Origin of the sequence: Streptomyces sp. NPDC002328, assembly GCF_042890065.1 — a bacterium.
GTDB lineage: Bacteria > Actinomycetota > Actinomycetes > Streptomycetales > Streptomycetaceae > Streptomyces.
In genome coordinates this window covers 1-113113 of the sequence record NZ_JBIARQ010000006.1, presented here as the reverse complement: position 1 = coordinate 113113, position 113113 = coordinate 1, and the positions used below count along the sequence as shown (strand labels likewise).

At 71.5% G+C, this 113113-nt stretch carries 107 protein-coding genes, 1 tRNA gene and 2 pseudogenes (1 of these 110 cut by a window edge); 73 read left to right on the top strand and 37 right to left on the bottom strand.

The features are described from left to right. Positions 1–172, bottom strand: a pseudogene (locus ACFYX4_RS17860) (aminotransferase class I/II-fold pyridoxal phosphate-dependent enzyme); its annotated part reaches 284 nt to the left of the window's first position; the annotation flags it as partial. 174 nt (positions 173–346) lie between these two features. On the opposite strand from ACFYX4_RS17860, the gene ACFYX4_RS17855 reads away from it, so the two are divergent. The 3 genes from ACFYX4_RS17855 to ACFYX4_RS17845 all read left to right on the top strand — a co-directional run bounded on the left by ACFYX4_RS17855 (position 347) and on the right by ACFYX4_RS17845 (position 4027). After that, entirely contained in the window at positions 347–901 is a 555-nt protein-coding gene (locus ACFYX4_RS17855) for a Uma2 family endonuclease (protein WP_128379781.1), read from the top strand. A 176-nt stretch (positions 902–1077) separates the two neighbouring features. Continuing rightward, positions 1078–3162, top strand: a complete 2085-nt coding sequence (locus tag ACFYX4_RS17850) for a hypothetical protein (protein WP_389333349.1) — start codon at positions 1078–1080, stop codon at positions 3160–3162. A 193-nt stretch (positions 3163–3355) separates the two neighbouring features. After that, positions 3356–4027, top strand: a complete 672-nt coding sequence (locus ACFYX4_RS17845) for a UPF0158 family protein (RefSeq protein ID WP_389333346.1) — start codon at positions 3356–3358, stop codon at positions 4025–4027. Here ACFYX4_RS17845 and ACFYX4_RS17840 read toward each other — a convergent pair. Continuing rightward, on the bottom strand, positions 4008–5204 hold the full coding sequence (locus tag ACFYX4_RS17840) for a pyridoxal phosphate-dependent aminotransferase (protein ID WP_389333343.1): 1197 nt from the start codon (positions 5202–5204) through the stop codon (positions 4008–4010). The two genes, ACFYX4_RS17845 and ACFYX4_RS17840, sit on opposite strands and share 20 nt — an antisense overlap. A gap of 140 nt (positions 5205–5344) precedes the next feature. Here ACFYX4_RS17840 and ACFYX4_RS17835 point away from each other — a divergent pair, with 140 nt between their 5' ends. The 19 genes from ACFYX4_RS17835 (at position 5345) to ACFYX4_RS17745 (ending at position 27110) form a co-directional block, all read left to right on the top strand. Beyond that, positions 5345–5605 (top strand): hypothetical protein, encoded by a 261-nt coding sequence (locus ACFYX4_RS17835; protein ID WP_389333340.1) that lies wholly within the window; start codon positions 5345–5347, stop codon positions 5603–5605. 460 nt (positions 5606–6065) lie between these two features. After that, positions 6066–6641, top strand: coding sequence for a DUF2617 family protein (locus ACFYX4_RS17830; RefSeq protein WP_389333337.1), 576 nt, complete (start codon positions 6066–6068; stop codon positions 6639–6641). A gap of 65 nt (positions 6642–6706) precedes the next feature. Continuing rightward, positions 6707–8236, top strand: coding sequence for a polyamine aminopropyltransferase (locus ACFYX4_RS17825; protein WP_389333334.1), 1530 nt, complete (start codon positions 6707–6709; stop codon positions 8234–8236). 142 nt (positions 8237–8378) lie between these two features. After that, the gene (locus tag ACFYX4_RS17820) at positions 8379–9191 is read left to right on the top strand and encodes an SRPBCC domain-containing protein (RefSeq protein ID WP_389333331.1); all 813 of its coding nucleotides are present in this window, start codon (positions 8379–8381) and stop codon (positions 9189–9191) included. Between the two features lie 259 nt (positions 9192–9450). Then, positions 9451–10245: an aldose 1-epimerase gene (locus tag ACFYX4_RS17815; RefSeq protein WP_389333328.1), complete on the top strand. Its 795-nt coding sequence runs from the start codon at positions 9451–9453 to the stop codon at positions 10243–10245. A gap of 23 nt (positions 10246–10268) precedes the next feature. Then, positions 10269–10817, top strand: a complete 549-nt coding sequence (gene pyrE, locus ACFYX4_RS17810) for an orotate phosphoribosyltransferase (RefSeq protein ID WP_389333325.1) — start codon at positions 10269–10271, stop codon at positions 10815–10817. Positions 10818–10950: 133 nt separating this feature from the next. Next, positions 10951–11982 (top strand): class II fructose-bisphosphate aldolase, encoded by a 1032-nt coding sequence (gene fbaA / locus ACFYX4_RS17805; protein WP_389333322.1) that lies wholly within the window; start codon positions 10951–10953, stop codon positions 11980–11982. 228 nt (positions 11983–12210) lie between these two features. Next, on the top strand, positions 12211–14199 hold the full coding sequence (locus ACFYX4_RS17800; protein ID WP_389333319.1) for a YncE family protein: 1989 nt from the start codon (positions 12211–12213) through the stop codon (positions 14197–14199). 201 nt (positions 14200–14400) lie between these two features. Next, the gene (locus ACFYX4_RS17795; RefSeq protein ID WP_389333316.1) at positions 14401–14814 is read left to right on the top strand and encodes a DUF3151 domain-containing protein; all 414 of its coding nucleotides are present in this window, start codon (positions 14401–14403) and stop codon (positions 14812–14814) included. 168 nt (positions 14815–14982) lie between these two features. Next, positions 14983–15822: a tryptophan 2,3-dioxygenase family protein gene (locus tag ACFYX4_RS17790; protein WP_389333313.1), complete on the top strand. Its 840-nt coding sequence runs from the start codon at positions 14983–14985 to the stop codon at positions 15820–15822. 7 nt (positions 15823–15829) lie between these two features. Then, on the top strand, positions 15830–17023 hold the full coding sequence (gene kynU / locus ACFYX4_RS17785; RefSeq protein WP_389334187.1) for a kynureninase: 1194 nt from the start codon (positions 15830–15832) through the stop codon (positions 17021–17023). A gap of 790 nt (positions 17024–17813) precedes the next feature. After that, entirely contained in the window at positions 17814–18707 is an 894-nt protein-coding gene (locus ACFYX4_RS17780; RefSeq protein WP_389333310.1) for an alpha/beta hydrolase, read from the top strand. A gap of 343 nt (positions 18708–19050) precedes the next feature. Continuing rightward, positions 19051–20019, top strand: a complete 969-nt coding sequence (locus ACFYX4_RS17775; RefSeq protein WP_389334184.1) for an alpha/beta hydrolase — start codon at positions 19051–19053, stop codon at positions 20017–20019. Further along, positions 20012–21328 (top strand): acyltransferase, encoded by a 1317-nt coding sequence (locus ACFYX4_RS17770; protein ID WP_389333307.1) that lies wholly within the window; start codon positions 20012–20014, stop codon positions 21326–21328. Before ACFYX4_RS17775 ends, ACFYX4_RS17770 begins: the two co-directional genes overlap by 8 nt. A gap of 10 nt (positions 21329–21338) precedes the next feature. Then, positions 21339–22934, top strand: a complete 1596-nt coding sequence (locus ACFYX4_RS17765) for a sensor histidine kinase (RefSeq protein WP_389333304.1) — start codon at positions 21339–21341, stop codon at positions 22932–22934. Next, the gene (locus ACFYX4_RS17760) at positions 22931–23605 is read left to right on the top strand and encodes a response regulator (protein ID WP_389333301.1); all 675 of its coding nucleotides are present in this window, start codon (positions 22931–22933) and stop codon (positions 23603–23605) included. Before ACFYX4_RS17765 ends, ACFYX4_RS17760 begins: the two co-directional genes overlap by 4 nt. A 194-nt stretch (positions 23606–23799) precedes the next feature. Continuing rightward, positions 23800–25152, top strand: coding sequence for a sensor histidine kinase (locus ACFYX4_RS17755; protein WP_389333298.1), 1353 nt, complete (start codon positions 23800–23802; stop codon positions 25150–25152). Beyond that, positions 25149–25814, top strand: coding sequence for a response regulator (locus ACFYX4_RS17750; protein WP_389333295.1), 666 nt, complete (start codon positions 25149–25151; stop codon positions 25812–25814). Before ACFYX4_RS17755 ends, ACFYX4_RS17750 begins: the two co-directional genes overlap by 4 nt. A gap of 75 nt (positions 25815–25889) precedes the next feature. Then, entirely contained in the window at positions 25890–27110 is a 1221-nt protein-coding gene (locus ACFYX4_RS17745) for a cytochrome P450 (protein WP_389333293.1), read from the top strand. Positions 27111–27139: 29 nt separating this feature from the next. Here the strand turns inward: ACFYX4_RS17745 and ACFYX4_RS17740 are convergent, their stop codons facing one another. Together ACFYX4_RS17740 and ACFYX4_RS17735 are read right to left on the bottom strand one after the other, a co-directional pair. Continuing rightward, positions 27140–28723 carry an ABC transporter permease gene (locus tag ACFYX4_RS17740; RefSeq protein ID WP_389333290.1) on the bottom strand — a complete coding sequence of 528 codons (1584 nt, stop codon included), beginning with the start codon at positions 28721–28723 and terminating at the stop codon, positions 27140–27142. Next, on the bottom strand, positions 28720–29625 hold the full coding sequence (locus ACFYX4_RS17735; protein WP_389333287.1) for an ATP-binding cassette domain-containing protein: 906 nt from the start codon (positions 29623–29625) through the stop codon (positions 28720–28722). Before ACFYX4_RS17735 ends, ACFYX4_RS17740 begins: the two co-directional genes overlap by 4 nt. Positions 29626–29698: 73 nt before the next feature. Between ACFYX4_RS17735 and ACFYX4_RS17730 the strand changes: the two genes are divergently transcribed. Continuing rightward, positions 29699–30205, top strand: a complete 507-nt coding sequence (locus ACFYX4_RS17730; protein ID WP_389333284.1) for a GbsR/MarR family transcriptional regulator — start codon at positions 29699–29701, stop codon at positions 30203–30205. Between the two features lie 188 nt (positions 30206–30393). On the opposite strand, the gene ACFYX4_RS17725 is transcribed toward ACFYX4_RS17730, so the two are convergent. Next, entirely contained in the window at positions 30394–31344 is a 951-nt protein-coding gene (locus tag ACFYX4_RS17725) for a diacylglycerol kinase (RefSeq protein ID WP_389333281.1), read from the bottom strand. A gap of 242 nt (positions 31345–31586) precedes the next feature. Here ACFYX4_RS17725 and ACFYX4_RS17720 point away from each other — a divergent pair, with 242 nt between their 5' ends. Next, entirely contained in the window at positions 31587–32870 is a 1284-nt protein-coding gene (locus ACFYX4_RS17720; RefSeq protein WP_389333278.1) for an adenylosuccinate synthase, read from the top strand. A 128-nt stretch (positions 32871–32998) separates the two neighbouring features. On the opposite strand, the gene ACFYX4_RS17715 is transcribed toward ACFYX4_RS17720, so the two are convergent. Together ACFYX4_RS17715 and ACFYX4_RS17710 are read right to left on the bottom strand one after the other, a co-directional pair. Further along, on the bottom strand, positions 32999–33616 hold the full coding sequence (locus ACFYX4_RS17715; RefSeq protein ID WP_389333275.1) for an SRPBCC family protein: 618 nt from the start codon (positions 33614–33616) through the stop codon (positions 32999–33001). Positions 33617–33671: 55 nt separating this feature from the next. Beyond that, a complete protein-coding gene (locus ACFYX4_RS17710; RefSeq protein ID WP_389333272.1) occupies positions 33672–34703 on the bottom strand; it encodes a medium chain dehydrogenase/reductase family protein in 1032 nt (343 codons plus the stop codon). Positions 34704–34810: 107 nt separating this feature from the next. Between ACFYX4_RS17710 and ACFYX4_RS17705 the strand changes: the two genes are divergently transcribed. Next, a complete protein-coding gene (locus ACFYX4_RS17705; protein WP_389333269.1) occupies positions 34811–35572 on the top strand; it encodes a TetR/AcrR family transcriptional regulator in 762 nt (253 codons plus the stop codon). 40 nt (positions 35573–35612) lie between these two features. Continuing rightward, positions 35613–35789: a DUF3303 family protein gene (locus ACFYX4_RS17700; protein ID WP_389333266.1), complete on the top strand. Its 177-nt coding sequence runs from the start codon at positions 35613–35615 to the stop codon at positions 35787–35789. Between the two features lie 6 nt (positions 35790–35795). On the opposite strand, the gene ACFYX4_RS17695 is transcribed toward ACFYX4_RS17700, so the two are convergent. The 4 genes from ACFYX4_RS17695 to ACFYX4_RS17680 form a co-directional block, all read right to left on the bottom strand. Continuing rightward, the gene (locus ACFYX4_RS17695; RefSeq protein WP_389333263.1) at positions 35796–36446 is read right to left on the bottom strand and encodes a hypothetical protein; all 651 of its coding nucleotides are present in this window, start codon (positions 36444–36446) and stop codon (positions 35796–35798) included. A 70-nt stretch (positions 36447–36516) separates the two neighbouring features. Beyond that, positions 36517–39057 (bottom strand): glycosyltransferase, encoded by a 2541-nt coding sequence (locus ACFYX4_RS17690; protein ID WP_389333260.1) that lies wholly within the window; start codon positions 39055–39057, stop codon positions 36517–36519. After that, positions 39054–39755 (bottom strand): GntR family transcriptional regulator, encoded by a 702-nt coding sequence (locus tag ACFYX4_RS17685; protein ID WP_389333257.1) that lies wholly within the window; start codon positions 39753–39755, stop codon positions 39054–39056. The genes ACFYX4_RS17690 and ACFYX4_RS17685 overlap by 4 nt, the downstream gene beginning before the upstream one ends. 120 nt (positions 39756–39875) lie before the next feature. Continuing rightward, positions 39876–41237 (bottom strand): aspartate aminotransferase family protein, encoded by a 1362-nt coding sequence (locus ACFYX4_RS17680; protein WP_389333254.1) that lies wholly within the window; start codon positions 41235–41237, stop codon positions 39876–39878. 198 nt (positions 41238–41435) lie between these two features. On the opposite strand from ACFYX4_RS17680, the gene ACFYX4_RS17675 reads away from it, so the two are divergent. From ACFYX4_RS17675 to ACFYX4_RS17660, 4 genes are all read left to right on the top strand, one after another. Beyond that, complete coding sequence (locus ACFYX4_RS17675) at positions 41436–42050, top strand: DJ-1/PfpI family protein (protein WP_389333251.1); 615 nt, start codon at positions 41436–41438, stop codon at positions 42048–42050. Further along, positions 42047–42505 carry a MarR family winged helix-turn-helix transcriptional regulator gene (locus ACFYX4_RS17670; RefSeq protein ID WP_389333248.1) on the top strand — a complete coding sequence of 153 codons (459 nt, stop codon included), beginning with the start codon at positions 42047–42049 and terminating at the stop codon, positions 42503–42505. Before ACFYX4_RS17675 ends, ACFYX4_RS17670 begins: the two co-directional genes overlap by 4 nt. 78 nt (positions 42506–42583) lie before the next feature. After that, positions 42584–44632 (top strand): protein kinase, encoded by a 2049-nt coding sequence (locus ACFYX4_RS17665; RefSeq protein WP_389333245.1) that lies wholly within the window; start codon positions 42584–42586, stop codon positions 44630–44632. Between the two features lie 111 nt (positions 44633–44743). After that, positions 44744–46315 carry a substrate-binding domain-containing protein gene (locus tag ACFYX4_RS17660; RefSeq protein WP_389333242.1) on the top strand — a complete coding sequence of 524 codons (1572 nt, stop codon included), beginning with the start codon at positions 44744–44746 and terminating at the stop codon, positions 46313–46315. 28 nt (positions 46316–46343) lie between these two features. Here ACFYX4_RS17660 and ACFYX4_RS17655 read toward each other — a convergent pair whose 3' ends face one another. Next, positions 46344–47072 (bottom strand): SLATT domain-containing protein, encoded by a 729-nt coding sequence (locus ACFYX4_RS17655; RefSeq protein WP_389334181.1) that lies wholly within the window; start codon positions 47070–47072, stop codon positions 46344–46346. 276 nt (positions 47073–47348) lie between these two features. On the opposite strand from ACFYX4_RS17655, the gene ACFYX4_RS17650 reads away from it, so the two are divergent. The 4 genes from ACFYX4_RS17650 to ACFYX4_RS17635 all read left to right on the top strand — a co-directional run bounded on the left by ACFYX4_RS17650 (position 47349) and on the right by ACFYX4_RS17635 (position 49666). Next, a complete protein-coding gene (locus ACFYX4_RS17650) occupies positions 47349–47693 on the top strand; it encodes a YbaB/EbfC family nucleoid-associated protein (RefSeq protein ID WP_389333239.1) in 345 nt (114 codons plus the stop codon). Between the two features lie 89 nt (positions 47694–47782). Further along, positions 47783–48382 carry a recombination mediator RecR gene (gene recR / locus ACFYX4_RS17645; RefSeq protein WP_389333236.1) on the top strand — a complete coding sequence of 200 codons (600 nt, stop codon included), beginning with the start codon at positions 47783–47785 and terminating at the stop codon, positions 48380–48382. Continuing rightward, positions 48375–49034 carry a DUF5063 domain-containing protein gene (locus ACFYX4_RS17640; protein ID WP_389333233.1) on the top strand — a complete coding sequence of 220 codons (660 nt, stop codon included), beginning with the start codon at positions 48375–48377 and terminating at the stop codon, positions 49032–49034. The genes recR and ACFYX4_RS17640 overlap by 8 nt, the downstream gene beginning before the upstream one ends. Before the next feature lie 125 nt (positions 49035–49159). Beyond that, on the top strand, positions 49160–49666 hold the full coding sequence (locus ACFYX4_RS17635) for an SgcJ/EcaC family oxidoreductase (RefSeq protein WP_389333230.1): 507 nt from the start codon (positions 49160–49162) through the stop codon (positions 49664–49666). Here the strand turns inward: ACFYX4_RS17635 and ACFYX4_RS17630 are convergent, their stop codons facing one another. Both ACFYX4_RS17630 and ACFYX4_RS17625 read right to left on the bottom strand, forming a co-directional pair. Beyond that, positions 49667–51037, bottom strand: a complete 1371-nt coding sequence (locus ACFYX4_RS17630; RefSeq protein ID WP_389333227.1) for a sensor histidine kinase — start codon at positions 51035–51037, stop codon at positions 49667–49669. After that, positions 51034–51729, bottom strand: a complete 696-nt coding sequence (locus ACFYX4_RS17625) for a response regulator transcription factor (RefSeq protein WP_389333224.1) — start codon at positions 51727–51729, stop codon at positions 51034–51036. The genes ACFYX4_RS17630 and ACFYX4_RS17625 overlap by 4 nt, the downstream gene beginning before the upstream one ends. 208 nt (positions 51730–51937) lie before the next feature. On the opposite strand from ACFYX4_RS17625, the gene ACFYX4_RS17620 reads away from it, so the two are divergent. The 4 genes from ACFYX4_RS17620 to ACFYX4_RS17605 all read left to right on the top strand — a co-directional run bounded on the left by ACFYX4_RS17620 (position 51938) and on the right by ACFYX4_RS17605 (position 56642). Further along, positions 51938–53215 carry an aspartate kinase gene (locus ACFYX4_RS17620; protein WP_389333221.1) on the top strand — a complete coding sequence of 426 codons (1278 nt, stop codon included), beginning with the start codon at positions 51938–51940 and terminating at the stop codon, positions 53213–53215. Beyond that, positions 53215–54282 (top strand): aspartate-semialdehyde dehydrogenase, encoded by a 1068-nt coding sequence (locus ACFYX4_RS17615; protein ID WP_389333218.1) that lies wholly within the window; start codon positions 53215–53217, stop codon positions 54280–54282. The genes ACFYX4_RS17620 and ACFYX4_RS17615 overlap by 1 nt, the downstream gene beginning before the upstream one ends. Positions 54283–54741: 459 nt before the next feature. Continuing rightward, a complete protein-coding gene (locus ACFYX4_RS17610) occupies positions 54742–55434 on the top strand; it encodes a SigE family RNA polymerase sigma factor (protein WP_389333215.1) in 693 nt (230 codons plus the stop codon). Between the two features lie 167 nt (positions 55435–55601). Further along, on the top strand, positions 55602–56642 hold the full coding sequence (locus ACFYX4_RS17605) for a hypothetical protein (RefSeq protein WP_389333212.1): 1041 nt from the start codon (positions 55602–55604) through the stop codon (positions 56640–56642). On the opposite strand, the gene ACFYX4_RS17600 is transcribed toward ACFYX4_RS17605, so the two are convergent. Further along, positions 56612–57424 (bottom strand): SURF1 family protein, encoded by an 813-nt coding sequence (locus ACFYX4_RS17600; RefSeq protein ID WP_389333209.1) that lies wholly within the window; start codon positions 57422–57424, stop codon positions 56612–56614. The two genes, ACFYX4_RS17605 and ACFYX4_RS17600, sit on opposite strands and share 31 nt — an antisense overlap. A gap of 166 nt (positions 57425–57590) precedes the next feature. Here ACFYX4_RS17600 and ACFYX4_RS17595 point away from each other — a divergent pair, with 166 nt between their 5' ends. Then, complete coding sequence (locus ACFYX4_RS17595; protein WP_389333206.1) at positions 57591–59408, top strand: prolyl oligopeptidase family serine peptidase; 1818 nt, start codon at positions 57591–57593, stop codon at positions 59406–59408. Positions 59409–59547: 139 nt separating this feature from the next. Here the strand turns inward: ACFYX4_RS17595 and ACFYX4_RS17590 are convergent, their stop codons facing one another. Further along, complete coding sequence (locus ACFYX4_RS17590) at positions 59548–61461, bottom strand: NAD-binding protein (RefSeq protein ID WP_389334178.1); 1914 nt, start codon at positions 61459–61461, stop codon at positions 59548–59550. Positions 61462–61646: 185 nt separating this feature from the next. On the opposite strand from ACFYX4_RS17590, the gene ACFYX4_RS17585 reads away from it, so the two are divergent. The 6 genes from ACFYX4_RS17585 (at position 61647) to ACFYX4_RS17560 (ending at position 68496) form a co-directional block, all read left to right on the top strand. Then, positions 61647–62705, top strand: coding sequence for a permease (locus tag ACFYX4_RS17585; protein WP_389333203.1), 1059 nt, complete (start codon positions 61647–61649; stop codon positions 62703–62705). Next, positions 62702–63436: a TIGR03943 family putative permease subunit gene (locus ACFYX4_RS17580; RefSeq protein WP_389333200.1), complete on the top strand. Its 735-nt coding sequence runs from the start codon at positions 62702–62704 to the stop codon at positions 63434–63436. The genes ACFYX4_RS17585 and ACFYX4_RS17580 overlap by 4 nt, the downstream gene beginning before the upstream one ends. A gap of 175 nt (positions 63437–63611) precedes the next feature. Then, positions 63612–64265 (top strand): Crp/Fnr family transcriptional regulator, encoded by a 654-nt coding sequence (locus ACFYX4_RS17575; protein ID WP_389333197.1) that lies wholly within the window; start codon positions 63612–63614, stop codon positions 64263–64265. Between the two features lie 120 nt (positions 64266–64385). Next, the gene (locus tag ACFYX4_RS17570) at positions 64386–65309 is read left to right on the top strand and encodes a hypothetical protein (protein WP_389333194.1); all 924 of its coding nucleotides are present in this window, start codon (positions 64386–64388) and stop codon (positions 65307–65309) included. A gap of 140 nt (positions 65310–65449) precedes the next feature. Then, positions 65450–67483, top strand: a complete 2034-nt coding sequence (locus ACFYX4_RS17565; protein WP_389333191.1) for a hypothetical protein — start codon at positions 65450–65452, stop codon at positions 67481–67483. Further along, positions 67480–68496, top strand: coding sequence for a hypothetical protein (locus tag ACFYX4_RS17560; RefSeq protein ID WP_389333188.1), 1017 nt, complete (start codon positions 67480–67482; stop codon positions 68494–68496). Before ACFYX4_RS17565 ends, ACFYX4_RS17560 begins: the two co-directional genes overlap by 4 nt. 90 nt (positions 68497–68586) lie before the next feature. Here the strand turns inward: ACFYX4_RS17560 and ACFYX4_RS17555 are convergent, their stop codons facing one another. From ACFYX4_RS17555 to ACFYX4_RS17535, 5 genes are all read right to left on the bottom strand, one after another. Next, the gene (locus ACFYX4_RS17555; protein WP_389334175.1) at positions 68587–69762 is read right to left on the bottom strand and encodes a sugar ABC transporter permease; all 1176 of its coding nucleotides are present in this window, start codon (positions 69760–69762) and stop codon (positions 68587–68589) included. Between the two features lie 749 nt (positions 69763–70511). Further along, the gene (locus ACFYX4_RS17550; protein ID WP_389333185.1) at positions 70512–71291 is read right to left on the bottom strand and encodes an ATP-binding cassette domain-containing protein; all 780 of its coding nucleotides are present in this window, start codon (positions 71289–71291) and stop codon (positions 70512–70514) included. A gap of 131 nt (positions 71292–71422) precedes the next feature. Next, positions 71423–72547 carry a sugar ABC transporter substrate-binding protein gene (locus ACFYX4_RS17545; protein WP_389333182.1) on the bottom strand — a complete coding sequence of 375 codons (1125 nt, stop codon included), beginning with the start codon at positions 72545–72547 and terminating at the stop codon, positions 71423–71425. Between the two features lie 97 nt (positions 72548–72644). Beyond that, positions 72645–73538 carry a phosphorothioated DNA-binding restriction endonuclease gene (locus ACFYX4_RS17540; RefSeq protein ID WP_389333179.1) on the bottom strand — a complete coding sequence of 298 codons (894 nt, stop codon included), beginning with the start codon at positions 73536–73538 and terminating at the stop codon, positions 72645–72647. Between the two features lie 178 nt (positions 73539–73716). Then, positions 73717–73962, bottom strand: coding sequence for a hypothetical protein (locus tag ACFYX4_RS17535; protein ID WP_389333176.1), 246 nt, complete (start codon positions 73960–73962; stop codon positions 73717–73719). A 169-nt stretch (positions 73963–74131) separates the two neighbouring features. Between ACFYX4_RS17535 and ACFYX4_RS17530 the strand changes: the two genes are divergently transcribed. Then, positions 74132–74557 (top strand): hypothetical protein, encoded by a 426-nt coding sequence (locus ACFYX4_RS17530; protein ID WP_389333173.1) that lies wholly within the window; start codon positions 74132–74134, stop codon positions 74555–74557. Positions 74558–74934: 377 nt separating this feature from the next. On the opposite strand, the gene ACFYX4_RS17525 is transcribed toward ACFYX4_RS17530, so the two are convergent. The 3 genes from ACFYX4_RS17525 to ACFYX4_RS17515 all read right to left on the bottom strand — a co-directional run bounded on the left by ACFYX4_RS17525 (position 74935) and on the right by ACFYX4_RS17515 (position 76898). Beyond that, the gene (locus ACFYX4_RS17525; RefSeq protein WP_389333170.1) at positions 74935–75330 is read right to left on the bottom strand and encodes a hypothetical protein; all 396 of its coding nucleotides are present in this window, start codon (positions 75328–75330) and stop codon (positions 74935–74937) included. 200 nt (positions 75331–75530) lie between these two features. Further along, entirely contained in the window at positions 75531–76046 is a 516-nt protein-coding gene (locus tag ACFYX4_RS17520) for a hypothetical protein (RefSeq protein WP_389333167.1), read from the bottom strand. A gap of 363 nt (positions 76047–76409) precedes the next feature. Next, positions 76410–76898: a DUF6650 family protein gene (locus ACFYX4_RS17515; protein ID WP_389333164.1), complete on the bottom strand. Its 489-nt coding sequence runs from the start codon at positions 76896–76898 to the stop codon at positions 76410–76412. Positions 76899–77192: 294 nt separating this feature from the next. On the opposite strand from ACFYX4_RS17515, the gene ACFYX4_RS17510 reads away from it, so the two are divergent. Then, entirely contained in the window at positions 77193–77837 is a 645-nt protein-coding gene (locus tag ACFYX4_RS17510) for a DUF6000 family protein (protein ID WP_389333161.1), read from the top strand. A 534-nt stretch (positions 77838–78371) separates the two neighbouring features. On the opposite strand, the gene ACFYX4_RS17505 is transcribed toward ACFYX4_RS17510, so the two are convergent. Further along, entirely contained in the window at positions 78372–78836 is a 465-nt protein-coding gene (locus ACFYX4_RS17505) for a hypothetical protein (protein ID WP_389333158.1), read from the bottom strand. Positions 78837–79101: 265 nt separating this feature from the next. On the opposite strand from ACFYX4_RS17505, the gene ACFYX4_RS17500 reads away from it, so the two are divergent. The 17 genes and pseudogenes from ACFYX4_RS17500 to xerC all read left to right on the top strand — a co-directional run bounded on the left by ACFYX4_RS17500 (position 79102) and on the right by xerC (position 92636). Then, a complete protein-coding gene (locus tag ACFYX4_RS17500; protein ID WP_389333155.1) occupies positions 79102–79800 on the top strand; it encodes a hypothetical protein in 699 nt (232 codons plus the stop codon). A gap of 413 nt (positions 79801–80213) precedes the next feature. Then, positions 80214–82679 (top strand): hypothetical protein, encoded by a 2466-nt coding sequence (locus ACFYX4_RS17495; RefSeq protein ID WP_389333152.1) that lies wholly within the window; start codon positions 80214–80216, stop codon positions 82677–82679. Between the two features lie 431 nt (positions 82680–83110). Then, positions 83111–83257: pseudogene (locus tag ACFYX4_RS17490) on the top strand (helix-turn-helix domain-containing protein); the annotation flags it as partial. A 213-nt stretch (positions 83258–83470) separates the two neighbouring features. Then, positions 83471–83962 carry a DUF5753 domain-containing protein gene (locus ACFYX4_RS17485; protein ID WP_389334172.1) on the top strand — a complete coding sequence of 164 codons (492 nt, stop codon included), beginning with the start codon at positions 83471–83473 and terminating at the stop codon, positions 83960–83962. Positions 83963–84060: 98 nt separating this feature from the next. Next, positions 84061–84462 carry an ATP-binding protein gene (locus ACFYX4_RS17480; RefSeq protein WP_389333149.1) on the top strand — a complete coding sequence of 134 codons (402 nt, stop codon included), beginning with the start codon at positions 84061–84063 and terminating at the stop codon, positions 84460–84462. 160 nt (positions 84463–84622) lie between these two features. After that, complete coding sequence (locus ACFYX4_RS17475; protein WP_389333146.1) at positions 84623–85474, top strand: sigma-70 family RNA polymerase sigma factor; 852 nt, start codon at positions 84623–84625, stop codon at positions 85472–85474. Then, positions 85471–86292, top strand: a complete 822-nt coding sequence (locus ACFYX4_RS17470; protein ID WP_389333143.1) for an integrase — start codon at positions 85471–85473, stop codon at positions 86290–86292. Before ACFYX4_RS17475 ends, ACFYX4_RS17470 begins: the two co-directional genes overlap by 4 nt. A 177-nt stretch (positions 86293–86469) precedes the next feature. Next, positions 86470–86817 (top strand): hypothetical protein, encoded by a 348-nt coding sequence (locus ACFYX4_RS17465; protein WP_389333140.1) that lies wholly within the window; start codon positions 86470–86472, stop codon positions 86815–86817. Positions 86818–86822: 5 nt separating this feature from the next. Beyond that, positions 86823–88199 (top strand): FtsK/SpoIIIE domain-containing protein, encoded by a 1377-nt coding sequence (locus ACFYX4_RS17460; RefSeq protein WP_389333137.1) that lies wholly within the window; start codon positions 86823–86825, stop codon positions 88197–88199. Between the two features lie 82 nt (positions 88200–88281). Then, entirely contained in the window at positions 88282–88494 is a 213-nt protein-coding gene (locus ACFYX4_RS17455) for a hypothetical protein (RefSeq protein ID WP_389333134.1), read from the top strand. Between the two features lie 22 nt (positions 88495–88516). Then, on the top strand, positions 88517–89197 hold the full coding sequence (locus ACFYX4_RS17450) for a DUF2637 domain-containing protein (protein ID WP_389333131.1): 681 nt from the start codon (positions 88517–88519) through the stop codon (positions 89195–89197). A gap of 15 nt (positions 89198–89212) precedes the next feature. Further along, on the top strand, positions 89213–89392 hold the full coding sequence (locus ACFYX4_RS17445; RefSeq protein WP_055633477.1) for a mobile element transfer protein: 180 nt from the start codon (positions 89213–89215) through the stop codon (positions 89390–89392). A 16-nt stretch (positions 89393–89408) separates the two neighbouring features. After that, positions 89409–89564 carry a hypothetical protein gene (locus tag ACFYX4_RS17440; protein ID WP_352346402.1) on the top strand — a complete coding sequence of 52 codons (156 nt, stop codon included), beginning with the start codon at positions 89409–89411 and terminating at the stop codon, positions 89562–89564. A gap of 24 nt (positions 89565–89588) precedes the next feature. Further along, complete coding sequence (locus tag ACFYX4_RS17435) at positions 89589–89894, top strand: SpdD protein (protein ID WP_389333127.1); 306 nt, start codon at positions 89589–89591, stop codon at positions 89892–89894. After that, on the top strand, positions 89891–91282 hold the full coding sequence (gene repSA, locus ACFYX4_RS17430; protein ID WP_389333124.1) for a replication initiator protein RepSA: 1392 nt from the start codon (positions 89891–89893) through the stop codon (positions 91280–91282). The genes ACFYX4_RS17435 and repSA overlap by 4 nt, the downstream gene beginning before the upstream one ends. Further along, positions 91279–91467: a helix-turn-helix domain-containing protein gene (locus tag ACFYX4_RS17425; RefSeq protein ID WP_389333121.1), complete on the top strand. Its 189-nt coding sequence runs from the start codon at positions 91279–91281 to the stop codon at positions 91465–91467. Before repSA ends, ACFYX4_RS17425 begins: the two co-directional genes overlap by 4 nt. Next, positions 91467–92636, top strand: a complete 1170-nt coding sequence (gene xerC, locus ACFYX4_RS17420) for a tyrosine recombinase XerC (protein ID WP_389333118.1) — start codon at positions 91467–91469, stop codon at positions 92634–92636. Before ACFYX4_RS17425 ends, xerC begins: the two co-directional genes overlap by 1 nt. 95 nt (positions 92637–92731) lie before the next feature. Here xerC and ACFYX4_RS17415 read toward each other — a convergent pair. The 3 genes from ACFYX4_RS17415 to ACFYX4_RS17405 form a co-directional block, all read right to left on the bottom strand. Next, positions 92732–92805, bottom strand: a tRNA-Pro gene (locus ACFYX4_RS17415). A 33-nt stretch (positions 92806–92838) separates the two neighbouring features. Continuing rightward, entirely contained in the window at positions 92839–93633 is a 795-nt protein-coding gene (locus ACFYX4_RS17410) for a Pr6Pr family membrane protein (protein WP_389333115.1), read from the bottom strand. A gap of 312 nt (positions 93634–93945) precedes the next feature. Beyond that, positions 93946–94872, bottom strand: coding sequence for a metallophosphoesterase (locus ACFYX4_RS17405; RefSeq protein WP_389333112.1), 927 nt, complete (start codon positions 94870–94872; stop codon positions 93946–93948). A gap of 141 nt (positions 94873–95013) precedes the next feature. Between ACFYX4_RS17405 and ACFYX4_RS17400 the strand changes: the two genes are divergently transcribed. After that, entirely contained in the window at positions 95014–95478 is a 465-nt protein-coding gene (locus ACFYX4_RS17400; RefSeq protein WP_389333109.1) for a GatB/YqeY domain-containing protein, read from the top strand. A gap of 153 nt (positions 95479–95631) precedes the next feature. On the opposite strand, the gene ACFYX4_RS17395 is transcribed toward ACFYX4_RS17400, so the two are convergent. Next, positions 95632–97968 (bottom strand): transglycosylase domain-containing protein, encoded by a 2337-nt coding sequence (locus ACFYX4_RS17395; RefSeq protein WP_389333106.1) that lies wholly within the window; start codon positions 97966–97968, stop codon positions 95632–95634. 408 nt (positions 97969–98376) lie between these two features. On the opposite strand from ACFYX4_RS17395, the gene wblA reads away from it, so the two are divergent. Further along, positions 98377–98715: a transcriptional regulator WblA gene (gene wblA, locus ACFYX4_RS17390; RefSeq protein WP_190046553.1), complete on the top strand. Its 339-nt coding sequence runs from the start codon at positions 98377–98379 to the stop codon at positions 98713–98715. Between the two features lie 79 nt (positions 98716–98794). Here wblA and ACFYX4_RS17385 read toward each other — a convergent pair whose 3' ends face one another. Together ACFYX4_RS17385 and ACFYX4_RS17380 are read right to left on the bottom strand one after the other, a co-directional pair. After that, positions 98795–100258, bottom strand: coding sequence for an ArsA family ATPase (locus ACFYX4_RS17385; RefSeq protein ID WP_389333103.1), 1464 nt, complete (start codon positions 100256–100258; stop codon positions 98795–98797). Beyond that, entirely contained in the window at positions 100255–101232 is a 978-nt protein-coding gene (locus tag ACFYX4_RS17380) for an ArsA family ATPase (protein ID WP_389333100.1), read from the bottom strand. Before ACFYX4_RS17380 ends, ACFYX4_RS17385 begins: the two co-directional genes overlap by 4 nt. Before the next feature lie 173 nt (positions 101233–101405). On the opposite strand from ACFYX4_RS17380, the gene ACFYX4_RS17375 reads away from it, so the two are divergent. The 4 genes from ACFYX4_RS17375 (at position 101406) to ACFYX4_RS17360 (ending at position 103848) form a co-directional block, all read left to right on the top strand. Then, complete coding sequence (locus ACFYX4_RS17375) at positions 101406–101564, top strand: DUF4177 domain-containing protein (protein ID WP_020129281.1); 159 nt, start codon at positions 101406–101408, stop codon at positions 101562–101564. Beyond that, a complete protein-coding gene (locus tag ACFYX4_RS17370; protein ID WP_389333097.1) occupies positions 101561–102025 on the top strand; it encodes a RidA family protein in 465 nt (154 codons plus the stop codon). Before ACFYX4_RS17375 ends, ACFYX4_RS17370 begins: the two co-directional genes overlap by 4 nt. A gap of 126 nt (positions 102026–102151) precedes the next feature. Then, a complete protein-coding gene (locus tag ACFYX4_RS17365; protein ID WP_389333094.1) occupies positions 102152–103021 on the top strand; it encodes an NUDIX hydrolase in 870 nt (289 codons plus the stop codon). Further along, a complete protein-coding gene (locus tag ACFYX4_RS17360) occupies positions 103018–103848 on the top strand; it encodes an MBL fold metallo-hydrolase (RefSeq protein WP_389333091.1) in 831 nt (276 codons plus the stop codon). The genes ACFYX4_RS17365 and ACFYX4_RS17360 overlap by 4 nt, the downstream gene beginning before the upstream one ends. Here the strand turns inward: ACFYX4_RS17360 and ACFYX4_RS17355 are convergent. Both ACFYX4_RS17355 and ACFYX4_RS17350 read right to left on the bottom strand, forming a co-directional pair. After that, on the bottom strand, positions 103845–104669 hold the full coding sequence (locus ACFYX4_RS17355; protein WP_389333088.1) for a nucleotidyltransferase domain-containing protein: 825 nt from the start codon (positions 104667–104669) through the stop codon (positions 103845–103847). The genes ACFYX4_RS17360 and ACFYX4_RS17355 overlap by 4 nt on opposite strands. 160 nt (positions 104670–104829) lie before the next feature. Further along, positions 104830–105504 carry a Crp/Fnr family transcriptional regulator gene (locus ACFYX4_RS17350; protein ID WP_020129286.1) on the bottom strand — a complete coding sequence of 225 codons (675 nt, stop codon included), beginning with the start codon at positions 105502–105504 and terminating at the stop codon, positions 104830–104832. A 251-nt stretch (positions 105505–105755) separates the two neighbouring features. On the opposite strand from ACFYX4_RS17350, the gene nth reads away from it, so the two are divergent. The 3 genes from nth (at position 105756) to ACFYX4_RS17335 (ending at position 108870) form a co-directional block, all read left to right on the top strand. Continuing rightward, positions 105756–106700 (top strand): endonuclease III, encoded by a 945-nt coding sequence (gene nth / locus ACFYX4_RS17345; RefSeq protein ID WP_389333085.1) that lies wholly within the window; start codon positions 105756–105758, stop codon positions 106698–106700. 181 nt (positions 106701–106881) lie between these two features. Beyond that, a complete protein-coding gene (locus ACFYX4_RS17340; protein WP_389333082.1) occupies positions 106882–107577 on the top strand; it encodes an NUDIX hydrolase in 696 nt (231 codons plus the stop codon). A 93-nt stretch (positions 107578–107670) separates the two neighbouring features. After that, complete coding sequence (locus ACFYX4_RS17335; protein WP_389333079.1) at positions 107671–108870, top strand: MarP family serine protease; 1200 nt, start codon at positions 107671–107673, stop codon at positions 108868–108870. Between the two features lie 82 nt (positions 108871–108952). On the opposite strand, the gene ACFYX4_RS17330 is transcribed toward ACFYX4_RS17335, so the two are convergent. The 4 genes from ACFYX4_RS17330 to nhaA all read right to left on the bottom strand — a co-directional run bounded on the left by ACFYX4_RS17330 (position 108953) and on the right by nhaA (position 112242). Continuing rightward, on the bottom strand, positions 108953–109132 hold the full coding sequence (locus tag ACFYX4_RS17330; RefSeq protein WP_389333076.1) for a hypothetical protein: 180 nt from the start codon (positions 109130–109132) through the stop codon (positions 108953–108955). A gap of 127 nt (positions 109133–109259) precedes the next feature. Further along, complete coding sequence (locus tag ACFYX4_RS17325; RefSeq protein ID WP_389333073.1) at positions 109260–110210, bottom strand: alpha/beta fold hydrolase; 951 nt, start codon at positions 110208–110210, stop codon at positions 109260–109262. Then, the gene (locus ACFYX4_RS17320; RefSeq protein WP_389333069.1) at positions 110207–110710 is read right to left on the bottom strand and encodes a phage holin family protein; all 504 of its coding nucleotides are present in this window, start codon (positions 110708–110710) and stop codon (positions 110207–110209) included. The genes ACFYX4_RS17325 and ACFYX4_RS17320 overlap by 4 nt, the downstream gene beginning before the upstream one ends. A 98-nt stretch (positions 110711–110808) precedes the next feature. Then, positions 110809–112242, bottom strand: a complete 1434-nt coding sequence (nhaA, locus tag ACFYX4_RS17315; RefSeq protein WP_389334168.1) for a Na+/H+ antiporter NhaA — start codon at positions 112240–112242, stop codon at positions 110809–110811. Between the last annotated feature and the right edge of the window lie 871 nt (positions 112243–113113).

Here is a 113113-nt window from a genome sequence, read left to right as displayed (position 1 = left end):
GCAGGTCCCGCTTGGCCAGCATGTCCGCGCGGAACCCGTCGAAGTAGGCGTCGGGCAGCGCCAGCGCCTCGGCGATCGCGTACTGGAAGGGGCCCGACGCCACGTACGTGAGGTACTGCTTCGCCGAGCGCACCGCCGTGACCAGCGCGGGCGCCGCCGTCACCCAGGTGACTCCTCGTTGGCCTACCTGTTCCTGTGTGGTGCGACCAGGCCCCGCTGCGGACCTCCGGCACCGGCGGTGAGCGGGCGGCACAACCTGTCCGGACCGGTCTCCGGGCCCTACCGCAGGGCTCGGTGACGCGGCACTGCCCGTCGTATCCTGACCACACACGGGAAGGAGCCGTCCATGAGCGTCGACGCGATCGTGCACACCGAGTTCCCCAAGGGATACACGGTCCTGTTCGGAGCTGACGGAAAGGTGATCATGACTCCGCAGAGCTTCGAGCACTCCAGCACGATCAAGTCGATGCAGTACGACACGATCGTGTCCCTCGGACGCCATGCGAAGACCGCCTCCGACGTCTACATCGACTTCCCCGCCGACGAGAACTCCGCCCCGGATCTCGTGATCCTTCGCGAGGACGCCCGCCGGGAAGGCAAGCGCTACGGCTTCGAGGACGTCCTGCTGATCTCCGAGGTCGTCTCGACCTCCTCCGCGCGCAAGGACTACGACGACTGCACGGCCAAGTACGGTCGCTACGGCATCCCGATCTACCTGGTCGTCGACCCGTACGCCCAGGAAGTCGTCCTCCACACCCAGCCGACCGCCACCGGTTACATCGCGGCACACACCCACAAGTACGGGACGGGCAAACTCCCCATCCCCCTGGCCGACGGCCGCACCTTCACCCTCGACCTCGACGAGCTCCCGCGCCCGGAGCCCGAGGCAGACGCCCGCTGACGAAGCTCCCGGCGCGGCCAGTCCCCTGCCGTGAGGCCGTACGACGAAGTCCGGTTCCTCGCGAGGAGGTTCGAAGCCGCGGTGGCTGTGGGTGACAACCACCATGTCCGGCCCCTGAGGCCGATAGCGTGGAGCGGCAAGGACTGCTGCTGACAGGGTGGACGAATTTCATGCGGATGCGATTCGAACCCGAGGCCGAGGAAGAGTTCGAGGCGGCGTGCGGGCTGCTGGTGGACCGCCTCGTCCGGTGGGCCGGGGAGCAGGGGCTGCCGGTGGACGGGTTCACGGCTGAGACGGCACTGGACTACCGGCACCGGGCGACTGCCGACGGCCGACTGGGGTTGTGGGAGTCGCGCCATGTGGAGGAGCTCCTCCTCTCCTGGCTTCCCCAGCAGGTCACCGAGCTTCCCGGCGAGGAACGCGCCGACGCCCCGGGCACACTGGGCACGCTGCTGCGCTTTCTGCACGCCGCGCAGTTGGCGGACCCGCGCGGCCCCTCACTGCAGGATTCCCTTGGTGCGGTCGACAGGGTCGCGGACCGGCATCCGGCGGTGATGACGGACCGCACTCGCTGGGGACTGGCGAAGTTCTGGGCGATGACGGCCGCGGAGCAGGGCGTGGACGTCCAGGACGGGGCGGCGTTTCAGCGCTTCGCGGACCGGGCGCAGCGCGGGGCGGTCGCCTACGATCAGCAGGCTCTCGCCGCGATCATGGAACGGCGGCTGACCGGCCGCGCGCTGTCCGGCGTGGCCCGGGCCGAGCCGCAACTGCCCGTGATGCTTCCCCCGGACGACGAACTGCGCCGACGGGCCGAGGCGTCGACGACCGTGGCGCGGTTGCGCGGACTCACCGAATGGGCGGGGCAGGGCCGCCGACCGGTGACGGCGACGGGACGGCTGCGGATGGCGGAGGCCCGTGAGCTGGTGGACATACTCGGCACCGGCGACAAGATCGAGGGGGTGCGCTCTTCGGCCGACCTGCCGCGGCTGGGACTGCTGGTGGAGTGGGCGAAGAAGGCGCGCCTGGTCCGGGTGGTCAAGGGGCGGTTGTACGCGGTGGCCAAGGCCCGGCCGGTGCTGGCCGACCCGCTCCAGCTGTGGCTGCGCGCCTTCGACGCGTGCTTCGAACTGCGGCAGGCTCTGATCGGGGCGCACAGCGGCTGGCACGTCGAGTCGATGCTCTTCGACGTCTACGAGGACGTCCTGGACGATGTGCTGAACACGCTCTACAGCCTGCCGTACCCGATGCCCTGGCCGCGGCTGCGCGACACGGTACACCTGGCCTGTCGGGCCTCCTTCCAGCTCGACGCCGGGTCGGACCCTCAGCACCGGATGTGGTTCGAGCACGCCGACCGGGACCTGCGCGCGGTGCTCGACCTGCTGGACGACCTGGGCGCGATCGAGCGTGACCGTGGGATGGCCGATCCGGTGTTCCTCGACATCGATCTCTCCGATGCTGGTCCCGAGCTGCCCGCGGACATGCCGCCGGAGCTCGCGGAGCTGCTGGGCGGCGCGGGGGCGGCAACGGACCCGGCGGCGCGGGAGCGTGCCGATGCCCGGCGAGAGGAGCTGACCGCCGGGCCGGTCGAGCTCATCCGTCTCACCGAACTCGGTACCCGGGCCGTACGACAGCGGTTGCTGGCGGCCGGCAGGGACGCACCGGTGGTCGGTGAACTGGCCCAGGCGTCGGCGGCCGGCCTGCTGGGGGTGCTGGCCGAGGACTACGACCCGGACACCGCCCGCACGGAGCTGGCCGACTGGATCACGGCCCGTGGCGAGCGGGAAGGTGCCCTGCGGCAACTGACCGACGCCGTAAGGACCATGACCTTCCGCACGCGTGCGCAGGCGATGCTCGACGTGTTGTCGGTGGCGTTGGACGGTGAGGGGGAAGGGCTGCTGCGCACGCTGCGGCGAGACACACAGCTGGCGCCGCTGGCGCTGAACGCGCTGGCGCACCGTGAATTGCTGTCCCCCGAGGACATGACCGACGCCGAGCAGCTGCTGGTGCTCGCCGAGAGCCTGCTTCAGCTCGTGGAGTTGGCGGGCGGCGGGGACGGCGCCGAGGAGATGCTGCGTGCCCAGGGTCCCCAGGCCAGGGACGCGGTTGCCGCCGCGTTGGGCTCCGCCCACCCGGACCGGGCCGGACTCGACGAGCTCGGGCAGCTGGCGGCCCGGGCACTGGGTACCCACGGCGCCCGCGTCGGCCGCGCCCGGAAGGCTCGGCGCTCCGCAGGCAAGAGCGGCCGCAAGCGTCGCCGCTGACCGGGTGACACCGCATGGTCTCCCGGGCGCCGGGCAGAGGGAAACCGATGGTGCCGGCGTGATACGTCCTTGGTGACGCGTTACCGGCGGGGCCGTGGCTGAGGGATGGGTCGAGGACGGGCTGCGGGCCCTGCGTGGTGCGCTCCACGCGCAGGACGGGGTGACGCTGCTTGCGGCGTTGCGTCGGGGACCCGTGCGTGAGGTGCTGCAGCTGGCCGGCGAGGGTGTGGCCGGGACCGCGGCACAGGGCCTGCCGGGGGCTGCGGGGATGGCGGCCCTGTTTCTCGGCGCGCTCCAGGAGCGCGGCTTCCGGGGCGATGAGGAACTGGCGGATCGGTTGCGTGCGGCCGCGGGAGACGCGGCGGTCCCCTTCCTGCGCCCGCTCGCGGTCGATCTGGAGATGCTCGCCATGCTGCTGGAGGGCGACCCGGCCGAGTCCGGTGGCCGGGTCGATCTGTCCACCGGGGAGTGCCGGCCTGCGTTCACCGATGAGCTGGGGCCTGGGCCCGAGGCTGAGGAGGACGACGATCCCGAGCGATGGCTGTACGTTCCGGCTCTGGGGTCCCGGGCCGGTTACCGGGACATAGAGCTGTTCATCGAAGAGGTCGGGGACGCCGCCCTTGCCGACCGGCTGCGGATCGCCATCGGCGGGCGGGGTGCCCTCCGGCGCTTCAAGGACGTCCTCGCCGGTGACGAGCACTCCTGGCGCCGGTACCACCGGTTCCGCGATGAGCGACAGCGCGGCAGGGCCCGCGCCTGGCTGGCCGAGGAGGGCTACCGCCCGCTTTCCGGCTCGTGGCAACCAGGCCGTGTGGCCGGTACAGATGCTGGTACGTCTGTTGTCGTCAGGGGGCCAGCGTCTTGAGTCGGGAGGCCGCCTCCTCCAGCACACCTGTCCGCTTGCAGAACGCGAAGCGAACGAAGGGCGCACCCTGCTCGCGGTGGTCGTAAAAGACCGCGTTGGGGATCGCGACCACCCCGCAGCGCTCCGGCAGTGAACGGCAGAAGGCGAAACCGTCGCTCTCGCCGAGGGGGCGGATGTCGGTGGTGACGAAGTACGTGCCCGCCGGGCGGTAGACCGCGAAGCCCGCCGCGGCCAGCCCCGCCGACAGCAGGTCCCGCTTGGCCAGCATGTCCGCGCGGAACCCGTCGAAGTAGGCGTCGGGCAGCGCCAGCGCCTCGGCGATCGCGTACTGGAAGGGGCCCGACGCCACGTACGTGAGGTACTGCTTCGCCGAGCGCACCGCCGTGACCAGCGCGGGCGCCGCCGTCACCCAGCCGACCTTCCAGCCGGTGAACGAGAACGTCTTGCCGGCGCTGCCGATGGTGACCGTCCGCTCCCGCATCCCCGGCAGCGTCGCCAGCGGCACGTGCTCGGCGTCGTCGAAGACCAGGTGCTCGTACACCTCGTCCGTGACGACCAGCAGGTCCCGCTCCACCGCCAGCTCGGCGATCGCCGTCAGCTCCGCCCGGGTGAGGACGGTGCCGGTCGGGTTGTGCGGGGTGTTGACCAGCAGCAGCCGGGTGCGGTCGGTGACGGCGTCGCGCAGCTCGTCCAGGTCCAGGCGGAAACGGGCCCGCTCCGGGTCCGGCCGCAGCGTCACCGGCACCCGCGTGCCGCCCGCCATCGCGATGCAGGCCGCGTAGGAGTCGTAGTACGGCTCCAGCGCGACGACCTCGTCGCCGGGCTCCACCAGCCCCAGCAGGGCGGCCGCGACGGCCTCGGTGGCGCCCGCGGTGACGAGGACCTCGGTGTCCGGGTCGAAGGACAGGCCGTAGCGGCGGCGCTGGTGATCGACGACCGCCGTCCTCAGCTCGGGGACGCCGGGACCCGGCGGGTACTGGTTGCCGCGCCCGTCCCGCAGCGCCCGCACCGCCGCCTCCCGCACCTCCTCGGGTCCGTCCGTGTCCGGGAAGCCCTGCCCGAGGTTGATCGCCCCCGTCCGCACGGCCAGCGCGGACATCTCGGCGAAGATCGTCGTCCCGAACTCGGTGAGACGGCGGTTGAGGAAGGGGCGTGCGGTGGAGGTCATGCCGGTCATCCTGCGTCGAAGCTCTGGACTTCCTCAAGTGTGCTTTGGTCCGTGAGACGGACGGGCATCCCCCGTGCACGCGACGCTCACACGTCGCGCGAGGCGCCCACGGGGGGCCGCTTCGGGGGATTCGAAAGGAGGGTGACGCCATGCTCATCGGTTTCATCCTGACGGCCATCGCCATCCTGCTCGTCGCGTCGCTCGTCGTCTACGCCAGCCACTCCGGCGGCGGGTCGTCGCGGCGGCACACCAGCCGGCCGCGCCGCACCGGGAGCCGCAGCGGCGGCTGGTGGGCCGGCGGCGACAGCGGCGGCTCGTCCTGCGGCTCGTCCTCGGGCAGCTCCTGCGGCGGCGGCTCCTCCTCCTGCGGGGGCGGCGGAGGCGGCGGATGCGGCGGCGGAGGCAGCTGACACGGGGCAGCTGAGCTCCCCCCGGGGGGAGCCGCATCCGGACCGCGGGGCCCGCCCCTGACCCAGGGCGCCCCGCGGTCGCACCATGTCCGGGCCCTTCGACTTCCCGGCCCTTCGACTTCCCGGCCCTGCGACGTCCGAGCCCTTCGGCGTCCGGGCCCTCCGACGATCTTCCGGACGGGGCGCACGGTGGTACGTCTGGGCCGCACGGCGTACGCCGTGGTTGAACAGTTGAGCTGTGGAGCCCTCTAGGGGATGGAAACCCCACGAAGTTGGGTAAAAACGCTGTGGCGGCGCCACCGTTCATGATTCCCTCTAAGTCACCAACGCGGCCCCTCGGACCCCTACGGACGCCCCGCGCGGACGTCCTTCCCAGAACGGGCCGACCGGGCCGACCTCCCGGTGTCAGCCGGGGTGCGCCGGACCTTTCCTCTTCTTTGCGTTCTAGCGGAGCCGAGTCATGCTCACGACCCTGCACACCTCCTACACCGACACGCGCGCGGCCGACCTCGCCTGGGCCCTGGGGCGTGAACCGCTGCCCGCCCTGGCCACCCTCGACCTCGAACTGTCCGGCGCCCAGGTCCAGTTGCGCCTCCTCGGCGCCTCGCACCAGGTGCTCCTCGAGGAGGAGCAGGGTCGTTGTTCGGAGACGGTGGCCTGCATCCCCGGCAGCAGCACCCCGCTGCCGCTCGGCGTGGCCAAGCGACTGGGCGACTGGGAGTACGAATTCGCCGCGCACGTCGAGATGTTGACGCCCAGTCAGTTCACCGCCCGCGCCCAGGAACTGCTGGCCCTGGTCTCCGACCACCCGCACGGTCTGGCCGGCGTCTTCCCCGGCAGCCCGCACGCCTTCACCGCGCTGCTCGCCCAGCGGCACGAGGGCCATGTGCACTGGCGCACCTGGCACGCGTACCCGCAGGACGGGCAGTTGGTGGCGACGAGGACGAGGGTGGGCATGCGGCTGCCGGGGCGCGCGAACGGCCCGTCCGGGAGCGGCGAGGCCCGGCCGCGGACGGCTCAAACCCACGGCGTCTGATCGACGCCGAGTTCCACACGTGTGGGTGACGAAGCGTCCCGGACTCGTGACGTAACGTCGCAGTCGTGATCGAGCCGCACGCCCCAGCCCCGCCCGGCGCCCCGCCCCCGTGGCGCGGCCCCGCGCGGCTCCCCGTCCGGCCGGACACCGGGCGGTTCCTGGTCCTCGCGTGCGTCTTCGTCTGCGCGGCCTGCGGACTGGTGTACGAACTCGAACTCGTCGCGCTCGCCTCGTACTTGATGGGCGACTCGGTCACCCAGGCCTCCGTGGTGCTCTCCGTGATGGTGTTCGCGATGGGCATCGGCTCCCTCGCCGCGAAACGGCTGTGCCGGTCCGCCGCCGCCGGGTTCGCCGCGATCGAGGTGGTGCTCGCGCTGGTGGGCGGGTGCAGTGCCATGGCGCTGTACGCGGTGTTCGCCTGGACGGGTGACTGGGGCGGCCTGTGGGCCGACGGCCCCCGGGTGCTGTTGGTCGCGTTCTCCCTCGCCATCGGGCTGCTCATCGGCGCGGAGGTCCCGCTGCTGATGGAGTTGATCCAGCGCATCCGCCGCCAGGACGCGGGGGGAGCGGTCGCCGACCTGTTCGCCGCGGACTACGTCGGCGCGCTCGTCGGCGGGCTCGCCTTCCCCTTCCTCCTGCTGCCCCTCTTCGGCCAGTTGACCAGCTCGCTGCTGACCGGCGCGGTCAACGTGGTCGCCGGGGGCGCGCTCGTCCTCGGCCTGTTCCGCCGCGACCTCAGCCGGCGCGCCCGCTGGCTCCTCGTCGTCGCCAACGTCACCGTCCTCGGCGTGCTCGCCTCCGCCGCCGTCCTCGTCGGCGACTTCGAGCGGGCCGCACGGCACGCGGTGTACGGCGACGACGTGCGGGTGGCCGTGCAGACCGGCGTCCAGGAGGTCGTCCTCACCGGCGACGCCGACGGGAGCCCCCTGGGCCTCTACCTCGACGGCCGGCTCCGGGGCGGCGGCCCCGAGGCGCGCCGGTACCACGAGGCCCTGGTCCACCCCGCGATGCACGGCCCGCACCGCCGGGTGCTGATCCTCGGCGGCGGCGACGGGCTGGCCGCCCGTGAGGTCCTCGCCCATCCCGGCGTCCACCGCGTCGACGTCGTCGAGCTCGACGCCCGGCTGATCCGGCTCGCCCGCACCGATCCGGCGCTCGCCCGCCTCAACGAGCACGCCTGGGACGATCCGCGCGTCCATGTCACCGTCGCCGACGCCTTCGGCCGGCTGCGGGAGATCCCGTCCGCCGCGTACGACGTGGTCCTCGCCGACCTGCCCGATCCGGGCATCACCGCGAGCACGAAGCTGTACTCCCAGGAGTTCTACGGCCTCGCCCGCCGCGTCCTGCGCCCCGGCGGCCGCCTCGCCGTCCACGCCGGCCCGGTCGCCGCCCGCCCCCGCGCCTTCTGGACGGTGGAGACGACCCTCCGCGCGGCGGGCCTGCGCACGGCCCCCTACCGAGCCGACGGCGACTGGGGCTTCGTCCTGGCGGCGACGGCCCACCACCCACCCCTCCACCTGACCGGGGGCGAGCGGGAGCTGGGGGGGCGGGTGGAGGGGCTGCCGGCCTCGACGTTGGTGCATCCGCGGTATTGAGGGGCGGGGAGGGGCGGTGAGGCAGTGAGGGCGTTCGGTGGCGGGGGCGTCACCGCGACGAGCCGTGCGGGTAGGGACGATCGTGGACGACTTGTGGCAGAGGGGAGGTGCGGTGCCGCACCCCTGGGTAGGCTCCGCATCTATGGAGCAAGAGGTGTTCGTTCCGGTTCCGGCCGAGCGGCTGAGGGGGGCCCTCGCCGACCCCGAGCAGGTGGCCCGGGCGGTTCCCGGGCTCCAGCAGGACGCCGGCACCGAGCCCGTCGCCGGCCGGCTGAAGCTGCGCGTCGCCGGCCACACCATCACCTACCGGGGCGCCCTGCGCGTCACCGCGCGCGAGGACGGCGCGTACGCCGTGGAGGGCGACGCCACCGAGGCCCGCGGGACCGGCACCGTCAAGATCGCGCTCACGGTGCGCGTCAGGGAGACGGAGGGCGGCACCGCGCTCCTCTTCGAGGGCACCGCGTCGGCGGAGGGCCGGATCGCGGAACTCCCGGCGGACGCGGTGGACTCGGCCGCCGCCCGCCTGCTGAACCGCTTCGCGGAGAACCTGGGGGAGGGGGCGGCGGAGACACCGGAGCCGCCCGCGCGGGAGACCCCTGAAGAGGAGCCCCCCGCTCCGGCCGCCGCCCCCGGCACCGTCTTCGAGACAGAGGTCCCCCCTCCGGGCCTGGAGGACGAGACGCGCGACGCCGTTGCCGACGACGCCGAGACCGACGGCGTCGACGATCTCCCGGACCCCGGCGTGCCCCCCGCCGAAGCCGCGCACGCGCGCCGCACGATGATCGGGCGCAGCGCCGAGGAGGTCGACCACGCCCCGCCGCGCGGGCGCTACGCACCGGTCCCGGCCCCGGAGACCGTCGCCGGCAACAACACCCTGCGCTGGGCGGCCCCGGCCGCCGCCTTCGTCGTCGCATCGGCGATCGTCGTAGGCAGGGCCCTACGCCGCCGCCGCTGAACCGCCACGCCGGGCGCACCCGCGCTGAGATCGCCCCCGGTGGACGGCCGCGGCAGGCTCGCGTTCAAGCGGTCGATGTCCGTGAACCGTCGCGTCGGGCGTACCCGCGCTGCGGTCGACCCCGGTGGACCCGTCGCGTCGGGCAGCCCTGTGCCGAAGTCGCCGCCGGTGGATGACCACGTCGGGAACACGCCAAGGCCTGTCCACGGTGGTGGTTCTTTCGGCGGCGGGTTCTTGATCGCCTCGGTAGGGTCGTGGCGTGAGCGACGAAGAGATCACGCTGACCGCGGGCGACGCGGAGGCGACCGTGCGGCCCGGTAACGGCGGACGGGTCACAGGACTGCGCGTCGGCGGCGTGGAACTGCTGCGGCAGGGCGAGCGGTTCGGCTGCTTCCCGATGGTGCCCTGGTGCGGGCGGATCCGGGACGGCCGGTTCCGGGACGGCGCGCACGTCCACCAGATGCCGCTGAACTCCCCGCCGCACGCCATCCACGGCACCGTCCGCGACGGCGCCTGGCGGGTGGCCCGCAGCTCGGCCGACGAGGCGGTCCTGACGTACGACCTGGTGGAGCCCTGGCCCTACCCCGGCCGGGTCACGCAGATCGTCGCGCTGACCGAGGAGGCGCTGACGCTGTCCATGGCGGTGGAGACGTACGGCTCGTCCTTCCCCGCGCAGATCGGCTGGCACCCCTGGTTCAACCGCCACCTCAGCGACGACGGACCGTCGGTGCAGCTGGCTTTCGACCCGGCCTGGCAGGAGCAGCGCGGCGACGACCACCTCCCCACCGGCGAGCGCGTCGAGCCGAAGCCGGGCCCCTGGGACGACTGCTTCGGCATGCCCGGCGGCGTGGACGTGACCCTCACGTGGCCGGGGCGGCTCCGGCTGGAGGTGACCAGCCCCGAGCGGTGGGTCGTCGTCTACGACGAGCAGGAGGCGGCCGTGTGCGTGGAACCGCAGACCGGCCCGCCGGACGGGCTGAACTCCCACCCGCGGCTGGTCACGCCCCTGGACCCGCTGGAGACCAGCACGACCTGGCGCTGGACCCGCCTCTGAGCAGCGCCTCTAAGCTGTTCGGCATGACGGACACACGTGGCGCGCTGCTGCGACAGATCAAGGACAAGGCCGTGGTGCACGGCAAGGTGACCCTGTCGTCGGGTCTGGAGGCCGACTACTACGTCGACCTGCGCCGGATCACCCTCGACGGGGAGGCCGCGCCGCTCGTCGGGCAGGTCCTGCTGGACCTGACGGCGGAGCTGGACTTCGACGCCGTCGGCGGCCTGACCATGGGCGCCGACCCGGTCGCCGCCGCGATGCTGCACGCCGCCGCCGCGCGCGGCCGCAGGCTGGACGCCTTCGTGGTGCGCAAGGCGGCCAAGGCGCACGGACTCCAGCGGCGCGTCGAGGGCCCGGAGATCAAGGGCCGCCGGGTGCTGGTCGTCGAGGACACCTCCACCACCGGCGGCTCGCCGCTCACCGCCGTCGAGGCCGTGCGCGAGGCGGGCGCCGAGGTCGTGGGCGTCGCGACGATCGTGGACCGGGCGACCGGCGCCGCAGAGAAGATCCAGGAGGGCGCGGGCGTGCCCTACCTGTACGCGTACGCCAAGGACGAGCTGGGCCTGGACTGACCGGCGGGCGGACACCCGCTGGAGCATCGGGCCATGTCTGGAAAGATGGGGACGACGATGACGTCGCACCCCAGGTCTAGGTCAGGGCCGTAAGAACGCAGAACGCCAACCCGCACACCCAAGGAGCGGACGAATGCCCATCGCAACCCCCGAGGTCTACAACGAGATGCTCGACCGGGCGAAGGCAGGCAAGTTCGCCTACCCGGCCATCAACGTCACCTCGACCCAGACCCTGCACGCGGCACTGCGCGGCTTCGCGGAGGCGGAGAGCGACGGCATCATCCAGATCTCCACGGGTGGCGCCGAGTTCCTGGGCGGCCAGTACAGCAAGGACATGGTGACGGGCGCGGTCGCGCTCGCGGAGTTCGCGCACATCGTCGCCGAGAAGTACCCGGTCACGGTGGCCCTGCACACCGACCACTGCCCGAAGGACAAGCTCGACGGGTACGTACGGCCGCTGCTCGCGATCTCCCAGAAGCGCGTCGAGGCGGGTCTCGGCCCGCTGTTCCAGTCGCACATGTGGGACGGCTCCGCCGAGACCCTCTCCGACAACCTGACCATCGCGCAGGAGCTGCTGGAGAAGGCCCGCGCCGCGAAGATCATCCTCGAGGTGGAGATCACGCCGACCGGCGGCGAGGAGGACGGCGTCTCGCACGAGATCAACGACTCCCTGTACACGACGGCCGAGGACGCGATCCGCACCGCCGAGGCGCTCGGCCTGGGCGAGAAGGGCCGCTACCTGCTGGCCGCGTCCTTCGGCAACGTCCACGGCGTGTACAAGCCGGGCAACGTCGTCCTCCGCCCCGACCTGCTGAAGGAGCTGAACGAGGGCGTCGCCGCCAAGTTCGGCCGGCCGGCCGGCTCGCAGCCGTTCGACTTCGTCTTCCACGGCGGCTCCGGCTCCACGGCGGAGGAGATCGCGACCGCGCTGGAGAACGGCGTCGTCAAGATGAACATCGACACGGACACGCAGTACGCCTTCACGCGTCCCGTCGCGGCCCACATGTTCAAGAACTACGACGGCGTCCTGAAGGTCGACGGCGAGGTCGGCGACAAGAAGACCTACGACCCGCGGACCTGGGGCAAGCTGGCCGAGGCGAGCATGGCGGCGCGCGTCGTCGAGGCGACGCAGAACCTGCGCTCGGCGGGGACGAAGATCAAGTAAGCGCTCTCCCCCGCAGCGGCTCATCGAGGGCCCGGCGCCCGTGCTCCCGCACGGCGTCGGGCCCTCGTGTGTCCGGAAGCCGCCGTCCGTGAGCCGTCCCTGACGCAATACCGGGGAGCGGGATGTCAGGGGCATGCTCTACGCTGCGGATCACCGCGCCCCGGTCCGGGGCGGCGGTATCCGCGTCCCCGTCTGGGGCGCGAAGGACCAATGGGGGGTCTCTTCATCGTGCGTAAGCGCACTCTCTCGGCCGCGACGGCGCTCGCGGTCCTCTTCAGCTCCGCGGCACTGGTCGTGGGCACCGCGGGCTCGGCGACGGCGGACAGCAGCAAGGTCCTGCCGCTGAGGTCCACGGGCGACGTCGTGGTGGACGGCGTCCACAAGAAGATCTTCGTCAGCGACCCGTACCTCGGCAAGGTCGTCGCCACCGACTACGAGGGCAGGGTGCTGGGCTCCGTCACCGGCCTGCCCGGTGTCACCGGCCTCGCGCTCTCCGCCGACTCGGGCCGCCTGTACGCCGCCGTCCCGGGTGCCGACGCGGTCGTGGCCCTGGACACCGCGGCGGTCACCGAGCAGGCCCGGTACGCGACCGGCGAGGGCACCGACCCGCGCTACGTCGCCCTCGCCGGCGGCAAGGTCTGGTTCGGCTACGGCGGCGACTACGACGGCGCGATCGGCTCGGTCGACGTGACCGGCGCCGAGCCGGTGGTCGCCCTGGACCAGGACGCCGACACCGAGTACTCGGGCGCCCCGCGCCTGGTCTCCTCGCCCGCGAACCCGAACGTCATCGCGGCCGCCAGCTCCTCCTACCACCGGTTCGCCGTAGCGACGTACGACGTGACGACGGGCGCCGCGGCCCGCACCGCGCTCAACACCACCGCCTGGTCCGGCATCACCAACGATCTCGCCTACACGCCGGACGGCAACCGCCTCATCACGGCGAACGCCGGCAACGTGCACCACGTCTTTCAGACCTCGGACCTCGCCGAGGTGGGCACCTACCCGAGCGATCACAGCGGCGCGGCCGTGGCCGTCGCCACCGACGGCACCGTCGCGGTGGGCTCCGGCTCGGTGTACCGGGACGACGTCTTCGTCTACCGGCCCGGCGAGACGAAGTCCGTGCGCACGTACGACTTCCCGAACACCAGCAGCAGCAGCGGCGGGGACTCACTCGTCGACGGCGGTCTGGCCTGGGAGCCCGGCGGCGGCCGGCTCTTCGCGGTGACCAACAACTCCGACACCAATCCGCGTCTCCAGGTCCTGGACGAGCCGACCAAGTCCGCGCCGACGGTCACCGTCAAGGCGCCGGCGACGGCCCAGCGCGCCAAGCCGCTCACCGTCTCCGGCACGGTCGCCGCGACGCTGGCGCTGCCCGCCGGCACGCCGCTCACCGTGACCCGGTTCGACGTCGAGGCCCCGCAGGGCAAGGCGCTCGGCGTGAAGAAGCTCGGCGCGAACGGGGCGTTCTCGTTCACGGACACCCCGACGGCCTCCGGGAACGTCACCTACAAGGTGGCGTACGCCGGGGACGCCCAGCACTCGGCCGCCTCCGGGACCGCGCTGGTCAAGGTCGCCCACGCCAAGACCGCGCTGACCCTGGACCGCAACGGCCTCACGGTCAACTACGCCACGACGGTGACGTACACGGCCACCCTCGGCCCGACCTACAAGAACCGTGTCGTGGAGATCTGGGCCGACCCGTGGGGCCCGGAGCCGAAGCGGCTGCTCAAGCGCGGTGCCGTCAACGCCAAGGGCAAGCTGACGGCGTCGATGTGGATGAGCCGTGACACCACGGTCACCGCGGTCTTCGCCGGCGACGCCCGCTACGGCTGGGCCCAGGCCACGTCCGGCGTGCGCACGCGCGCGGGCGTGTCGACCTCGCTCTCGCGCCACTACAAGTGGACGAAGTTCGGCAACACCTGGTACCAGACCTACCGCCAGACGGCCGACCCGCTCATCACCACCTGGCACAACGCCTACCCGGGCCGGCACACCCGCCTGGACTTCCAGGTCTTCGTCCAGGGCGCCTGGTACTCGGGCGGCGACCCCGAGTACTTCCCGCTGGGCAGCGACGGCAAGTCGCTCGTCACCCTCGACGGCGACGGCGCGGCCGGCTACCGCTTCCGCGTCCGCTCGGCGTACATCGACGGCTACAACGGCGACAACGTGAACGCCACGGTGTACGGCCCGTGGAAGTACTTCAACTTCACGCGCTGAGCGAGGCGCGCGAGGTGAACGGGGGCGCCGGGTGAACGGGCCGCGCGAGGTGAACGGGCCGAGCGGGGCGGTCCGACTGCCCGGCTGAACCCCGCGAGCGCTGTCCTGTCGAGCCCGGTGTCCCTCTCGGGGCACCGGGCTCGATCGGTCGTGGGGTGCCGGGCGGCTCTGCGGGGTGGGGGCGGTGACAGACTGGAAGCCATGTCCATTCACGAGAACCTCCTCGGGGGCCCGCCCCCGACCCACCTCCCCGACGACCCCGGCCCGCGCGAGCTCCTCGCGAACGGCACGCCCCCGGCCGACGTCGCCGCCCAGTACCCCACGTCCTCCCTGGCCTGGGCCCAGCTCGCGGACGACGCGTTCGAGCGGGGCAGCGTCGTCGAGTCGTACGCGTACGCCCGTACGGGCTACCACCGCGGCCTGGACAGCCTGCGCCGCAACGGCTGGAAGGGCCACGGCCCGGTCCCCTGGGAGCACGAACCCAACCGCGGCTTCCTGCGCGCCCTGCACGCCCTCGCCCGCGCCGCGGGAGCGATCGGCGAGCAGGAGGAGTACGAGCGCTGCACGCAGTTCCTGAAGGACTCCTCGCCGGCGGCGGCCCAGACGCTGGGTTAGCCCTCGCGGACGGACGAGACGTCGAGAGCCCCCGGGCCCGCCTGGTGTGATCAGGCGGGCCTTGCGTTTTCGGGTGACGATTGCGGAGGATGCCCGTGGGGACCGGGGCCACCGTGTCGACAACGGCAGGGGCGGACCGCTACCCGGAGTACACAACAGGAGACAGCGATGTCCCAGGAGGCTCAAGAGGCTTTCGAGCCCGAGACCCCGCATCTCGACTTCGCAGGCACGACGCCGTACGAGGACTACGTCAAGGCGGACGTGCTCACCCACCTCCAGCACACCCTCTCCGACGATCCCGGAGAGATGGTCTTCCTGGTCACGACCCAGGTGATGGAGCTGTGGTTCACGGTGATCGTCCACGAGTGGGAGACGGCGTCGCACGCCCTGCGCTCCGACGACGTCCCGACGGCGGTCGCCGCCCTGAAGCGCTCCGTACGGGAGCTGGAGGCGCTGAACGCGTCCTGGAAGCCGCTCGGGCAGCTCACCCCGGCCCAGTTCAACGCGTACCGCTCCGCCCTCGGCGAGGGCTCCGGCTTCCAGTCGGCGATGTACCGGCGGATGGAGTTCCTGCTCGGCGAGAAGTCCGCGTCCATGCTGGTCCCGCACCGCGGCGCGCCCCGCGTCCACGACGAGCTGGAGAAGGCCCTGCACGAGCCCAGCCTCTACGACGAGGTGCTGCGGCTCCTCGCGCGGCGCGGGCACGCGATTCCGGAGGCCGTCGCGACACGTGACGTCTCACGGCGGTACGAGCCGTCGCCGGAGGTCGAGGCGGTGTGGACCGCCCTGTACTCGGGCGACGAGAGCGACGAACTCGCCCGTCTCGGCGAGGCGTTGACCGACGTCGCCGAACTGGTGTGGCGCTGGCGCAACGACCACCTCGTCGCCACCCGCCGCGCGATGGGCGCGAAGGCCGGCACGGGCGGTTCGGCCGGCGTGGCCTGGCTGGAGAAGCGCGCACGGAAGAACGTCTTCCCGGAGCTGTGGACGGCGAGGTCCCATGTCTGAGCTCGCCATGTCCGAACTCGCCTCCAGAGCGAGGAAGTTGGACGCCGAAGACGAACTGGCCCACAAGCGGGCGGAGTTCCTGCTCGACGGGGACGTGTACCTCGACGGCAACTCGCTGGGCGCGCTGCCCGCGTCCGTCCCCGGGCGGCTGGACGACGTCGTCCGCCGCGAGTGGGGCGAACTGCGCATCCGCTCCTGGGGAGAGAGCGGCTGGTGGACGGCGCCGGAGCGGATCGGCGACCGCATCGCCCCGCTGGTGGGCGCGGCGCCCGGCCAGATCGTCGTGGGCGACTCGACAAGTGTCAACGTCTTCAAGGCACTTGTGGCTGCGGTACGCATGAGCGCCGGCGCGAGCGCGGAACGGGACGAGATCCTCGTCGACGCGACGACGTTCCCCACGGACGGCTACATAGCCGAGTCGGCGGCCCGGATGACCGGCTGCCGACTGCGCCCCGTCACCCCGGCCGAGGTCCCGGCGGCCCTGTCGGACCGGACGACGGCGGTGCTGCTGAACCACGTCGACTACCGCACCGGGCGGCTGCACGACCTGCCGTCGCTCACCGCCGCCGTGCACGCGGCGGGCGCGATCGCCGTCTGGGACCTGTGCCACAGCGCGGGCGCGCTGCCGGTGGGCCTCGACGAGCACGGGGTGGACCTCGCGGTCGGCTGCACCTACAAGTACCTGAACGGCGGCCCGGGTTCACCGGCGTACCTGTACGTCCGGCGGGACCTCCAGGACCGCTTCGACTCCCCGCTCCCCGGCTGGAACTCGCACGCCGAGCCGTTCGGCATGCGCCCGGCCTACGAACCGGCCCCGGGCGCCCTGCGCGGGCGCGTCGGCACCCCCGACATCCTCTCGATGCTGGCCCTGGAGTCGGCCCTGGAGGTGTGGGAGGGCGTCACGATCGACATGGTCAGGACCAAGTCGCTGGCGCTGACGGACTTCTTCCTGGAATGCGTGGCGGAGTACGTCCCCGAGGGCCGAGTGGAGTCCCTGACCCCGCTCCGCCACGAGGAACGAGGCAGCCAGGTGTCCCTGCGCTGCGAAGACGCCGAGACGGTCATGAACCGCCTCATCGCCCAGGGCGTGACAGGCGACTTCCGCCACCCCGACACCCTCCGCTTCGGCTTCACCCCGCTGTACGTCACATACACGGACGCGGAACGAGCGGCACGGGTGCTGGGGGAACTGCTGAGCTGACAGGGCGGCGCTCCCCTGCGTTCGCGACGCGGTGCGTGCTCCACCCACCGCCGCTGCGGGCAGTCGTGCCGCTGGAACGGCACGGGTGGGCGCAGCGGCACCCGCCCGCGCGGCGAGCGGCCCCACCCCCACGGCCACCCAACCGTCTCAGCTGGGGCGGTGGTGCTGCTGGGGGTGCCGGCTCAACCCCCGCCGCCTGCGGACGGCCCCCCTTCTCCAGCGGCGGATGGCCCCCCGCCTCCAGCGGCGGATGGCCCCCCGCCTCCAGCGGCGGACGGTCGCGCCGCCCCGCTCGCCCTCCACCCATCGCCGCTGCGGGCGGGCGTCCACCTGCCGCCGCTGCGGGCGGGCGTCCACCCGCCGTCGCTGCGGGCAGTCGTGCCGCTGGGGCGGCACGGGTGGGCGCAGCGGCACCCCGCGAGCGCGGCGAGCGACCCCGCCCCACGGCCACCCACCCGCAGGGCCACCGACCCCCACGGCCAGCCAACCCCCACGCCCGCAAAAACCCACCGCCCCCAACCCCACCGCACAGACACCCCCCGTACACCCACCAGAACGCACCGTGCCGAACCCGCCGGACATAACAACCTCCTTGGTACACACGGACAGGCCAACCCCCAGCCACCCCGTCAGCCCAAGAATCAGCAGAACCGTTCACCCCTCACCGAGCGTGACAACCCCGTGTCCGCGCACGTCACGGGCCTGATACCGTCCCCGCCAACGGCCGAATCCCCACCTGGTCCGCCACATCCGTTCCGTCAAATACGTTTTGTTGCTGAGAGGTTGGAGCATGCCGGACGACGTCGTCGCAGCCCGGGCCGCCGCCGAGGAGGAGTCGGCCTTCTCGCACCCGGCGGTCGACCCCGACGCCACCGCCTCCTACGGCGACCACCCCGACCAGGTGATCGACTTCTACACACCGCGAGGCGAGACAGCCGAGGCCGGCTCGGCCCCGCTGGTGGTCGTCCTCCACGGCGGCGCATGGCGGGCCCCGTACGACCGACGGCACATCACCCCCTTCGCGGACCACCTGGCCCGGCGCGGCTTCGCCGTGGCCAACGTGGAATACCGCCGAGGACAGACCCCGTCACCGGACACCGCCCAGGCCCCGTCACCCCCGATCGCCGGCCGCTGGCCCGACACCTTCGACGACATCGCCGCCGCCCTGGACGCCCTCCCCGCCCTCGCTCGCCAGGCGGTCCCGCAGGCCGACCAGCGCCGCACGGTCCTCACGGGGCACTCGGCCGGCGGCCACCTCGCCCTGTGGGCGGCGGCCCGGCATGTGCTGCCCGCCGACGCCCCCTGGCGCATCGCCGGCCCCGCCCCGCTGCGAGGCGTGGTCGCGCTCGCCCCGATCGCGGACTTCGAGGTCGCCGAGAAGCTGGACGTCTGCGGAAATGCGTCCCTCCAACTCCTCGGCGGAGAAGAGCACTTCACGGAGCGGCGGCCGTACGCCGACCCCTCGCTCCTGCTCCCGACCGGCATCGCGACGACCCTCGTCCAGGGCCGCACGGACCTGGTCGTCCCGCAGGCGGTCGCCGAGGCGTACGCGGACGCGGCGGCGAAGGCGGGGGAGATGGTGGGACTGACCCTGCTGGAGGACGTGGGCCACTTCCCCCTGATCGACCCGCTGGCGGACGCGTGCGCGGTGGTGGCGGAGGAGATCGCCCAACTGGCGTGGTGACGAGGGACGAGGGACGAGGGACGAGCGGCGAGAGGCGAGAAGCGCGAGGCGCGAGGCGAGAAGCGAGAGGCGAGAGGCGTAAAACCGACCCCGGTCATACCCGTAGTACCTGAGAGCTACGCCGCAGAAGAGTTCTGCGGCGGGACGCGAACGACGACCACCGCTCCGTAACTTCCCATCCTGTGACGCCCGATGCCCGGGCGGACGGGACGGGAGGGGCAGGGCAGTGAAGGCGCACGCAGGACACGACACGGCACCCGGCACAGAACCGGGGGACTCGGCACCCGGCAAGACGCCGCGCACGAAACCCACCCACCCCGAAACCCGAGCCCGTCCCCACCCCCTGCGAAGCGCCCGCACCCGGCGCTGCGTCCGCGCCCTGCTCGCCGTGCTCATCACGGCCGCCGTGGCGGTCCCCCTCTCGGCCGCGGCCCGCCCACGCATCCCCGCCCCACCACCGGCCGACCTCGCCCCGGTGACGGCCGGGACGCTGACGAAGGCGTACGCAGCCAACCGGGCCAACGCGGAGCTGGCGTCACGGATGGCAGAGGCGCACGGAGACCGCCGCCGCGCCGCGGCGGACCACGCGCTGGCCGACCCGTCCCGCAGCCTCCTGGCCTTCGACGGCCGAGGCGCCGGCCGCGCGACAGAGGTCTTCGGGGACCTCGTGGCAGCGGACACGGTGGCGATCCTGATACCGGGCTCGGACACCTCCCTGGACACCTACGGCCGCTTCCACAGAGCAGCGGACGCCCTGCACCGCAGCCTCACGCGGAACGCCCCCGCCGAAAGACGCACTGCGGTGATCGCCTGGCTCGGCTACACCACGCCCCGCACGGTCAGCACCACGGCGGCCACGACGGAGAGGGCGGAAGAAGCGGCCCCGGTACTACGGGAGTTCGTCGCCGACCTGCGCACCATCACGGGCCCGGCCGCTCACGTCACTCTCCTCTGCCACTCGTACGGCTCGGTCGTGTGCGGCCGAGCGGCAGCCGGCCTGGACGTGGAGGACCTGGTCCTGCTCGGCAGCCCGGGGACGGGAGCGGACTCGGCCGAGGACTTGGGCACCCGCGCGCGGGTCTGGGCGGCACGGGGTGCCGACGACTGGGTGGCGGAGGTCCCGCACACGGAGATCGACCTGTTCGGCACAACGCTGGGCTTCGGCACCGACCCGATGTCCCCGACCTTCGGCGCCCACGTCTTCCCAGCGGGCCCAGGAGGCCACAGCGACTACTTCAAGCCCCACTCCCAATCCCTGACAAACATCACCCGAATCACCCTGAACCAAGAAGGGGAGGTGCCCCATGACTAACCCCCACCACCCAACCCCTAATCCTGCACGGGCAGCCGCCCCCGTACCGGCAGCCGCCGACGGCGCCGAGCCCCCACAGGGGCCACCCGCACCCGAACTTGCACTCACCCCCACCCCCCGCTCCCCCCTCCACCGCGCAGCCACCCACCTCCACACCACCACCCCACCCGAAAGAGACCGAGCCACAGACGCCCTACGAGCCATCGCCATCCTCGGCGTGATCCTGGGCCACTGGCTCGTGACCGCCCTCGTCGCCCACCCCGACGGAACGGTCCGCGCAGCGAGCCCCCTCGCATCCATGCCCTGGCTGGCCCCCGTCTCCTGGACGTTCCAGACCCTCGCCGTCTTCTTCATGGTCGGCGGCCACGTCGCGACAAAGAGCGCCACCACCTCCCGCGCCCGAGGCGAAAGCTACGGCAGATGGCTGAGCAACCGCCTCTCCCGCCTCTTCACCCCGGTCGCAGCCCTGCTCGCACTGTGGACGGCGACAGCCCTCGCCCTCGCCCTGGGCGGCGCATCCCCCCTCACCGTCCACACGGTGCTGAAGCTGGCCCTGTCCCCCCTCTGGTTCCTGCTGGTCTTCGCCGTCCTGACCGCGGCGACGCCGATCCTCTCCCGGCTGAACGCGCTGTGGCCGCTGGCCGTCGTCCTCCATGTGGACCTCGTACGCTTCGGCCTCGGCGGCCCCGCCTGGCTCGGCTGGGTGAACGTGGCGGCCGGCTGGCTGGTGCCGTACACCCTGGGCGCCGCCTGGACGCGCGGCGAGCTGGAACGCCCGCGCGCCGGCTGGGCCTTGCTCATCGGCGGCGCGGCCACGACGGCGGTGCTCGTCGGATGGGCGGGCTACCCGGCGTCGATGGTGGGCGTCCCCGGCGCGGCGGTGTCCAACCTCAACCCGCCCACACTGGCCGCCGTCACCTTCGGCCTCGCCCAGTGCGGCCTGGCCCTCCTGCTGCGCGCCCCCCTGCGCCGGGCGATGGAAAGGCCCCTGGCCTGGGCGGCCGTGGCCCTGGTGAACCTCTCCGCGATGACGCTCTTCCTCTGGCACCAGACGGCCCTCATGGCGACCACCGCGACCGCCCTCCTGGCGGGCCCCCTCCCCGGTCTGCACACGGCCCCCGACGCCCCCGGCTGGATTGCGGTCCGCCTCCTCTGGCTGCCGGTCTTCGCCCTCGGCCTCACCGTCTGCTGCGCGGCGTTCCACGGCTTCGAGAAGAAGACCGGCCGGGCCGGAGGCCGCGGGTCCCGGGTGGTCCGGGTCCAGTACGGCACGGAGACGACACGAGCGAAGGCGGCCCGGAATGCCTAGGGTTGAGCCCGTGACCGGCGAGGAAACCACCAAATCGACCAACCGCGCCGATCGAGACGCCCACACCGACGACGCCGACCACACCCACCCCGACCACACCCACGCCGCCCGCGTAACCCTCCCCACCCGCACTCCCACCCCCACCGTCCCCCGCAGGACCCTCCCTCGCCGCCTCCGCACCGCACTCCGCGCAACTCGCTCCCGCACCCGCCCCCGCTCCCGCACCACCCCACCGCGCTGGCGCACCCCCCGCTGGCTGCGTCTGCCGGGATACGTGGTGTGGTGCTGGATCGCCCTGGGCATCGCCCTGGCCGGCACCGAGCAGTTGGGCCGCTACGGTCTGGGCAAGGAGCTGGAGGTGGTGGCCGGGTTCGCGCAGGGCGCGGCCGTCGTCCTCGCGCTGTGGCGTCCGGTCCCGGCCTGGGCGCTGTCCCTGGCCGGCACCGTCGTGGCGGCGGTGGCCGCCCGGCCGACCCTCCAGGGCCACCCGCTCCCCGGGCCCGCGTGGCCCTGGACCACTCCCGAAGTCCTGGCCCACGCACTGGTGTTCCTGCTCCTGGCGCTCCGGGTGCGCACACGCCTCTCCTTCGCGATGCTGGTCGCCACGGGGGTGACGACCTGGGTGGTGCAGGGCCTGATCGGGGGGGCCACCTACACCTCGACGGGCATGGTCGCCGTCGCGATCTTCGCGGCGGTCGTCCTCGTCGGCAGCGCGTTCCGGGGTCTCGGCGAGGCCCGCAGCCAACTCGTCGAGCAGGAGACCATCACCGCCGAGGAACGCGCCCGCCGCACCCTGCTGGAGGAGCGCAACCGCATCGCCCGCGAGCTGCACGACGTCGTCGCCCACCACATGTCGGTGATCTCCATCCAGGCGCAGGTGGCCCCCCACCTCGTGGAGAACCCGTCCGACGAGCTCAAGGAGAACCTCGCCGGCATCCGGCACAACGCGCTCGAGGCGCTCGCCGAACTGCGCCGGGTCCTCGGCGTGCTGCGCTCGGAGAACCCCGAGGACCCCTACGGCCTCGGCGCGGCCGGCACCGGCTCCGCCCCGGACACCCCGCAGCCCACGCTGGACCGTCTCGACGCCCTGCTGGACAACACCCGGGCCGCCGGGCTGCGGGTGGTCGCGGAGACGGAGGGCGAGGCGCCGCCGTATCCGCCGGGCGTGCAGCTGTCGGCGTACCGGATGGTGCAGGAGGCGCTCAGCAACGCCCTGCGGCACGCGCCCGGGTCGACCGTGCACGTACGGATCAACCACGATGCGCGCGGTCTGCACCTGGAGGTCGTCAACTCCCGTCCGAGCGGCCCGGTACGGCCTTCCCCCGGCGCCGGGCACGGTCTGCTCGGCATGCGGGAGCGGGCCGCGATGCTCGGCGGCCATGTCACCGCGCACCCGACGCTGCACGGCGGGTTCATGGTCTCGGCCTTCCTCCCGAAGGACGGCACCGCGCCCCCGCCCGCGGACACCGTCGAGCCGTCCGGCGATCTCGAACTGCGCTTTCCCGACCCGCACCCGACGACGCCCGGGTTCCGGGTCGAACTCCCGGCGCCGCCGGCGAGACCGTCGTCCGGGCCGCCCACCCCGACAGGAGACGACACCCCATGACGAGCGGCACCATCCGCGTACTGATCGCCGACGACCAGGAGATGGTCCGGCAGGGCTTCACCGTGCTGCTCAACGCCCAGCCCGGCATCGAGGTCGTCGGGCAGGCGATCCACGGCCAGGACGCCGTCGCCAAGGTCGCCGAGCTGTCCCCGGACGTCGTCCTGATGGACATCCGCATGCCGGACCACAACGGGATCGAGGCCACCGAACGCATCACTCTCACGACCCCCGAGATCAAGGTGCTGGTGCTCACCACCTTCGACCTCGACGAGTACGTGTACGACGCGCTGCGCGCCGGCGCGTCCGGGTTCCTGCTGAAGGACGCCTCCGCCGACCAGCTCGCGGAGGCGATCCGCATCGTGGCGGCCGGTGACGCCCTGCTGGCGCCCGGCGTCACCCGCAAGCTGATCGCCGAGTTCTCCCGGCTGAACGACTCCCCCCGCGCCCCGCTGAAGGAGCGCGTCGGGGCCCTCACCGAACGGGAGACGGAGGTCCTCAGCCTCATCGCGCAGGGCCTGTCCAACGCGGAGATCGCCGCCCACCTCTGTGTCGCCGAGCAGACGGTGAAGACGCACGTGGGCCGCATCCTGCTGAAACTCGGCCTGCGCGACCGCACCCAGGCCGCGGTGTTCGCCTACGAGTCGGGGCTCGTCCGCCCCTCCGGATACTGACCCCGCCCGGCCCCCGGCCCGACCTCCCGGCCCGATCCCCGGCCCGATCCCCGGCCCGGCCCCGCCCCGCCTCGGCCCCACCGCCGCCGACCTGCGAGGACCCCTCCCACCACCCGTAGTACTTGAGAGGGATCCCGGAGAACCCCCCTCACTGGTGACGACCGCGACCCCCGCTCCCGCCTACCGTTTTGTACGTGACCGAGAAGACGCAGACGCCCATGACGCCCCCGGACCGCCGGCCCGGCGCCCATCAGCCGCGCAGCCCGGAGTTCCGCGCGGCCATGGACGCCCTGCGCGGGCTGCGGCAGGACCTGTTCCACGACGCCTTCGCCTACCGCCCGATGCCCCCCAGGGAGCCCGACGGCTTCTTCACCCGCCGGCTGACCGGCCGCGGGCGGGAGCGCGCCGCCTGGCGGTGGCACGCGGTGGTGGTGGCCGTCGCCGCGCTGGCGGCGCTGGTCGCCGGGGTGGACGAGAACGACGGCGTGACGAGCCTGGTGTGCGCGGCGTTCGTCCTGGTCCCGGTGCTGCTGACGCTGGTCCGGCCGGCCGGCGCGTTCTGGCTGTCTCTGGTGTCGACCACACTCGTCGCCGCCATCGGCACGACGTACGGCAGTTGGCCTTGGCTGCCGGGCAGTTTCATATCCCACCTGATGGTGATGGTGATCGTGGCCGTGCGCACCCGGCCGCGCACGGCGGCGTGGATGTGGCTGATGACGGCGGCCTACGGCTTCGTCGCCGAGACCGGCTTCGGCTACGACCACTACGCCACCGACGTCGGGTCCATGCTGGTCCTCTCCGCGTTCGCGCTGCTGGGCGTCTCCCTCTGGCAGATACGCCGGCAGGCGGAGCGGGAGGTGACCGCCCAGCAGACCGTGACCGAGCACGAGCGTTCCCGGCGCACGCTCCTGGAGGAGCGCACCACCATCGCCCGCGAGCTGCACGACGTGGTCGCCCACCACATGTCGGTCGTCGCCATCCAGGCGGAGGCCGCGCCCTACCGGGTGGAGAACCCGCCGCCGGAGCTGGAGAAGGCCTTCGCCACCATCAGGGAGAACGCGGTGGCGGCCCTCACGGAGCTGCGCCGGGTGCTGGGCGTCGTCCGCGCCGAGGACTACGAGGCGCCCGACGCCCCGCAGCCCACGCTCGCCGACCTGGACGGGCTGCTCGCCAATGTGCGGGAGGCCGGCCTCCAGGTGGACAAGGTGGTGACGGGCGCGGCGCGGGAGCTGCCGCCGGGAGTGGAGCTGTCGGCGTACCGCATCGTGCAGGAGGCCCTGAGCAACACCCTGCGGCACGCGCCGGGGGCGGGCGCACGCGTCGAGATCGGCTATGTCCTCGGCGGTCTGGGCCTGCGCATAGTCAACGGCCCGCCGCCGCAGCCGTCCCTGGTGAAGCCCTCGCCCGGCGCGGGGCACGGCATCACGGGGATGCGGGAGCGGGTCTCCATGCTCAACGGTGAGATGACGGCTGAGGCGACGGAGGAAGGCGGCTACGAGGTGACGGTGTTCCTGCCGGTGCCGGCCACGGACGAGGGTGGAGCATGACCATACGGGTACTGATCGCGGACGACCAGATGATGGTCCGCGAGGGCTTCTCCGTCCTGCTGAACGCGATGCCGGACATCGAGGTCGTGGGCGAGGCCGTCAACGGCCGTCAGGCGGTGGACCGGGTCCGGGAGCTGGCCCCGGACGTGGTGCTGATGGACATCCGCATGCCCGAGCTGAACGGCATAGAGGCGACACGGGAGATCGTGGCCGCGGACGGCACGGCGAAGGTGCTGGTCCTGACCACCTTCGACCTCGACGAGTACGTGTACCAGGCCCTGCGGGCGGGAGCCTCCGGCTTCCTCCTCAAGGACGCCTCGGCCCGTCAACTCGCCGACGGGGTGAGGGTGGTGGCGGCCGGCGAGGCGCTCCTCGCGCCCTCGGTCACCAGACGGCTGATCACCGAGTTCTCCAAGCTGGCAGACACCCCGCGGCTGCCGCGCGGCACCCAGGCGTCCTACGGCGACCTGACCGAGCGGGAGACGGAGGTGCTGGTCCTCATAGCCCAGGGGCTGTCGAACGCGGAGATAGCGGAGCGGCTGGTGGTGGCGGAGTCCACGATCAAGACCCATGTGAGCCGGATCCTGGTGAAGCTGGGCCTGCGGGACCGCACCCAGGCAGCGGTGTTCGCCTATGAGGCGCGTCTGGTGACACCGGGATAGCGAGTGGGGGCGAAAGTGCCGGACGGGAGGGGAGACCCCTGGTCAGCGGGGGGTCCCGCGGGCTAGCGTCCGTGCATGGCAGCTGTTTCCGATCTCGTGTTCGACCCCTGGGACCCGGCGTTCGTGGCCGACCCCTACCCGGCCTACGCCGAGCTGCGGGGGCGGGGGCGGGTGATCCACTACGAGCCGACCGACCAGTGGCTGGTGCCGCATCACGCGGATGTGTCGGCGCTGCTGCGGGACCGCCGGCTGGGGCGCGCGTATCAGCACCGGTTCACGCACGAGGACTTCGGGCGGACGGCGCCGCCCGTGGAGCACGAGCCCTTCCACACGCTCAACGACCACGGGATGCTCGACCTGGAGCCGCCGGACCACACGAGGATCCGGCGGCTGGTGTCGAAGGCGTTCACGCCGCGGACCGTGGAGCGGCTCACGCCGTATGTGAGCAAGCTGGCCGGTGAGCTGGTGGACGGGCTGGTGGCGGCGGGCGGCGGCGATCTGCTGACGGACGTGGCCGAGCCGCTGCCGGTGGCCGTGATCGCGGAGATGCTGGGCATCCCGGAGGGCGACCGGGCGCCGCTGAGGCCCTGGTCGGCGGACATCTGCGGGATGTACGAGCTGAACCCCTCGCAGGAGACGGCGGCGAAGGCGGTGCGGGCCTCGGTCGAGTTCTCCGCCTATCTGCGCGAGCTGATCGCCGCCCGCCGCGAGGAGCCCGGCGACGACCTGATCTCCGGGCTGATCGCGGCGCACGACGAGGGCGACCGGCTCACCGAGCAGGAGATGATCTCGACGGCCGTGCTGCTGCTGAACGCCGGGCACGAGGCGACCGTGAATGCCACGGTCAACGGCTGGTGGGCGCTGTTCAGGAACCCCGAGCAGCTGGCCGCCCTGCGCGCGGACCACTCCCTTGTGCCGTCCGCCGTGGAGGAGCTGATGCGCTACGACACCCCGCTCCAGCTGTTCGAGCGGTGGGTGCTGGACGAGATCGAGATCGACGGCACGGTGCTCCCGAGGGGAGCGGAGATCGCGATGCTGTTCGGCTCCGCCAACCACGACCCCGAGGTGTTCGACGCCCCGGACAGGCTCGACCTCGGCCGCGGGGACAACCCGCACATCTCCTTCAGCGCCGGCATCCACTACTGCATCGGGGCCCCGCTGGCCCGGATCGAACTGGCGGCGTCGATGCGGGCGCTGCTGGAGAGGGCCCCGACGCTGCGGCCGACGGCGGAGCCGGTCCGCAAGCCGAACTTCGTGATCCGGGGGCTGGAGGGGCTGAGCGTGGAGCTGGGCTGAACACCCGCGCTCGGGCGGCGGGGCGCGGCTCAGGTCGTCAGGTCCCGTCGCCGCAGCCCGGCCAGGCCCCCGGCGACCAGGGCCGCCGCGATGCCCACGAGGGTCAGCACCGGCGCCCACTCCATGTCCCCGCCGGGCAGCTTGGGCAGATGACCGAACGGGGACAGGTCCAGCACCGTCGGGGGGAGGTCGAGCGCGGGTCCGATCCAGCCGATCAGCAGCACCGCCGCGGCGACGCCCCAGGCGGCCGGGGCGGAGCGGGGGAACAGGCCGTGCAGCAGCACGGCCAGGCCGCCGACCACCCACACCCCGGCGACCTGCACCAGGCAGGCCCCGAGGATCGGTCCGGCTTGCCGGCCGTGGCCCAGGGCGAGGCCGAGTCCGGCGAGCAGCATGATCAGCACGGTGCCGCCGAAGGCGATCAGCAGATGGCCGGCGGCCCAGCGCAGCCGTCCCACCGCGCCCGCCAGCACCGGTTCCGCCCGCCCGGACGTCTCCTCGCCGTGCAGCCGCAGCACCGACGCCACCGCGTACAGCGCGGCGAGCAGGCCCAGCATGCCGATCATGGAGCCGAGGAAGGCGTCCGTGACGCCGGACCGTCCGCCCATCCGCTCCAGGATCTCGCGGGCCCGCTCGTTGTCGCCGACCAGCTCGGCCGCGCCGTCCGCCATCGAGCCGTAGACCACGCCGGTGAGGAGGAAGCCGGCGCTCCAGCCGAGGACGGCGCCCCGTTGCAGCCGCCAGGCCAGCGCGCCGGCCGTGCCGAGACGGCCCGAGGGCGGCCCCGGGCGGGTGGCCAGGAAGCTCATGCCGACGTCACGGCGGCCCGCGAGCCCGTAGGCGAGCGCGGCCTGCGCGGCCACCGCCGCCGCGAACAGCGGCAGCACCCACCACCGTTCGTCCGCGAACGGCCGCAGGTTCTCCAGCCAGCCCAGCGGGGACAGCCACGTCAGCGCCGAGGAGCCGTCGGTCGTCGTCGAGTCGCCCGCCGCGCGCAGCACGAACGCGGCGCCCAGCACCGCCGAGGTCAGGCCGCGGGCGAGCCGTGCGCTCTCGGTGAGCTGCGCGGCGATCGCCGCCGTCGTGGCGAACAGCATGCCGACGGCGGCGAGACCGAGTCCGAGGGCCGCCGCCCCGGCCGCGCCCTGCCCCGCGAGCCCCGCCGTGACCAGCGCCGCGAGGACCGTGTTGGCGACGCCCGCCGCCAGCAGCGCCGACGTCAGCGAGGCCCGTCGGCCCACCGCGCCCGAGGCGATGAGTTCCTGGCGTCCGCTCTCCTCCTCGTCCCGGGTGTGCCGGACGACGATCAGGAGGCTGGTCACGGCCGCGAGCAGGCCCGCGTAGACGCCGACGCGCCAGGCGGTGAGGGCGCCGAGGGAGTCGTCGAAGACGGGGCCGATCAGGGCGCGGAAGGAGGAGTTGGCCGACATCTGCCGCAGCAGGTCGGCGCGTTCGGCGGCCGTGCCGTAGAGGCCCTTGAGCGTGTTCGGCATGGAGAGGACCATCAGGGCGTTCAACCCGACCCACACCGGGATCAGCACCCGGTCGCGGCGGAGCGCGAAGCGCACCAGGGTTCCCGTGCCCGCGAGAGACGGGGAAGCGGTCGTCGTCATCGGGCGGCCGCCGCGTCCAGGTCGTCCTGGTAGTGCCGCAGGAACAGCTCCTCCAGCGTCGGCGGGGTCGAGGTCAGCGACCGCACGCCCGACGCGCTCAACGACCGCAGTACGGCGTCGAGTCGGTCCGTGTCGACCTGGAGGCGGACCCGGCGTCCCTGGACGTCGAGGTCGTGGACGCCGGGCAGGCGCGCCAACCCGTCGGGCGGGCCCGCGAGTTCCGCGGTGACGCTGGTCCGCGTCAGATGGCGCAGCTCGGCGAGCGAGCCGCTCTCCACCGTCCGCCCCTTGCGGATGATGCTGACCCGGTCGCACAGCTCCTCGACCTCGCTCAGGATGTGCGAGGAGAGCAGGACCGTCCGGCCCCGGTCCCGTTCCTCCCGCACGCACCGCTGGAAGACCTCCTCCATCAGCGGGTCCAGACCCGAGGTCGGCTCGTCCAGGATCAGCAGGTCGACGTCCGAGGCGAACGCGGCGACCAGCGCGACCTTCTGTCGGTTGCCCTTCGAGTAGGTGCGGCCCTTCTTGGTCGGGTCCAGCTCGAAGCGCTCGGTCAGCTCGGCGCGCCGCCGCCCGTCCAGGCCGCCGCGCAGCCGTCCCAGCAGGTCGATGACCTCGCCGCCGGACAGGTTCCGCCAGAGCGTCACATCGCCGGGGACGTAGGCGATGCGGCGGTGCGCCTCGACCGCGTCCGCCCACGGGTCGAGGCCGAGGACGCGGGCCGTGCCGGAGTCGGCGCGCAGCAGGCCGAGCAGGACCCGGATGGCGGTGGACTTGCCGGCGCCGTTGGGGCCGAGGAAGCCGTGCACCTCGCCGGCCTCGACCTCCAGGTCGAGGTCGTCCAGCGCGTGGGTGCGGCCGAAGGACTTGTGCAGTCCGGACACCGAGATGGCCTTGGTCATGCTTCAGAACGTACTTTGCCTTCAGAAATTTGTGAAGTTAAGGAACCGTATGAAGCCTGGATAGGATGGGCGCATGACGGAGAAAGACGACGCGGGGCGGGATGTCGGGCGGGACGCGGAGGCCGTGTCGAAGTTCGTCGAGTCCTTCGCCGCGCAGCTCGTCGAGGCCGGGATGCAGCGCATGCCCGCCCGGGTCTTCGCCGCGCTGCTCTCCTCTGACGAGGGCGCGCTGACCTCCGCCGAACTGGGGGAGCAGTTGCGGATCAGCCCGGCCGCGGTGTCCGGCGCGGTGCGCTACCTCGCCCAGCAGCACATGGTCTCCCGCGAGCGCGAGCCCGGCTCACGGCGCGAGCGCTACCGCGTGCACAGCGGCCAGTGGTACGAGGCCCTCACCAACCGCGAGGCCGTCCTCAAGCGCTGGGAGGCGTCCCTGCGCGAGGGCGTCACCAGCCTCGGCGAGGCCACCCCCGCCGGCCGCCGCATCGCGGAGACCCTCGCCTTCTTCGAGTTCATCGACGGCGAGCTCGCCGCCATGATGGAACGCTGGCGCGCCCACCGCGACCGCACCTTCGGCCCCTGACCCTCCCCGGCCCACCGCACCCCGGGTCCCCCCGCTCGCCGCACCCCGGGTCCCCCGCACTCCGGGTCCCCCCGCTCGCCGCACCCCGGGTCCCCCGCACCCCGGGTCCCCCGCACCCCGGGTCCCCCCGCACCCCGGGTCCCCCCGCTCTCCGCACTCCCGGTGCAACCCCGGTACACGACCCCCGCTCACCGCCCCGTCGGCAGCACCAACCCCAGCGCCCCCTCCCGTACCACCCACGTCCGTCTGCGCACCGGGCCCGCCACCGTCGCGTCGGTGCCGTAGCGGAAGTCCGCGCCCGAGACCGTCACCGTGCGGCCGCGGGCCTCCAGCGGGGACGCCTCCGCGCCCACCGACAGCGGGCGCACCTCCACCACCGCCGTGCCGGCGGCGTCCGGGGTCACCGAGACGGCCTCCACCGGCTGGTCCAGGTCGACCAGCGTCACCCCGTCCACCTCCACCCGCAGCCGCGCGGGGCCGGGCGGCGACGCGGCGGGCGCCGGCCGTGACGCAAGCGGGGGCACCAGCGTGCGCACCAGGGACTGGCAGGTGCGCAGCCAGGGGCGCACGCCCCCCGCGCCCCCCGCCTCCGCCGGATCCCCCGGGGAGCCGTAGCCGTCCCAACGCCCGTCACGCCCGTCACGCCAGTTCCGCTCGCCCCACCTGCCCCGCCCGTCTCGTCCGTCCCGCCCGGGAAGCCCCACCGGCGGTATCCGCAGCGCGCCCAACACCACCCCGTCGCTGTCGTCCACCAGCAGGTCCAGCCGCCGTTCCGCCCCGTCCAGCGCGGCCCGCGCCGCCGCCACCGCGCCCGTGGGCACCCCCAGGGCGTGCGCCACGCCCAGCATGCCGCCCACCGGCACCACCGACAGCACGCACTCCGCCAGCTCCCGCTGCCGGTGCAGCAGCGACACCGCCCGCACCAGCGCCCGGTCGTCCCCGACGACCACCGGCCGCCGCGAACCGCGCCGCGCCAGCGCCCGCGCGAACTCCTCCGGCCCCTCCGGCAGACAGACCTTCGCGCTTGCCGCACCCGCGCTGAGCACGTCTTTCGCGATCCGTACGGACTCGCCGTCCGTCCTCCGGGCGACCGGATCGATGATCACCAGCAGCTGGTCCGGCGTCGCGAAAGTCGCCACCTCGGTCCTGCCTCGCTTCCTCGGGTAGCATCTTTGTGCAAGAGCCCCTTGCGCTATTGCGCCAGGGGCTTCGTCTATTCCGGGGCATCCGGGTCCGACGGTGCGCGACCGACGACGGTCGCGCGGCGGCCAGTGACGGTCGCGGTATCGCGGCCGACGACGGTCGTGGTGCACGCGGTCGCACGAGCCTCCGCGTGCGCCCCTGACCTTGGACATGCCCCACCCGGAAGGGGTGTACGCGCGTGCCCGCACTTGTGCTGCTCGGTGCTCAGTGGGGTGACGAAGGCAAGGGGAAGGCGACCGACCTGCTCGGTGGCTCGGTGGACTACGTAGTGCGCTACCAGGGCGGCAACAACGCCGGCCACACGGTCGTCGTGGGCGACCAGAAGTACGCACTCCACCTTCTCCCTTCCGGAATCCTGTCCCCCGGCTGTACGCCGGTCATCGGAAACGGCGTCGTCGTGGACCCGTCGGTCCTGCTCTCCGAGCTGAGCGGTCTGAACGAGCGCGGCGTCGACACGTCGAAGCTGCTGATCAGCGGCAACGCGCACATCATCACCCCGTACAACGTCACTGTCGACAAGGTGACGGAACGCTTCCTCGGAAAGCGCAAGATCGGCACCACCGGCCGCGGCATCGGCCCGACCTACGCCGACAAGATCAACCGTGTCGGCATCCGGGTCCAGGACCTCTACGACGAGTCGATCCTCACCCAGAAGGTGGAGGCGGCGCTCGACGTCAAGAACCAGCTGCTGACCAAGCTGTACAACCGCCGCGCCATCGCCGTCGACCAGGTCGTCGAGGAGCTGCTCGGCTACGCGGACAAGCTCCGGCCGTTCGTCGCGGACACCGTCCTGCTGCTCAACCAGGCGCTGGAGGACGACAAGGTCGTCCTGTTCGAGGGCGGTCAGGGCACGCTCCTCGACATCGACCACGGCACGTATCCCTTCGTCACCTCCTCCAACCCGACCGCCGGCGGCGCCTGCACCGGCGCCGGCGTCGGTCCGACGAAGATCAGCCGGGTCATCGGCATCCTCAAGGCGTACACGACCCGCGTCGGCGCCGGCCCGTTCCCGACCGAGCTGTTCGACGAGGACGGCGAGGCGCTGCGCCGCATCGGCGGCGAGCGGGGCGTCACCACCGGCCGTGACCGCCGCTGCGGCTGGTTCGACGCGGTCATCGCCCGCTACGCGACCCGCGTCAACGGGCTGACGGACTTCTTCCTCACCAAGCTGGACGTCCTGACCGGCTGGGAGCAGATCCCGGTCTGCGTGGCGTACGAGATCGACGGCAAGCGCGTCGAGGAACTCCCGTACTCTCAGTCCGACTTCCACCACGCGAAGCCGGTCTACGAGACCCTGCCGGGCTGGTCCGAGGACATCACCCAGGCGAAGTCCTTCTCCGACCTGCCGAAGAACGCCCAGAACTACGTCAAGGCGCTGGAGGAGATGTCCGGCGCCCCGATCTCCGCGATCGGCGTGGGTCCGGGCCGCGACGAGACGATCGAGATCAACTCCTTCCTCTGATCCTCCGCACGGACGCGGCACCCCGCGTCCGCACCCGCTGACCCGCCTGTGCCCCTGACCGACGACCTCGGTTCAGGGGCACAGGCGCGTCCGCGGCCTGCCGCGCGCATCAGCAGCGGGCCTCCGCCTCAGCCGCGGGCCTCCGCCTCGGCCTCCGTCTTCAGGTCGCGCAGCCACGCGTCCAGGCCCGCACCCAGCGCCGCGGTCGCCGCGGGCACGTCCGCCTCCACCTGGGCGCCAATCCAGGTCTCCTCCGTGTGCACCCGGACGCCGCCCCGCACCTTCTCGTACGTCCACAGATGCACGCCGTCGTCTACGCGCAGCCCCTTCCCGACGGCCGGCCCGCTCCACAGCACGCAGCGTCCGGGCCGCAGCTGACGCACGGTCGAGGCGATCTCCAACGTGGTGGACGGCGCCGGCGTCGTCCACCGGAACCGCGCGCCCTCGCGCAGCGGCCCCGGGTCGAGGCGTTCGGCGGTGAGGACGGCCGGCTGCCAGTCCGGCCAGCGTTCGACGTCGGTCTGGAGCTTCCACACGGTGCTCAGCGGCGCGTCGATCACGATGTCGGCGGCGTAACGGATCCGGGCGGAGGGGTCGACGCCCTCCCCGCGGCAGTCGGCGGCGTGACCGTGCGCGGCCGGGGCGGAAGCGGGGGCCGCGTGGGCGGCCGGGACGCCGGCTCCCAGGGCGACGGCGGTGGCGAGGGCGAGCGAGGTCGTGAGGAGGGCGGCGCGCATACCGGACATGGGGAGGCCTTTCGAGGAGGTGAGGTGTGGTGCGGTGGTGCGGACGTGAGCCGTGCTACGGGTTCAGCACGACCTTCCCGGCCACCGTCCCCGACTCGGCCAGGCGCAGTGCCTCGGCGACGCGCTCCAGCGGGAGCCGGGCCGCGATCCGCGGGGTGACCTCGCCGCGCTGGAGGGCCGCGAAGACCTGGGTGAGGTCGGCGCGCAGCCGGTCGCGGAACCGGTCCTTGGACAGGGCCCGCCCGGCCCAGACGTTGTAGAAGCAGGCCCGGCGGCGGTTGGGCAGCGCGTTCCACAGCCACACCCGGCCGAGCAGCTTGAGCACGGGCGTCTGCTTGGAGCCCTCGGCGTCGCGGGTGGAGGCGCTGCCGTAGGAGACGAGCGTGCCGCCCGGGGCCAGCAGCCGCCAGGAGCCGACGATGCCGGGGCCGCCGACGTGGTCGAAGACGGCGTCCACACCGTCGGGGGCGAGGGCGCGGATCGTGGCGGCGACGTCGGCGGCGCGGTAGTCGACGGGGGTGACGCCCTGTTCGCGCAGCGCCTCGTGATGGCGTACGGACGCGGTGCCGATCACCTTCGCGCCGGCCGCCCGCGCCAGCTGGACCAGGACCGAGCCGACACCGCCGTTGGCGCCGTGCACGACGACGGTCTGCCCGGCGCGGACCCGCGCCTTGCGGTGCAGCATCTGCCAGGCGGTGACGCCGTTGACCACCAGGGTCTCCGCCTCCGCCGCGCCGACGCCCTCGGGCACCGGCACCACGTCCGCCGCGTCGACGACCACATGACTGGCCCAGCCGCCGACCTTGACCAGCGCGGCCACCCGGAGGCCGGCCAGGCCCGGGTCGACGCCCTCGCCGGTCGCCGCGACGACGCCGACGAGGTCGTAGCCGGGCACGAACGGGAACGGCGGCTGGTCGTAGTACCGCCCGCGCCGCATCTGCTGCTCGGCGAAGGAGACGCCGGTGGCCTCCATCCGGATCACCACCTGTCCGCGCCCCGGGGCGGGAACGGCTCCGCGTCGGATCCGGAGGCCCTCGGGCTCGACCTTGCCCGGCAGGACGACCTCGACGAGTCCCTCGGCGTTCATGACGGCCTCCACAGCGCTGGTTCGTTGGTTACTCGGCATCGCGTTCGTTAGAAGTTGTAACGCATGGCGAATGCGAGTGTCAATAACGTCAGTGATAGCCTCTAACCATGGCTGAGGTCGAGAACGCGAAGAGCCCCCGCGAGCGCTACCGGGCCCAGGTGCGCGCGGAGGTCAAGGAGCGGGCGTGGGAGCAGATCGCCGCGGCGGGGGCGTCGGCGCTCTCCCTCAACGCGATCGCCAAGAAGATGGGGATGAGCGGACCGGCGCTCTACCGCTACTTCGCCAGCCGCGACGAACTGATCACCGAACTGATCAGGGACGCGTACCGGAGCCTCGCCGACACCTTCCGCGCCGCAGCCGCGGTCGCCGAGCCCACCGACGTAACCGAACCCACCGACGCAACCGAGCCCGCCGACTCCACCGACCCCGCCCAGCCCCTGGAGCCCGCCCTCGCCACCCTCGCGCACGCCCTGCGCGGCTGGGCCCTCGCCGATCCCCAGCGCTACTTCCTCGTCTACGGCACGCCCGTCCCCGGCTACCACGCCCCCGACGACGTCACCGCGATCGCGTCCGAGATCATGGCGTTCCTGCTCGACGCGTGCGCCGCACTGCCGGCGACCGGTCCCGAATCCCGTCCGGCGACCGGTCCGGCGACGCCGTTCGGTGAGCACCTCGACGCCCACCGGGAATGGGCGGCCGGCCACCCCGCCCCGCCCGCCGCGCTCCACCGCGCGATGGCCTTCTGGACCCGCCTGCACGGCGTCCTGTCCCTGGAACTGGCCGGTCACTTCGACGGCATGGGCTTCGACCCCGCGCTGCTCTTCGCCGCCGAGCTGGACGACCTTCTCGGCATCGCGGGCATATCCTGACGTTTCCCCCGCGTGCGTCGCCCAGGAGAAGGTGATCTCGATGCAGCCGGAGGCGGCCTACTTCGGGCCCCTCCCCGGGCGGCGGACCGCCTTCCTCGTCCTCGACATGCAGGACAGCTCGGAGCTGCCGGCCATGCTGGAGCCGTTCCTCAACCAGCTCAACGCCGATGTCGAGGTGTTCCCCGTCATGGACCCGGCCGATCTCCGGCGGGGGTGAGCCGGGTCAGCTGAAGACGATCATCGACCCCTGCGCCAGGCTCCGCGTCGCCGCCGCGTGCAGCCCGAGCCACACGTGCCGTTCGCGGGCGAAGGGGCTCGGGTCGTACGGCGCCGGCACCGCGGGCTCCTCCAGCTCCGTCGGAGCCGTCGGCGGCTGCGGGGCGGCCGGCGGGTTGGCCGGGTCGATGCCGATCGACGGGGCCACGTACTCCAGCTCCCGCAGCAGGGACTGCGAGGAGCCCAACGGGCCGCCCCCGGCGAGGAGTTCGTCGTTGGACAGGGGCTGCGGGAAGTCGACGGGGACGTACGCGCCCGCGTGGTCGTAGTGCCAGACGAGGTGGGACTGCTGGGCCGTGGACTCGAACATCTCCAGGAGCTGTTCGTAGTCGCCGCCGAGCTCGTCGACCGGGGTCACCGGGAGCCCGCACACCTGGAGCAGATACGCGCGGCGCAGGAAGTGCAGCGCGTCGTAGTCGAAGCCGGCCACCGGGGCGACGTCACCGGACAGGCCCGGCATGTACTGGTACACCGGCACGGGCGGGAGTCCCGACTCGGCGAGCACCTTGTTGTACTGCGCGAGTTCCTCGGCGAACGGATTGTCGGGGGTGTGGCACAACACGTCGACGAGCGGTACCAGCCACAGGTCACAGGCCAAAGAGGGCTCCTCACCTAGCGCGTTCGTCGTCTACTGCCCGGTCTGCGAAGGGTAGTCGGTGCGGCATGCCTCAGCTCCCTCCGTGCAGGTCCCATACCCACACGCCGTCCACCCACCTCCCGGGACGGCCCACCAGCTTCTCCACCGTTTCCCGCAGCACGGCGTCGCGCGGCTGCGGGACGAGCACCAGCGCGCCCGCCCTCCAGTGGGCGAGGTCCCGGCGCGCCTCGGCCCGCGCCCGGTCGTCGATCACCTGGGCGATGCCGGTGTCCCGCACGTCCTTCAGCAGGCTCGCGGTGAAGTTCAGCGGGACGCCGTAGACGCCGCTGCGGTCGCCGTCGCCGTAGGGGCCGTTGAAGTAGCCGCCGGGCATGCGGAAGCCGAGGCCGGCCTCGGTCTGCCAGTGCAGGGCGTCGGCGGCGAGCGGCTCGGGCAGCGGCACGGGGACGAGGGACTCGCCGGGGCGGACGTACGCCTCCCAGGCGCCGCCGGTGAAGAAGGCGGGCGTCGCGGCGCGCGGTGCGGACTTCAGCGGGGCCGGGACGAGGGGCAGCAGCGCGAGGCAGACGGCCAGCAGACCGGCGTACTGCGTGCCCAGGGAGCGGGCCGTGGCCAGCCGGCCGACGGCTAGCGCGAGCAGCATCCCGAGGACGGGCGCGCAGATCATCGCGACGCGGCTCTCGATGACCGACTCCAGGAGCGGGAGGCCGGCCAGCGGGGCCCACGGGCCGGGGATCTCGGTGTCGGTGAACGGGACGTGGACGCGCGGGCCCAGGGAGAGGACGGCGGCGACGACCGCCGTGCAGGCCAGCGCCCTGACGGCGGGTCGCCGCCACAGCCGTACGGTGATGGCGAGGGCGAGCAGGAGCAGGGGCCAGCCGTAGAAGGCGTTCTGCTCGGTGGGGTTGAGGGAGAGGGCGGCGGCGCGGTCGGCGTCGCCCGCGATCAGGGAGCGCTCGGCGAACGTCAGCAGGGCGCGCACGGTGTTGGCGGAGCCGGGGCCGTGGTCGATGTGCGTGTAGCTCTGCGGTCCGGAGAACTGCCAGGACAGCGGGTAGACGACGATCGGCAGGCAGACGGCGGCGGCGGTCGCGAGGCCGCCCAGCAGCGGGCGCGCGGCCCGGCGGGCCACGTCCGGGCGTACGGCCGCGTAGGCGAGGGCGAAGACCAGCATGCCGAGGGCGGCCAGCAGCAGCGTCTCCTCGCCGAGGAAGAGCTGGTAGGCCGCCATCAGGCCGAGGACCACCGCGTCCCGGGTGCGCCGGGGGCCCGCCTCGCACAGGCGCAGGGCCCGGTCGACGATCAGCGGGATCATGAACAGCAGGACGAAGTTGGGGTGCGCGTTGGCGTGGCTGACCATCGGCGGGGCGAAGGCGGCCAGGGTGGCCCCGGCGAAGGCGGCCCCGCGCTGCCGCACGAGCCGGCGCACGATCAGCCAGTACCAGGACGCGGCGGTGGCGGCCAGGCCGAAGGTCATCACCAGGCTGAGCGTGACGGCCGGGCCGAGCAGCAGCGTGACCGGTGTGAGCGGCACCGACAGCCCGAGCATCGCCGTGTTGGCCATCAGGTTCACGCCGTCGGGGACGCCCTGGAGGTCGCTGAAGAGCGGGTTGCGCAGCTGGGCGACGTTGTCGGCGGTCACCGCGAAGAACCATTCCCACTGGGTCTGGTCCTGGAGCGAGTCGGTGAGATAGCGGTGGTCGGGGTCGAAGAAGCGGCCGGAGTACAGCGCGACGGCCATGGTGAGGAAGAGGGCGGCGGCGAACGCGTCGGCGGGTCCGGGCAGCCGGACGCGGATGCGGACGAGGTCGCGCAGCACCCGCGGGTAGTCCAGCGGGCGGACCTTGGAGCCGTGCTGGTGCGACCAGTGCACGGGGACCTCGGCGACCGGCCAGCCCGAGCGCTGGAAGTGCCGGAGCACCTCCACGTCGATCGCCCAGCCGTCCATCCGGGACGCGGCGAACGCGGCGCGCGCCTTGTCGCCGTCGAAGAGCTTGAACCCGCACTGGGTGTCGCGTATCCCGCGCAGGGTGGTCGTGCGTATCAGTAAGTTCCCGGCGGCGCCGAGGAGTTCGCGGACCCGGTGCTGGCGTTCGCCGAGCGTCGCGCCCGGCACGGCACGGGAGCCGACGGCCGCCGCGTGTCCTTCGGCGAGCGCCCGGTCCAGCCGTTCCAACTCCTCGACGGGCGCGGCGAGATCGGCGTCGGTGATCAGGACGCGGCGGCCCCGGCTGGCGGCGACGCCGAGCCGCAGGGCGTGGCCCTTGCCGCGGTTGCGGGGGCTGATGACGAGCCGCAGCCGCGGGTCGCGGCGCAGGGTGACGATCTCGCGGGTGGCGTCGGTGGAGCCGTCGTCCGCGATCACGATCTCCCAGGAGCCCCAGCGGTCGGCGCGCGCGTGGAGGTAGCGGACGACGGCGTCGAGGGTGGGGCCGAGCCGGCGCTCCTCGTTGTAGGCGGGGATGACGACGGAGAGGTCCACCACCTGGTGCCGGTCCCGCCTCCTCACGCCGCCCCGCCCGCTCACGCCCTGCTTGTTCGCGCCCCGCCCGCTCACGCCCGCACCCCGCCGGTCCGCCGCGCCCTCGTCGAGGATGTCCCTGACGTTCATTCCGCCGCCAGGCGTTCGATGAGCGCGATGGAGTGCGCGTAGTACGCGGCGAGGACGGCGCGGGCGGCGTCGGTGTCGCGGGACGCCAGGGCGTCGATCAGTTCGGTGTGGCCGGACCACAGCTGCCCGCGCAGATCGGTCAGCCGGCGCAACTGCTGCACCAGACATACCCAGGACTGCAAGCGCAGCCGGTGCAGGAAGTCGGTGAGGTAGGGATTGCCGAACTGGGCGCTGAGCTCGCGCCAGAAACGCAGGTCGTAGCCGATGAGGACGGTGAGGTCGCCGGCGGCGGCGGCGCGCTGGGCCTCCTCGCCGCGTCGGCGCACCCCGGCGACGGTGGCGGCGGTCTTCGCTTCCTCCAGGTTCTCGAAGCCCTGGCGGCCCCCGTCCAGGGCGAGGAACATGCCCTCGGTGATCAGGGCGCGTGCCTCGATCATGCCGCGGAAGTCCTCGGCGGAGTACTCGTGCACCCGGAAGCCGCGGTGCTGGTCCGCTTCGAGGAGCCCCTGCGCCGACAGGTCGACGAGGGCCTCGCGGACGGGGGTCGCGGAGACGCCGTACTGCTCGGCTATCTCCTTCACCGTGAACTCCTGCCCCGGCTGGAGCCGTCCCGCCAGCACCTCGTCGCGCAGCGCGTCGGCGATCTGCTGCCGCAGGGTGCTGCGGGTCACGGCGCCGTTGCCGCTGCTTGTGGGCATGGTCGGGGGGTCTCCCTCGTCGCGGACGAATGAAAAAGGGTGGCGTGCTCGTGGGTATGTACGAGCACGCCACCTTACGCGTTCGAGGAATTCGAGGTTCTGCTCGCGCGGGGTGCCGGGTCAGGCGTCCTTCGTGTACCGGTCGGCCACCGTGAGGGCCGCGTCCAGGGCCGCGAGGCCCTCCTTCAGCTCGGACTCGCTCGCGTTGCACGGCGGCACGAAGTGGGTCCGGTTCATGTTCACGAACGGCCACACGCCGGCCTTCTTGGCGGCACCGGCGAACGCGAGCATCGGCGCGTTGGCCTCGCCCGCGGCGTTGTACGGCACGAGCGGCTCGCGGGTCTCCCGGTCGCGCACCAGCTCGAGCGCCCAGAACATGCCGGTGCCGCGCACCTCGCCGACGCTGGGGTGGCGCTCGGCCAGCGCCCGCAGTCCCGGCTCCACGACGCTCGCGCCGAGGTTCCGCGCGTTGTCGACGACGCCCTCCTCGGCCATCACATTGATGGTGGCGACGGCGGCGGCGCAGGCCAGCGGGTGCCCGGAGTAGGTCAGGCCGCCGGGGTAGGGCCGCTTGCCGAAGGTCTCCGCGATCGCGCCGGAGATCGCGACGCCGCCCAGCGGCACATAGCCCGAGTTCACGCCCTTGGCGAAGGTCATCAGGTCGGGCGTCACGTCGAACAGGTCGGCCGCGAACCACTCGCCGGTGCGGCCGAACCCGGCCATGACCTCGTCGAGGACGAAGACGATGCCGTACTTGTCGCAGAGCGCGCGCACGCCGGCCAGATAGCCGGGCGGCGGGACCATGATGCCCGCGGTGCCCGGGATCGTCTCCAGGACGATCGCGGCGATCGTGGCCGGCCCCTCGAAGGCGATCGTCGTCTCCAGGTGCTCCAGCGCCCGCGCGCACTCCTGCTCCTCGGTCTCGGCGTAGAAGCGGGAGCGGTAGAGGAACGGGGCCCAGAAGTGCACGACGCCGGCGGAGGCGGTGTCGGAGGCCCAGCGGCGCGGGTCGCCGGTGAGGTTGACGGCCTGCTGGGTGCCGCCGTGGTACGAGCGGTACGCCGAGAGCACCTTGGCGCGGCCGGTGTGCAGCCGGGCCATGCGGACGGCGTGCTCGACGGCGTCGGCGCCGCCGTTGGTGAAGAAGATCTTGTCGAGGTCGCCGGGGGTGCGCTCGGCGATCAGCCGGGCGGCCTCGGAGCGGGCCTCGATCGCGAAGGCGGGCGCGAAGGTGGTGAGCTTCGCGGCCTGCTCCTGGATCGCGGCGACGACCTTGGGGTGCTGGTAGCCGATGTTGGTGTAGACGAGCCCGCTGGTGAGGTCGAGGTAGCGGTTGCCGTCGTAGTCCCAGAAGTAGGACCCCTCGGCGCCGGCCACGGCGAGCGGGTCGATGAGCTCCTGGGCGGACCAGGAGTGGAAGACGTGCGCGCGGTCCGCGGCCTTCACGGCGGCGCCGGTCTGGGGGTGGGGCTGAGGGGTCATGCCCGTGAGGGTAAATGTCCGCGATGCGGAAGCGGTATCGGCGTCCTGTCTGCGGAGTGAGGGTTTCCGCGACAGGTTGTCGGGCGTCGGGGAGACCGCGACGGGGAGAGCGGCCATGCTTGACAGCATGCTGGCAAAAAGGCAGGATACTGTCATCGAGCTGGCCCGACGAGGAGTCAGCAGGCCCGAGGAGGAGCCATGAGCGCCAACACCCGCAAGCCCGTGCACCTCGCCGTCTACGACACCCTCGCCGACTGGGAGACGGGATACGCGACGGCGTCCCTGGCCCGCGCCGGCTACCAGGTGCGTACCGTCGGCGCGACGACCGACCCGGTGACCAGCGTCGGCGGTCTGCGCGTCCAGCCCGATCTGGCGCTGGCCGACCTCCGCCCCGAGGACAGCGCGCTGCTGATCCTCCCGGGCGCCGACCTGTGGGACGCCTCGCAGGACCTCGCCCCCTTCGCCGGCGCCGCCCGCGCCTTCCTGGACGCCGGCACGCCCGTCGCCGCGATCTGCGGGGCCACCGCCGGACTCGCCCGCGAGGGCCTGCTCGACGACCGCGCCCACACCAGCGCCGTCTCCTTCTACCTGGCCGCGACCGGCTACGCCGGCGGCGACCGCTACACCGACGCGGACGCCGTGACCGACCGCGGTCTGATCACCGCGGGCCCCACCGACCCCGTCGCCTTCGCCCGCGAGATCCTCGGACTGCTCGGCGTGTACGAGGGGGAGGTGCTGGACGCCTGGTACCGGCTGTTCCACGACTCCGACGCCGAGGCGTACGCCGTGCTGGAGAAGGCGGCCGCGCGGTGAGGGGTGGGCGTCAGGACCTGCTCAGCCGCAGCGCGCTCGGCGTCTTCCGGCTGAACGGCCAGTTCCTCGCCGTCGCCGAGGAGCTGGCCAGGCCGTCCGGGCTCACCGCCGCCTGGTGGCAGGTGCTCGGGGCGGTGCTCGGCGAACCGCTGCCGGTGTCCGGCATCGCCCGCACGATGGGCATCACCCGGCAGAGCGTGCAGCGCGTCGCCGACCTGCTGGTCGACCGGGGGCTCGCCGAGTACCGGCCCAACCCCGCCCACCGGCGCGCCAAGCTGCTGGCGCCCACGGAGCGGGGGCGGGCCGCGGTGTCCCGCATCGACCCCGGGCACGCGGCGTTCGCCGACCGGCTGGCCGAGGCGTACGGGGAGGCGGAGCTCGCCGAGGCCGTACGCGTCCTGGAACGGCTGTCCGCGGTGCTGGAGGGGCTGGAACCGCCCGTTATGGAACCGTAGACACCGCCGCGCTCGACTCCCCGAATGGCCGGATTATCCTCGGCTCGATCACATCGGTGGGGGAGAGGCGGAGCAGCCATGGAGAAGCTGGGCGCGGGAGATCCGCAGCGCATCGGCGGCTACCGGCTGCTCGCGCGGCTCGGCGCGGGCGGCATGGGCCAGGTGTACCTGGCCCGCTCCGACCGCGGGCGGACCGTCGCGGTGAAGCTGGTCCGGCCGGAACTGGCGGCGCGCGAGGAGTTCCGGGCGCGGTTCCGGCAGGAGGTGCGCAACGCCCAGCGGGTCGGCGGCTTCTGGACCGCGCCCGTCCTCGACGCCGACACCGAGGCCGCCGTGCCCTGGGTCGCCACCGGCTACGTCGCCGGGCCGAGCCTCCAGCAGGTCGTCGGCCACGACCACGGGCCGCTGCCCGAGCGGTCGGTGCGCATCCTCGCCGCCGGGCTCGCCCACGCCCTCACCAACATCCACGCGGCCGGGATCGTCCACCGCGACCTCAAGCCGTCCAACGTGATGGTCACCATAGAGGGGCCGCGCGTCATCGACTTCGGCGTGGCGCGGGCGCTGGAGACGTCGGGCGGCGACGACGGCGGTCTGACCCGGACCGGCGCGGTGATCGGCTCGCCCGGCTTCATGGCCCCCGAGCAGGTGCGCGGCGAGCGGATCACCCCGGCCTGCGACGTGTTCTGCCTCGGCTCCGTCCTCGCCTACGCGGCCACCGGCGCGCTGCCCTTCGGCTCCGTCGACAACGGCGCGCACGCCCTCATGTTCCGCATCGCCGAGGAGGAGCCCGACCTCACGGGCCTGCCCGAGGGCATCGCCGACCTGGTCCGCGGCTGTCTGCGCAAGGACCCGGCGGCCCGCCCCACGCTGGAGTGGATCCTGCGGCGCACCCGCGCCGAGGAGACCGTCGCCGAGGGCCGCTCCCGCGACCCGTGGCTGCCGGGCGCCCTGGTGGCCCAGTTGGGGCGGCACGCGGTGCGGCTGCTGGAGACGGAGGACCCCGAAGGCCTCGCGGCGGACGACGCCGAGGCCGACCCGGAACACTCCGGCCCACGCGGCGGGGGCACCTCGCCGGACCAGGTCACCACCCTGGCCGCACGACACGGCCAGGCCGCCGGGAACATGCCGGGGACGGGCTCGGCGGGGGCCGGAGCGGGGCCGGGTCCGGGACAGGCACCCGGATCAGGCTGGGGACAGGGACAGGGACAGGGACAGGCACAGGGGCCGGGAGCCGGGCTGGGTACCGGCTGGTGGCGCGAACCCGGGCCGGAAGCGGGAACGGAACGGGGATCGAAGCCGGGACCGGAACGGGGACCGGGCACAGGCGGCACCGCCCACGCCCCGGCCGGCGGTTCCGGCGGCCCCGCCCACCCCGCCTACGGCCACCCGCAACAGCACCCCTACCACTCCCACCCCGAACCCGGGCCCGGCCCGGGGGCCGGCTACGGCTACCCCGGCCCGCAGCCGACGCCGTACAACCCGTACGCCGACGGTCCCGGCGCCACCGCGCCCGTCCCGCGGTACGACCCCGTCCCCTACGACGGCGAGGCGTCGGAGCCGCCCGGCCGCAGCCGTCGCGCCGGCGTGCTGCTCGTCGCCGTCGCGGTGGTCGTCGCGCTCGCCGCCGGCGGCTCGGTGTACGCGCTGCTGAACGGCGACGGGACGACGTCCGACGCCCGTCCCGCCACGTCCACGACACCGGCCGCCCGCGACACCGGCGCGGCGTCCCCGACGCGGTCCGCGGAGCCGACGGCGACGCCTTCGCCGTCCCCGACCGAGGAGGCCGGCCCGGTCCCCGAGGCGTTCCTCGGCGCCTGGTCCGCCACCATCGACGACGAGAACGACGCCGACACCCGCCGGCTCACCCTCGCCCAGGGCGAGGTGGGGGAGGACGTCCTGAAGCTGGTCGCCGACGGCGACGGCTACCACTGCGAGTTCACCGCACAGCTCGCCCAAAAGCCTTCGGCGCAAGGCCCGTTGAGGATAGGGCCCTCGACGGTCACCGCCGGCGAGCCGCTCTCCTCCTGCACCCCGGGCGACGCCACCGAGGTCACCCTGCTCCCCGACGGCAGACTGCAACGCCTCAACCCGACCACGGGGGAGAAGCTCACCTACACCCGCCGGTGAACGTCCGGCGAACTTCCGCCGCCGGGCCCGGAATGTCCCCCGGGCCGGACGTACGGTGACCCCAGGATCCGGCCGGCGGCGGGACCGGCGGGAGTGGCGGGGGCGCCCACAGTGGACTGGCTCAACGCGGAGAACCTCGTGGCCGTGGGCACGGCCGTCCTCGGCATCGTCGCGTCCGGCGTCATGGTCTGGTACGAGCGCCGGGTGCCGCGCCGCAAGCGGGTCGGGTACCGGGTGCAGATGGACAACTGGATCGGCGACGACGTCCGGTCCGGCCGCCCCAACCGCCGCATCGGCCTGTTCGACGAGGCCCCCGGCATGGCCGACGCGACCCTCGTCCTGCTCCGCATCGAGAACGACGGCTCCCAGGGCATCGCCCGCGACGACTACACGGGCCCCGAACGCCACGGCCTGACCGTGGTGTTCACCGACCGCACCGTCCGCGGGGTGTCGGTCACCCAGCCGACCGACACCGACCACCTCATGGACCACTTCACCGCGGACCGGGGCTTCGGCTACGAGGACAACACCCTGCGCATCCCGCGCGTCCCGCTCAACCCCCGCGAGCACTTCAAGCTGCTGGTCCTGCTGTCGGGCGGCGACGTCGGCCACGGCATACGCCTCTACGGCGGCATCCGCGACGGCGAGGTGCACCCCAACCGCAGCGCGACCCCGGACGACACCCCGCCGCTGTTCAGCCGCGCGGCCCGGCTGATCTCCGTGATGCTCACGCTCTGCGTCGTCACCCTCGCCACGATCGTCGTCGTCGGCGACGAGACCCCGCCCCCCATCGGCTGCGAACGCGGCACGCTCACCCTCACCGGCTCGACGGCCTTCGCCCCGGTGATCCGCGAGGTGGCGCGGAAGTACGAACGGGACTGCGAGGGCGCCCGCCTCACGGTGGACCCGCACGGCTCGACCGCCGGCATCCGCGAGCTCACCGCGGCCGGCGCGGGGTCGAAGCAGGGCTCCCCGCCCCTGGTGGCCCTCTCCGACGGCCCCAAGCCGCCCGGCCTGGAGGAACTGCGCGAGAACCGGGTGGCGGTGTCCGTGTTCGCCCTCGTCGTCCACGACGCGGTCCGTCTGAAGAACCTCTCCACCGCCGACGTCCGCCGCCTCTACGCCGGGCGGATCACCAACTGGCGTCAGCTGGGCGGCCCGAACCTGCCGGTGATCCTGGTCAGCCGGGACGCCAACTCCGGCACCCGGCAGGTGTTCCAGCGCCGCGTCCTGGGCCGGGGCGAGATCGCCAACTCCTCCGTCGACTGTCTGCACCGGGACGACCCGACGGCCGTCGTCGTCCGCTGCGAGCTCGACTCCACCGACCAGGTGCTGTCGACGGTCGCCGCCACACCCGGCGCGATCGGCTACAGCGAACTCAACGTCGCCGACCGGGCGACCGGCCTGCACCCCCTGAACCTCGACGGCGACTCCCCCTCCGTGGACGCCATCGAGAACGGTACGAGCGACTACCCCTACCGCGAGATCGAGTACGCCTACACCTACGGCCGTCCCCCGGCCGACTCCCTGGCCTCCAGCTTCCTGACCTACCTGACCAGGGGAAACGGCCAGGACGTCATCCGCACCCACGGCCACCTGCCGTGCTGGACCTCAGAGGGCCTGAAACTCTGCGCAAGCGAATCTCTCAGCCCGTCCGGGGGTCCCCCCTCCGGGGGAGTTTGAGGGCGAGGCACTTTCAGGGCCGACCGCCCTACCGAGGCTCAGGCGGCCGCTGCCGAGGCATGTTCGGCCGAGCAGGCGCCCCCGGCGGCAGAGCGAACCGCCCCGGCGCCATCTCCCCCCGCCCCCCGCCGGAGGCGCCCCCCTGGATCCCCACCGGCACCACCCCCGCCCGGAACGACACCATCCACTCCGCCGTCTCCACCCGCACCAGTTCCGTCACGTCCTCGGAGAACCGCCGCAACACCCCGAGACACCGCTCGGCCGCCTCCCCCGCGGTGCCCTCCGCGGGCCCCAGCACCTCCCGCACGCTCTCCGACGCCCAGTCGAACTGGAGCACCTGGAGCCGCCGCTGCACGGCCTGCGCCGTCGCCACGTCCCTCATCCATCCCGACGTCACCCCGAAGAACCGGTCCACCCCGACGCACGCCGCCGCGAACAGCAGCGCGAGATACCCCCAGGGCGCGCCCCCGCCCATCACGCCGGTGAGATCCAGCAGGGGCAGCGAGACCCCGGCCACCGCCCCCGCCGCGGCCCCGCCCCGCAGCACCCGCGCGCCCCGCCGCTTCCACACCCGCTCGGCGAGGTACCAGGACGCCGTCTCCAGGGCGCCCCGCTCCACCCACCGGTACAGCTCGTCGAGCCGCTCGGCGGGCTCGCCCCAGTCCCCGAGCGGGAAGGCCCGCCCGGTCAGATCGCCCGGCCGCGGCCCGGCCGCGCCGTCGCCCCGTCCGTCCTGAGGTGGGCCCTCGGGCTGCATCTCCGGCTGCTGACCCACCGGCACTCCCTACTGATCCCTGCTGATCCCGTGATCCCGGCCCCCTTTCCTACCTCCCAATGGGTGGCGAAGAGGAAGGTTTCGCCACTTTTCCGCCCGGAAGTAGGCCTTGATCAGGTATAGGCCACCCACATGAGTCACTCGAAAGAGTGCTGGGGCGACACCCGCACAGACCACGTAGGCTCGTGCCGAGCGGGAAAATCCCGCCCGAGGACAGCGGGTGAACCCCGCGACAGCCGTACGACACAGGAGCTGATCGTGATTCCCGGTGGTGGCCAGCCCAACATGCAGCAGCTGCTCCAGCAAGCCCAGAAGATGCAGCAGGACCTGGCCCAGGCCCAGGAGGAGCTGGCGAACACGGAGGTCGACGGCCAGGCGGGCGGCGGCCTGGTGAAGGCCACCGTCACCGGCGCCGGCGAACTGCGCGCGCTGAAGATCGACCCGAAGGCGGTGGACCCCGAGGACACCGAGACGCTCGCCGACCTGATCGTCGCCGCCGTGCACGCGGCCAACGAGAACGCGCAGAACCTCCAGCAGCAGAAGCTGGGCCCGCTGGCCCAGGGCCTGGGCGGCGGCAGCGGCATCCCCGGTCTGCCCTTCTGATCCGATCTTCGGGGCCGCACCGCCTTCCTAGGACGGGCGGCGGCCAACTACCGTACGTACTGCAAGGAATCCAGGAAGGACGGCAGTCCGTGTACGAAGGCGTGGTCCAGGACCTCATCGACGAGCTGGGGCGGCTTCCCGGCGTCGGTCCCAAGAGCGCGCAGCGGATCGCCTTCCACATCCTCCAGGCGGAACCGACGGACGTACGGCGTCTCGCGCAGGCCCTGATGGAGGTCAAGGCGAAGGTCCGCTTCTGCGCCGTCTGCGGCAACGTCGCGCAGGAGGAGCACTGCGGCATCTGCCGCGATCCGCGCCGCGACCCCGCCGTCATCTGCGTGGTGGAGGAGCCGAAGGACGTGGTGGCCATCGAGCGGACCCGGGAGTTCCGGGGCCGCTACCACGTCCTGGGCGGCGCGATCAGCCCCATCGAGGGCGTCGGCCCCGACGACCTGCGCATCCGGGAGCTGCTGGCCCGCCTCGCGGACGGCGCGGTCACCGAGCTGATCCTCGCCACCGACCCCAATCTCGAAGGCGAGGCGACGGCCACGTACCTCGCCCGCATGATCAAGCCCATGGGCCTGAAGGTCACCCGCCTGGCCAGCGGCCTCCCGGTGGGCGGCGACCTGGAATACGCGGACGAGGTCACCCTCGGCCGCGCCTTCGAGGGGAGACGACTCCTAGATGTCTGACGCCACGCTGCACGCGACCGACCAGAACCCGGACGACTTCGCGGTCCAGATCGCGGACCAGATCGAGAGCTTCCTGGTCGCGGTCACCGAGGTCGCCAAGGGGGACGAGCCGGCCTCGGCCGTCCCCTTCCTCCTCCTGGAGGTCTCCCAGCTGCTGCTGGCCGGCGGCCGCCTCGGCGCCCACGAGGACATCGTCCCCGACGAGCGCTACGAGCCGGACCCCGGCCCGGAGCCGGACGTCGACGACCTGCGCGAGAACCTCGCCCGTCTCCTGGACCCGGTGGACGTCTACTCCGAGGTCTTCGACCCCTACGAGCCGCGCACGGCCCCCGTCCCGGCCCGGATCTCCGACGACCTCACCGACGTCATCACCGACCTGCGCCACGGCATGGTCCACTACCGCGCCGGCCGCACCACCGAGGCGCTGTGGTGGTGGCAGTTCTCCTACTTCTCCAACTGGGGCTCCACGGCCTCGGCGACCCTGCGCGCCCTGCACTCGATCCTCGCCCACGTCCGCCTCAACCAGCCCCTGGAGGAGCTGGACGGCCTGGACACCGACCAGGGCATCGGCGACGACACGCTGGAGTTCGAGGCGGGCCGCGTGATGGCGGAGGAGATCGGCGACCAACTGGGCCTGCGCGAGGCCCACTAGAGGACCGGGCGTTTTCCGAATTGGAGAAGCGCTGCACGTCCCCTGTACGAGGGCTGGACGGGCCCTGACCCGCCGGACGCGAGTCTTGAGTCATCCCAACAGGCACCAGCCGCACAGGAGTTGAGATGACCCGCAAGACCCGCATACGCGCTGCCCTCGTCACCGCCACCGCCCTCGTCACCGCCGCCACGGTGACCGCCGGGGTCAGCGCGGCGGGATCGGAGAAGTCCGCCAAGTCCGCCAAGCCCTCCAAGAAGGAGATCGCCGCCCTCTTCGACGGCTGGAACGCCTCCCTGCGGACCGGTGACGCGGAGACGGTCGCGGACCGCTACGCCAAGGGCGCGGTGCTGCTGCCCACCGTCTCCAACAAGGTGCGCACCGACCGGGCGGGCATCGTCGACTACTTCGAGCACTTCCTCCAGAACAAGCCGGTCGGCAAGAAGGTCCGGACGATCGTCAGCGTCCTCGACGAGAACTCCGCGATCGACACGGGCGTCTATGCCTTCACCCTCACCGACCCCGCGACCGGCCAGAAGCGCGTCGTCGAGGCCCGCTACACCTACGAGTACGAGAAGGTCGGCGGGCAGTGGAAGATCCTCAACCACCACTCGTCGGCGATGCCCGAGGGCTGATCACCCCGTCCGCGGGGCGGCGCGCAGCGCGATGCGCACGCACAGGCCGCCCCCGGGAGCGTCGGTCAGGGTCACCGTCCCGCCGTCGTCCGTCACCAGCTGTCTGACGACGGCGAGGCCGAGCCCCGATCCGGAGCGCCCGGTCAGGCCCTGACCGCGCCAGAAGCGGTCGAAGGCGCGGGACTTCTCCGCGTCGGACATGCCCGGTCCCTCGTCCGCGACGGACAGGACCACCTCCCTGGCCCCGGCCCCCGGCCCGGTGCGGACGGTGATCGTCCCGCCGTCCGGGGACACCTCCAGGGCGTTCGAGAGCACGTTGTCCAGCACCTGGTCGAGATGGCCGGGGCTGGCCAGCACAAGCGGCCGGTCGTCGGCATCACTCCCCCTGAGCGCGATGGTGACTCCGCGCTCGTCGGCGGCCGGTCTCCACACCGACAGACGCTCGGCCACGATGTCCCGCAGAGGCAGCGGCTCGGCCGCCGTCACCTTGGCCTCGGCGCGGGCCAGCACCAGCAGCCCGTTGACCAGCCGGCTCATCCGCACCACCTCGGCGGTCGCCTGCTCGACGTCCTCCCGGACGAACTCGTCGTCGACGCCGTCCGCGATGTTGTCCAGGGACAGCCGCAGCGCGGTGAGCGGGGTGCGCAGCTGGTGGGAGGCGTCCGCGACGAAGATGCGCTGCGAGGCGACCAGCGTGTCGAGGCGCTCGCCCGCCTGGTTGAGGGTGCGGGCCAGCGTCTGGGTCTCCTGGGGGCCCGTGACGGGGGAGCGGGCCGTCAGATCGCCGTCGCTGAGCTTGCTCGCCATGTCGTTGAGCTGGCGCAGCGGGGCGGTCAGCCGGCGGGCCACCACCGCGCCGAGCAGCGCGGCGACGCCCAGCACGGCCACCGCGAGACCGGCCCGGAAGCCCCAGATCGTCCACAGCCTGTGGGTGAGGCCGGAGGTCGAGTACACGATCCGGACGGCGCCGACGACCTCGCCGCCCTCCTTGGCGGGGACCGTGATCACCAGGGTGCGGCCCCAGATGAAGTCCGACCCCCAGTCGACGGTCTCCGCGCCCCGCTCCAGGGCCTCGGCCAGGGCCGCGTCCCGCTCGGGGCGGGGCAGGTCCGCGGCGCACCGGTCGGTGGCGGTGACCTGCACCTCGTCCTTGGTCTCGGCGGCGTACGCCTTGGCCATCTCCTCCAGCGCCTGGCAGGACGCGGTGTCGGCGTTGCCGAGCAGCAGCGCCATGGTGGTCGCCTCCCGCTCGACGGACACCTCGGTGTCGCCGCGCAGCTGGGCGGTCAGCGTGAACGCCACCGGCAGGGTGAACAGGCCGATGGCGACGGCGACCAGCAGCACATAGCTGCGGATGAGCTGCCTGATCATGACGCCGGGCCGCCTCCGTGCTCCCCGGTCACGATCTCCAGCCGGAAGCCGACGCCGCGCACCGCCTCGATCGTGATCGCCCCGGCGAGCTTGCGGCGCAGGGCGGCCACATGGACGTCCAGCGTCTTGGTCGGCCCGAACCAGTTGGCGTCCCAGACCGCTTCCATGATCTGCTCGCGCGTCATCAGCGCCCCCGGCTCCTCGGTGAGGAAGGACAGCAGGTCGTACTCCTTGGGGGCGAGCGGGACCTCCTCGCCGTCCAGGTGGACGCGGGCCGCCTTGCGGTCGACCGTGAGCCGGGCGCCGTAGCGGTCGGGGCCGGCGGCCTGCGCGGCCCGGGGGCGCGCCCGCCGCATCACGGCCCGTATCCGCGCGATGACCTCGCGGACCCCGAACGGCTTGGAGACGTAGTCGTCGGCGCCCAGCTCCAGCCCGACCACCCGGTCCGTCTCGTCGCTGCGCGCGCTGATCACGATGATCGGCACGTCGCCGCGCCCGCGCAGGGCCTTGCAGACGTCCAGGCCGTCGGTGTCGGGCAGGCCGAGGTCGAGCAGGACGACGTCGTAGGGGCCGGGGTGGGCGAGTGCGGCGGCGCCCGTGCCGACCCACTCGACCTCGAAGCCGTAGCGCTTCAGGCCGCGCCGGAGGGACTCGGCGACCGGCTCGTCGTCTTCCACCAGGAGTACACGCACAGCCGCACGATAGTGCTTGAAATTTAAGTCACAGCTATCAGCTCGGCTTCAGTGGGCAGGGAGAGTCCTGACGAGCGACCGGCCCGCCCCCGCGGTGAGTCTCACCATGCGATACCAGGGGGGCGGAACCCGGCCGCTCGTTAGACTGAGCCGACCCGCAGTACGAGGGCGTATGTGCGGAAAGAGACAAACTGAGCGAGGAGCGCACGTGGGCCTTGTCGTGCAGAAGTACGGAGGCTCCTCCGTAGCCGATGCCGAAGGCATCAAGCGCGTCGCCAAGCGGATCGTGGAAGCCAAGAAGAACGGCCACCAGGTGGTGGCCGTGGTCTCCGCGATGGGCGACACGACGGACGAGCTGATCGATCTCGCAGAGCAGGTTTCCCCGATCCCTGCCGGGCGCGAGCTCGACATGCTGCTGACCGCCGGAGAGCGGATCTCGATGGCTCTGCTGGCCATGGCGATCAAGAACCTGGGCCACTCCGCCCAGAGCTTCACCGGCAGCCAGGCAGGTGTCATCACCGACTCGGTCCACAACAAAGCCCGGATCATCGACGTGACCCCGGGCCGGATCCGTGACTCGCTCGACGAGGGCAACATCGCCATCGTCGCCGGGTTCCAGGGCGTCAGCCAGGACACCAAGGACATCACCACCCTCGGGCGCGGCGGTTCCGACACCACCGCGGTGGCCCTGGCGGCCGCCCTCGACGCCGAGGTGTGCGAGATCTACACCGACGTCGACGGCGTGTTCACCGCCGACCCGCGCGTGGTCAAGAAGGCCCGGAAGATCGACTGGATCGCCTTCGAGGACATGCTCGAACTGGCCGCGTCCGGGTCCAAGGTGCTGCTCCACCGCTGTGTGGAGTACGCGCGCCGCTACAACATCCCGATCCACGTCCGCTCGTCCTTCAGCGGACTCCAGGGCACGTGGGTCAGCAGCGAGCCGATCGAGCAAGGGGACAAGCAGGTGGAGCAGGCCATCATCTCCGGTGTCGCGCACGACACCTCCGAGGCCAAGGTCACGGTCGTCGGCGTGCCGGACAAGCCGGGCGAGGCCGCCGCGATCTTCCGCACGATCTCCGACGCCGAGATCAACATCGACATGATCGTGCAGAACGTGTCCGCCGCCTCCACGGGTCTGACGGACATCTCCTTCACGCTTCCCAAGGCGGAGGGCCGCAAGGCCATCGACGCCCTGGAGAAGAACAAGGCGGGCATCGGCTTCGACTCGCTGCGCTACGACGACCAGATCGGAAAGATCTCCCTCGTCGGCGCCGGCATGAAGACCAACCCGGGCGTCACGGCCGACTTCTTCAAGGCGCTCTCCGACGCGGGGGTCAACATCGAGCTGATCTCGACCTCCGAGATCCGTATCTCGGTGGTCACCCGCGCCGACGACGTGCCGGAGGCCGTGCGCGCCGTGCACAGCGCCTTCGGGCTCGACTCCGACAGCGACGAGGCCGTCGTCTACGGAGGCACCGGACGCTGATGAGGGTCCCCCGCGCGACCGCGCGCCCGACGCTCGCGGTCGTGGGAGCGACCGGCGCCGTGGGCACGGTCATGCTCCAGATCCTGTCCCAGCGCGCCGACGTCTGGGGCGAGATCCGTCTGATCGCCTCGCCGCGCTCGGCCGGCCGCAAGCTGGCCGTGCGCGGCGAACAGGTCGAGGTGGCGGCGCTCACCGAGGAGGCCTTCGACGGCGTCGACGTCGCGATGTTCGACGTGCCGGACGAGGTCGCCGAGCGGTGGGCGCCGGTCGCCGCCGCCAAGGGCGCGGTCGTGGTCGACAACTCCGGGGCCTTCCGGATGGACCCCGAGGTGCCCCTGGTGGTCCCCGAGGTCAACCCGCACGCGGTGCGGGCGAGGCCGCGCGGGATCGTGTCCAACCCCAACTGCACGACCCTGTCGATGATCGTCGCGCTGGGCGCGCTGCACGCCGAGTTCGGGCTGCGCGAGCTGGTGGTGTCGTCGTACCAGGCCGTCAGCGGGGCGGGGCGGGCCGGTGTGGAGACGCTCCGGCAGCAGCTGTCGCTGGTGGCCGGCACGGAGCTGGGGACCAGCCCCGGCGACGTGCGGCGGGCGGTCGGCGACCTCAGGGGGCCGTTCCCCGAGCCGGTGGCGCTGAACGTCGTGCCGTGGGCCGGGTCGCTGCGCGAGGACGGCTGGTCGTCGGAGGAGATGAAGGTGCGGGACGAGTCCCGCAAGATCCTCGGACTGCCGAAGCTGCCCGTCGCGGTGACCTGTGTGCGGGTGCCGGTGATCACCGTGCACTCCCTCACCGTGCACGCCCGCTTCCAGGACGAGGTCACCGTCCAGCACGCCCGGGAGATCCTCGCCACCGCGCCCGGCGTGGTGCTGTGCGACAACCCGGCCGCCGGGGAGTTCCCGACCCCCGCCGACGTCGTCGGCACCGACCCGACCTGGGTGGGCCGGGTGCGCCGGGCGCTGGACGACCCCACGGCCCTGGAGCTCTTCGTGTGCGGGGACAACCTGCGCAAGGGGGCTGCCCTCAACACCGCGCAGATCGCGGAGCTGGTGGCGGCGGAGCTGTCGTGAGGTGTCCGGGAGGCCGGAAAAGTGCTGGCCAGAGCCTGACTGATCGATAGGATTTCCGCGTGCGGATGTGACCCGGTCGACGTCCGGAACACTTGTATCGGGCACCTTTGCCGCTGAGGATGGAAACCGAAGATTTTTCTCCCCGTCCCCCGCAACCGCGCGGAGGGCGGGGAGCGTCTTTGCGGTCACCCTTACGGGTGCGGAGCTGTGTGGCCCTCAGGGGCGTGTAGGTGTGTGTGGTCCCGGCGTGGGGACGCCGTGATCAGGGCGTGGGGACGCCCGTTCATATGGGATATAGGGAAGAGCGGGACACATGAGGGCATGTGAGACGCCGTCCGAGGTGCTGCCGGGTGCGAGACGGATGTACGGGACGCCGACGGGGGCGTCCGCCGCGAGATCCGTTCCGAAAGCCTTGACCGGCGCGTACAACCCCGGAGGGGTCGAGCGTGTCCAACAGGCGTGGCAGAGGTACTCGACTTCCCTGTGGCGGCCCGCGCCGCGGCCCTGCGGCCGCCCCGCGCCGTCCTGCGCCCCCGCATGCCCGGCGGGCCCGGCGGCATGCCGGTGATCGCGCCCATGCCCGCAGCGCGGCCCGCCCGCATCCCCAGCCAGCGTGACGGCGTCGAGTACCCCGGGGCCGTCGACGACGCCGTGGCGGCGGGCACCACCGTCGACCACCTCACCGAGACCTACCGGGCCCACTACCGCTCGCTCCTCGGCCTCGCCGCCCTCCTCCTCGACGACACCGCCTCCTGCGAGGACGTCGTCCAGGAGGCCTTCATCCGCGTCCACTCCGCGCGCAAACGCGTCCGCGACCCGGAGAAGACCCTGGCCTATCTGCGCCAGACGGTCGTCAACCTCTCCCGCTCCGCCCTGCGCCGCCGCATCCTCGGGCTGAAGCTGCTGTCCAAGCCGATGCCGGACATGGCCAGCGCCGAGGAGGGCGCGTACGACCAGCTGGAGCGCGACTCGCTCATCAAGGCGATGAAGGGCCTCCAGCGCCGCCAGCGCGAGGTCCTCGTGCTGCGCTACTTCGCCGACATGACCGAGGCGCAGGTCGCCGAGACCCTCGGGATATCGCTGGGCTCCGTGAAGGCCTACGGCTCCCGCGGCATCGCCGCCCTGCGCATCGCCATGGAGGAGCCGGCGTGAGCGGACAGGGCGAGGGAGACTCACTCGGACGGCGCGAGCCGGACGACGGGACCGGTCGGACGGCCCCGCCGGAGACGCCGGCCCGGCCGGAGAAGTCGGCCCGGCTGGAGAAGCCGGCCCGGCCGCACACGCAACCGCCGAACCAATCGCACGCTGGGAACGGAACCGTGAACCACCACCTCGACGACCAGGGCCCCGACGGGCTCGACTCGGACGAGCTGGCGCTGCGCCGGATGCTCCACCAGGCGGTCCATGAGATGGCACCGCGCGACGGGACGCTGGACCACCTCCGGCGGGCCGTGCCCGTCCGGCGGGCCCGCAAGCGCCAGGCAGCCGTCGGCATGGCCGCCGCCGCCCTCTTCGTCGTCACCGCCGTCCCGGCCGTCCTCCACGTCTCCGACTCCGGCGGCTCCGAGGCCAACCCGGCCATCGCCGGCCAGGCCTCCCAGACCCAGGGCGGCGACGGCGCGAGCAAGGTCCCCGACGGTGGCGCCTCGGGCAAGGCCGAGACCTCCGAAGGCGGCGCCGGCGAGAAGAGCAAGGACGCCACCAAGGGCGCCGACCCGGACAAGAGCCCCGGCAGCGCGACCGGCTCCACCACCGGCGCGGGCCCCTCCTCCTCACTGGCGGCGACCACCCCCGCCTGCACCGCCTCCCAGCTCGGCTCCGCCACCGCGAACGTCGACGCCCCCGACTCGGCGGGCGTCGTCTACGGCGCGTTCCGCGTCGTCAACGTCTCCGACAGCGGCTGCGCCGTCGGCGGGACCGTCTCCGTCACGTTCAGCGCCCAGGGCGCGGCCGACCCCGCGAAGATCAGCGTGTCCGAGCACGTCTCCGGCGGCCAGGCGGCCGGGCTGCCCGATCCCTCGCTCTACCTCTCCCAGCTGGCCCTCGCCCCGGGTTCGGCGTACGACGTGAAGTTCGCCTGGGTCCCCTCCGAGACCTGTCCCACCGCGGGCGGCGGCAACGGGGGCGACAGCGGCGGCGGCACGGCGTCCCCCGTCCCCACCCCCAGCGAGCAGTCCGGCAGCGCCACGAGCGGCACCGGTGACGGCACGACCGCCCAGCTGCTCGTCGAGGACGGCACGGTCGACGGCAGCGTCGTGGTGACGTACACCGCCGAGGGCGGCGGCCCGAGCGTCTCGCAGACGGTGACGAACGCGTGCGCGGGGACGATCTACCGGACGGGCGTGCTGGCGTCGTCCTGAACCTGGACTCGTAGATCCTGCTCCGGCGGGACCAGACCCAGTGCCGCGTCCCGCGCGAACTCCACCTCGCGGCGCAGCAGCCGGAACCACATGAACACCACGAACCCGGCGAACACGAACCACTCGCCGGTGTACCCGAGGTTCTGGAACGCCTTCAGGTCCAGCCCCGTGCCGGCCGGCGCGCTCGCGGGCACCGCCTTCATCCCCGAGTCGGCGGTGTCGAGGGTCACCCAGGCGTCGTACAGGTCGTAGGAGACCAGGTTCACCAGGGAGGCCGCGCTGATCGCGGCGGTCTGCCCGGCCGGCAGGCCCCCGCGCGCGCTCACGCCGTTGTCGCCGGGCGTCTCGGACGCCTGGAGCGCGCCGGTGACGGTGACCTCGCCGGCGGGCGGGGCCGGGGCGCGCGCCGCGTCGGGCGTGCCGGGCAGCCAGCCGCGGACGACGGGCAGCGCCTTGCCGCCGTCGGTCCGCAGCAGCGTCAGCACGTAGAAGCCCTGCTGGTCGTCGAGGTCGCGGTCCGGGACCAGCAGCTGTTCGCCGTACCGGCCGGTCGCGGTGACGCGTTTGCCGGAGGTCGCCTTGTCCACGGGCAGCATCGCGGCCAGCGGGCGCGGCGCCTCCGTCCTGGCCGCGGAGACCTGCGCCTCGGCGCTGCGTTGGTCGTCGACGCGCGCCTCGAACCGGCTGAGCTGCCACGACCCCATGAAGACGCAGAAGGGGATCGCCAACAGCACGAAGACGTTGATCCCCCACCAGCGGGGCGTCAGCAGAAACCGGTACACGCCCTCAACGGTACGGGGCGGGGACGGACGGGCGGCCGTCGGGGCCCCTGTGCGCGCCCTCCGCCCGCCCTCCGCCCGCCCCTCCGCGCCCGCCTTCCGCGCCGAGTTATCCACAGGCTGGGGACCTTGTCGCCCCTTTGTCGTCGTGGACAGGCACTATGGGGCCATGACTGAGAGCAACGGGTCCGCCGCGCCGCAGCGGCACGAGGAGATGCCGGACTGGGAGAGGCGCTTCAGGGCGCCCCGGGTGTCGCTGCCCGACTGGGCCGAGGACGCGCCGGACCGCTCCCTGTTCGTGTCCAACGCGACGGGGACGTACGAGCTGTACGCGTGGGACCGGTCGACGGGCGAGCGCCGCCAGGTGACGAACCGGGCGAACGGCACGACGGACGGCGTGCTCTCCCCGGACGGCGCCTGGATCTGGTGGTTCGACGACAAGGACGGCGACGAGTTCGGCGTCTGGCGCCGCCAGCCCTTCGAGGGCGGCGAGGACGCGTTGGCCGCCCCGGGCCTTGACCCCTCCTACCCGGCGGGCCTGGCCCTGGGCAGGGACGGCCGGACGGCGGTGGTGGGCCGCTCCACGGACGAGGACGGCACGACGATCCACGTCGCGCGCGTGGGCGAGCCGCCCTTCGAGCTGTACCGCCACCGCGAGTCGGCGGGCGTGGGCGACCTCTCCCACGACGGCTCCCTGATCGCGATCGAGCACACCGAGCACGGCGACGCGATGCACTCCGCGCTGCGCGTCCTGCGCCCGGACGGCACGAAGGTCGCCGAGCTGGACGACACGAGGGGCGGCACCGAGGAACTGGGCCTGGAGGTGCTGGGCTTCGCCCCCGTCGACGGCGACACCCGGCTGCTGATCGGCCACCAGCGCAGGGGCCGCTGGGAGCCGATGGTGTGGGACGTGGCGACGGGCGAGGAGACCGACCTCGTCCTGGACCTGCCGGGCGACGTCAGCGCCGAGTGGTATCCCGACGGCTCGGGACTGCTCGTCGCCCACAGCTTCGAGGCCCGCAGTGAACTGTTCCGCTACGACCTGGCGAGCCGTGAGCTGGTGCGGGTGCCGACCCCGCCGGGCACGGTGTCCGGGGCGACGGCCCGGCCCGACGGCAGCGTGGAGTACCTCTGGTCCTCCTCCGCCCAGCCGCCGGCGGTCCGCTCCACCGGCGGCGGGGTGGTCCTCGACCCGCCCGGCCCGAAGTCCCCGGGATCGGTGCCGGTGGAGGACGTGTGGGTGGAGGGCCCCGGCGGCCGTATCCACGCCCTGGTCCAGAAGCCGGCGGGCGCGAGCGGCCCGCTGCCGACCGTGTTCGACATCCACGGCGGCCCCACCTGGCACGACAGCGACTCCTTCGCGGCGGCCCCGGCGGCCTGGGTGGACCACGGCTTCGCGGTGATCCGCGTCAACTACCGCGGCTCGACCGGTTACGGCCGTGCCTGGACCGACGCGCTGAAGCACCGGGTCGGTCTGATCGAGCTGGAGGACATCGCGGCGGTCCGCGAGTGGGCGGTCTCCTCGGGCCTCGCCGACCCGGCCCGTCTGGTCCTCACCGGCGGCTCCTGGGGCGGCTATCTCACCCTGCTCGGTCTCGGCGTCGAGCCCGAGGCGTGGGCGGTCGGCATCGCGGTGGTCCCCGTCGCCGACTACGTGACGGCCTACCACGACGAGATGGAGGCACTGAAGGCCATGGACCGCACGCTCCTGGGCGGCACCCCGGAGGAGGTCCCGGAGCGCTTCGAGGCGTCCTCGCCGCTGACCTACGTCGACCGGGTCAAGGCGCCCGTCTACATCTCGGCCGGCGTCAACGACCCCCGCTGCCCGATCCGCCAGATCGACAACTACGTCAAACGCCTGGAGTCCCGCGGCGCCCCCCACGAGGTCTACCGCTACGACGCGGGCCACGGCTCCCTGGTGGTGGACGAACGCATCAAACAGGTACGCCTGGAACTGGAATTCGCGGAGAGGTACCTGAAGCCTTAGCTGCGGGCAGTCGTGCCGCTGGGGCGATGGGGGTCCCCCCGCTCGAGCGAAGCCGAGAGTGGGGGAGGGTGGGCGCAGCGGCACCCCGGCAGCGCCGGGCTCCGCGACCCACCCCCGGCCCGCACCCACCCCGGTGCACCTACACGCCCGTACCCCTGCCCCGTCGCCCCAGCAGTTCCGCCAGCCCCCTCCGCGTGGCCGCCAGCACCACCCGATCCTCACCCCGCAGCACATAACCCTCCGGCAGATCCCACACCAGCCCCCGCCCTTCCTCCCCCGCGTCCAACGCCAGCACCCGCCAGTACCCCGCCCGAAACGCCTCCCCCACCGTCCTCCCCGCCAACTGCCCGTACCCCCCGACCTCCAGCGCCGCGAACAGCAACACCCGCCGCTCCACCGGAATCGCCCCCAGGATCTGCCGCCCCATCATCGCCCCGGCGAACGACGGGGCGGACAGATGCGACACACTCCGGCTCCGGGTCAGCGCCTGCGGATGCGCGGCCCGCAGCGTGCGGTACACGGCCGTCGCGAAGTCGTCGTCGTACAGCCGCAGCACCACCCGCAGATCGGGCCGCAGCGACCGCGCGTACAACGCGGCCTCCAGATTCGTCGTGTCCGAACTCGTCACCGCGAGCAGCGCGTGCGCCCGGCCGATCTTCGCCGCCTCCAGCACCCCCTCCTGCGTGACGTCCCCCAGCACCACCGGCACCCGCAACCGCCGCGCCTCCGCGACCCCGCGCGCCTCGGGCGTCGCCTCGACGCACACCACGGGTATGCCCAGCTCCCGCAGCCGCGTCAGCACCCGCGTGCCGATCTTCCCCAGCCCGAGCAGCACGACATGCCCGCCCAGCCCGCGGGGCGGCCGCCGCAGCGCCCCCGCCCCGCGGAACGTCCCCAACGCCTCCAGCACCGCGGCCAGCAGCACCGGCAGCAGCAGCAACCCCATCAGCCCCGACAGGAGTTGCAGGACCTGCCGTTCGGTGGACGCCCCGACCGCCGGCTCGTTGATCGAGAACAGGTCCAGCAGCGTCAGGTAGAGGGCCCCCAGCGGATGGATCCCGGTCACCACCCACAACGCCACCGCGAGCGCGAACACACACGCCACCAGCCCGGCCAGCGACCACCGCAACCGCCGGGAGAACAGGGAGGCGAACGGCGCGACCACCCCCATCCCCCGCCCGGCGGGCAGCCCGTCGCCGGCCGCGTACGACACCTGCTCCAGCACCACGCTGCCCCGCCCCCGCGCGGCGGCGACCGTCGCCGCGTCCGGCAGCAGCAGCGGTCCCTGCTCCCCGCTGGCCTCCGAACCGTCCGCGAAGGAGGGGTCGTTGCCCGTCGAGGACAGCAGCGCGAGCGTGGCCGGGCCGGGAGCGACGGCCTGTCCGGGCCGCGGCGGGGGCCGCTCGACGGCCCGCAGCATCAGCCCGTCCGTCTGGACGACCTTGGTGGTGCCGGCGAGGGCGGTCGCGGCCAGCGCGGGCGCGGCGGTGTCGGCGTCGGACAGCACGGTGGTCGACACGTCCCCGAAGCCGCTCCCGCTCCCGCCCCCGCCGCCGGCGGCGTTCCCGGCCGCGCCGTCACCGCCCGCCAACGCGGCCGCCTGGTCGAGGAGTTCCTCGATGTGCTGCCCCAGCCGGCGGTTGTACAGCCGCAGGACGAGCCGCAGCCGAGGGTTCAGCCGGCGGGCGGTGAGGGCGGCGCGGATGTTCGTCTCGTCGTCGTCGTACACGAGCGCCAGCGCGGCGGCCCGCTCCACCCCGGCCTCGGCGAGCACCGCCTCGGTCGGCTCCTCGGCCTCCAACACCTGCCGCACACCGCCGTGTTCACCGCTCCCGCCGCCCGCAGCGGCGCCGCCGTTGCCCGACGCCCGGTTCACGGCCGCGCTCACCACCCGGTCGAGCAGCGCCGCGGACACCGCACGGGCCCGGCCGACGACCGGCGGCCGTACCGTACGCTCGGAGGGCGGTACGACGAGGGTGACCTGCTCCTCGTACACTCCCCGCAACTCGGCGGCCAGCCGGTGCGCGAGTCCGTCGTCGCCGCACACCACCATGTGCGCGCCGGCGCCGCCCGGCGGCGCACTCTGATTCGGAACGCTCCCCACGAGGGGAAAGACTGCCTCACCGGGGCGGGTGGTTCCAGAAGGGCGCTGAACGCGTGGAGCCGCACGGCCGTATGGGAGCGGAGGCAGGAGCAGGGAAGGGCGACAGCACGACGCGACCGGGAGGTGCCCCACCCGTGGCCATCACCAGAGCGAAGGCCCCTCACGAGGCGACGCCCTCTGACGAGGCGAAGGCTCCTCACGAGGGCGACGCGGGCGAGGCGGGGGAGTCCCCCCAGGAAGCCCGCCCGCGCCTCACCTCCCCCCTGGCCCTCACCCTCCTGCTGATCCTGATGGTGCTGCTCCAGAGCCCGCTGCGCCGCGCGCTCTCCGCCCCCGTGATGCAGAGCTGGACGACGGTCTTCGTGGCGGTGGTGATCCAGGCACTGCCGTTCCTCGTCCTGGGTGTCCTGCTGTCGGCGGCCATCGCGGTCTACGTGCCCCCGTCCTTCTTCGCCCGCGCCCTGCCCCGCAGTCCCGTCCTCGCGGTCCCGGTGGCCGGAGCCGCGGGCGCGGTCCTGCCGGGCTGCGAGTGCGCGTCCGTGCCGGTCGCCGGCGCCCTGGTCCGCCGGGGCGTCACCCCCGCCGCGGCCCTCGCCTTCCTGCTCTCCGCGCCGGCGATCAACCCGATCGTGCTGACGGCGACGGCCGTGGCGTTCCCGAACGACCCCGAGATGGTCCTGGCCCGTTTCGTGGCGAGCCTCCTCGTGGCGTGCGCGATGGGCTGGCTCTGGCACCGGCTCGGCCGCACGGACTGGCTCCGTCCGCCCGCGCACCCGCCGCACGAGGGCCGCACCAAGGGCGCGGCGTTCTGGGACTCGGTGCGGCACGACGTGATGCACGCGGGCGGCTTCCTCGTCGTGGGCGCGATGGCGGCGGCGACGCTGAAGGCGGTCACCCCGGAGAGCTGGCTGCGCACGGCCGCCGACAACCCCGTCGTCGCGATCCTCGCGCTGGCCGTGCTCGCCGTCGTCCTGTCCATCTGCTCGGAGGCGGACGCGTTCGTCGCGGCGTCCCTGACCCAGTTCTCCCTGACGGCCCGGCTGGCCTTCCTGGTCGTCGGCCCGATGATCGACCTGAAGCTGTTCGCGATGCAGGCGGGCACCTTCGGCCGCGGCTTCGCGCTGCGCTTCGCCCCGACGACGTTCGTCCTCGCGGTGGCGGGGGCGGCCCTGACCGGGGCGGTGCTCCTGTGAACCGCCTCGCCCAGGCGGCCGTCCTCTTCCTCCTCGGCGCGACCCTCCTGCACGCGGGCGTGACCGACCTCTACCTCCGCTACGTCAAGGCGGGCCTGCAACCCCTCCTCCTGGCCTCGGGCGCGGTCCTGATGGCGACGGCGCTGGCCACGGCCTGGTACGAACGCGGCCGGACGCACGACAGGCACACCCCCCACCAGGCCCCGGAGGGACAGGCCGCCCACCGCGAACCCCGGGTCTCCTGGCTGCTGCTCCTCCCCCTCCTCGCCCTGATCCTGGTGGCCCCGCCCGCCCTCGGCTCCTACAGCGCCACCCGCACCGGCACGGCCCTCCAGGAACCCCCCGCCTACGCCGCCCTCCCGGCCGCCGACCCCCTGCGCCTCAGCGTGGTCGACTACGCGAGCCGCGCCGCCTACGACCACGGCCGCACCCTCACCGGCCGCCGCGTCGAGATCACCGGCTTCCTCGCCCTGGACGCCGACGGCACCCCGTACCTCGTCCGCATGGCCCTCAACTGCTGCGCCGCGGACGCCCAGCCGGTCAAGATCGGCCTGACCGGCCGCATCCCGCCGGTCCTCCCGGCGGACACCTGGCTCCGCGTCTCCGGCGTCTACACCCCACGCCTGACCCGCGACCCGGTCAACGCCGGCCCGATCCCGTGGTTCGAGGTCACGACGGCGACCCCGACGAAGGAACCCCGGGACCCCTACGACGAGTCGTGGAACAACTGACACGGTTTGCGACTGACGCGGTTTGCGACTGACACGGTTTGCGACGACGACACCGGCGGGCAGCGGCTTCTCGGCCAATCTGACGGGCCCGAGGACTACGGCGACGGTGGACGGCGTACTACTCCTCAGGCCGCTACAGGCCGCTACGGTGTCGACACGCCTGCCGGGGGGCCGCATGCTGTCCGAGGAAGTGTGGCGCGAGCTGCGGACCCAGGGTCCCTCCCGCCGCTACCGCGAACGCGACGTCATGCTCCGCCAGGGCTCGCCCGGCGCCTACCTGCTGGCCCTCACCGACGGGATCACCAAGGTGCTCTCCCGCGACGCCGGCGGCGGAGTGACCTGGCTCGCCTTCCGCGGACCCGGTGACCTGCTCGGCGAGGCCTCCGTCTTCCACGGCACCACGCGGACGGCCGACGTCGTGGCGATCACCCCGTGCACGGCCGTCGTCCTGGAGGCGCGGCGCTTCCAGCGGTACGTGGAGGAACGCGGGCTCGTCATGGACCTCATGCGCCAGACGCTGGCCCGGCTGCGCGAATCCGACGCCCACCGCAGCGAACTGCTCACCCTGCCGCTGACCGTACGGCTGGCGCGCGCCCTGCTGCGACTGGCCGAACTGAGCGGCCAGGCGGCCGAGTCGGGCGCCGTCCGGCTGAGCGGGCTGGCGCAGGAAGAGCTCGCCCAGGCCGTCGGGGTGTCGCGCAACGCCGTCATCACCGGCTTGCAACGGCTGCGGGAGGCCGGCGCGGTGGAGACCGCCCGCAAGGTGATCGTCGTCAACGACGTTGTCATACTGCGCCGTTGGGCCGGCGTGGAGCCGAGAACGGTGTGAGGCGCGCCACCTGAGTTACGCCCCGCGCTGTGCAGTCGCGCGGGCGGCGTGACGGGAGTCTCGGGACAGCCGGGCCGACGGCCCGGAGATCGACTCCCACGACTCCCGAGGAGCACCCGCATGTCCGCTTCCCTGCCCGCGCCGTACGCCGCGAGCCGGCCGCTGCCGCCCTACCGCGCCCTGTTCGCCGTGGACGCAAAGGACTTCACCGGGCTGCCCGCCGTACAGCACGGCCCCGTCAGCCGGTTGATCCCCGAACTGGTCGACCAGGCCCTGGAGAAGGCCGACTTGGGCGACCTGCGCGACGCCAAGAGGTTCCCGGCGAACACGGGGGACGGGGTGGTGTTCGGGTTCGACCCGGCGTTCCTGTCGTTCGTGCTGTGGCCGTTCCTCCATGTGCTCGACGGCGTCCTGGGCGCGTACAACCAGCAGTGCGTGGGGCCGCGGATCCGGCTGCGGGCCAGCGTCCACGTCGGTCCGCTGCCCGACTCGGGGGAACCCGGCGACGGCAACGGCACGCCCCGCAACGACACCCACCGCCTGCTGGACTCCCGCCCCGTCAAGGCGATCCTCGCCGCCGCGAGCGAGCAGGTCACCCATCTCGCCGTGATCCTCTCCGACCGCGTCCACGAGGACGTCGTCCTCGGCGGCTACACGGGCCTGCACCCCGACCGCTGCGTCGAGGTGCCCGCCACCGTCGAGGGCAAGAACTTCGCCCAGCGAGCCTGGCTGTACGTCCCGTCGCCGTCCGGCAACCTGGTCCGGGCCGGCGTCCCGGCGGACCACGAGCCCGCACAGGACGCCCCGCCGCACGAGGCCCCCGGCGGCCCGGGGCAGGCCGCCGCGCCCCAGGGCCCGCCGCAGCCGCGGTACTCGGGGAACACCCAGCACGTGGGGGAGGGCGCCGCCCTGATGGGGGACGTCGGCGGGGACTTCACCTACACCGGCCGCTCCACCTCGTACCACGGCGCCAACCAGCACTGGGGCGGCGGCGACAACGTGTCCGGCGACAAGCGCGTGGGCGGGCCGGGGGAGCAGGGATGAGCGGGGCTCGCGGTGCTTTCTCCGCCGCCGGGGACGGGGATGGGGACGAGTCCCGCGGCGGGGGCGTGCGACCGGTCCCCGCCGCCGGGACGGGCGACGCCGACGCGCTTGCGGTGGAGCCCACGCCTGCGGTGGAGCCCGTGCCTGCCGTGGAACCGATCACGGCGATCCGCGACAACCAGCAGCGGGTCGGCCAGGGCACGGCGTTCCTCGGCGAGGTGCACGGCGACGCGTACTTCATGGGCGCGGGCCCCGGCCTCCTCGACGACGCCGTCACGGAACAGGTGCTGAAACCCCGGCTGCGGGAAGGCCCGTACCCGGCGGACGAGGTGGAGCGCAGGCTGCGCGGCTTCGTCGAGCCGCCCTCCCACGCGCAGTGCCGCAAGGCGCTGGACAACCGGCTCCTCGTGCTGAGCGCCGAGGACGGCACGGGAGCGGCCACGGAGGCGTTCGCCCTGCTGGCCGAGCGGTACGGGGCCGGCGGCATCACGGGCCTGGACCCCATGGAGGACCTGACCCGCTGGCGGCCGAAGGAGGCGCGCGGCTATCTGCTCCAGGGGCTGCCCCGGGAAGCGGCCGACGCGTTCGGGGACGTGATGCTGCGCGGGCTGGCCGAACTGCTGCGCCGGGCGGGGGCGCATCTCGTCGTCACCGCGGGCAGGGAGGTACGGCTGCCGGCGGGGGTCCACGCCTGGCGGGTGCCGCACACGCCGCCGTCGCCGAAGGCCGTGGTGGCCCGACGCCTGCGGGCGATGGCCGACGCCGGTGAGCTGACCGGCGCCCAGCTGGCGACGGCCTCCCGGCAGCTGACGTCCGGCGAGCTCTCCGAGTATCTGCGCGCCCACCCCCTCCCCGGCGACGCCGTCGAACTGGCCGCTGGCCTCGGCGCGGCGGTCGTGGCCGGGACCCCGGTGGCCGCCGTCCTGGACGACCTGCGGCTCGGCGGCGACGCGGCGGCGAACGCCGCCCTGGACAAGGCACGGCACAGCGCCGACGCCGTCGCCCTGCTCGCCGCGGTCGCCCTCCTGCACCGCCAGGACCGGACGGTGATCGAACGGTTCGCGGCCCGGCTCCGTCCGCTGGTGGAGGACCGCGGCGGGGCCGAGGGCACGGCCCGGCTCGCGGAGCGGGGCCCGTCCCGTGTCCCGGAGCGGGCCGACGTCCTCGGGCCGTCCTTCGAGGACCGGCTGCGCGCGGTGGGCGCGGAGCTCCTGCCGCCGGAACCGGCCTCGGCGGCGGGCGGCCGGCAGCGCTACACGGTCCGGCCGGTCGTCTTCGCCGGCCGCCACCGCCCCGAACCGCTGCTGCGGCGGCTGTGGCTGGACCACGAGGGCATGGCGGACCTGCTCTGGCAGGCCCTCGACGCCCTGCCCCACCAGCCCGGCACGGACCTCGCGGCGGGCCAGGCGATCGGCGCCGTCCTCGCGCACGCCACCGGCCCCGGCGCACTGCGCGCGCTGACCCCGTTCGCCGCCTCGAACAGACGCTGGCAGCGACGCCTGGTGGCGTTCGCGGTCGGCGAGGCGGCCCAGCGTCCGGCGCTCGCCGGCGCGGCACAGGAACAGCTGCGCCAGTGGAGCCGCTCCCGCCAGCTCGCCGTACGCGGCACCGTCGCCGAGACCTGCGCGGCCACCTACGGTCTCGCCCGCCCGGCGTCCGCCCTCGGCCTCGTCGACGCCGTGCTCGACGGGCCCGAGGAGGAAGCGGATCGGGCGCTGCGGTCCGCCGCCTCCTTCGCGCTGAGCGTGCTCCTCACCGAGGACCCCAACCACGGCCCCGTCCTGGACCGGGTGACGCGGTGGCTCGCGGCGGAACCCGGGACACTGCGGCACGCCTTCGCCGCGGACGTCGTCGTCGCGATGGCCGTCTCGACGTTCCCGCTCCCCGGCCGATCCGGCCCCCGCAAGGTGAGTCTCGCCGACGTCGTCGCCGCCCACCCGCGACGCGCGCTCGCCCTGGTCGGGCCGGCCCTCGAAACGCCGGCCACGCACGAGGCCGTGGCCGAGGGGCTGCTCACGATCGAGCGCGACCCCCACCAGCGGCGCCGGACCGACCTCGCCGCCTTCCTGGGCGCCCTCGCCGAAGAGAGCCGTCGAGGACGAGGCGTCACCCGCTTCCTGCTGCGCCGCCACCGCGAACGCCCGGCGGCCCGCCCCGAGAGGACAGCCTCATGAACGCGCCCCTGAACTCGCCCCTGGATTCCCCGCTGAACGCGCCGATGCCCCCGTCGGCGACCGCCCCTCCGACCACACCTGCGGTCGCCGCCGGGCTCACCCCCGCACCGCTGATCACGAGGGTGGAGTCCTCCCCGACCTGGAGACTCCTGCGCTCGCGCCTCGGCTCCCGGCACGACCTGGCCCTGGTCTTCCAGGCGGCGAACGGCGAGGACCGGCTGGAGCCGCCGCGCGGAGGCGACGTCTGGGGATACCCGCGCCCCGCCCTGCGCGACGTACGGCGCGGACTCTTCACCGCGGTCTTGTCGGTGTCGCTCGCGGAGCGGAGCTGCTGGATCGAGGTCCCGGCGCGCAGACCGGCCCCCTCGTCCGCAGGCGGCGGCCCGCCGCACCGCTACGGCGTCGCCTTCAGGATCACGAACCCCGTCGTCGCGGCACGCGCCGGCCTCACCGCGCACGCGGCCGAGCAGCTCATCGCCCGGCACATCGGGGACCGGGCGAGCGTCCCCGGAGCCCTCGACCCGCTGCGGCAGCCCCCGCCCCGGTACGGCACGGCCCAGGTGCTGCCGCCGGGCCAGGAGCAGGCGATCGACGGGGCCGGCCTCGCGTACTGGTTCCTGGACCCGCCCGCCGGCCTCCTCGCCGCGGCGGCGGCCGACGCCGGCCCCAGCCTCCCGCCGGTCTTCGGCGAGGCCCACCGCGAGGCCTACCGCTTCTACCGCGAGGTGGTCGCGGGCGGCCCGGCCGACCTCGCCGCCTTCTGGCTGCTCCAACACCCCGACCAGGCAAGGGAGGTGCTCGACTGGACGGTGGCGCACCGCGACCTCCTCACCGACCGCGACGGCTGGGAGCGCGCCCTCGCGGCGACCCTGCAAGGGCTCACGCGCGAGGACCGCGGCTACGTCGGCGCGAACCTGGCGCACCTCCTCAGCGACATCGGCGTGCCCCAGGGCGAGGAGGTCCTCCGCCGGATCGGCCACGACGCGTCGTCCGCGCCCGGACACACCGGCTGACGTGGTGCCGGCTGACGTGGTGCTGTCACGCGGCCGTGACTCAGGGTCGCTCACGCGGCCGTGGCTCAGGGTCGCTCACGCGGCCGTGACTCAGGTCCGCCCCAGCGGATTCGCCGCCCGCCGCGTCAACGAGTCGACGACGACCGCCGTGTACAGCACCCCGCCCGTGATCATGAACTGCACCGGCGAAGCGACCCCCAGCAGTGCCATGCCCGAGGCGATCGACTGAATGATGAGCACGCCCAGCAGCGCGGACCAGGTCGAGCCGCGTCCGCCGAACAGGCTGGTGCCGCCGATGACGGCGGCGGCGATCGCGTTGATCAGCAGCATCCCGGAGCCCGGCACCTGGCTCGCCGAGGTGAGCCGCGAGGCGACGAACAGCCCGCCGACGGCGGCGAGGGTGCCCGACACCATGAACACCGCGATCCGCACGCGCGTCACGTCGACGCTGGCCCGCCGGGCCGCCTCCACGCCGCCGCCCAGGGCGAGGATCTGCCGGCCGTAGGTCGTCCGGCGCAGGAAGAGGTCCGAGACGACGATGAACCCGAGGAAGATCAGCAGGGCCAGCGGCAGCCCCTCGAACCGGTCCAGCACATGGACGACGGCGAACACGATCACCGCGAGGGCAGCCGTCCGCGCCCAGATCACGCCCGCCGGCCGGCACGGCATCCCGGCGTCCATGCGCCGCCGGCGCTCACGGTAGGAGGCGAGCAGGTACACGGCCGTGACGAGGGCCGCCAGGCCGTAGACGACGAGGCCGGAGTCGAAGTAGCGGCTGGTCAGCGTGGCGACCAGGCCGTCCTCGCTGAAGTTGAGGGAGGTGTCCGGCCCCAGCAGGTAGAGCATCACGCCGTTCCAGGCGAGCAGCCCCGCGAGGGTGACGACGAACGCGGGCACGCCGATCCTGGCGAAGGAGAACCCGTGCACGGCCCCGGCGGCCGTGCCGCAGGCCACCGCGGTGATCACGGCGAGCCATTCCGGCATCCCGAGATTCACGTTCAGCGCCGCGAACACCGCGCCCGCGAGCCCGGCGAGCGAGCCCACCGACAGATCGATCTCGCCGATCAGCAGCACGAAGACGATCCCGACGGCGACCATGCCGGTCCCGACGATGTCCACGCTGAGGACGGACAGGTTGCGGGGCGAGAGGAAGTTCTGATTGAGACTCTGGAACACCACCCAGATCACGGCGAGCGCGAGAAGAACGGGCGCGGGCCCGAGATCCCGCTCCCGCAACCTACGCCGAGCAAAACCCACGAGGCCCACCCGAACCCGCCCGGCAACAGAGCCCGCAACACCCTCGCCCCGCTTGCTCTCGCCCCGACCGCCCTCGGCCCCGGCACGCTTGGCCCCGGCCCCCTTGACCCGAGCGTTCTCGGCCCGGCCGCCCTTGGCCCCGGTGTCCTTGGTCTTGGGGTTCTTGGCGCGGCCGCCCGTCGTCCTGGCACCCTTGGCCCCGCCGTCCTTGGTCCCGGTGTTCTCGGCCCGGCCGCGCGTTGTCCCGGTGCCCTTGGTCCCGGCGTTCTCGGCGCGGCCGCGCGTTGTCTCGGCACCGCTGGTCCCGGCGTTCTCGGCCCGGCCGCCCGCCGTCCCGGTGCCCTTGGCTCCGGCGTCTTCGGCCCCGCCGTCCTTGGTCCCGGCACCATTGGTCCCGGCGTTACCAGCCCAATCGCTGGCCCCGGCGTCCTCGGTCCGGCCGCTCTCGGCCCCGCCGCCCATCGCCCCGGCGTCCTCGGTCCGGCCGCTCTCGGCCCCGCCGCCCATCGCCCCGGCGTCCTCGGTCCGGCCGCTCTCGGCCCCGCCGCCCATCGCCTCGCCGCCCATCGCCCCGCCGCCCATCGCCCCGGCGTCCTCGGTCCCGCCGCCCTCGGCCTCACCACCCCTGGCCCCGCCGCCCTTCGCGGACGGCGAGGCGTCGTCCTTCCGTCCCCACATCCACCCCCACCCCCATCCCCATCCCCGCCCCCGCCCGCGCCCGAGCGGGTGCCCGCGTCCTCGTCCCCGCCCGCTCCCCCTCACGGCCATGCCTCCTCCGGGCGGGTGGGGCGGTGGGCCGCGGCGTTGTCCGCCGCGCCGGTGACGGAGGAGATGATCTGCTCCTGGGAGGTGGTGTTCACGTCGAAGACGCCGTTGTTGCGCCCGAGGCGCAGCACGGCGACCCGGTCGGCGACCGCCTTGATGTCGCCCATGTTGTGGCTGATGAGGAGCACGCCGAGGCCCCGGTCGCGCAACTCTTCGATGAGGTCGAGAAGCTGACCGGTCTGCTCGACGCCCAGCGAGGCGGTGGGCTCGTCGAGGAGGAGCAGCCGCGGCGCGCCGAGCAGCGAGCGGCTGATCGCGACGACCTGCCGCTGCCCGCCGGACAGCGCGGCGACCGGCGCGCGCACGTCGGGGATGCGGATGGACAGCGTGTGCAGCAGCTCGCGCGTACGGCGCTCCATCTCCACCTCGTCGAGGACGCCGAGCCGATGGATCTCCCGGCCGAGGAAGAGGTTGCCGACGACGTCGAGGTTGTCGCACATCGCGAGGTCCTGGTAGACGGTCGCGATGCCCAGGACCTGGGCGTCCTGAGGCCGGCGGATCTGGATGGCGCTGCCCTGCCACTCGATGACGCCCTTGTCGGCGGGACCGGCCCCGGAGATCACCTTGACCAGGGTCGACTTGCCGGCGGCGTTGTCGCCCATCAGGGCGACCACCTCACCGCCCCTGATCTCCAGCTCGACGTCGACCAGTGCCTGGACGGCGGCGAACCGCTTGGAGACGCCACGCAACGCCAGCAGGGGCTGACCTGGCACAGGGCCACCTCCTTCCGCCTCCGGACAGGGCTTTTGCCGCCGGGCAGGGCTCATCGGCCCTGGTCGGGCCCGCCGCGGGGCGACCACCGCAGGGCGGTCGCCGCAGGACGCTCAGCCGCGCTCAGCCGCGCTCAGCCTGTGAGCCCGGCCTTGTCGCACGCGGACCGAAGTCTAGGAGGACAGACCTGGTCGATCGTGTACATACCGTCCTTCACCACGGTGTCCTTGATGTTCCCGACCGTCACCGCGACCGAGGGGAGCAGGACCGAGGGGATGTCCTCGGTGGTGGCGCTGTCGACGGTGCGGGTGGCGATGGAACCGACCGGCCGGCCCTGCCCGAGGGCGACGGCCATGTCGACGGCGGCGTCGGCGGCGGGCTTGAAGGGCTTGTAGACGGTCATGTACTGCTCGCCCCGCACGATGCGCTGCACGGCCGCGAGGTCGGCGTCCTGCCCGGTGACCGGCGGCAGCGGACGGACCTCGGTGGCGTTGAGGGCGGAGATCACGGCGCCGGCGAGACTGTCGTTGGCGGCCAGCACACCGTCGATGCTGCCTCCGCCCAGTGCCGCGACGGCCCCCCGCATATTGACGAAGGCGTTCTCGGGCCGCCAGCCGACGGTGTCATACGACTTTCCGATCTTCACCGCGGTGCCTTTGAGGACGGCGAGCGACCCCTCCTTGAACCACCCCGCGTTGGGATCGCTGGTGGCCCCGTTCATCATCACGATCTGCTCGCCCTTCCCCCTGGCCGCCATGGCCTGGAGCAACGCCTCGGCCTGAAGCCTGCCGACCTCCGCGCCGTCGAAGGTGACGTACCCGGCGACCGGCCCCTGCGCGAGCCGGTCGTAGGCGACGACGGGGATGCCGGCCCGGTGCGCGGCCTCGACCGAGGGCCGCAGCAGCTTCGGATCGATGGCGGCGATGATCAGCACGTCCACCCCTCTGGTGATCATCGACTCCAGCTGCTGCCGCTGGACCGCGGGATCGGGGGTCGCGGCGACGGCGACGGCCGGACACCGCGGACACAGCTCCTCCACCCGCTGCTCGATCAGGGGCCGGTCGAACTGCCCGAACCGGGAGGCCCCGCCCCCCGGCAGCAACAACCCCACAGCGAGCCGCCCCTGGCCCCCCTCCCCGCCCCCGCCGCCCCCGGCGCAAGCCCCCGCCAGCCCCAGGACACCGGCGACCACGACCGCCGTGGACACCCGGGCAAGGACCCCGCGCGTGGCAGCCGGACGACCGGCACCGAGACCCATAGACGCTTCTCGATTCCCCAGAAACCTCAGAAGACCAACCAATACCCCCCATAATAGGATCTACCCGCCACCCCGAAAGACGGGCACTCCAGAGACGTCAGACGGCGCCGGCGCGCGGCGAGCCCCGGAAGACCTGGCTGAGGTGCCAGGAGCGATGGGCGGCGGCGACGGGCCGGACGCCGGGCTGCGGACCGATGAGCGGCCGGCCCGCGAGCGCGGTGACATGCTCACGAGCGGCGGGGCTACGACCGACGAAGCCCTGCGAGACCAGAATGCGCAGGCCGTCACCTATACCCAGGACGCCCTTGTCGAAGAGCTTGTGATGCAGCGAGCACAGACACAGCCCGTTGTCGACGTCGTCCGGGCCGTCGAACGCCCACCAGCGCACATGCGCGGCCTCCAGCCCGACGGGCACGGCGTCGATCATGCCGTCGTATCCGCAGAAGGCGCACTGGTACTCGTACGCGGTCAGCACCAGCTCCCGCATACGCCGGTCCCGCGGCCGCCGCCCGGGCGCGACCAGGGCTTCCGTCTCGGCCTGCTCCAGCTCCAGGCCCACGGCGTCACACAGGTCCTGGTGCAGGGAAGGCGGGAAATGCAGATCCAGCAGCACCCGCGCCATACGGCCCAGCAGCGCGGGTTCCCGCCCGAGCGCCGCCCGCAGCTCCGCGGTCAGCCGCCCCGTGGCCCCACTGGCCCGCAGCTCTCGCACCCCGGTGCCGGGACTGCCGCCGCCACGATCGGTCCGCACCTCCCACACCTCGTCGCTGACGAGATGGTGAAAGGGATAGGCGGGCGTGGTCGCCCGCGCCGGCCCGTACTCCGCCAACAGCCGCTTCAGATCGGCTTCCACCGCGCTGTACCGCAACTCACCCCCGGCATCCGCCTGAAACCGCCCCAGCGCATAAAGCAACAACAACGGCTTGTGCGGCGCCCGCACCCCATCCCGGCTCCACTGCCGCAAACCCGCGGCGCGCTCCAGCCAATCCACACACGAGATCGTATCGACGGGCCTTCAGGATCTACCGGCGGAACAAGTCGCAGAAAACCGAAGCGACATGGCAAGCGCATTACCCCCCGCCGCGCAGCGGATCCCGCCCCCACGACCCGCCCACCGACCTCGAACTCGCCTGACCCCGCCCGATCCTGCACGCGCCCCCCGAGCCGACTCACCGCCCCGGACCCCTTGGCTCGGTATCCGCAGCTGAGATCTGCTGCGCCAACTCCTCGACGACTTGGGGCACGACACGTGGGGCGTCCTCCTCGCGCAGCGCTTCAGTGAGCGCCTGATGAACCGCCGCGAACGGCTGCCCCGCATGTGTGGCGCGGGTCCGGTCAACAGCCCGCTCGATTTTCGCGAGGTGGGCTGCCACGATCGGCATCGCCTTCTCGTACTCACTGGGGTCCGTGGCCATGGGCCCAGCCGACCAGGACGGGACGCGGAGGTCAAGAGGCTTGTGGAGGCAGTGCCTTGGCCCGGCGTGCTCCTCACCTGACCAGGCGATCCGCAGGTTGCCCGCCCGCGTTGTCACGCTGCCGGACACTCACTCCCCACCCGGCTCGGAACCGCGAATGCTGCGTTCGATGTCGTGTCATGTCGTGCACACAGCCGAGCCGAGATCCACCACCTGTCTCCCCTGGGCGGGCTCCGCATCGTTCGGAGCCGCCATGGGCTGCGCCGCCTGGTCGCTGGCCGTCTGGGCGCGCGCATACTGCGACGCGGGTTACGACGCCGGCGGACGCTTCGAACTCAACTTCCTGCTCCCTCTGGTCGTGGGAGCCGAAGCACTCGTCGGGCTCGCGGCGCGAGTCATCGGCCGACGCCTGGTGCTCCACGCGCCAAGGATGGTCCGCGCCTCACTGCCGACGCTGCTGGTGGCCGTCGTGACGGTGTGGTGCGCATGGTGCTTCTTCGCGACCCGAGGGACACTGGACGGCTACCCCGGCGACTCTGACCACTGCCCCGCGAGCAACGTTCCGCCACCGTGGCCTGAATGGATCCCCGCCTGATCACCGGCCTGCGTGACTTGCTACCGCCCAATCGCGCCGGGGGGCCATGGAACCTCGCCCCGCGATCACGGGGCGGATCCCGCGCTGCCGGAGCAGGCGGCGGTACTTGTCGTGATCGGCAAGGAAGGTCAAACAAGAGCCAGAGCGGTCGCTGTTCTCCACTGCCGCACGCACGACAAAGGGCCCGATGCAACTTACACACCGAGCCCTCTGACCTATGTCGGGGTGGCGGGATTTGAACCCACGACCTCTTCGTCCCGAAGCAACTTGGGTGGGGGCTGTGCCTTGGGTTGGGACGCCTCTCACCTGTGCTGATGGTCCGCAGACGTTCGCGCTCGTCCGCCGTTGTCCGTCGGCGTTGTCACGCAGTTAGACACTCACGCATGCTGCCCACGGCTCAGCAAGCGCAGGTCGTTCGAGACCATGACCTGAGCGAGGCGTCCGGCGATGGCCACGACTTCGGGCCAGGCTGATGCCTGAAGGTACTCAGCGTCGGTGTCGTGGGGTGCCTCCGCGGCGGCAGCGTTGAGTGCGACGCCGAGGGCCTGCATGAGGGTCACCTCTTCCTCCGTCCTCAAGCTGATGCCGAGAAACCGCTCTGGCTCATCGGCGTCACAGAAGTCATCGAAGAGCGTGTGGAAGACGTGGTCGATGTTCTCGAACTCCGAAGGGTCTAGCCACACGTCCTGCTGCCACGGTGGATTGGCCAGAGCCAAGACCACAGGTACGACGTGGACACGGTGATTCGCCATGACTTGGGCTTCTGCGCTCACGAGCCTGAGCCTAGCGACCACACTTTCAGAAGGCGCTGGTGTTTTCAGGAGCACCACTTTAGGAAAGAGGCTGGGGTGCCTGGCCGGTGCGCTGCACCTGTGTTCGGGGAGCTACCGGGCGCAGGTATGTCCGCCAGGCACCTGTATTGACCGTGGCTGACTCCTTGGATCCGGCACGGTTGTGGCACGGGCTTCGCTTGTCAGTCGGCGGTCGTGCCGAGTCGGGGATCGGCCAACCGGATACGGTCACCGAGGGCGGCAAAGGGCACTGGTGGGCCGGCCGCTGCGCGAACCGCGCCCAGGCTGGCGCTCTCCGTGTCCAGGGTGGCGACCACTGCGTGGGGGAGTACGTAGAACTCCCACTGGGCTGTGTCGAGCGGGTTGTAGACAGCGTGTTCACGGGCGGTCTGGACGGCGAAAACGTAGACGTCGGCGTTGTACGACTTCGCCTCTGAGTAACCGCCATCGGGCGACCATGTGCGCGCGCGGAGCCCACTGAAGCGGATCTGGGACGGTGCTCGTTGATCCCAGGCTTGCAGATATGCGCCGGCCTTGACTTCGATCCGCAGCCCGTCGTCGGTCTCGACATCGTGACTTGCCCATTCCACACGAGGCTTGCGGGAGCCGACCGCCTGGTGGACCAGAAACTCCGCGAACAGGCCGCGTGTGTTGTTCACACGGAGGTCCGGCATGGCGAACCGCCAGAAGTCGACCACGGTCGCGTCTGGAACGCCGACGATTGACTCATCGCCGCGGAGCGGGGGCATGGTACGAGGGGTCAAAGGCAGACGAGCAGACCGCTTCATGCGTCGCAGTCTGCCAGGTTGGCGAGGCCTGGGCTCCTGTCCATCGGCTGCCGGCAGCCCTTGCGGAGCGCTGGTTGGGTGGCCGCAAGGTGGGGCCGAGCCCATGCTCTCAGCTTGGGAAGCAAGCGGGCATTTTGCGGCTGGTTCGGGCACTGACCTGGGCGAACGGCTGAGGTGTGACGACTCTAGGGCGAGTCCCTTTCACCGTGGTTCCCCGCCGTTCCCCGTCGCATCTGGTGCGGCAGTGGTGCACGTGGGGACGTCGCCTGACACCTACTCGTCGTCGGTGTCAGGGGCGGGAAGGATGTCCGCCAGCTCCTCCGATAGCTCAAGCTTGTAGCGGGCAGCGATGACGCCTAGCTGAATCCCAAAAACCGCGCGTAGCTCACCAAGCGCCGCACCGAACGTGGCACTCTCAAAGTGTCCGTGAACATGTCCCGAGTGATTGGGACCCGCGGCGTTCAGGAACCGCCGGCAAGCGGCTCGCATGGCCTTGAGGTTCTCTGCCAGGTCGTCTCCGGTGTCAGGGTCCATCAAGATCTGGGTCAATGTCTCCCTGATCTGCAGCACCGATGCGACGCAGTGGTCCGGCTCCTCGACAGCGTGCATGACGGCACGAGGCATTGTGAGGACTCTGCGGTCCTCCAGGTAGACAACAACCTTCTTGGCCACGGCCCGCTGGGGAAGCGGCAGGTCCCAGTCAACGCCGCCGAGCGGCGTGCTGAAGCCTTTGATTCGTCGCATGATCTCCAGAGCCTTCACGTTCGGCATCCTAGGCAGGCCCGCGAGCGGCTGGGCTTGAAACAGGTGACATGGCTTGAAGTGCTACGCGCACTCTTTCCAACTGTGGTGGCGGTCCTGGCGGCCTGGGACGGGGCCGTTCACCTGCGTTCATGGGCGGCCAGTCGTTTGGGCGGCTGCCGCCTTCGGTCCCGTCTGAACGGTCGTGAACGGCGCTGAATGAGACGGAAACTGAGACGGAGGAACACCAGGGCTGAGGCTCCTGACCGGTCGGATTCGCTGGCCTCACAGCTTCGTCCATACGAGGATGCTGCCATGCGGCCCACTGTCGATAAGGACGAGTTGCTCAGGTTGATCCGGCGCTACGTCACGCCCGACCGGCGATACCTGAAAGTGGGCGGTGCCCTTGTGGGTATGAGCGGGCGGGACCGAGCCAAGTTCCTGAAGAAGCTGGGCAAGGCTGCCGGTGAGATCAGCGCTCGTGAATTGGGGACGCTGCTTGCCGGAGGATGGCGCGAGCGGAAGACCGCGGCCTGGCTGATCGCCGTGGCCGGCCGGAACGACTTCCGGGAGCGTCTCGGCGAACTCCTGCTCGCCAGTGAAGGGCCCTACGCAGGGCAGGCGTACTGTGTCGCGCTGGCCACCTTCGGCACCTCTGCCGACGTGGAACCCTTGGTCGCCTACCTCGACCGCTACCTTCGTCGACCTGACCTCCACTATGACCAGGAAGCCGCCCTCGGTGCGCTCTTGTTGCTCGACGCCAAGCTCGGTGCTGATCACGCGGCGCAGTTCCTTGCCCCGAACGGGCTCTGGCAGCAGTGGATCGACGGGCCGCCCAGCAAGGACCGCGATGTCCCGGACAGTTACCGAGAGTTCATCGGTCAGCTCTGCGCTTTCGCTGATGAAGCTGCCAAACGTTGTTCGCCACGTAGGCTCGGTGTGACCGCCACAGACGGGTGAGGGCATCTACTTACTTCTTCTTGCCCTGGGTCTTGCGTGGAATCTTGGTGAGCTGGGTTTTTGCTGGTCAGGGGCGGCGGGCTTGCGCGCCTGGTGGTTGTCGTTGGTCGTCCTTGGCCACTACCGAGCGGCCTCGGACGGCCCAGGGACGGCCCAGCCTTGTGCGGGATGCAGGGCCGCGCTCGACTGCATGCGTCTTCGATGTGGCCCGTCTGTACCTCGGCCGACGACAGTCAGCCACGATGGCGGGTGCGTCGACGGATCAGGCGCGCGTGTGTCTCGCTGCACCCCCGCCGGTCTCAGCCACGCTGCCAATGCCGTCGACCAGAGCAAGCCGCGACGGCCGACCCGTGACTACGGCGCCGGAGCCCTCAGCTTGGGAAGCTGCGATCATCGGGGGCCCGTTGCAGGCGCTGACCTGTTCGTACGGCCTGTTCGCGGCCTCTGAGGGCTCGGCTGTTTCACCGTGATTCCCCGCTGTTCCCCGCTCGATCTGGTGCGCTTGGGGTGCAGTCCGGTGTGTCTGCAAGAGCCTCAGAGGTGTTCCTTGGCTGCTCGGACCATTCGGCTGATGTCGTCACGGGTCCGCACCCTGGCATCGTCAAGTTCGGTTCTGTTGTCTGTCTTGGGCAACGCCGTAACGTCTGCCAATACGTCCTCCGCGGCCCGGCTCAGCGTCTCGTCGCCGGTGAGCATCTGCACCCGGAACAGTGCCTCTTGGGCACTGGAGCGTAGGTCATAGGCGCGGATCCGCACCGTGTCAGGGTCCTCCGGTGGTGGCTGTTCGTGCTCGCAGAACCAGAGGTGAACCAGGCAGCGGCGGTAGTTGACTAACGCGCCGGCGTAGGCGGAGTAAGCGTCGAGGCGTTCCTGCCGAAGCTTCTCGCGGCGGGTGAACTGGTGGCTTCTGTCGGTGGTGCGCTGCTGGAACGCCAGAGTGATCCCCGAACCAAGCAGCGTCCCGAGGACGGCTATGCCGCTGGCGATGATGGTCTTCACATCCCAAGCTGATCACGCCTCGCCATCCGCCGGGGGCCGTAACCCAACTCCGATACCAACACGCTTTCCAACGGTGGTGGTGGCTGCGGGCGCCCTGGGCGGGGCCGTTCAACTGCGTTCATGGGCAGTCGGTTGAGCTAGCGGCTACGGGTTCCGGTCTCGTCTGAACGTCCGCGAACGATACTGAATGAGACGGAAACTGAGACGGGAGAGGGCTAAACCTCGCTCCTAACGCGGTGACTGTCCCGCGTGCCATCATCTGCACGTGCTCAAGATCCCCGGCTACGAAGGCGGCCCCTTGGTCCGGGGCGACGCCTACCTGGACGACCCGTTGTTCTGGCCTGTGCACCTCGGCTCCTGCCTGCGTGGGGAGGACGCACAACGAGCCGTGTTCGGCACCGACTGGGATGCGGCCATGGAGCTGTATCGCACACTGTCCGCCGAGCATGAGTGGCCGGTGTTCAGTGTGCCGCTGCGCTCCGGTCACACCATCTACGTCGTCTACCGCAACTTCGTGGACGAATGGGGCGTGGACTATCTGATCCATCAGCCGGCTTGGTCCGAAGCGGAAACCCTCGCTGTGGTCGACGGTCACTTCATGGGGCCTGGCATGGCCTGGCTGGAACTGCTGTCCGCTGCTCGGCAGGCGGCAACAGAAGGCATTGGTGATGCTGACGCCCGTCTCTTGCTACTCTTCCCCACACTCGGCGACGCGCTGCTTCCCGACGATGCCGCCGCGGCTCTCACGACTGCGCTCGCCGCTCTCACCCTGATCGAAGAGCCCGCCGAGGTGGCACGGATGCTCCTTGAGAACCAAGGCCTATGGGCTCCCGCTCGGTGGAGGTCGGCAGACGGCGTCTGGATCAACGACGGTGGGCACTCCTACCGGAACCCCAGCAACGCCTTCGCGCTGCCCGAGGGGCGCCTTCTGGAGATCAGTAGCGCACTGCAGGGTGAGAGCTGAGTACCGCTTTAGGAGTTCGATCACTGCGTGGCGCTGCCGGGGAGCCGCCCTGCCACGCCGGCCGCGTCAGACCGCCTGGGAGTGTTGGCGTCCGGCGCCGTTGATGTCACTAGTAGATGTCCAACGGGGCCACCGTATGGGCTCGCTCACACGGTGGCCCCGTGGTTGACCTGTAGCGCATCAAAGCAGAGACCGTGGCGTACTTCCGAGCACTCGATGAAGGTCACCCAGTGGTACCACTTCCGCCACGCCGACGATGATGGCGGCTTGTGCTACATCGAGGCCGGACCTAACCGCGGTGAGTGGGCTGTCATCAAACAAGCAAGCCGAGCATCACACTTAGTTACGTTGGGTTGCGAATTTCGACCTCTAGGAGACAGACTTCGTGTCAGCGTTCGGGGAGGCGTTCCAGCATGTACCAGTGGGGGAAACTTTCGGACCGCGACGCGGAGGAGATCGTTTGCGATCTACTGTCTGCAGAGTGGGGCGTTCACGTGGAGAGATTCCAAGCAGGGGCGGACGGGGGTGTTGATCTAAGGGTCAATGGACCGTGCGCCGCTCCTTTGATGCTGCCGGAGGGAAGTTTTGCGGTAGCGCAGGTTAAACACTATCCGACGGCATCCTTGGCCCGCCTAAGGGTAGCTTTCCAAAAAGAGGCAAAACGTGGCGTCCATCGCCGCAGTTTTCGCTATTTTGCCGTCACCACTGCGCATCTCAGCATTCATGGAAAGAATGAAATTTCTAAGCTGTACGGTGAAGGATTCCCTGTTTCTCAAATTCTAGGGCGGGAAGACCTTGAATCCATGCTGGCTCGGCGCCCCCGAGTGGAGCAACGCCATTTCAAGCTTTGGGTGAGTAATACGCTGAATCTGCAGCGCGTCCTGCACTCAAAAGAATTCAGACGAAGTAGGCACCTCGTAGAGGAACTCGCCAGGGACAGTGCTTATCTCGTAAACACTCGCGATGTCGACAGAGCAAGAAGCATCTTAGAATCAGAGGGCGCAGTAATTCTGTCGGGGCCGCCAGGAGTGGGAAAGACTTCGGCTGCGAAAATCCTGATCGGCGAGTACATTTCAGCTGGATGGGATCCTGTCGTCGCGGTCAACAATATCGATGAGGCGGAAGATGTCCTAGACGATGAGAGGCGGCAGGTTGTCTTCTACGACGACTTTCTAGGATCCTCTCTACGAACCGCCTTCCTGCATGGAAAGAATGAAGACGCACGCATCGTCAAGCTGCTCCAGAATGCCCGCCGTTCGGATAATCTGCGTCTGATCTTGACTACGCGCGAATATATCTTGGCGAGCGCGAAAATGCACCATCATAGACTTCAAGATGCGACCATAGATCTATCTCGCCTTATCATGGACTCCTCGGACATGACGGCACTGGAGAGGGCGGAAGTTCTATATCGACAGATCTTTTTTTCCGGAGTCAACCCAGTGTTGCAGCAACCTCTAGCAGAGGCGGAATGGGCTGAAGTTATCAAGCATCATAATTTCAATCCACGGTTGTCGCACTTCTACATCGACCGTGTGGCGAGTGCTGCACGCGGAGAAGGTGCATCGGAACTAACTAGTAGAGAATTAGCGCTGGGGCTTCTTCATTCGTTCGAGTCGCCTTTGGATCTATGGAAGGGAATCTACGACGATCAGCTTACTGAGCTCCAAAGGTGTGTTCTGCACGTGCTGAGCACGTTTCGTATGCTGCTTTTCGATGACGCGGTCGAGATTACGGCGCGATACACGCAAGAAATTGGGGAGCCAGCCACAAAAAATGAAGTTCGCCAGGCCATGCGCGCGGTAGATGGAGATTTCATTGAAATAAGCGACTACTATGGTCTGCCGCTGGTGGGGTTTGCCAACGCGTCCATCGGCGATTACGTGGCCTTTCGACTCTCTGCGGACACTGCAGCCATCGAAGGGTTGCTGGCCAGTGCCGTTACGTTTTCGCAAGTGGAAGTACTAATAGGCCTTATGACCCCGGCAGGCGAGAAAGAGTCCTGGTTGGGTGATGAGTCAGTGGATGAGGTTGCCCAAATTAGCATCGACCGGCTTGCTTCCCCCGCAGTTATTTCGGGCCCAGGAGGAAAAGCTACGCGCAGGGCATTCGTCGAGGCTATGCTACGACTGTTCTCTTCAGGCATTTACGAATTCCATCCCGCCTATGGCAGTGGATTGCAGCGATGGAAAGTCATGCCGCCGCTGTCTGCTGACCGCAGGATGAAAGCTATCTGGGATTTCGTCAAGAGTCATCGAATGGAACAAGAGGCATGGATCCCAGAATCGCTGACCCGAGTCTTTCCCTCTGGGCGCATCGCGGACAGGGAAGGGATGGTGTCCCACCTATGGTTCACTCGCGGAATGTCTGACCATCCGCACTGGAGGGAATTTCGCGAGTGGCTTGTAGACCATCTACACGATTATTACTTCAGGAAGATGTCTGCTCCCCGTCACTTCTCTTCTGCTCGGATCTACGCCCAGCGTTATCGGCAACCGGAGCAAGTCGAGAGAACTTTCCTTCGCCTCACTCTAGGGCAAGTAGGATGGAAGTATCTGGACGATCTAGAACATCAAGTAATCCGGATTAGTCAAGATGACCTCCGCGATGACGTCAACTGTCTGATGATGGCGGCACAGTGGCTCGATGTAGATATCGGGCCATTGGTTGCAAGTATTCGAAGTTTCGAGGAAGAAACTTACAGTCGTGTCCCGGATCTCAACGGTGATGGGCCATCCCTGGAATCGGAAGTCAGTGACCTCTCTTTCCAGGACTATGACCCGCAGGGTGACTATACGAGTGCACCTATCCGCATCTATCCGGCTAGCATTAGCGATAGTGACCTAGTTATTGCGGCCAGAATTCTGGGGCAGCCATGAGACGTCGGCGGAGCGGCTTTGGGGTGGCGCTGCTTTGGCGCGAGTGATCATGGCCCCTTAAGCTTCCGGCGCGTCGGGCAGTCCGTGGACCTGTCCGGTAAAGCGCGAGGTTGGGGCCACGATCTTCGAGGCTCGCGCCAAAGTGGCTCCGTAAAGCCGTGGAGCCGACCGTCCCAGCCACGACGTACCCGTTCTCTGGCTTCAGGTGGCTGATTGCTGTGCGCGCGGCACGGGCGCCGGCCGGGCTGGAGCGGGACGGAGGCAGGAGCGCAGGCCCGGCCGGGGGCCGGGCCGCGTGCGGTGAGCGGAGCGAGCCGCCTTGATGAGGTAGGGAAACCTGTAACAGGTGATCATGATGAGGCGTCGGAATCGGGTGGTCATCGCCATGCAGGCTTCTGGGCTCCGCAGCCTCGTGGTGTAGAACCCTGGATATGGGGAGTGAGCGACGGGATCGGATGAAGGCGCTCGGGGCACGTCTTCGTGGGCTTCGTACTGAGGCTGGTCTGTCTGGTGCCGTGCTGGCGCAGCGGGCCGGGGTCGGCCAACCGACCGTGTCGAAGGTCGAGACTGGCCGGATGGTTCCTAGCGCCGACGTCTTGGGCCGGCTGTCTCGTGCCCTCGACCTCGATGAGCCGACAGCTCAGGAAGTCCGTGACCTCCTGGTCGCCGTCGAAGCTGCACCGAGCGTTGTCGAAACTCCGAGGGCTGAGGTGCCCGCCGGGTCACCGCTCGACGAGGCGGTGCGGTCCGCTCGGCTGATCCGCTCGTTCCAGTGTTTGGTCCTGCCGGCCATGCTCCAGAGCGCCGAGTACGCCCGGCACGTCTTCGACAGCGCCCCGGACTCCACCCCCGAAGGCGTCGGCCGTGCGGTCGCTGCCATTGTGGAGCGGCAGAGTCTCCTGTACGAGCCTGGGCGCGAGTCCGTCTTCGTGCTGACCGAGGGTGTGTTGCGCACCTGGCCGGGGAGCCCTGCGCTGATGCTCGCCCAGCTCGACCGGCTGCTGGCCGTCGAGAGTCTGAGCACGGTCCGGCTCGGCGTCGTCCCCTGGCGTCGAGCCGTACCCGTCATGCCTCGTCACGGGTTCACCCTGTGCGGCACAGAGGCGGTCGTCGTCGAGACCTTCCGCGGTGAGCATGTGCTCGACGACCCCGTAGAAGTCGCCGCGTACGAGGACACCTTCCGCCGCTTCGAAGAAGCCGCGATCTTCGGGTCTGACGTGCGGGAACTGCTTCTCCGGGTGATGAAGGACTTCCGCGACCTGGACGACCCCGCCACTCGTTAGAGGAATAATTCCTCAGGATGCCTGGCTTGTAAGTCGCGCTTCGGAATACTCTGCTCACTGCATTGTCTAGCCCCCTAGACGCGGAGAGGTGTTCCAGCATGCCCAATACGTGGTCCCGCATCTTCCCCGGCCAAGCCTGGCAAGTCGCCGAAGCCCGACACTTCGTCGCCGCTCTGCTTGAGGGTGAGGCCGCAGGCCTCGTCGATGACGCCGTTCTGGTCGTAGGAGAGCTGGCGGCCAACGCCGTACGGCACTCGCGGAGTGGCTGGTACCGGGGATGGTTCCTGGTGATCGTCGGCTTCACCGACGACTTCGTACGCATTCAGGTCGTCGACCAGGGCAGCGACAGCGAGCCCATGGTGCGGAGTGTGAACGCTCCGCTGGAGCAGAGTGGCCGTGGGCTGATGCTTGTCTCGGCCTACGCGAAAGACTGGGGCGTGAAGGATCGGCCCGCCGGCGGACGCTGCGTCTGGGCGGAACTGGCACGGGTGGGCGTGTGATGGTGGCCCGTGCATGCCTCGCGGGCGGCAGAGGGTGACCCCTAGGGGAGTGCCTCGACGCCGGACCGCCTTCTATGTGATCGGCGTCCGATCTGGACGGCGTCTCGCGCCCGTTCTGTCTAGGGCCCTAGACTCCTGGGTACTGCTAGGAGGTGAAGCCATGTCGGACGAGTTGCAGCGCATTATGGCCATCGAGGACCCGTACCTGCTCCTGCGGGAGGTCACGACGCGTTTGGCCGACGCTCAGCAGGAGGTGACCGAACTCGCCCGGCTCCGGCGCCGTGTGGTTCAGGACCTCCACGCGCAAGGGCTGTCGTACGCGCAGATCGCCACGAAAGCCGGCCTGAGCCGCGGGCGGATCCATCAGATCCGTCACACCGGGCCAGCGCCGGAAGGGGCCTTCTTCGGGCGCGGGGCGGTCACCATCGCGACTCCTCTGCGGCGGGACGACGAGCGCGGGCGCACGGTCGTGGCCGTGGACGACGTCAGCTCCGGCAAGGGGCTGGAAGACCTCGCGCGGTCGTACGGTCTCGACGTCACCTCTGACCACGTGCCGGTGAGCGGTGAGATCGACCTCAACCGTGACTGCCTGGTCGTCGTCTGCGGTCCGCGCATGTCTCAGCAGATGTGGGACACGTACGCCCAGGACCCCGTACTGCACTGGGAACAGGCGGAAGACGGGCCCTGGACCCTTGTCGACCGGCGAACCGGCACCGTGTACCGGTCGGGACAGGACAGCGATCCGGCCCGGTCGTACGACGTCGGATACGTCGGCCGGCTGCCTCGGCCCGACGGCAAGGGCTCGTTGCTCGCGATCGCGGGTATCCACACGCAAGGCTCGCTCGGCGTCGTGCATCTGCTCGCCTCCGACCTGAACGCGCTGTGGGGGCAGGTGGGCGAGCATCGCTTCTCCACCCTGGTCGGCGTCGAGTACGACCCCGAGACCAGCGAACCGCGCTCCGTCGAGCTGCTCACCCCTCTCTACCGGCACGACGAGGAGTCGTCGGCGTGAGGATCGCCCTCGACTCACAGCCCGCCGAACCGGGCCGGGAGAACGAGGACTTCGCCGCCGCCGCACCCGGCGCTGCCGTGCTTCTGGACGGCGCGGGCGTGGCCGGCGGGGAAACCGGGTGCTCGCACGGCGTCGCCTGGTTCTCCTCGACGCTGGGCGGGTTGCTGCTGAGTGCCATCACGACGCATACCGCCCGGCCCCTGCCTGAGTGCCTGGCCGACTCGATCCGCGCCACCCGGTCCTTGCATGAGAACAGCTGCGACCTCGTCCACCGGGCCAGTCCGACCAGCACAGTCATCGCCGCACGCGCCCGTGCGGAAGCCCTGGAGTACCTCGTCCTCGGGGACTCGTCCCTCTTGTTGGGGCACAAGGATGAGGGGACGACCGTCGTCACCGATCGGCGCCTGGACGAGATCGGCAAACGGCTGCGCGGAGCGGTCGATGCGTTGCCCACGGGCTCACCCGAACATGCCGCGGCCCTGGCCGAGTACCGCGATGCCCTGACGGACCTCCGTAACCGGCCGGGCGGCTTCTGGATCGCCGGGCCCGATCCGCGAGCGGCTGAACATGCACTGACCGGCACTGCGCCGCTGGCCTCGCTTGCCTCGGTGACGCTGCTGAGCGACGGCGCAACCCGGCTCGTCGACCGCTTCGAACTCACCACGTGGCAAGAGGTGTTGGCGGTCATCGGCTCTTCCGGCTCCGCCGAGTTGATCCGCCGCGTGCGTGAAGCGGAGGCCGGCGACTCCGAAGGACGACGCTGGCCGCGCGGCAAAACGCATGACGACGCCACTGTCCTCCACTGGGCGCTGCCTTAGCTCCGCCCCGCCTTCCGAGACTCGCCCGTATACCCCCCTAGACAGTTGATGGGGCGTCGGTCTACCGTTGGCGTCAACCCCCCTAGACAGTTGGGGCGGGCCGCTCCCTTGCTGTCTAGGGGGGTATCCAGTTCCAGCGGGCCCAGTAGGGCGCTGCCAACCAGTGAGGTTCAAGAAATGCGTGTCATCCCCGTAGACGTCTCGGCCGCAACCCTGCTCGTCACCAAGCTGCCGGAGGTCAAGGTGAAGGACCGTCAGACCGGTGAGGTGGCCGTGGACCCGGCGACGAACCAGCGGCTGATGGTCCTGGAGCTGGTGTTCATCGCGCAGGGCGGTTCGGACATGATCAAGGTCACCGTTCCGGAGCCGGGTATCGGCGAGGGCCTGCTGATGGGTTCCCCGGTGCTCCTGTCCGGCCTCATCGCCCGGCCGTGGGAGAGCGAGTTCGGAGGCCGGATGCGCCACGGCATCGCCTACCGGGCGGACGCGGTCATGGCCAACGCCCCCGCGCCGGTGAAGGGCTGACCGCCGTGACCGACACCGTGTGGACCCTGACGCTGTGCTTGGTGGCGCTCGTCGCCCTGCTGGTGCTGCGCCGGCGTATGCCGGTCGCGTTCTGGTGGCTCGTCGGGTATCCGCTGGTCGCGCTGCGCGTGATCACCACCTACCGGGCCACCATGGACGCCTGCGGCCTGACGGTCCCGGCCTCCGCCGTCCGTCGGGCCACCGCCCGCCTGGTCGGACGGGAAGCGGCCCCCGTTCCGCCTCGGCGGTCGTTCCCGCTGCCGACCGGGTCCGGACTCGTCATGCGGCTGCGCATGGCGGCCGGACAGGCTCCCGAGGACTTCATCGCCTCAGCCGACCGGTTGCGGCACGCCTGGGCCGCTCACGCCGTCCACATCCGCCCGACCAAGCCCGGATGGCTCGAACTGCGGCTGATCGGTTGGGATGTGCTCGCGGACGTACGGCGGCCTCTGCGACGGCCGAAGGACGGGGGCCTGCTCTCCCTGCCTCTGGCGCTGCGGGATGACGGACGCTGGCACGTACGGGACTTCCGTGCCGTGCCGCATGAACTCATCCTCGGCGCAACGCAGTCAGGCAAGTCCGTCTACCTGCGGAACCTGCTGTGCGGCCTCGCCCGGCAACCGGTCGTGCTCGTCGGAATCGACTGCAAATGGGGTGTCGAACTGGCCCCGTTCGCACCCCGACTGTCGGCGCTCGCCGACACACCGGACCGCGCGAACGAACTCCTCGACGCCCTGCTGGACGAGATGGAGGCACGGTTCCGCCTGATCGGGCTGAACTCGGCCGTCGGGCCGGACACCGTCCTCACCTCGGACGTGTGGGGGCTGCCGGAGAAGGTTCGGCCGGTGCCGGTCGTGGTCGTCGTCGACGAGGTGGCGGAACTGTTCCTCGCCGCAAGCCGGGACGACGAGAAGCGTCGCGACGCCATGGTCACCAAGCTGATCCGCATCGCCCAGCTCGGCCGCGCGGCCGGCATCTACCTGGAGGTGTGCGGGCAGCGCTTCGGCTCCGAACTCGGCAAGGGAGCCACCATGCTCCGCGCCCAGCTCACCGGCCGTATCTGCCACCGCGTCAACGACGAGTCGTCGGCGAACATGGCGCTCGCCGACATCTCCCCGGAAGCGGCCCTCGCCGCCACCGCCATCCCGGCCGAGCGTCCCGGCGTCACCATCGTCGGCGACTCCTCCGGCGGCTGGTCCCGCGCCCGCTCCCCGCACGTCACCCTCGACGAAGCGGCGGCCGTCTGCCGTGCCACCTCCGCTCTCGTGCCGGAGCTGCCCCACCTCGACGCCTTCCGACCCGCCTTCGCCGCGGCCGTTGAGCCTGCCGGAACGACGTCTCCCGTCACCCCTGCGCCGACTGCGCGCCCGGTGACCGAGTAGCGACCTCCCCTTCCCACGGTCGGCGTGACCGCCTCGCGCCATGTCCCTACCCCCTCCATGCCCGAAACCGGAAGGACGCCTCATGTCTCGCCCCTCCATCGCAGAGGTCAGCGCGCTCATCGCTGATCTGGCCGCGCTCTGTCAGAACCGCACCTCCGCCGAGTACGCCGCGCTCATGGCCCGTAAGGCGGACCTGTTGGAACGCATCGCCACCCACACGCCCGGCGACGCCGAGGCCGCCGAGGTGGCTCGCCTCGCTCGTGAGCGTGCCGACTCGCTCAAGTCCGCCGGCTGATCGCGCGGAAGGAACCGTGTCGATGCGTGCCCACCTGGCCCGCGTGGACGCCGTGATCGTCCAAGCCGTCATCGCGGGCGCCCTGTCCTTCGCCCACCTTCACGACCTCGCGGAGGCGGCGGGACAGGGCGGCTGGAAAGCGTGGGCCTACCCGGTCAGCGTCGACCTGCTGCTGGTCGCCGCCTGGCGGCGGATGCGTTTGCAGCAGCGTGCCGGACAACCGGCCGGGGGAGCCCGGTTGTGGTTCCTGGTCGCCTTGGCCGCGTCCCTCGGTGCCAACGTCGCCACGGCCGGTCTCCTCGACCTGGACGACGTCCCCGCGTCGCTCCGCGTCGTGGTGGCCGGGTGGCCGGCCGTCGCCTTCTTCGGCGGAACGCTCCTCGCGCACGAGCCCCGAACCCCTGAGAAGCCTGCGGCTCCGGTGTCCCCGCACCCGGACGACGAACCGCCCGCACCTCCGCCCGCGGTCGACGAATCCCGCCGTGACGCACTCCCCGCCTCGCCGCAGGACACCGCCCCCGACCTTGTCACCGCCCTGGCGCCTACTCCTGCCGTCGCCCTGCCGCCCGCACTCGTCGACCGCGTGCAGGCCCTCGCCGAGGAACACCGCGCCACCACCGGTCAGCCGGCCGATCCCGACGTCGTTCGCGCCCGGCTCGGCCTGCCTCCGTCCATGACGGCCTCCGTCGCCGCTCACCTCTGAGAAGGGAACGCCCACGTGACTCCGCGCTTCCGCAACGTCCGCCGCTTCGGTCCCGTGCAGGTCGCCTCGTTCCTCGCCCGTGGCCGCAACCGCCACCTGGCCGCCTGCACCGCGCCCCGCTGCGACTTCTCCGCCGAGTACGACAGCCGCGCCGCCGCCGAACTCGCCGCCCGCACCCACCGCTGCAAGGCCTGAGAAGGAGATCACCGCCATGGACGTCCCGCTCTGGTTCGCCGTGCTCGTCGTCGCCGTCCTCGGCATCCAGCTCGCCCGCCCGCCGTGGTGGCTGGTCGCCCTGCTCCTCCTCGGCGGCTACCTCGTCGCGAACAGCGTCCTCGCCCCCGCCGTCGCCACGCTCCTCAACTGACCGCGAGCAGAAGGGATCACCGACGTGTTCACCCCGAAGTACCCGCCGCAGGACACCGCTTCGAACCCCGTCCCGACGGCTCCGCCCGTCTACAGCCCGGTGCCCTACGTCCCTGCCCACACCCCGGCTCCGTCCGCCCCGTCCACCAACCGCCCGGCTGTCCAGCTCACCGCCGGCAGCACGCTCGCCCTGGTCGCCGGTGGAGGTGCCGTGGTCCTGGTCGTGGGCGCGGTCCTGGTCTCCATGCTCCTCGCGGTCGCCATCACCGCCGCCTCCGTGGCGGTCTGCGCGGTCGTCGTCCGCTCGATCCTCAAGGAGCACAAGGCGTGACCGACTCCGCCGCCATGGCGGGCCTGGACCCGGCCACCCTCGCCGACGTGCTCAGGCTGGCCGGTTCCCCCGGCTTCGACCGCGTGCAAGACCAGATCCGCCGCACGGGCGGCTGCTCCGACCCGATCCACCTGCAAGGCACCACCGTCATCCGCGACAGGGCCACCGGGCGGGTTCTGCACACCTACAGCACCGACAGCGAGCCCGGCGGCCGTCTCCGAGTCGCCTGCGGCAACCGCCGCGCCTCCCGGTGCCCCTCCTGTGCCTGGACCTACGCAGGGGACACGTACCACCTGATCCGCGCGGGCCTGGTCGGCGACCCCGCCAAAGGCACCCCGGACACCGTCCGGGATCACCCTCGCGTCTTCGCAACTCTGACCGCTCCGTCCTTCGGCCCGGTCCACAACCGGCCGGGCAATCGGCCCTGCCGCTGCGGCGTCCGCCACGCCGAGGACACCCCCGAACTCGGCATCCCCCTCGACCCCGACACCTACGACTACGCGGGCGCGGTGCTGTGGAACAACCACGCCTCCGAGCTGTGGCGGTACTTCACGATCTACCTGCGCCGCGAGATCGCCAAGCGGGCAGGCCTCACGCAGAAGGAAGCGCACGCACAGTCCCGCGTCGCCTTCGGCAAGGTCGCCGAGTACCAGAAGCGCGGGGCCGTGCACTTCCATGCAGTGATCCGCTTCGACGGACCCGACGGCCCGGACTCCCCGCCCCCGGCCTGGGCGACCCTCGACCTCCTCACCGACGCCATCCGCGCCGCCGCTGACCGCGTCGCGGTCGACGTACTCCCGGCCGGTGACGAGCCCGCCCGAACCCTGCGCTGGGGCACACAGCTTGACGTACAGCCCATCGGTGCCTTCGGCGACGGCGAGGAGATCACCGAACAGGCCGTCGCCTCCTACGTCGCCAAGTACGCCACCAAGGCGGCCGAGACCACCGGCACCGTAGACCGCCGCATCGGTAACAAAGAGGCCCTGGTTTTGCTCGATGTCCCGGAGCACCCCGCCCGCCTCATCGCGGCCTGTCTCTACCTCCACGCGCTCTACCCGGACCGCAAGCTCCGGGACTGGGCGCACATGCTCGGCTTCCGCGGCCACTTCTCCACGAAGTCCCGCCGGTACTCCACGACGCTCGGCGCCCTGCGCCAGACGCGTGCCGACTACCGCGCGGCCCAACAACGCGAAGCCCTCGGCCTGCCCGACTCCGACACCTCGGAGGCAACCACCCTCACGCTCGCCCACTGGAGCTACGCCGGCCACGGCCACACCCCGGGCGAATCCTGGCTCGCCGCTGGCATCCGCCGCGATATCCAACTGAACCGAGAGACCGCCCGCGAAGCCCTGCAAGACCAACTCGCCCTGGAAGGAGCCGCAGCATGACCACCGCCGCCCCTGAACTGCTCACCGTGCCGGAGGTCATGACCCGGCTCAAGGTCGGCCGCACCAAGGTCTACGAGCTCATCCGCACCCGCCGCCTGGTCTCCATCAAGGTCGACGGCTGCCGCCGCATCCCGGACGACGCCGTACGCGCCTTCATCCGCCACCAGATGGGAGACGCGGCCTGATGACCAAGCGTCGTAGCCGTGGTGACGGCGGCCTGCACTGGGACGAGAAGAGACAACGGTGGATCGCCACGGCGAACCTCGGCTTCGACCCGAGCGGCAAGCGGATTGTGAAGCGGGGGAGTGGCAAGACCAAGACGGAGGCGAAGAACAAGCTCAAGGAGGTGTTGCGGGACCACGAAGACGGCCTCGCCATCGCACCGACCAACTACACCGTCAAGGACGCCGTCATGGACTGGCTTGCTTACGGCCTGGTCGGCCTCGACCCGAACACCCTCGCCACCACCACGCTCCTGAGCGAGAAGCACGTCATTCCATCACTCGGCGCTCGCAAGCTCCGGGACCTCAGTGCAGAGGATGTTGACCGGTGGCTGGCCACCAAAGCGAAGACGCTCAGCACGCGTACTCTCCAGTCCCTCCATTCGTGCCTGAACCGCGCGGTCAAGCGGGCCATGGCGAGGGACAAGGTGAAGCGCAATGTCGTCGAACTGTGCTCGGTCCCTCAGGGCCAGGCTGGACGTCCGTCCAAGGCGCTGACGTTCGCGCAAGCTGAAGCCGTGCTCAAGGGCGCTGAGGGGACTTCGATGCACGCCTACATCGTCCTCGCCCTGCTCACCGGCGCTCGCACCGAGGAACTCCGGGCCCTCACCTGGGACCACGTTTTCCTCAAGGGCCGCCCCGAGATGGACCCGCCGCAGCCTCCGCACATTGCTGTCTGGCGCTCGGTCCGACGCACCGGAGACACCAAGACCCGGAAGTCCCGGCGCACGCTCGCCCTGCCGGCGCGCTGCGTCGAAGCCCTCTGGCAGCAATTCGAAGATCAGGGCTGGGATCGGCTCGCCGCTGACGAGAAATGGGAGGAACACGGCCTCGTCTTCTCCTCGGCCGTGGGCAAGCCGCTCGACGCTGCGAACGTCCGCCGCGCCTTCCGCCAGGCGCTCAAAGACGTCGACGGGATCAACGCCGACGAGTGGACGCCTCGGGAGCTCCGGCACAGCTTCGTGTCGCTGCTCTCGGACCGTGGTGTCCCGCTCGAAGAGATTTCCCGACTCGTCGGGCACTCCGGTACGGCCGTCACAGAGGAGGTCTACCGGAAGCAGATCCGGCCCGTGATCCAGACTGGTGCCGTGGTCATGGACGGCATCTTCGGGGCCGTCCAACAGCGGTCGTAGGCACTCAAGAATCCGTAGTCACGCAGTTAGACACGCAGCAACATCAGAGGGCCCTTACCGATTCGGTAAGGGCCCTCTGATCTGCTACTTAGCTGTCGGGGTGGCGGGATTTGAACCCACGACCTCTTCGTCCCGAACGAAGCGCGCTGCCAAGCTGCGCTACACCCCGATGTCACTGCTTGTCGCGGTGACGTCGTTTACTTTAGCCCACTGGTGGCTGGAGACGAAATCCGGTTTTGCCGCGGTGACGGAGGGGGTCGGGGCGGGCGTGGTCCAGGGCTACCAAGAGGGTCGCCAGGGCGTAGAAGGCGAGACCGAGGAGGAGGGCGTTGGCCAGGGTGTGCCTGTAGCCGAGGGCTGCCGCGTCGAGGAAGGGGTAGAGGGAGCGGCCCGGCGTGCCGGGCGTGATCAGCTCGGCTCGGGTGAGGGTGAAGGCCAGGTAGGCCATCGGGTAGAGGAGCCACAGCGCTGCCTGGCGCAGGCGGAGGCGGCCGGGGGAGGTCAGCAGGAGCCAGTCCAGAACCGCTGCCGCCGGCGTTGCCGTGTGGAGGAGCTGGTTCGTCAGCTCGTGCCAGCCGGTCGGGGCGATGGCGGGGGCTGTCGTGGCCGTCACCGAGAACGGGGGCGTCGCGTCCGCCAGGAGCAGGTGGTACACCAAGCCGGTGATCACGGCGTAGAGCAGTGCCGCGCCGGTCACGGCCGGGGACAGCGGGCGGCGGGCCGTCCAGGCGCGGCGGGCTGAGATGAAGGTGACCACGGCCAGCAGGATGCCGCTCTGGACCGCGAAATGGCTCAGAATCTGGAGCGGTCTGCCCAGCAGCAGCGCCAAGGTCACGCCCGCCGCGGCCAGGGCGGCGATCAGCAGTCGCAGGACCGCGATCCAGGGGTGGCGTACGGGAGTCACCACAGCCGAGGCGGGGACTGAGGAGGGCAGAAGGCGGTGGGTCCTCGGGATCGCCGGCAGTTCCGGGATGTCCCTGGGTATCGGGGCCGTCATTCCCTCACGCTAGGAGAATGGGGCAGAACGGGCGATATCGGTGCGGCTGGATGGGGGAATCTGAGCTTCCGGGCGCCGCCGCCAACACCGGCTTCCCCCCGACCCGGCTCCACTCCCAACTTGGGCTTCCCGGCCCCCGGACTTCCTCCCCCAACCGGGCTTCCCGGCCTCTCGGCCTCTCGGCCTCTCGGCCTCTCGGCCTCTCGGCCTCTCGGCCTCTCGGCCTCTCGGCCTCCCAGCCAGGATCCGGGTTCCCCCGAGACTCCGATCGGGGGAACCCCGAGAAGCCGATCGAGGGTCCCCCTTACACCCTTACTCCTTCCCCACCAGCGTCAGCAGCGTCGCCTCCGGTGGGCATGCGAAGCGGACCGGGGTGTAGCGGCTTGTTCCGCAGCCTGCCGAGACGTGGAGGTAGGACGTGCGGGACTCCACGGTGTGGGTGGACAGGCCCTTCACGCGGTCCGCGTCCAGGTCGCAGTTGGTGACGAGGGCGCCGTAGAAGGGGATGCACAGCTGGCCGCCGTGGGTGTGGCCGGCCAGGATCAGCGGGTAGTCGTCCGCCGTGAACGCGTCCAGCGTCCGCAGGTACGGGGCGTGCACCACGCCCATCGAGAAGTCCGCCGAGCTCGACGGGCCGCCGGCCACCCGCGCGTACCGGTCCCGCTTGATGTGCGGGTCGTCCAGTCCCGTCAGCTCCACCGACACGCCGTCGATCTTCAGCGTGCCGCGCGTGTTCGTCAGGTTGAGCCAGCCCGCGCCGTCGAAACCGTCGCGCAGGTCCTCCCACCGGAGGTGGACGACGTCGACCGCGGGCGGGTTGCCGTTCAGGCCGTGGCGGCCCTGGGCCTTCTCCAGCAGGTAGCGGGCGGGGTTGCGCAGCTTCGGGCCGTAGTAGTCGTTGGAGCCGAAGACGTACGCGCCCGGGAACTCCATCAGCGGGCCGAGGGAGTCCAGGACCTCCGGGATGGCCTCCGGGTCGGACAGGTTGTCGCCCGTGTTGATCACGAAGTCGGGACGCAGACCGGCCAGCGAGCGCAGCCAGCGCTGCTTCTTGCGCTGGCCGCTCACCATGTGGATGTCGGAGACCTGCAACACGCGCAGGGGCCGCATTCCGGCGGGCAGGACGGGGACCGTCACCCTTCGGAGGCGGAAGGAGCGGGCCTCGAAACCCGCCGCGTACACCAGACCGGCGGCGCCAGCCGCCGCGATGGAAAGAGGTACTCCGTATCGCGCGCGCATGCGTCCATCGTGTCAGACGGCGCACGTGGTCCCGACCTCGCGGTCCCTGGAGCATCCCTCATTCGTCCCCCAAGTACCCCTGACTCACCGCCCCTTAAATGGACGGGCGCAGTTCCTCCCGCACCTGCGACAATCACACCCATGACCACGCTCAAGTCGAAGCTTCAGGAAGACCTCAACGCCGCGATCAAGGAGCGCGACGAGCTCCGCTCCTCGACGCTCCGGCTGACGCTCACCGCGATCACCAAGGAGGAGGTGGCGGGCAAGGAGAAGCGCGAGCTCTCCGACGACGAGGTGCAGCAGGTGATCGCCCGCGAAGCGAAGAAGCGGCGGGAGGCCGCCGAGGCCTTCGCGCAGGGTGGTCGTGTTGAGTCGGCCGAGCGGGAGAAGGCGGAGGGCGTGGTCCTCGCCGAGTACCTGCCCAAGCAGCTCAGCGACGAGGAGCTGAATGACATCGTCGCCCAGGCCGTCGAGGAGGCCAAGGCCGCCGGCGCCGAGGGGCCGCGGGCCATGGGCGCCGTCATGAAGATCGTGAACCCGAAGGTGGCGGGCCTGGCCGAGGGCGGGCGCGTCGCCGTCGCGGTGAAGAAGCTCCTCGCCGGCTGACGTCGGCTGCACCCACCCCGCAGGCCACCGGCCCTCTCACGCCAACAGCCTCCTCACGCCAACGGCCCCCACCTCCCCTGAGGGAAGTGGGGGCCGTTGGCCATCGCGGAGGAACCCGGTCGCTCGAGGAGCGCTCAAGCAGCCTCCGCCGGCTCAGCGGCGACCGCCGTTGCCGTTCCCGCCGTTCCCGTTGTTGCCGTTGTTCCCGCCGTTGCTCTGCCCCTGGAACAGGTTGTCCGGCAGGGTGATGCCGCCGTTCCCGTTGCCGCCGTTCGACGAGTTGCCGTTCGACGTGCCGCCGTTGAAGAGGCCCTGGATGAACCCCTGGTCGCCGTTGCCGTCGTCACCGTCATCGTCACCGTTGCCGCCGTTGCCGTTCCCGTCGCCCTCCCCGCGGTCACGGTCCGCCTCGGGGTTCGGGATGTCGACCATGGTGAAGCGCGGGTCTTCCTTGCCCTCCAGGGCGCCGGTCATCGCGTCCCGCCAGATCGGGCCGGGCGTGTCACCGCCGTAGACCTCGGAGTGGTAGACGCCGCCGATGGTGATGCGGGTCATCTTGACCTTCTGGGTGGCGCTGCCGACCCAGACGGCGCCCGACAGGTTCGGGGTGTAGCCCACGAACCAGGCGTTCTTGCGCTCGTCCGTCGTACCCGTCTTGCCGGCGTTGTCGCGGCCGGACAGACCGGCCTGCTTGCCGGTGCCGGAGTCGGTCACACCGCTCAGCAGCGTGTTGATGCTGTCCGCGGTCTTCTCGCTCATCGCGCGCGAGCAGGTCGACTTCGGGACCTCCAGCGACTTCTTCTGGCCGCCCACGGTCTGGGTGATGGACTCGATGGCGATCGGCGTGCAGTACATGCCGCGGGAGGCGAAGGCGGCGTACGCGCTCGCCATCGTCAGCGGCGAGAGGCCGGTCGAACCGAGCGTCATCGACGACGGTACCTCGGGCACCTTGTCGCCGTTGCCCTGGACCACGCCGAGGGCGTCGGTCATCTTCACCACCGGACACATGCCGATGTCGGCGAGCATCTGCACGAAGTACGTGTTGACCGAAAGCTCCATGGCCTTCTTCAGCGCGTACGGCCCGACCTCGGACTCCGCCTCGTTCTCCAGCTTGTACTTGGGCCTGCCGTCGTTGACCCAGGGCTTGCCGCTGCACGTCTGGACCGTGTCCGGGTACGGCATCTCGAACGGCGCCGGGTACGTCTGCGTCACCGGCCGCCCCTGCTCCAGCGCCGCCGCCGCCACGAACGGCTTGAACGTCGAACCGGTCGGGAAGCCGAAGTTCGAGCCGCCCATCGCGGCGTCGACCGAGTAGTTGTACTCGGTCTCGTTCTTGCCGTAGCCGTACGGCTTCGACTGGCCCATGCCGAGGATCTTGCCGGTGCCGGGCTCGACCAGCGTGACGGCCCCGGCGACCTTGTCCGACTTGTAGACGTGGTCCTTCAGCGACGCCTGGACCGACTTCTGGGCCTGCGGGTCGAGCGTCGTGCGGATGGTGAGGCCGCCCTGGTTCCAGACCTTGGCCCGCTCCTCCTTCGTCTTGCCGAAGACCGGGTCGCTGAGGAAGACCCGCTCCACGTACTTGCAGAAGAAGCTGGCGCCCTGCACGGCCGTGATGCAGCCGTTCTTCGGCTTGGTGACCTTCAGGCCGAGCGGGGCCTGCTGCGCCTTGGCCGCCTCGGCGGCGGATACGTCGCCGACCTCGGACATGCGTTGGAGCACGGTGTTGCGGCGCTTGGTGGCCTCCGCCTCGTCGTTGACGGGGTCGTAGCGGCTGGGCGACTGGACGATGCCGGCGAGCAGGGCTGCCTCGGGCAGAGTCAGGTCCTTGGCGCGCTTGGAGAAGTACCGCTGGGCGGCGGCCTCGACGCCGTAGGCCTGCTGACCGAAGAAAGTGATGTTGAGGTAGTTCTCGAGGATCTTCTTCTTCCCGAGCTCCTCCTCGACCTGGATCGCGTACTTCAGCTCGCGGATCTTCCGGCCGATGGTCTGCTGCGTGGCCTGCGCGACCTTCGTCGGGTCGTCGCCTGCCTCCTCGACGAAGACGTTCTTCACGTATTGCTGCGTGAGCGTGGACGCGCCCTGGGCCACCTCGCCGCTGCGCGCGTTCTTGTTGAGCGCGCGCAGGATGCCCTTCAGGTCCACCGCGCCGTGCTCGTAGAAACGCGAGTCCTCGATGGCGACGATCGCCTTCTGCATGTACGGCGAGATGTTCTTGAGGTCGACGACCGTGCGGTCACGGGAGTAGACCGTGGCGATCTGCTTGCCCTTGGCGTCGAGGATCGAGGTGCGCTGGCTCAGCGGCGGCGTCTTGAGGTTGGCCGGGAGCTCGTCGAAGGACTCCACGGATCCCTTGGCGGCCAGGCCGAGCGCGCCGAACGCGGGCAGGGCGATGCCGGCCAGCACGGCTCCCGAGAGCACACTGACACCGAGGAACTTGGCGGCCTGCTGCGTCGCCGTCAGGCCGCCACCCGAGCGCTTCTTTGGCATGAGGGCAGCCTACGTTCTCATTCGCCGGACACGCGTATAGGCCTTGGCCTAAGCTGCTCTCAACTGTCACAGCAGCAGGGCTACGTATCAATACGTCCGGCGACCCCGAATCGTTCCGGAAATTCCCCAACTTTTTTGGTGGGTGCGTGTCCGAATCCGCCTTGTGTGTCATCAGGCGTCCGTTGTGACCCAACAGAACTGTCCCGTTCCGTCGGGATATTCCTGTATGTCGCAGGCTCACTCCCCCGGGTGATCTGCCGCTTACCCATAGTCCGTTCGGGCCATTCAAGATTGGGCCCGAAGGGGGTGTTGCGCTGTGCCCACCTTCCGTAACGTCCTCAACTGGCGGCGGTGAATATGCCGCTGCCGCCGTGGGGGAGCCTCGATTCGGGAGAGGACGGCGCCGGTATGGGCTGGGTAACCGACTGGAGTGCGCAGGCTGCCTGCCGCACTACCGATCCGGATGAACTGTTCGTTCAGGGAGCAGCGCAGAACAGGGCCAAGGCGGTGTGCACCGGATGCCCGGTGCGGACCGAGTGCCTGGCGGACGCGCTCGACAACCGCGTCGAGTTCGGCGTGTGGGGAGGCATGACGGAGCGCGAGCGCCGCGCACTGCTGCGCCGGCGGCCGACGGTGACCTCCTGGCGCCGCCTCCTGGAGACGGCGCGCTCGGAGTACGAGCGCGGAGCGGGCATCGTGCCGCTCGACGACGACCAGGTCTACGAGAATTATGCGGCGGTGAGCTGAGGGCGACCCGGCTCGGACGTCGGGGTTCCCACGTCAGAGTTCAGGCGTCGGAGTCAGGCGTCGAAGTAGGCGTCAGGGTTCAGGCGTCGGGCAGCTCCGGCCGGACGGTCGCGAGGCGCTCGCCGATGTCCCGCAGTCCCACGAGGTCGTGGACGTCACCGGGCAGTGCGGCCACTTCGGTCACCGCCACCTCGGGGTGGCGTGCGGTGAAGCGGTCACGCGTGCGCTGTTCGCGGGAGAGCAGATGCATACGATCGGCGTGCAGTCTCAGCAGACCCGCGGTGAGCTGATCGGCGCTCTGGTCTTCCGTGCTCGGTTCGACGTCCACAGGGTGCTCGGCGTCCACAGGGTGCTCGGCGTCCGTACGGTGTTCGGCGTTCGTGCGGTGGTCAGGGCTCCCATCCTGGGTGTCGTCGAGGCCGGGGGAGTCCGGCTCGGAGCCGGGAGTGGGAGAAGCGTCGGAAGCTTCTGAACTGCCGTACGTGTCGGGAGAGTTACGAAGTCCAGCTTTCCCGCCGTCCTGATCCACAATGCGGGGCTCTTCAAGATTTTCGGCGGCGGCGAGCGCCCGCTCGGCGGACAGCTGGGCGGCGCCGCTGCCATGGACCCGGTTGAGCACCAGACCCGCCAGCGGCATGTCCTCGGCCGCCAGCCGCTCCACGAAGTACGCGGCCTCCCGCAGCGCGTCCCGCTCGGGGGCCGCCACCACCAGGAACGCCGTCCCGGGCGCCTGGAGCAGCTTGTACGTCGCGTCCGCGCGCGTGCGGAAGCCGCCGAACGTCGTGTCCATCGCGGCGACGAACGTCTGGACGTCCTTGAGCAGCTGACCGCCCAGCAGCTTGCCGAGCGTGCCGGTCATCATCGACATCCCGACGTTGAGGAACTTCATCCCCGCGCGCCCGCCCAGCTTCGCCGGCGCCGTCAGCAGCCGGATCAGCCGGCCGTCCAGGAACGACCCGAGCCGCTTGGGCGCGTCCAGGAAGTCCAGGGCCGAGCGGGACGGCGGGGTGTCGACGACGATCAGGTCCCACTCGTCCTTGGCCCGCAGCTGCCCCAGCTTCTCCATTGCCATGTACTCCTGCGTGCCGGCGAAGCCCGCGGAGAGCGACTGGTAGAAGGGGTTGCCCAGGATCGAGGCGGCCCGCTCGCGGTCCGCGTGCGCCTCGACGACCTCGTCGAAGGTGCGCTTCATGTCGAGCATCATCGCGTGCAGCTCGCCGTCCCCCTCGACGCCCTTGACGCGGCGCGGGGTGTTGTCGAGGGAGTCGATGCCCATGGACTGCGCGAGCCGGCGCGCCGGGTCGATGGTGAGCACGACCACCTTGCGGCCACGCTCGGCCGCCCTGAGCCCCAGCGCCGCCGCGGTCGTCGTCTTGCCGACGCCGCCCGAGCCGCAGCACACCACGATGCGGGTCTTCGGATCGTCCAGCAGGGGATCGACGTCCAGCACACGCGCGTGGGCGAGCCGGCGACCGCCCTCCTGCGCCTGCGCCCGGCCGCCCTCCTGAGCCTCCGCCTCCGCCTGTGCCTGGTCCGGACTCATGACATCCCCTGCTTCCGCAGTTCCGTGGCGAGTTCGTACAGGCCCGCGAGGTCCATCCCCTCGGCGAGCAGAGGCAGTTCGTGCAACGGCAGGCCCAGTTCGCCGAGGACGGACCGCTGCTCGTGCTCCAGCGCGTACCGCTCGGCGTACTCCTCGGCCTGCTCCAGGAGCGGGTCCACCAGCCGCTCGGCATGGCCGCCGCGCCGCGCCCCGCCGAGCCCGGCGGCCGACAGCGACCGTGCGACAGAGGAACGCCCCACGGTCCGTACGAGTTCCAGCCCGCGCGCGTCCAACACCTCGGGGCGGACCATGTTGACGACGACCCGGCCCACCGGGAGCTTCGCCGCCCGCAGCTCGGCGATGCCGTCGGCGGTCTCCTGGACCGGCATCTCCTCCAGCAGCGTCACCAGGTGCACCTCGGTCTCCGAGGACTTCAGCACCCGCATCACGGCCTGCGCCTGATTGTGTATCGGGCCGATCTTGGCAAGGCCCGCGACCTCGTCGTTGACGTTCAGGAAGCGAGTGACGCGGCCCGTCGGCGGGGCGTCCATGACGACGTAGTCGTACACGAACCGGCCGGCCCTGTCCTTCCTGCGCACCGCTTCACACGCCTTGCCGGTGAGGAGTACGTCCCTCAGACCGGGCGCGATGGTGGTGGCGAAGTCGATCGCGCCGAGTTTCTTCAGGGCCCGCCCGGCGCTCCCCAGCTTGTAGAACATCTGGAGGTAGTCCAGAAGGGCCAGTTCGGGATCGATGGCGAGCGCATACACCTCACCTCCGCCCGGCGCGACGGCGATCTTCCGTTCCTCATAGGGCAACGCCTCCGTCTCGAAGAGCTGGGCGATGCCCTGCCGACCCTCCACCTCGACGAGAAGCGTCCGCTTCCCCTCCGTGGCGAGGGCCAGCGCTAGGGCGGCGGCGACCGTCGTCTTTCCGGTCCCGCCCTTACCGCTGACGACCTGGAGCCTGCTCACGTCTTCGAGCGTAACCAGTCGGCGGCCGAGCCAATCGGGAGGCTGTGGATAACCGTGCTCCAATCGGCCACATGGCCCGGCGCCCGCGCCCCGCGAAACCCGTCGCCCGGCCCCGCCGTCCACAGCGGGCACCTGCGGCGGACCGCGCCCCCGCAGCGGATACAGTCGGGCCCATGACCAAGTGGGAATACGCAACCGTGCCGCTGCTCGTCCACGCCACGAAGCAGATTCTGGACACCTGGGGCGAGGACGGCTGGGAGCTCGTCCAGGTCGTGCCCGGGCCGAACAACCCCGAGCAGCTCGTGGCCTACCTGAAGCGGGCGAAGGCGTGAGCGCCGTAGAGGCGAGGCTCGCCGAGCTGGGGCTGACGCTGCCGGCGGTCGTGCCGCCCCTCGCGGCCTACCAGCCCGCCGTGCAGTCCGGGCCGTACGTGTACACGGCCGGTCAGCTGCCCATGGTGGACGGCAAGCTGCCCGTCACCGGCAAGGTCGGCGCGGAGGTCACCGCCGAGGAGGCCAAGGAACTGGCCCGCACCTGTGCCCTGAACGCCCTGGCCGCGGTCAAGTCCGTCGCGGGCGACCTGGACCGCGTCGCGCGCGTGGTGAAGGTCGTCGGCTTCGTCGCCTCGGCCTCGGACTTCACCGGCCAGCCCGCCGTCCTCAACGGCGCGAGCGAACTGCTCGGCGAGGTCCTCGGCGACAAGGGCGTGCACGCGCGCAGCGCGGTGGGCGTTGCGGTGCTGCCGCTGGACGCGCCGGTCGAGGTGGAGATCCAGGTGGAGCTCGCTCCGTAGGCACAGGCCTCCGCAGGTCGGGCCCTCCGTAGGCTCGGGTCTCCGTGGGCACGGGCGGGCCGGCGGGCCCGCGCTGACCTCGGGCACCTCTCGAACATTCGCTCACCACGGGATAGCCTCGCGGCCATGGCGAATGGGCAGTGGTTCCCCCCGGACTGGCCGGAACGCATCCGTGCGCTCGCGGACGGCACCCTCACGCCCGTCACCCCCAAACGCGCGGCCACGGTCATGCTCCTGAAGGACACCGGCCGCGGCCCCGTCGTCCACATGCTGCGCAGACGCGCCTCCATGGCCTTCGCCGGAGGCGCGTACGCGTACCCGGGCGGTGGCGTCGACCCGCGCGACGACGACCGGCACGTGCGCTGGGCGGGCCCCACGCGCGCGTGGTGGGCCGAACGGCTCGGCGTCGACGAGACGACCGCCCAGGCGATCGTCTGCGCGGCCGTACGCGAGACGTACGAGGAGGCCGGCGTCCTGCTCGCCGGGCCCGCCCCCGACTCCGTCGTCCGTGACACCACCGGCGACGACTGGGAGGCCGACCGGGCGGCCCTCGTCGCCCGCGAGACGTCCTTCGCGGAGTTCCTCGACCGCCGCGGCCTCATCCTGCGGTCGGACCTCCTGGGCGCCTGGACGCGCTGGATCACGCCGGAGTTCGAGCCGCGCCGCTACGACACCTGGTTCTTCGTCGCCGCGCTCCCCGAGGGCCAGCGCACCCGCAACGCCTCCACGGAGGCCGACCGCACGGTGTGGATCCGCCCCGTGGACGCCGCGGTCTCGTACGACGAGGGCGAGCTGCTGATGATGCCGCCCACCATCGCGACCCTGCGCCAGCTGACCGCGTGCGCCACGGCCGCCGAGGCGCTCGCCGCCGCCCCCGGCCGCGATCTGACGCCCGTCCTTGCACGGGCCCGGCTGGAGGCGGGCGAGGTCGTGCTGTCCTGGCCCGGACACGACGAGTTCACCAAGCACATCCCCACAGGTGGAGCCCCCGCATGACGGACGCAGCAGCCCTTCCCGGCCAGCCCCGGGGCGGTGTCCTCTCCGGCCCCGCCACCGCCCGCGCGGTCAACGTCCTCGCGCCCAACCCGTCCGCGATGACCCTGGACGGCACCAACACCTGGATCGTCTCCGAGCCCGACTCGGACCTGGCCGTCGTCATCGACCCGGGGCCGCTGGACGACGGTCATCTGCGCACGGTCCTCGACACCGCCGAGAAGGCCGGAAAGCGCGTCGCGCTGACCCTGCTCACGCACGGCCACCCCGACCACGCCGAGGGCGCCGCCCGCTTCGCCGGGCTGACCGGCACCAAGGTGCGCGCCCTGGACCCCTCGCTGCGGCTCGGCGACGAGGGCCTGGGCGCCGGCGACGTGATCACCGTCGGCGGGCTGGAGCTGCGGGTCGTCCCGACGCCTGGGCACACCGCCGACTCGCTCTGCTTCCACCTCCCGGCCGACCGGGCGGTCCTGACCGGCGACACGATCCTCGGGCGCGGCACGACCGTCGTGGCGCACCCCGACGGCCGCCTGGGCGACTACCTGGACTCCCTGCGCCGTCTGAGGTCCCTCACGGTCGACGACGGCGTCCACACGGTCCTCCCGGGCCACGGGCCCGTCCTGGAGGACGCCCAGGGCGCCGTCGAGTTCTACCTGGCCCACCGCGCGCACCGGCTCGCCCAGGTCGAGACGGCCGTGGAGAACGGCTACCGCGCCCCCACCGAGGTCGTCGCCCACGTGTACGCCGACGTGGACCGCTCCCTGTGGCCGGCGGCCGAACTGTCGGTGCGGGCACAGCTGGAGTACTTGGAGGAGCACGGGCTTATTTAGCCGTCTTCGGGCCGCGGGGTCTTCACGCCGTGCACGCGTGTGTACTCCGCCGCGAGCCAGGGCCCGAGGTCGTCGACGTAGGACCGCAGGGTCTCCGCGTAGCCCGTCGGCTCGTAGCCCAGGGCGGCCGCCGTCCGCACCTGCCCCGCGCGCGTGGGGTAGTACGCGGCGAACGCCTCGGCCATCTCGCGCAGGTCACTGGTCCAGCCGTTCCAGCGGGGCATGACCAGCGTGAACGCGGTGCGCACCAGATGCCGGGACATGAACCGGACGAGGGGGCGCCGGGCGTCGTCGGAGTCGTCCGCCCCGGCGATCCGGTCACGCCAGCGGGGGAGGAGCAGCGCCAGGTCGCCGTTGGTCTCCCGGGCGAGGAGGGAGTCGGGCCGGTAGTGGGGCAGGGCGGCGGCGAGGTCGTCCCCGAGCAGCGGGGTGCACAGACAGGCCACGAACCAGCCCAGGTCGTGCCTCTCCAGGTCGCTCAGCAGGCGCGCACGGCCGTAGAGGAGCGTGCCGACGCCGTCGATCTGAGGGAACCGCTCGTCCAGGGCGTCGCCCAGGGCGCGGGAGGCGTCCCGGTCGGCCTCGGTCGGCTCATGGTGCAGGGCGATCAGCAGATCCAGGTCGCTGCGCCCCACGCGCGCGGTGCCGCGCGGGATCGACCCGTAGAGGTACGCGCTGTGCAGCCGCGCCCCGAAGGTGTCCGGCAGCCGGTCGCGTGCGGCGGCGACCACGGGACGGAACGCGTGCGGCACGCGCGCGAGGCAGCCCTCGCGCGCGATGTATCCCTGCGGGTCGAGGCCCTGGTGTACCAGTGCGGACATGAGGTCACTGTGCACGCGCGAGGGAGGCGGGGGCGCGGCATTTTCGACGCCGATGACGTCACGCCGATGACGTCACGCCGCGGGCCTCACGCTGGAGGCCTTCAGAACGCCGACTGACGCCAGGGGCATCAGGGGCGTCAGGGCACCGCCCAGGCGGCCGTCACCGCGAGCGCTTGGCGAGCCGCTCCACGTCCAGCAGGATGACCGCCCGCGCCTCCAGGCGCAGCCAACCGCGCTGGGCGAAGTCCGCGAGCGCCTTGTTGACGGTCTCCCGGGACGCGCCGACCAGTTGGGCCAGCTCCTCCTGCGTGAGGTCGTGGACGACGTGGATTCCCTCCTCGGACTGCACGCCGAACCGGCGGGAGAGGTCGAGCAGCGCGCGGGCCACACGGCCGGGGACGTCCGAGAAGACCAGGTCGGACATGGCGTCGTTGGTCTTGCGCAGCCGCCGGGCGACGGCGCGCAGGAGCGCGGTGGCCACCTCGGGGCGGGCGTTCAGCCAGGGCTGGAGGTCGCCGTGGCCGAGGCCGAGCAGCTTGACCTCGGTGAGCGCGGTCGCGGTCGCGGTCCGCGGCCCCGGGTCGAACAGCGACAGTTCGCCGATCAGCTCGCTGGGCCCGACCACCGCGAGCATGTTCTCGCGACCGTCCGGAGACGTGCGGTGGAGCTTGACCTTGCCCTCGGTGACGACGTAGAGCCGGTCGCCGGGGTCTCCCTCGTGGAACAGGGAGTCGCCACGGGCGAGCGTCACCTCGCTCATGGAGGCGCGGAGCTCCGCGGCCTGCTCGTCGTCGAGAGCCGCGAAGAGCGGGTTACGCCGGAGGACGTCGTCCACGAGTTCTCTCCTTGTCGACCTGCTCAGGGGATCTTGCTCCCCCGTGTGCCAGGGGACCGTGTTCCCCATTTTGCCGGACGGTCCAAACAGTGTGATCTGTCACAAGGATGCCGCACACGTGTCCGGGGGTAAGCGGCAGGGGTCCAATTGGGGGCTGATCTTCGGGGTCCGGGGCGGATGTCGGTGCCGGGCTTTAGGCTGGCCGGGTGTCCAAATCGCCGGTGAGAGCACAGGCCAAGGGAGCTGGACGGGTGGCTGCACATCGCGATTCCGCTGTGGGCGAACGAGGCTTCGGTGAAGGTGAGAAGGCGGCAAAGGCGACGAAGAAGACGCCTGTGAGGAAGACGCCTGAGAAGACGACGCCCGTGAAGACGACGCCTGCGAAGACGCCTGCGAGGAAGACGCCCGCCGCGGGCAGGAAGCCCGAGTCCCGCACGGCTCTCGTCCGCCGCGCCCGCCGCATCAACCGCGAGCTGGCCGAGGTCTACCCCTACGCCCACCCCGAGCTGGACTTCCAGAACCCCTTCCAGCTGGTGGTCGCCACGGTCCTCTCCGCCCAGACCACCGACCTCCGTGTGAACCAGACGACGCCCGGTCTGTTCGCGAAATACCCCACCCCGGAGGATCTCGCCGCCGCCGACCCGGAGGTCGTCGAGGAGATCCTCCGGCCGTGCGGCTTCTTCCGCGCCAAGACCAAGTCGGTCATAGGCCTCTCCAAGGCCCTCGTGGAGGAGTTCGACGGGGAGGTCCCCGGCCGCCTGGAGGACCTCGTCAAGCTGCCCGGCGTCGGCCGCAAGACCGCCTTCGTGGTGTTGGGCAACGCGTTCGGCCGCCCTGGGATCACCGTGGACACGCACTTCCAGCGGCTGGTGCGGCGCTGGCGGTGGACCGAGGAGACCGAGCCGGACAAGATCGAGGCCGCCGTCGGCACGCTCTTCCCCAAGAGCGAGTGGACGATGCTCTCGCATCACGTGATCTTCCACGGCCGCCGCATCTGCCACGCCCGCAAGCCCGCCTGCGGCGCCTGCCCCATCGCCCCGCTCTGCCCGGCGTACGGCGAGGGCGAGACGGATCCCGAGAAGGCCGCGAAGCTCCTGAAGTACGAGAAGGGCGGCTTCCCCGGTCAGCGCCTCAACCCTCCGCAGGCCTACCTGGACGCGGGCGGCAGGCCGGCCCCGCCGCTGGGGGCCGGATGAGAGCGGGCGCGACGGCAGGGCTGGGGTCGACGGCAGGGCTGGGATCGGGGGCAGGACTGGGGTCGGCGGCGGGGCTGGGATCGGGTGCAGGGCTGGGGCCGGGACCTGGGGGAACACGTCCCCTGGAACGATTCACGGCGCCTCGGGCGTTGGACTTCGCAGAACGGGGGGTGGTGCGGCGATGGCGCACGCGAGCAACACGCAGGGCGGCAGGGTGACGCTCAGCAGGGCGGGGCTGCCCGCCTGGCTGGACCCGGTCGTGCACGCGGTGGAGACGGTCGAGCCGCTCCAGCTGAGCCGCTTCCTGCCGCCGGAGGACGGGGCGGGACGCCAGTCGGCCGTCCTGGTCCTCTTCGGCGAGGGCGCGCGGGGACCGGAGCTGCTGCTGATGGAGCGGGCCACCTCACTGCGCTCGCACGCGGGACAGCCCTCCTTCCCGGGCGGCGCCCTCGATCCGGAGGACGGCGATCCGCTGGGCGACGGACCGCTGAGAGCCGCCCTGCGCGAGGCTGAGGAGGAGACCGGACTCGACCCCTCCGGCGTGCAGCTCTTCGGGGTGCTGCCCAAGCTGTACATCCCGGTCAGCGGTTTCGTCGTCACGCCCGTCCTGGGCTGGTGGCGCGAGCCCAGCCCGGTCGGCGTCGTCGACCCCAACGAGACGGCCCGCGTCTTCACCGTTCCCGTGGCGGATCTCACGGACCCGGGGCACCGCGCCACGTCCCTCCACCCCAGCGGCCACCGCGGTCCGGCGTTCCTGGTCGAATCGGCCCTCGTGTGGGGCTTCACCGCCGGGCTCATCGACCGCCTCCTGTACTTCGCGGGCTGGGAGCGGCCCTGGGACCGGGACAAGCTGGTCCCGCTCGACTGGCGGTCGTGACAGGGTGTCCCGTGCTGTGTCTACCCCGGGGTCCGGCCCCCGGACCCCGGCCGGCCCGCCGCGGTCGGGAAGAAAGAGGCGAGGCCTGAAACGGTGAACGTGCTCGACATCCTGCTGCTGCTCGCGGCCGTATGGTTCGCGGTCGTCGGCTACCGCCAGGGCTTCGTCGTCGGCATCCTGTCGGTGATCGGCTTCCTGGGCGGCGGCCTCGTCGCCGTCTACCTGCTGCCCGTCGTCTGGGACGCACTGACCGACAACTCCGAGGTGAGCACCGCGGCCGCCGTCGTCGCGGTCATCGTCGTGATCGTCTGCGCCTCCGTCGGACAGGCCGTGACCACCCACCTCGGCAGCAAGCTGCGCCGGTACATCACCTGGTCGCCGGCCCGCGCGCTGGACGCGACCGGGGGCGCGCTGGTCAACGTCGTCGCGATGCTCCTCGTGGCATGGCTGATCGGCTCGGCCCTCGCCGGGACGACCCTGCCCACGCTGGGCAAGGAGGTCCGCAGCTCCACGGTGCTGCAAGAGGTGTCCGACGCGCTGCCCGACCAGGCCGACACCTGGTTCGCGGACTTCTCCTCCGTCCTCGCGCAGAACGGCTTCCCGCAGGTCTTCAGCCCGTTCGCCAACGAGCCCATCACCGACGTCCGGCCGCCCGACCCGGCCCTCGCGGGCAGCGCGGTGGCCGCGCGCGCGAAGCGGTCCATCGTCAAGGTCATGGGCACGGCGGAGAGTTGCGGCAAGGTGCTGGAGGGCACCGGCTTCGTCTTCGACGAGCGCCGCGTGATGACCAACGCGCACGTGGTGGGCGGCGTCGACGAGCCCACCGTCCAGATAGGCGGTGTGGGCCGCAAGTACGACGCCACGGTCGTGCTGTACGACTGGCGGCGCGACATCGCCGTCCTCGACGTCCCCGATCTCGACGCGCCCGTCCTCCAGTTCGCCTCGGAGGACGCGGCGACCGGTGACAGCGCGATCGTCGCCGGGTTCCCCGAGAACGGCGCGTACGACGTGCGCGCCGCGCGCGTGCGCGGGCGCATCACGCCCAACGGCCCGGACATCTACCACCGCGGCACGGTCCGCCGTGACGTCTACTCGCTGTACGCGACGGTCCGCCAGGGCAACTCCGGCGGCCCGCTGCTCACCCCCGACGGCAAGGTGTACGGCGTGGTCTTCGCGAAGTCCCTCGACGACGCCGACACCGGTTACGCGCTCACCGCGGACGAGATCCGGCAGGACATCGCCCAGGGGCGCACCGCCGGCCAGGAAGTGGACAGCGACAACTGCGCGCTGTGACGCGGAAGGAGCGTGTGAGCTGCGCGAACGCCAACGCGTGCGCCTGAGCCGTGCGGGCGAGCGGGTGCGTGGTGTCTGTTCGTCAGCCGCGCGGATGGCGCAGGCGTACCGAGACCCAGCGGGCCCGGCGGCGCAGGATGCGCGGAATGCCCACCCGGAGGTCGTTGCCCGTCTGCGGAGCGGTACCTCGGCGGTGGGAGCTCAGGCCGGAGGCCGAGCGGCGATTGCGTGCTACGTCGTTGTAGTCGTGCGTCCAGCCCATACCCGGACCTCTGCCCCTGCCCCAAGGTCGATAACCGCCTGAGGGCCCGCCAATTGGCCTATGCGCGGGGCAATTGGCCGTTCGTAGTACAGGTGTTCAGCACCGGATACCGGGCGCGATCGCTCGGTCACCGATCAGGCTCCGGGTCTTTCAGCCAATTGACCAGTTCTGTAGAGAAAGCGACCGGATCCTCCTCGTGCGGGAAGTGCCCCAGCCCGTCGAACAGCCGCCAGCGATACGGCGCTTCGACGTACTCCCCGGAACCGGCCGCGCTGCGCGTGCGCATCACCGGATCGAGGGAGCCGTGCAGATGCAGGGTCGGCACCCGCACCGGCCGCTTCATCCGCCGGTAGAACTGGATGCCGTCGGGCCGGGCCATCGACCGCACCAGCCACCGGTACGGCTCGACCGAGCAGTGGGCGGTGGACGGGATGCACATCGCGCGCCGGTACGTGTCCAGCGCCTCGTCCTCCGGCAGCCGCGGCCCGGACCACTCCCGGATCAGCCGGCCCACCAGTTCCCCGTCGTCGGCCGTGAGCTGCCGCTCGGGGACGAAGGGCCGCTGGAAACCCCAGATGTGCGAGCTCGCGGCGGACTGCCGGACGTCGGCGAGCATCGCCGAGCGCCAGCGCCGGGGGTGCGGCATGGAGGCCACGGCGAGCCGCCGGACCAGCTTGGGCCGCATCACCGCCGCCGTCCACGCCAGATAGCCGCCCAGGTCGTGGCCGACCAGCGCGGCGTCCGGCTCGCCGAGCGAGCGGATCACACCGGTGATGTCGAGGGCGAGGTTGGCCGGGTCGTAGCCGCGGGGCGTGCGGTCGCTGCCGCCGACGCCCCGCAGATCCATCGCGACGGCCCGGAAGCCCGCGTCGGCCAGCGCGGTCAGCTGGTGCCGCCACGTCCACCAGAACTGGGGGAAGCCGTGCACCAGCATGACCAGCGGACCGTCGCCCACTTCCGCGATGTGGAAGCGGGCGCCGTTCGCGGCGACCTCGCGGTGCGTCACCTTGCGGTCGAGGACGACGTCCGGCCGTACGACCGAGGCAGGCTGCGCCGAAGGGGTGGCGGGGTCCGTCATGACGACGAGCGTGCCACAGCCTCGATGGCCTCCGGAGCCCGGTCCCGCGGGAGCTCCGGCCGCGTGGGCTCCGGCCGGGGGTGCGGCTTGGCCTTCTGCAACACGACCGCCGTCTCCTTCACCGACGCGGCGACCTTCTGCGGGCCCTTGCTCTTCTTGGCCTTCTTCGCGAAGACGACGCCGATCAGCGCGAGGACGACGGCGACCAGCACGTTCGCCGCGAAGGACAGCAGGAAGCAGATCGCGAGGTTCCAGTCGCTCCAGGTGCGGATGCCGTACGCCAGGGCGAAGTTCAGCATCGGCAGCGAGAACAGCAGCACGGCCCCGGCCGCCGAGAACGCGCCGCCGCTCGTCGCGCCGCGCTTGACGTCCTGCTTGAGCTGCGCCTTCGCCAGCGCGATCTCGTCGTGCACCAGCGCGGACATCTCGGTCGTCGCCGAGGCGAACAACTGGCCGATGCTGCGTTCGGCGCCGACCGGGCTGCCGTCGGGTGCGCTCATCGCGGTCTCTCCCTCGTCTTGTACGGTTCCGCCGTCTTCTGCCTGACTGCGTACGGCCTGACTGCGTACGGTCCCGTCTTTTGTACCGTCCCGTCAGATCATGCCGGACGGTCGCCCTCCTCGCCTGCCCCGCCCGTCACTTCGGCAAGCCCGTGGCGCGCGGCCGCCTTTTCCGCGGCGATCCGGCGGTGCTCGGCGGCCTTGGCCTCGTGGATGGCGGCCATCCGCAGGTGGTACGCCGGGTCGTCCTCCTCGTAGACGTCCGGGATGCCGTCGAGGTCGTCGTCGCGCTCCTCGGCCTGCCACAGGCTGCGGTACTTGGCGTTGCGCACCTTCAGCAGGACGGTCGCCAGGGTCGCCGCGATCAGCGAGCCCGTCAGGACGGCCGCCTTGACCTCGTCGGTGAGGGCCGCGTCGCCCTCGAAGGCCAGCTCGCCGATGAGCAGGGAGACGGTGAAGCCGATGCCGGCGAGCGAGGCGACGGCGAACACGTCCGCCCAGGCGAGGTCCTCGCTCAGCGAGGCCCTGGTGAAGCGGGCCGTCAGCCAGGTGCCGCCGAAGATGCCGATCGTCTTGCCGACGACGAGACCGAGGACGACGCCGAGGGTCTCCGGCCGGGTGAACACCGCCCCGAGGGCGCTGCCCGACACCGTCACACCGGCGCTGAACAGGGCGAACAGCGGTACGGCGAGCCCTGCGGACAGGGGCCGCACCAGATGCTCGACGCGCTCGCCGGGTGAGCGCTTCTCGCCCTCGCGCGGGGCGCAGCGCAGCATGAGCCCCATAGCGACGCCCGCGATGGTCGCGTGGACGCCGCTGTTGTACATCAGCGCCCAGATCACGACTCCCAGCGGGACGTACACGTACCAGCCGCGGACGCCCTTGCGCAGCAGCAGGTAGAAGACGACCAGGCCGGCGACCGCGCCGCCGAGCGCGGCGAAGTCGAGGCTGCTCGTGAAGAACACGGCGATGATCAGGATCGCGAACAGGTCGTCGACGACGGCCAGGGTGAGGAGGAAGGCGCGCAGCGCGTTCGGCAGGGAGGTGCCGATGACGGCGAGCACGGCGAGCGCGAAGGCGATGTCGGTGGCGGTGGGCACGGCCCAGCCGGCGGTGGAGCCGCCGCCGGTGAGATTGGTGAGGGTGTAGACGAGCGCCGGGACGGCCATGCCGCACAGGGCGGCGACGACGGGCAGCGCGGCGGCTCTCGGGTCCTTGAGGTCGCCGGCGACCAGTTCGCGCTTGAGTTCGATGCCGGCGACGAAGAAGAAGATCGCGAGGAGGCCGTCGGCCGCCCAGTGGGCGATCGAGAGGTTCAGGCCGAGCGCCTCGGGGCCGAGGTGGAAGTCGCCGACGCTCTCGTAGCTGTCGTGCAGTGCGGGGATGTTCGACCAGGCGAGAGCCGTGACGGTGGCGACGAGCAGCAGGATGCCGCCGACGGTCTCGGTGCGCAGCGCGTCCGCGACGAAGGTCCGCTCGGGCAGCGACAGGCGTCCGAGGACCTTGCGGGTGGTGGTGCGGGGCGCGGCCACGGGGGAGCCTCCGAAGGTGGGCAGGACGGAACACATGCCGACCAGACTTCCCGGCGCACCTGTTTGCTTAGTCTAGCTAAGGTGCGGGGGGAGGAAATCCGATGATTCCTACGGTAGGTGGGGAAAGTTGCCTTGGCGCGGTTGGTGGTGGGGGGTCTTGGGGGGCGGAGGTGAGGTGGGTGAGGGGGCGGGGTGGGTGTGGGTGCGGTGGGGGGTGTGAGGGCGCGGGGTGAGTGTGGGTGTGGGGCAGTGGGGTGGGTCGGGGCGCGGGGCGGATGTGGGTGCCGTGAGTGGGGGCGCGGTGTGGTCCTGGGGGCGGGGGCGGTTCTGGGGAGGTGCCGGTGGGGGTGGGGAGGGGGTGAGGAGAGCCGGCGCTGCCCGGGGGGAGTTCAGGGAGGCCCCGAGGAGCCCAGGAGCCAGTTCGGGGGAGATCCGGGGGCCTGAGGAGTTCCGGAAGCCCCGAGCAGCCGCCGGGCGGGTTCCGGGGAGATTCGGGGAGCCTTGGGAGCTCCGGACGACCCGAGCGGTCCCCCGGCCAGTTCCGGCGAGATGAGGGGCCCGTGGGGCCAGGGCCAGCTGGGGGAGCCACGGACAGCCCCGGATGTTCCCGACGAGCGCCCCCGGGCGGGTTCCGGGGGCGAGATTTGGGAAGCCTTGGGAGTTCCGGGGAGCCCCCAGGCGAGCTTCGGTCGAGCCCCAAGGGAGTGCCGGAAGCCCCGGGGCTCCCCCGGGGGGTGCCTCTATGTCTTTCGTCAAGGCGCCCAGGTTGGGTTTGAGGTGGTTTGGCTGGCTGGGGTCATGCGGCGAGTTCGACGTCCTTGGGGATGCGGGGTTCGTAGAAGGTGCCGTCGCGGAGCATGGCGAACAGGAC

What these genes read in the sequence shown, in the direction of transcription:
- ACFYX4_RS17855 (WP_128379781.1), top strand. Translation starts at nt 347, where the DNA reads ATGAGCGTCGACGCGATCGTGCACACCGAGTTCCCCAAGGGATACACG.
- ACFYX4_RS17850 (WP_389333349.1), top strand. Translation starts at nt 1,078, where the DNA reads ATGCGATTCGAACCCGAGGCCGAGGAAGAGTTCGAGGCGGCGTGCGGG.
- ACFYX4_RS17840 (WP_389333343.1), bottom strand. Translation starts at nt 5,204, where the DNA reads ATGACCGGCATGACCTCCACCGCACGCCCCTTCCTCAACCGCCGTCTC.
- ACFYX4_RS17835 (WP_389333340.1), top strand. Translation starts at nt 5,345, where the DNA reads ATGCTCATCGGTTTCATCCTGACGGCCATCGCCATCCTGCTCGTCGCG.
- ACFYX4_RS17830 (WP_389333337.1), top strand. Translation starts at nt 6,066, where the DNA reads ATGCTCACGACCCTGCACACCTCCTACACCGACACGCGCGCGGCCGAC.
- ACFYX4_RS17820 (WP_389333331.1), top strand. Translation starts at nt 8,379, where the DNA reads ATGGAGCAAGAGGTGTTCGTTCCGGTTCCGGCCGAGCGGCTGAGGGGG.
- pyrE (WP_389333325.1), top strand. Translation starts at nt 10,269, where the DNA reads ATGACGGACACACGTGGCGCGCTGCTGCGACAGATCAAGGACAAGGCC.
- fbaA (WP_389333322.1), top strand. Translation starts at nt 10,951, where the DNA reads ATGCCCATCGCAACCCCCGAGGTCTACAACGAGATGCTCGACCGGGCG.
- ACFYX4_RS17795 (WP_389333316.1), top strand. Translation starts at nt 14,401, where the DNA reads ATGTCCATTCACGAGAACCTCCTCGGGGGCCCGCCCCCGACCCACCTC.
- ACFYX4_RS17790 (WP_389333313.1), top strand. Translation starts at nt 14,983, where the DNA reads ATGTCCCAGGAGGCTCAAGAGGCTTTCGAGCCCGAGACCCCGCATCTC.
- kynU (WP_389334187.1), top strand. Translation starts at nt 15,830, where the DNA reads ATGTCCGAACTCGCCTCCAGAGCGAGGAAGTTGGACGCCGAAGACGAA.
- ACFYX4_RS17780 (WP_389333310.1), top strand. Translation starts at nt 17,814, where the DNA reads ATGCCGGACGACGTCGTCGCAGCCCGGGCCGCCGCCGAGGAGGAGTCG.
- ACFYX4_RS17770 (WP_389333307.1), top strand. Translation starts at nt 20,012, where the DNA reads ATGACTAACCCCCACCACCCAACCCCTAATCCTGCACGGGCAGCCGCC.
- ACFYX4_RS17760 (WP_389333301.1), top strand. Translation starts at nt 22,931, where the DNA reads ATGACGAGCGGCACCATCCGCGTACTGATCGCCGACGACCAGGAGATG.
- ACFYX4_RS17750 (WP_389333295.1), top strand. Translation starts at nt 25,149, where the DNA reads ATGACCATACGGGTACTGATCGCGGACGACCAGATGATGGTCCGCGAG.
- ACFYX4_RS17745 (WP_389333293.1), top strand. Translation starts at nt 25,890, where the DNA reads ATGGCAGCTGTTTCCGATCTCGTGTTCGACCCCTGGGACCCGGCGTTC.
- ACFYX4_RS17740 (WP_389333290.1), bottom strand. Translation starts at nt 28,723, where the DNA reads ATGACGACGACCGCTTCCCCGTCTCTCGCGGGCACGGGAACCCTGGTG.
- ACFYX4_RS17735 (WP_389333287.1), bottom strand. Translation starts at nt 29,625, where the DNA reads ATGACCAAGGCCATCTCGGTGTCCGGACTGCACAAGTCCTTCGGCCGC.
- ACFYX4_RS17730 (WP_389333284.1), top strand. Translation starts at nt 29,699, where the DNA reads ATGACGGAGAAAGACGACGCGGGGCGGGATGTCGGGCGGGACGCGGAG.
- ACFYX4_RS17715 (WP_389333275.1), bottom strand. Translation starts at nt 33,616, where the DNA reads ATGTCCGGTATGCGCGCCGCCCTCCTCACGACCTCGCTCGCCCTCGCC.
- ACFYX4_RS17710 (WP_389333272.1), bottom strand. Translation starts at nt 34,703, where the DNA reads ATGAACGCCGAGGGACTCGTCGAGGTCGTCCTGCCGGGCAAGGTCGAG.
- ACFYX4_RS17705 (WP_389333269.1), top strand. Translation starts at nt 34,811, where the DNA reads ATGGCTGAGGTCGAGAACGCGAAGAGCCCCCGCGAGCGCTACCGGGCC.
- ACFYX4_RS17700 (WP_389333266.1), top strand. Translation starts at nt 35,613, where the DNA reads ATGCAGCCGGAGGCGGCCTACTTCGGGCCCCTCCCCGGGCGGCGGACC.
- ACFYX4_RS17690 (WP_389333260.1), bottom strand. Translation starts at nt 39,057, where the DNA reads ATGAACGTCAGGGACATCCTCGACGAGGGCGCGGCGGACCGGCGGGGT.
- ACFYX4_RS17685 (WP_389333257.1), bottom strand. Translation starts at nt 39,755, where the DNA reads ATGCCCACAAGCAGCGGCAACGGCGCCGTGACCCGCAGCACCCTGCGG.
- ACFYX4_RS17680 (WP_389333254.1), bottom strand. Translation starts at nt 41,237, where the DNA reads ATGACCCCTCAGCCCCACCCCCAGACCGGCGCCGCCGTGAAGGCCGCG.
- ACFYX4_RS17675 (WP_389333251.1), top strand. Translation starts at nt 41,436, where the DNA reads ATGAGCGCCAACACCCGCAAGCCCGTGCACCTCGCCGTCTACGACACC.
- ACFYX4_RS17665 (WP_389333245.1), top strand. Translation starts at nt 42,584, where the DNA reads ATGGAGAAGCTGGGCGCGGGAGATCCGCAGCGCATCGGCGGCTACCGG.
- ACFYX4_RS17655 (WP_389334181.1), bottom strand. Translation starts at nt 47,072, where the DNA reads ATGCAGCCCGAGGGCCCACCTCAGGACGGACGGGGCGACGGCGCGGCC.
- ACFYX4_RS17640 (WP_389333233.1), top strand. Translation starts at nt 48,375, where the DNA reads ATGTCTGACGCCACGCTGCACGCGACCGACCAGAACCCGGACGACTTC.
- ACFYX4_RS17635 (WP_389333230.1), top strand. Translation starts at nt 49,160, where the DNA reads ATGACCCGCAAGACCCGCATACGCGCTGCCCTCGTCACCGCCACCGCC.
- ACFYX4_RS17630 (WP_389333227.1), bottom strand. Translation starts at nt 51,037, where the DNA reads ATGATCAGGCAGCTCATCCGCAGCTATGTGCTGCTGGTCGCCGTCGCC.
- ACFYX4_RS17615 (WP_389333218.1), top strand. Translation starts at nt 53,215, where the DNA reads ATGAGGGTCCCCCGCGCGACCGCGCGCCCGACGCTCGCGGTCGTGGGA.
- ACFYX4_RS17595 (WP_389333206.1), top strand. Translation starts at nt 57,591, where the DNA reads ATGACTGAGAGCAACGGGTCCGCCGCGCCGCAGCGGCACGAGGAGATG.
- ACFYX4_RS17590 (WP_389334178.1), bottom strand. Translation starts at nt 61,461, where the DNA reads ATGGTGGTGTGCGGCGACGACGGACTCGCGCACCGGCTGGCCGCCGAG.
- ACFYX4_RS17575 (WP_389333197.1), top strand. Translation starts at nt 63,612, where the DNA reads ATGCTGTCCGAGGAAGTGTGGCGCGAGCTGCGGACCCAGGGTCCCTCC.
- ACFYX4_RS17570 (WP_389333194.1), top strand. Translation starts at nt 64,386, where the DNA reads ATGTCCGCTTCCCTGCCCGCGCCGTACGCCGCGAGCCGGCCGCTGCCG.
- ACFYX4_RS17560 (WP_389333188.1), top strand. Translation starts at nt 67,480, where the DNA reads ATGAACGCGCCCCTGAACTCGCCCCTGGATTCCCCGCTGAACGCGCCG.
- ACFYX4_RS17545 (WP_389333182.1), bottom strand. Translation starts at nt 72,547, where the DNA reads ATGGGTCTCGGTGCCGGTCGTCCGGCTGCCACGCGCGGGGTCCTTGCC.
- ACFYX4_RS17535 (WP_389333176.1), bottom strand. Translation starts at nt 73,962, where the DNA reads ATGGCCACGGACCCCAGTGAGTACGAGAAGGCGATGCCGATCGTGGCA.
- ACFYX4_RS17530 (WP_389333173.1), top strand. Translation starts at nt 74,132, where the DNA reads ATGTCGTGTCATGTCGTGCACACAGCCGAGCCGAGATCCACCACCTGT.
- ACFYX4_RS17510 (WP_389333161.1), top strand. Translation starts at nt 77,193, where the DNA reads ATGCGGCCCACTGTCGATAAGGACGAGTTGCTCAGGTTGATCCGGCGC.
- ACFYX4_RS17495 (WP_389333152.1), top strand. Translation starts at nt 80,214, where the DNA reads ATGTACCAGTGGGGGAAACTTTCGGACCGCGACGCGGAGGAGATCGTT.
- ACFYX4_RS17485 (WP_389334172.1), top strand. Translation starts at nt 83,471, where the DNA reads ATGCTCCAGAGCGCCGAGTACGCCCGGCACGTCTTCGACAGCGCCCCG.
- ACFYX4_RS17480 (WP_389333149.1), top strand. Translation starts at nt 84,061, where the DNA reads ATGCCCAATACGTGGTCCCGCATCTTCCCCGGCCAAGCCTGGCAAGTC.
- ACFYX4_RS17475 (WP_389333146.1), top strand. Translation starts at nt 84,623, where the DNA reads ATGTCGGACGAGTTGCAGCGCATTATGGCCATCGAGGACCCGTACCTG.
- ACFYX4_RS17465 (WP_389333140.1), top strand. Translation starts at nt 86,470, where the DNA reads ATGCGTGTCATCCCCGTAGACGTCTCGGCCGCAACCCTGCTCGTCACC.
- ACFYX4_RS17455 (WP_389333134.1), top strand. Translation starts at nt 88,282, where the DNA reads ATGTCTCGCCCCTCCATCGCAGAGGTCAGCGCGCTCATCGCTGATCTG.
- ACFYX4_RS17450 (WP_389333131.1), top strand. Translation starts at nt 88,517, where the DNA reads ATGCGTGCCCACCTGGCCCGCGTGGACGCCGTGATCGTCCAAGCCGTC.
- ACFYX4_RS17440 (WP_352346402.1), top strand. Translation starts at nt 89,409, where the DNA reads ATGGACGTCCCGCTCTGGTTCGCCGTGCTCGTCGTCGCCGTCCTCGGC.
- ACFYX4_RS17425 (WP_389333121.1), top strand. Translation starts at nt 91,279, where the DNA reads ATGACCACCGCCGCCCCTGAACTGCTCACCGTGCCGGAGGTCATGACC.
- xerC (WP_389333118.1), top strand. Translation starts at nt 91,467, where the DNA reads ATGACCAAGCGTCGTAGCCGTGGTGACGGCGGCCTGCACTGGGACGAG.
- ACFYX4_RS17410 (WP_389333115.1), bottom strand. Translation starts at nt 93,633, where the DNA reads ATGACGGCCCCGATACCCAGGGACATCCCGGAACTGCCGGCGATCCCG.
- ACFYX4_RS17405 (WP_389333112.1), bottom strand. Translation starts at nt 94,872, where the DNA reads ATGCGCGCGCGATACGGAGTACCTCTTTCCATCGCGGCGGCTGGCGCC.
- ACFYX4_RS17400 (WP_389333109.1), top strand. Translation starts at nt 95,014, where the DNA reads ATGACCACGCTCAAGTCGAAGCTTCAGGAAGACCTCAACGCCGCGATC.
- ACFYX4_RS17395 (WP_389333106.1), bottom strand. Translation starts at nt 97,968, where the DNA reads ATGCCAAAGAAGCGCTCGGGTGGCGGCCTGACGGCGACGCAGCAGGCC.
- wblA (WP_190046553.1), top strand. Translation starts at nt 98,377, where the DNA reads ATGGGCTGGGTAACCGACTGGAGTGCGCAGGCTGCCTGCCGCACTACC.
- ACFYX4_RS17385 (WP_389333103.1), bottom strand. Translation starts at nt 100,258, where the DNA reads ATGAGTCCGGACCAGGCACAGGCGGAGGCGGAGGCTCAGGAGGGCGGC.
- ACFYX4_RS17375 (WP_020129281.1), top strand. Translation starts at nt 101,406, where the DNA reads ATGACCAAGTGGGAATACGCAACCGTGCCGCTGCTCGTCCACGCCACG.
- ACFYX4_RS17365 (WP_389333094.1), top strand. Translation starts at nt 102,152, where the DNA reads ATGGCGAATGGGCAGTGGTTCCCCCCGGACTGGCCGGAACGCATCCGT.
- ACFYX4_RS17360 (WP_389333091.1), top strand. Translation starts at nt 103,018, where the DNA reads ATGACGGACGCAGCAGCCCTTCCCGGCCAGCCCCGGGGCGGTGTCCTC.
- ACFYX4_RS17355 (WP_389333088.1), bottom strand. Translation starts at nt 104,669, where the DNA reads ATGTCCGCACTGGTACACCAGGGCCTCGACCCGCAGGGATACATCGCG.
- ACFYX4_RS17340 (WP_389333082.1), top strand. Translation starts at nt 106,882, where the DNA reads ATGGCGCACGCGAGCAACACGCAGGGCGGCAGGGTGACGCTCAGCAGG.
- ACFYX4_RS17330 (WP_389333076.1), bottom strand. Translation starts at nt 109,132, where the DNA reads ATGGGCTGGACGCACGACTACAACGACGTAGCACGCAATCGCCGCTCG.
- ACFYX4_RS17325 (WP_389333073.1), bottom strand. Translation starts at nt 110,210, where the DNA reads ATGACGGACCCCGCCACCCCTTCGGCGCAGCCTGCCTCGGTCGTACGG.
- ACFYX4_RS17320 (WP_389333069.1), bottom strand. Translation starts at nt 110,710, where the DNA reads ATGAGCGCACCCGACGGCAGCCCGGTCGGCGCCGAACGCAGCATCGGC.